The sequence below is a fragment of the Nonomuraea sp. NPDC050202 genome (assembly GCF_040656115.1).
Classification (GTDB): Bacteria; Actinomycetota; Actinomycetes; order Streptosporangiales; family Streptosporangiaceae; genus Nonomuraea.
The window spans coordinates 165,365-277,748 of record NZ_JBFALF010000001.1 but is presented as its reverse complement, the minus strand read 5'-3'; the positions used below and the strand labels follow the sequence as shown (position 1 = coordinate 277,748).

Below are 112,384 nucleotides of genomic sequence, written 5' to 3'. Positions count from 1 at the left end.
GCAGCCGCCCGAGGGCTCGCGGGCCACCGACAAGAGCGGCAGCGCCATGATCGCGCGTTTCATGAACGACGACGTGCTCACCCGCGTGCAGGAGCTCAAGCCGATCGCCGCCGACCTGGGGCTGTCCATGGCCCAGCTGGCGATCGCGTGGGTCCTGCAGAACCCGAACGTCTCCAGCGCCATCATCGGCGCCAGCCGGCCCGAGCAGGTGCGTGACAACGTGAAGGCGGCCGGCGTCAAGCTGGACGCCGACGTGCTCAAGCGCATCGACGACGTGCTCGGCTCGGTCGTGGAGCGCGACCCCGCCAAGACGCAGAGCCCGGCTTCGCGTCCGTAACGCCTCCCGCAACAGAAACCCCTTGAGCCACAACCGCGCTCAAGGGGTTTTTCGGTTATCCCGGAATCACTCCGGACGCAATGACAAACCCGTGTACTCGACGCGGTCCTCATCGAGCAACGCGACCTGCTCAACTCCCGAATCCAGCAGCTCACGCCAGTTCTCGCCGAGCCAGGACTCCGCGTCCGCCTGGCTCGGAAAAACCTCTCGCGGCAAAGGGCGATCGGTTACCTCACCACCATTTGCATTTTCATAACGCCATCGCCATGTCATGCCATACGCTCCTTTTCCGCAGGTTCGCCGGCGCACCCTCCGCAGGCACTGGAACCCTACTCCCGAGCTTGGAGGTCAATCGATGCTGCGCGCGTATCGTGTTGTGGCAGGGGTCGCCCTCGGGGTGGCCGCCTTACTGTCCCTCCCCTCCTCCGCCCTCGCCTCACCCTCTCCCGAGGACGCGACGCGGGCGTGGGGCGTCTGGCTGAGCGACGGGACCGCGTGGCTGGCCGCCGCGCCGGGAGACTCGCCACCGGACGGCTCGGTGGTCGGCTGGCGCTTCTCGGTGGCGCCGGACGGGACCACCGGGGAGCCGCCCGGCGGGGACCTGCCCTCGTTCGAGGCGGTGTGCGGCAGGGACACGGCCGGTTCGGGCCACAAGCGGGTGGTGCTGGCGGTGGACTTCGGCGACGCGGAAGCCGACGCCCACCGGGGTGAGCGGCCGCCCGCGCAGGCGGCGCCGGCGTGCGTGGCGGGCGCCGAGGACGCCACCACGGCCCAGCTTCTCGCCGCTGCCTCCCAGGTCCGCGTGGACGTCGCGGGCGGCGTGACGTCCGTGGACGGCTACCCGGCGACCCCGCCGCAGGGCGGCACCGCGCTCACCGCCGCCCCGCCCCCGGCCGGGGCCGGCGGGCCGCCGACCCTGCTGATCGTGGGTGGCGCGGGCGCACTGGCCCTGCTGGCGGCCGGCACCGCCGTCGCCACCCGCCGCCGCACAAAGGCCGGATCCGGCCGCTAGGCGGCCCCCTCGGAGAGCGCCGCCTCACCCCGTACACCTCTGGGTGCCCAGCGGGGCCGGAGCGCCACTTGGCCCCGTAGCTCGGGTCCAGCGGGCCCTGGGTGGCCCGGTGGGGCCGGGGTGGGGGTGGCTTTGTACGCTCGGCGCGGTGAACGTCCTTCTCACCGGTACGGCGGGGAGCGCGGGCTGGCCGGAGCCCGGATGCCGCTGTGCGTCCTGCTCGGCCCTGCCGCCCGGCCACCGCCGCCCCTTCGGGCTCGTCGTGGACGGCGCGGTCCCGTTCCCCTTCGCCGATCCGCCCGCCGGATACCAGGCCCTCGCCGGCGGCCTGGGGCTGGCCGGGCCCGACGGCTCCCGGCTGCTCTGCCTGCCCCGGGGACACGCCGTGCCCTCCGGCGAGCCCGGCCGGTACGACGTCGTGCTCATCGACCTCCTCGACCGCCCGGAACGCCTCGGGGAGCTGCGGCGGGCCGGTCAGGTGGACGAGGGGACCACGGTGGTGGCCGTCGGGCTCGACCACCGGGTCCGGTCGGAGGAGGAGCTGGCCAGGCGGCTGCGGTTGTGGGGTGCGCTGGCCGTCCCCGACGGCACCGAGCTGGACGTCGTGCCGGGGCGGGGGGCCGGGACCGCGCGCCGTACGGCCAGGCGGGCGCTGCTGCTGGGCGGGTCGAGGTCGGGGAAGTCGGCCGAGGCGGAGCTGCGGCTGGCGGCCGAGCCGCACGTGACGTACGTGGCCACCGGGCCCGGCGGCGCGGGCGACGGCGAGTGGGCGGCACGGGTGCGGGCGCACCGGGAGCGGCGGCCCGCGCACTGGAGCACCGCCGAGACCACCGACCTGGTCACCGCGATCCGCACGGCCACCGGGCCGCTGCTGATCGACGGGCTGGGAACCTGGGTGGCGGCGGTGTTCGACGAGCACGGCGCCTGGGAGGGCGACCGCGCGCCGGTCGCCGGCCGCTGTGACGAGCTCGTGGCGGCGTGGCGCCAGGCGCCCGAGCCGATCGTGGCGGTGTCGGACGAGGTGGGGATGGGCGTGGTGCCGGCGACGTCGAGCGGGCGGGCGTTCAGGGACGCCCTGGGACGGCTCAACGAGCGCCTGGCGGCCGAGTCGGAGTACGTGGCACTGGTGGTCGCCGGCCGCCTCATCGAGCTCTGAACCGCCGCCGGCATCGGCCGCCGCGTCGCGCTCCGGTCCGCCGCCGGCATCGCTCGGGACCGCCGGCGGGAAGGTCAGGGGCGGGACGCGCGGGCGTACCAGCGGCCGTCCACGCGGTCCACGTGGAGGGGACGGCCGAAGCAGTCGCTGAGGTTGGCGGGGGTGAGCACGTCGGCCACCGGCCCCGCGGCCAGCACCCTGGCGTCGCGCATGAGCATGGCGTGCGTGGTCGTCGCGGGCACCTCCTCCAGGTGGTGCGTCACGGTGACGGTGGTCAGCACGGGCCTGGTGGTGGCCAGGTCCTCCACGGCGGAGATGAGGTCCTCGCGCGCGGGCAGGTCGAGCCCCGCGAACGGCTCGTCGAGCAGCAGCACCGCGGGGTCGGCCATGAGCGCCCTGGCCACCCTGATCCTGGCCCGCTCCCCCTGCGAGCAGACGCGGAACTTCCGGTCGGCCAGGTCCTTGCAGCCGAGGTCGGCCAGCAGCCGGTGGGCGCGCTCGCGCTCGGAGTCGCCGTACTTGTCCCACAGCGGAACGCTCGTCCCCGTGTGCCCGGTGAGCACCACAGTGTGCGCGGTGGCCCCCTCCTCCTCCATCAGCTCCTCGTCGATCAGCCGCTGGCTGGACGCGACGAGGCCGAGGTGGCGGCGCAGCTCGCGCACGTCGATCCGGCCGAGCCGGTGCCCGAGCACCCTGACCGTGCCCTCGCTGGGATGCCGCACGGCCGCCGCCAGCGACAGCAGCGTCGTCTTCCCCGCGCCGTTGGGGCCGAGGATCACCCAGTGATCGCCGTAGTCCACCTGCCAATCGACGCCGTCCAGTAGCGATTTGCCGACGACCCGGACACCTACGCCTTCCAGTTCAACCACGTGCATCCCGCCACACTAGTGGGCCCTAGGATCCTGCGTTATGCGGCTGATGGACGGGCTGAGGTTCGCCCTGGGCACGTTGAGCGTCTTACCGGTACGGGTCGATCGGGTGGACCGTCAGGTTGCGGGGCGGGCGATGGCCCTGGCCCCGGCGGTCGGGCTGCTGCTCGGGCTGCTCGCCGGGCCGGCGTCGCTGCTGCCGGGGCCGCCGCTGCTCGGCGCCGCGCTGGCGCTCGGGCTGCTGGCGCTGCTCACCCGTGGCCTGCATCTCGACGGGCTGGCCGATCTGGCCGACGGGCTGGGCAGCGGCAAACCGTCCGAGCAGGCGCTCGACATCATGAAAAAGTCGGATATCGGGCCGTTCGGCGTGATGACGCTGGTGCTGACGCTGCTCGTGCAGGTCGCGGCGCTCGCCGACGCCGGGATGTGGGCGCTGGTGACGGCGTGCGTGGCGGGCCGGCTGGCGCTGACCTGGGCCTGCCGCTCCGGCGTGCCGGCCGCCCGCCCCGACGGGCTGGGCGCGATGGTCGCCGGCACCGTACGAGGCCCGGCCGTCTGGCTCGCCACCGTCGCCGCGCTGCTGGCCGCCGCCGTGATCGGCCTGCTCAGCGCACCCGGCTCCGGCATCTGGGCCTGGACCGGACCCGACCGGGTCGCGGAGTTCACGAAGACCTACGCCTTCGGCGAGCCCTGCGCTCCCGACGCCGCCGCCTCGCCCGCGTGCCTCGACGCGCTTCCGCCCGACCTGCGGTCCAACGGTGCCATCACCTTCATGCGGCCGGACGAACCGCAGGACGCCCGCATCGTGGCGGTGTCCGGCGGGAGCGGGGCCAGGGAAGGGTTCTCCGGGGTCGTGGTGGCGCCGGTGGCGCTGCTCGCCGGCCTCGGCGCCGCTCTGCTGCTGCTCGCGCACGCCAGGCGCCGCCTCGGCGGGATCACCGGGGACGTGCTCGGCGCCCTCGTGGAGACGGCCACGGCCGCGACCCTGGTGGTGTACGCGATCCTCGGCTGAGCCGCCGGGCGAGACTCGGGCCTGGCCCGGGACCAGCCCGGACCAGCCCGGACCAGCCCGGACCAGCCCGGGCCAGGCGCTCAGGTGACCGGCTCGGCGGGCTCGTCCCGTCCGGCAGGCTCGGCGCTCCCGGCCCGCGCCGCGGGATCGGCGGGTCCGGCGGGTCCGGCGGCTGCGGCCGGATGCGGCGGACGTACCGGATAGAAGCGGAGCAGAGCCGCGCCGAGCAGCGCGAGCAGCGCCCAGCCCACCACGCCGGTGATGCCGGCCAGCAGCTCGTTCGGCGGCTGCGCCGCGTCGCCGAGCAGCAGCGCGACCGAGGCGATGGCGTTCAGCGAGGCGTGTGCCACGACCGCGGGCCACACACTCCCCGTACGCAGCCGCAGCCACCCCATCACCACCCCGGCCGGCACGCAGAACCCGATGAACACCAGCGCCGCCCACGAGCCCAAACGCGGGTAGTTGTAGCCGAGCAGCGTGAGCGGGGCATGCCACAGGCCCCAGACGAAGCCGGAGAGCAGCAGCCCGGCGAGCATGCCGTTGGTGGACACGAGCCTGGGCACCAGCCAGCCGCGCCAGCCCCACTCCTCGCCCAGCGCCGGGATCGCGTTCAGCACGGGCCCGGCGGCGACGGCGATCACGATCTGCACGATGGCGATGGTCGTCAGGTCGGCGGGCGCCTCGGCGCCGCGCGCCTGCCAGGACGCCCTGAGCAGGCTGAGCTGGTCGAGGTCCAGCGAGACCAGCCCCACGGCGGCGCTGAGCCCCATGGCCAGGAACGCCAGCAGCGGCACTCCGAGCCACGCCGTCAGCACCAGCACGGCGGTGCGGCCCCTGCGCTCCCCGAGCGTGAGGCCGCTCCGCCTGGCGAACTCGCGGAACGGCATGCGCGAGACGGCCCACACGCCGAGCACGCCCACGCTGGGGGTGAACATCATCAGCGTGCCCAGCACCGGCATCAGCGGCGAGCCCAGCCCGCCGCCGAGCCACAGGGGCAGCGCCACGGCCCAGGACAGCCCGAAGGCCAGGACGGTGAAGATGAGCAGAGGTCTTTTCATGGCTGGACACGCTCCGCGATGAGGGCGTTGATGAGGGATGCGCCGCGCTCGGCGTCGTCGATGCTGATCGTGAGCTGACCGCCGGAACGGTAGCGGAGGACCAGGCATTCGCCGCCGCGCAGCATGATGGTGGCGCTTCCCGGCAGCCCGCGGAAGCCCCAGCCGCCGACCTCGCCCGGCTGCCGCCGCTCCGACCAGGCGGACTCGACCTTGGACAGGGGGATCCGGCGCGCCGGCCAGCCGAGCGGGCCGAAGCCGATCGTGATCAGGTCGTCGCCGACCCTGACGGAGACGGCCACGGTCGCGAGCCCGACGACGAGGATGATGACGAAGGCGGGCAGCAGCCCGGCCACGAAACCGCCGGGCGCCGCGCCGGAGAGGGCCAGCACGCCCATGACGGCGGCGCAGGCCAGCGTCAGGACGGTGGCGGCGGCGAGCCAGGGGTTGACGACGCGGCTGACCCAGACGGCCCGCTGGCCGGGCCTGAGCCCGAGCACGGGCCGCGTCCCGCTCCCCGCGGGCCCCTCGTCGGGGGCGCCCCTGCTCAGGTACGCGGCCAGCGCCCCTGCCGCGACCATGGCCGCGATCACCGCCGGGATGTGCCAGCCGGGCAGCAGGGCCTCGCGCCAGGTGGCGGCGTCGAGGTTGACGGCCAGCGTCGAGGCGTCCACACCGAGCAGGAGCACACCCATCGCCACCAGGCACGCGCTGGAGGTCACCCGGGCCGCGCGCCGGTCCCGGGCCCGGCCGAGCAGGAAGAACAGCAGCCACAGCCCGGCCCAGAGGACCTGGGTCATGATCAGATGCCCCGTGAACGAGCTCGACCCGTCGGGCACGCTGCCCGACGACCCCCAGTGGGTGGCCAGGGGGTCGGGCAGCCGGTCACGCAGCGCCAGGGGCGCCAGGAGCAGGGCGGCGGCCACGGCGAGCCACCACGCGACGGCGGCGACACGGGCTCTCACGTCAGTTCCTCCACGATGGTGATGAGGTCTTCACGGCTGTAGCCGTACTTCTTGGCCTCGTCGAGCAGTTCGCGGGCGCGCTGCACGAGCAGGGCGCGCCCGTCCGTGCGGCCGGCGACGCTGACGCCGCGGCCTCTCCTGAACTCCAGCAGCCCCTCGTCGCGCAGGTCGCGCAGCGCGCGCAGCACGGTGTTGGGGTTGATGCCCAGCGCGGCGGCCAGGTCGCGGGCCGGCGGCAGGCGGTCGCCCGGCCGGTAGGAGCCCTCGCCGATGGCGCGGCGGATGGCGCCCGCCACCTGCTCGTGGAGGGGGCGCGCGTCGTTGAGATTAAGCGTCAGCAACATGGTGCTAATGACACTAGCACCATTGTTCAGAAGACGCTGACCGACGATTGGTAGGATGAACCCCTGTTTGTGAGTACGCAGAAACCGTGGATAGCATCGGTTTACGTGACCACTGTGCGGCTGAACTCAGCAGATCCAGTCTCCGTCGACACCGACGCGTTGATCGTCGGTTTCCGGCCGGGCCAGGACGGCCCCGTCCCCGCGGTGGGCGCCGAGTCCTTGGAGGCCGCCTTCGGCGGCAGGCTCGCCGCGTCGCTCGACGCGGTGGCCTTCTCCGGCAAGGCGGGTGAGCTGGCCAAACTGCCGACGTTCGGCTCCGTCACCGCCCCGCTGCTGGTCGCCGTCGGCCTGGGCGACGCCCCCGGCCCCGAGGATCTGCGCCGCGCCGCCGGCGCCGCCGCCCGCTCCCTGGCGGGCACCTCCCGCGCCGCGCTCGCGCTGCCCGCCGGCACCGCGGAAGAGGCCGAGGCGGTCGCGCTCGGCGCGCTGCTCGGCGCCTACGCCTTCACCCGCTACCGCACCAACGGCGAGCAGAAGGCCCCCGTGGCCGAGCTCACGGTGCTCTCGGATCAGCCCGGCGGCGTGGCCGAGCGCGCGAGCGTGCTGGCCGAGTCCGTCTCCCTCGTCCGCGACCTGGTCAACACCCCGCCGTCCGACCTGTGGCCGGCCAAATTCGCCGAGCTCGCCGAGGAGCTCGGCGGCAAGGCCGGGCTGAGCGTCGAGGTGCTGGACGACCAGCAGCTCAAGGACGGCGGCTACGGCGGCCTCATCGGCGTCGGCCAGGGCTCGGCCAACCCGCCGCGCCTGGTCCGCCTCGCCTACCGCCACCCCGAGGCCGGCAAGACCCTCGCCTTCGTGGGCAAGGGCATCACGTTCGACTCGGGCGGCCTGTCGCTCAAGCCGTCGGCGGCCATGGACTGGATGAAGTCCGACATGGGCGGCGCCGCGGCCGTGCTCGGCGCGGTGATCGGCATCGCGCGGCTCGGCCTGCCGGTCAACGCCGTCGGCTACCTCTGCCTGGCGGAGAACCTGCCGAGCGGCACCGCGCAGCGCCCCTCCGACGTCATCCACAGCTACAGCGGCAAGACCGTCGAGGTGCTCGACACCGACGCCGAGGGCCGCCTGGTGCTCATGGACGGCATCGCGCGCGCCGCCGAGGACTCCCCCGACCTGATCGTCGACGTGGCCACCCTCACCGGCGCCCAGATCGTCTCGCTCGGCTGGCGCACCGCGGGCGTGATGTCCAACGACGACGCCATCAGGGAGCTGGTGGTCGAGGCCGCCGGCGCCGCCGGCGAGGGCGCGTGGGGCATGCCGCTGCCCGAGGAGCTGCGCAAGGGCCTCGACTCGCCGATCGCCGACCTCGCCAACCTCCACCCCGAGCGGTGGGGCGGCATGCTCACGGCCGGCATCTTCCTGCGGGAGTTCGTGCCCGACGGGGTGCGCTGGGCGCACATCGACATGGCCGGTCCCGCCTTCAACAAGGGCGAGCCGTACGGTTACACCCCGAAGGGCGGCACGGGCGCCATCACCCGCACCCTCATCGGACTCGCAGAGCGGCACGCGAGCATCTGAAACAAATGAAAAGATGACGGCATCACGAACACCCCGACAAGGAGCCTTCCCGTGGCCTATGACATCGTCGTCCTAGGGGGCGGCAGCGGCGGTTACGCCTGTGCCCTGAGGGCGGCTGAGCTGGGCAAGTCGGTCGCCCTGATCGAAAAGGACAAGATCGGCGGCACCTGCCTCCACCGGGGATGCATCCCCACGAAGGCCCTGCTGCACTCCGCCGAGGTCGCCGACGAGACCCGTGAGAGCGAGTCGTACGGCGTCAAGGCGCGTTTCGAGGGCATCGACGTCCAGGGCGTCCACGCCTTCAAGGACAAGATCGTCACTCGGGCCTGGAAGGGCGTGCAGGGCCTGCTGAAGGCCGCGGGCGTGACGATCGTCGAGGGCGAGGGCCGCCTCGTCGGCGCCAACCGCGTCCAGGTCGGCTCCGAGGTCTACGAGGGCCGCAACCTCGTCCTGGCGACGGGCTCCGCCCCCAGGACGCTGCCGGGCCTCGAGATCGACGGCGAGCGCGTCATCACCAGCGAGCACACGCTGAAGATGGACCGGGTGCCCGCGTCGGTGATCGTGCTGGGCGGCGGCGTCATCGGCGTCGAGCTGGCCAGCGTCTACCGCTCCTTCGGCGCCGAGGTGACGATCGTCGAGGCGCTGCCGCACCTGCTGCCGACCGAGGAGGAGTCCAGCTCCAAGCTGCTGGAGCGGGCCTTCCGCCGCCGCGGCATCAAATACGAGCTGGGCGTCTTCTTCGACAGCGCCAAGACCACCGAGACGGGCGTGGTCGTCACCCTGGCCAACGGCAAGACCCTCGACGCCGAGCTGCTGCTCGTCGCGGTCGGCCGCGGCGCGGTGTCGGCGGGCATGGGCTTCGAGGAGCAGGGCATCGCCATCGAGCGCGGCACGGTCGTGGTCGACGAGCACTGCCGCACCTCCGTGCCCGGCGTCTACGCCATCGGCGACCTGATCCCGACCCTGCAGCTCGCGCACGCGGGGTTCGCCGAGGGCATCATGGTGGCCGAGCACATCGCCGGCCTCAACCCGCCGCCCATCGACTACGCGGGCGTGCCGCGCATCACCTACTCCGACCCCGAGGTGGCCTCGGTGGGCCTGACCTCGGCGCAGGCGGCCGAGCGCGGCCTCGAGACCGTCGAGCAGGTCTACGACCTGGCGGGCAACCCCAAGAGCCAGATCCTCGGCACCTCGGGCGCCGTGAAGGTCATCGCCGAGAAGGGCGGCCGCGTCGTCGGCGTCCACATGGTGGGGCGGCGCATCGGCGAGCTCGTCACGGAAGGCCAGCTCATCTACAACTGGGAGGCCCTGCCCGCAGAGGTCGCCCAGCTCATCCACGCACACCCGACCCAGTCCGAGGCCATGGGTGAGGCGATGCTGGCCCTGGCCGGCAAGCCGCTGCACGTACACAACTAATCCAGCCCTCGAGATCAGAACGCGAGAGAAGAATAACGATGCCGGTCTCCGTACAGATGCCCCAGCTCGGCGAGAGCGTTACCGAGGGCACGGTAACCCGTTGGCTGAAGAAGGAGGGCGAGCGCGTCGAGGCCGACGAGCCGCTCCTCGAAGTCTCGACCGACAAAGTCGACACCGAGATCCCGTCGCCGTCCGCCGGCGTGCTCACCAAGATCGTCGTGGCTGAGGACGAGACGGTCGAGGTCGGCGCCGAGCTGGCCGTCATCGACGAGAACGGCCAGCCGGGCGCCGCCGCCCCGGCGCCGGAGGCGGCCCCCGCGCCGGCTCCGGAGCCCGAGCCCGCTCCCGCCCCGCAGCCCGAGCCCGCGCCCGCCCCGCAGGCCTCCTCGATCCCGCAGCCGGCTCCGGCCCAGCCCGCCCCGGCTCCGGCGCCCGCCCCGGCCCCCGCTCCGGCCCCGGCGCCCGCGCCGCAGGCCGCTCCCCCGGCCCAGCCCGCCGCCCCTGCTCCGGCCGCGCCCTCGGGTGACAGCCCGTACGTGACGCCGCTGGTGCGCAAGCTCGCCAACGAGCACGGCGTCGACCTCGACGCCATCAGCGGCACCGGCGTCGGCGGCCGGATCCGCAAGCAGGACGTCCTGGAGGCCGCCAAGGCGCAGCGCGACAAGGCCGCCGCCGCCCAGCCGGCCGCCCCGGCTCCCGCGGCCGCCCCCGCCGCCGCTCCGGCTCCCGCCGCCCAGGCCGCCCCGGCGGCCGCGGCGCCCGAGCCGGTGGAGGTCGACACCACGCTGCGTGGCCGTACGGAGAAGATGACGCGCCTGCGGCAGACCATCGCCAAGCGCATGGTCGAGTCGCTGCAGACGGCGGCGCAGCTCACGTCGGTCGTCGAGGTCGACGTGACGAAGATCGCGCGGCTCCGGGCGAAGGCGAAGGACGACTTCTTCCGCCGCGAGGGTGTGAAGCTGACGTTCACCCCGTTCTTCGCGATGGCCACGGTCGAGGCGCTCAAGCAGCACCCCAAGCTGAACGCCACGATCAACAACGAGACCAACGAGGTCACGTACTTCGACGTGGAGAACCTCGGCATGGCGGTCGACACCGAGCGCGGTCTGCTCGCGGCCGTCGTCAAGAACGCCGGTGACCTCAACCTCGCCGGTCTCGCCCGCAAGATCACCGACCTCGCCGAGCGCACCCGCAACAACCAGGTGACGCCCGACGAGATCACCGGCGGCACGTTCACGCTGACCAACACGGGCAGCCGCGGCGCGCTGTTCGACACGCCGATCCTCAACCAGCCGCAGGTCGGCATGCTCGGCACGGGCGCCGTCGTGAAGCGGCCCGTGGTGATCGACACGCCTGAGGGCGAGGTCATCGCGGTGCGGTCGATGGTCTACCTGGCGCTGACCTACGACCACCGCCTGGTGGACGGCGCCGACGCCGCCCGCTTCCTGACGACGATCAAGCGTCGTCTGGAGGAGGGGCGCTTCGAGGCTCAGCTCGGGCTCGCGTAACGCGGCACCTCCGGGTCTCTGATCGGCCGGGCGGCTCCCACGGGACCGCCCGGCCTTTCGCTGCCACCGGCGACGCTCGCACCTGCGCCCTCGCCCCCTGCGCTCCGGAAGGGCACGCGCCCTCTCCCCCTCCCCGAGGACACCCCGCCGACGTGCGGCGGGCAGGGAGCGGGCGGCGACGCGCGGAAGGGGGCACAGCACGGTGAGAGGTGTCCGGAAGCGGGCCCGGCGTACTGTGGGGTCATGGCGATCATCGTGACGGGTGCGTCGGGGTTGCTCGGAACGGCGCTGGCCGAGGCGCTGCGGGCCGAAGGGCGTGAGGTGGTCCGCCTGGTGCGCAGACCGCCGCAGAGGGACGACGAGGCGTTCTGGGACCCTGCGGAGCACGTCGTGGACCTGGCCGCCCTCGAAGGGGCCGAGGCCGTCGTGCATCTCGCGGGGGCGCCGATCGGCGGCAGGCGGTGGACGCCCGCGTACAAGCGCGAGCTGGTCACCAGCCGCACCCAGGGCACGAGGGTGCTGGTGGACGCGCTGCGCGAGCTGTCAGAGCCGCCCGAGGTGCTCCTGTCGGCCTCCGGCATGGACTTCTACGGCGACACCGGCGACCGGGTGATCGACGAGGAGCAGGGCAAGGGCCGCGGGTTCCTGTCGGACCTGTGCGAGCGGTGGGAGGCCGAGGCGCGGCGGGCCGGGGAGTCGGGGATCAGGACGGTGCTGGCCCGCACGTCGCTGGTGCTCAGCGGGCACGGCGGGGCGCTCGGCCGGATCCTGCCGATCTTCAGGATGGGGCTGGGCGCGCCGCTCGGCACGGGCAGGCAGTACTGGTCGTGGATCAGCCTGGACGACTGGGTGGGAGCGGCGCTGCACGTGCTCAGGACCAAGGACGTCCAGGGCCCGGTGAACTTCACGGCGCCGTCCCCCGTCACGAACGCCGAGTTCACCAGGACCCTCGGCAAGGCCCTGCGCCGGGGCACGATGCCGATCCCGGTGCCGGCGTTCGCGCTGGCCGCGGGGCTGGGCGAGTTCGCCCGCGAGGGACTGCTGGTCAGCCATAGGCTGGAGCCGGCCAAGCTGACGGCCGGCGGCTACCGCTTCGCGCATACGCGTCTCGACGAGGCGCTGCGCGCCGTACTGTAGGTTGCCGTCCCATCCTTTTAGCACCTGGGAGAAATCTGACATGACACGGTCAGGACAGTCGCACATCCTCGCCATCGGGGGCGGGTCGTTCCGCCCCAGCAGGCGCCACGGCCAGATCGAGGCCAGTGCCCTGCTGCGTTACGGCCTTGACCTGACCGGCCAGGACCGCCCGAAGCTGGGTCTGGTGGCCACGGCGATGGGCGACTCGGCCGACTGGGTGCTGAAGATGTACGGCGCCTTCGCGGGCTGGGATGTCGAGGTGAGCCACCTGACGGTGTTCCCGATGCCGAACGTGCCTGATCCGCGGGCGTGGATCCTGGAGCAGGACATGATCTATGTCAGCGGTGGCAGCGTGGCGAACCTGATGGCGTTGTGGCGGTTGCACGGGCTCGACGAGGCGTTCGAGGAGGCGTGGCGGGCCGGGGTGGTGCTGTCGGGGCAGAGCGCGGGCGCGCTGTGCTGGCACGTCGGCGGCAACACCGACTCCTTCGGGCCCGAGCTGCGGGCGTGGGCCGAGGGCATGGCGCTGCTGCCGTACTCGTGCGGGGTGCACTACAACTCCGAGCCGCAGCGCCGCCCGCTGCTGCACCGGTCGGTGGCGCAGGGCGAGCTGCCCGGCGGGTACGCCGCCGACGAGAACGTCGGCCTGCACTACGTGGGCACGGAGTTCATCCAGGCCGTGAGCACGGAGCCGGGCTCCTACGCCTACAAGGTGGAGACCGACGGTGCGGAGAAGGTAAAGGAGTTCAGGATCGAGCCACGCTTGCTGACCCCCTGATTACCCTTCAAGGGTGAGGGAACGGCACAATAGGCTCATGCGCCCCATCCCCGGGGACGATCCCCACGCACTCGCCATCGTCCGACTCGGTGTCGACGTCCCCTACGAGCAGGCCTGGTCGTTGCAGCGCTGGGTGCACGGCAAGCGGGTCGCCGGAGAGCTCACCGACACCGTCCTGATCCTTGAGCACGCGCCCGTCTACACGGCGGGCAAGCGCACCGCTCCGCACGAGCGTCCCTCCGACGGCACCCCGGTCGTCGACGTCGATCGCGGCGGGCGCCTGACCTGGCACGGTCCTGGGCAGCTCGTGGCCTATCCGATCGTGGCGGTCCCCGACGTGGTGGCGTTCGCCTGCCGCCTGGAGGACGCGATGATCCAGGTGTGCGCCGACTTCGGGGTCACGGCCAGGCGGGTGGCCGGCAGGGCGGGGGTCTGGGCTCTCGGCGACGCGGCCCTCGGCCTGCCCGACCGCCAGCTCGGCGCGGTCGGCCTGCGGATGGCGCGCGGCGTGACCATGCACGGCTTCGCGCTCAACTGCGCCAACGACCCTCGCTGGTTCAACCGCATCACGCCGTGCGGCATCCCCGACGTGGGGGTCACCTCCCTGTCGGCGGAGACGGGCCGCCGCATCGTGGTCGAGGAGGTCATGCCGATCGCGGAGAAGCGGCTGGCGGAGGCGCTCGGCAAGGAGCCGTTCGACCTGCACGAGGAGGACCTCCTCCGCCGCTGACGAACCCGCTGACGAACCCCGCGGCTGACGAAGCCCTGAGGAAGCCGCCCGGCCGGAGCCGTTGACCGAATCGGCATCTGGTAAGTGCGCGTTCCCGGCTTACCATCGCCTGTGTGACGCGTCTTTGCGCTCTCGTGCTCGCGCTCGTGGTGCACCTGCTGACGGTGGCCTTCGTCGTGCTGGGCGGGTGGATCATCCTGCGTCAGCCGGGATCCGTCCTGTCGTGGATCTTCGGTGGAGTGAGCCTGGCGGTGGGCTGGGCGCTGCGGCCACGCCTGGGCCGCCTGCCCGCCGACGCCGAGGTGCTCGACCGCGCCTCGGCCACGGAGCTGTACGGGGTGGCGGACCGGGTGGCCGACCGGGTAGGGGTCGAGCGGCCCAGGAAGGTGGCGGTGCGCGATCTGGCCACGCGCACCGGTTACGACCGCGTCGGGCTGGCGCGCACCCCCGTCCTGATGATCGGCCTGCCCCTGTGGCTGGCGCTGCCGCCCAAGCAGCGGGTGGCCCTGCTGGCCGGGGCGTACGCGCGGCTGCCGGCCGGGGACGAGCGGGTGGTGAGCGAGGCACTGGCCACGCTGGACGCCTGGCGCGACGCCCTGGTGGGCGGGGGCTCAGGGCCCTTGAAGGCCAGGTCGGAGGCGGAGGACAAGATCGCGGCTTCGACCCCGATGGCGCTGGAGGCCATGCACCCCGCCTACGACGTGACAGGCTTCCTCGGCCGCCTCGTCGGACGGGTGCTCGGCGGCCCGGTGCTGCTCGTGCGGTACGCCCTGGCCCGCCTGTCCCGCGCCGGCGAGAGCCGCGTCCAGGCCAGGCAGCGGGCCCTGGCGCTGCGCGTGGCCGGTGAGGCGGAGCTGGCCGAGCTGGAGGCGCTGGAGACGCGCGGCGGCTACCTGGCGCCGATGCAGGCGGCGGCGCTGCGCGGCGAGAGCATCTCGGCGATCCGGCGCACGGTGCTGACCAAGTTCCAGCTCACCGCCGACGGCGTGTGGCCCTCGGCGCCGCACTCCGAGCTGCTCGGCACCCGCCAGTCCGACCGGATCGACGAGGAGCTGGCCACCCACTACGCCCGCGCGATCCGGGGCTTCGGGCTCATCTCCTGACCCTGGACCGGGTCGCTGCCGCGGCGGACGTAAGCTGGGAAGGTGACCGTTGCTCCTGAAGGCCGAAAGCTCCTCCGCCTGGAGGTGCGTAACGCCGAAACCCCTATCGAGCGCAAGCCCCCGTGGATCAAGACCAAGCTGAGGACGGGCCCCGAATACACCGAGCTGAAATCGCTCGTGCGCCGGGAGGGCCTGCACACGGTCTGTGAAGAGGCGGGCTGTCCGAATATCTACGAGTGCTGGGAGGATCGCGAGGCGACCTTCCTCATCGGCGGCGACCAGTGCACCCGCCGCTGCGACTTCTGCCAAATCGACACGGGCAAGCCGAAGGAATACGACCGCGACGAGCCGCGCAGGGTGGCCGAGTCCGTCCAGCAGATGGGCCTGAAGTACGCGACCGTGACCGGCGTGGCCCGCGACGACCTGCCCGACGGCGGCGCCTGGCTGTACGCGGAGACCGCGCGCCAGATCCACGCGCTGCTGCCCGGCTGCGGTGTCGAGCTGCTGGTGCCCGACTTCAACGGCAACCGCGAGCAGCTGCAGGAGGTCTTCTCCAGCAAGCCCGAGGTGTTCGCGCACAACGTCGAGACGGTGCCGCGGATCTTCAAGCGCATCCGTCCGGCCTTCCGCTACGAGCGCTCGCTCGGCGTGATCACGATGGCTCGCGAGGCCGGGCTGGTCACCAAGTCCAACCTGATCCTGGGCATGGGCGAGACGCGCGAGGAGATCGTCGAGGCCATGCGCGACCTGCACGCGGCGGGCACCGACCTGCTCACGATCACGCAGTACCTGCGGCCGACGCCGCGCCACCACCCGGTGGAGCGGTGGGTCAAGCCGGAGGAGTTCGTGGAGCTGCAGGCCGAGGCCGAGGCGATCGGGTTCGCCGGGGTCCTGTCCGGGCCGCTGGTGCGCTCGTCGTACCGGGCGGGCCGGCTCTACCAGCAGGCCATCGAGGCCCGCCAGACCGCCTGATCACGGCATTCGAGCCCCGGGAGCCCATCCCGGGGCTCCTTTCATGTCCGGTAATGCGGCGTTCCGTTCGGGCGATCACAAAAGGGCTAGCATGGCGTCGCAGCCGACGGAGGGCGACGCGCATGGCCGTGCTGATCCGCACCAGTGACCTGCCCGCAGCGCGCCGTCACGAGGCGTGGCGCGGCGTCGTCTGCGACACCCTGGGCCCGCTCGACCTGCGCATCGATCCCGACGCGCCGTTACGTGGCGAGATCGAGTTCGGCAAGCTCGGTGCTGTGGGCGTCGGCCGGATCCAGACCTCCACGCCGCACAGCGTCCACCGCACCTCGGGCATGATCCGCCGCGACAACCCCGAGCTGTACCGCGTGGTGCTCGCGCTGGCGGGCAGCCCGCGCCTGTCCCAGGACGGCCGTAACACGCAGCTCAGCCGGGGCGAGTTCGCGATCTACGACTTCTCCCGGCCGTACGAGCTGGCCTACGACTCGGCGGTGCGGCTGGCGGTGTTCAGCGTTCCGCGCGAGCAGCTCGCCGTGCCCGCCGGCGCGGTGGCGGAGCTGGCCGCGCTGCCCATCGGGGCGGAGTCGGGGGCCGCCGCCCTGGCCGTGCCGCTGCTGCGGCGGGTGGCGCTGGACCACGAGACCTACCGGCCGGGCAGCGCCGCGCGGCTGTCGACCGTGGTGACGGACCTGATCGGCGCCGCCGTGGCCGAGCGCCTGGACCAGGCACGGTCGCTGCCCGCCGACGCCCGGCAGCGTACGTTGCTGATGGAGGTGCACGCGTTCATCGAGCAGCGGCTGGGCGAGATCGACCTCGATCCCGCGACCGTCGCGGCGGCGCACCACATCTCCGTGCGGTACCTGCACCGGCTGTTCGAGTCGGAGAACACGACGGTGGCCGCCTGGATCCGGCAGCGCCGCCTCGAACGCTGCCGCACGGACCTGATCTCGGGCGTCAGCCAGCCCGTCAGCGCGGTCGGCGCCCGGTGGGGGCTGCCTGACGCGGCGCATTTCTCCAGGTTGTTCCGGCAGGCGTACGGGATGCCGCCCGCCGAGTACCGCCGGGCCCACACCGTGCGCTGATCATCAAGCCTCCTGGCGTCCAGATCCAAGACCGGCGGGTGCCTGCCCGAGCAGACTGAGGGCACACGCGAACGAGAAGGGATCTGGAGATGCAGCTCTTCGTCAACATGCCGGTCAAGGATCTGGACCGGTCATCGAAGTTCTTCACCGAGCTCGGCTTCGACCTGTTCGGCATGGCCCAGGGCATGGCGTCGGTCATCATCAGCGAGCAGACGCAGGTGATGCTGCTGGAGGAGCCGGTGTTCGGCTCGTTCATCACCAAGGAGATCGCCGACTCCGCCAAGAGCACCGAGGCGATCCTCTGCCTCGGCGTGGAGAACCCGGCCAAGGTCGACGAACTGGTGGACAAGGCTCTGGCCGCCGGCGCCACCCCGGCGGGTGTCCCGCAGCAGGGCGGCCCCCGCTACCAGCGCGGCTTCGCCGACCTCGACGGACACCACTGGGAGGTGCTGTGCCTGGTGCCGCCGGCCGAGTGAAGCCGGAAGCGGTCATGCCCGATGCGGTGAAGTCGGCCGACGGGACCCTCATCGCCTACGACCGGCAGGGTGAGGGCCCCGCGGTCGTCCTGGTCCAGGGCGCGTTCTCGGATCGGCGGCACCCGCTGATGACCGCCGTCGCCGGCGGCCTGGCGCGGTGGTTCACGGTCTACAACTACGACCGCCGCGGGCGCGGTGGCAGCGGTGACACCCAGCCGTACGCGGCGGAGCGGGAGATCGAGGATCTGGCCGCCGTCGTCGAGGCGGCGGGCGGGTCGGCCATGGTGTTCGGCGGCTCGTCGGGCGCGGCGCTGGCGCTGGAGGCGGCGGTCGTGAACCCGTCGATCACGAAGCTGGCCGTGTGGGAGCCGCCGTACCACGTGGACGACAGCGCGCCCGCCCTTCCCCTCGACTTCGCCGAGCAGCTCGCCGGCCTGGTCGCGACGGGCCGGCGGGGTGAGGCGGTGGAGCGGTTCATGGTCGAGGCGGCCGAGCTGCCGCGGGAGGCCGTCGCCGGGATGCGGGCGCACCCCGCCTGGGCGGAGATGGAGGCCGTGGCGCACACGCTGGCCTACGAGGCGGCCGTGCTGGGCCCGGGTAACGCGCTGCCCGCCGAGCGGCTGGCCCGCATCGCGCAGCCGGCGCTGGTGCTCAACGGGGCCGACAGCGCGGCGTGGATGGCGAACGCGGGCCTGGCGGTGGCGGCGGCGGTGCCCGGCGCGGTGCGGCGGGTGCTGGAGGACCAGGCGCACAACGTGGCGCCGGAGGCGCTGGTGCCCGAGCTGCTGGAGTTCTTCGTGACGGCCTGACGGCCGCCGGTCCCCGGGCCGGCGGCCCGACGGGCTTTACATGACGCAAAGGTCACAAACCTATCGGGTGCTCGGTTTTCTGGTGAACACTGTTGCTCGTGGACCTGGATGAACTGATCTCCCGCCTCGACCTGCCCACCAAGATCCGCCTGCTGACGGGGGCCGACATGTGGTCGCTGCCCCCGCTGCCCGAGATCGGGCTCGACCGGCTCGTGATGAGCGACGGGCCCATCGGCGTACGCGGCGAGCAGTGGAGCGCCGCCGACCCCTCGATCGCCCTGCCGAGCCCGACGGCGCTGGCCGCGACCTGGGACGTGGAGCTGGTCAGGCGGGCCGGCGGGCTGCTGGCCCAGGAGGCGCGGCGCAAGGGCGTGCACGTGCTGCTCGCGCCCACGCTCAACCTGCACCGCTCCCCGCTCGCCGGGCGGCACTTCGAGTGCTTCTCCGAGGACGCGTACCTGACGGGTGAGATCGGCGCGGCGTACGTCGAGGGCGTGCAGGAGGGCGGGGTCGCGACCACGCCCAAGCACTTCGTCGCCAACGACTTCGAGACCGACCGGTTCACCGTGGACGTGGTGGTCGGGGAGCAGGCGCTGCGCGAGCTGTACCTGCGGCCGTTCGAGCGCGTGGTGCGGGCCGGGGCGTGGGGGCTGATGACGGCCTACAACTCGGTGAACGGGTCCACCATGACCGAGCACGCCGAGCTGGTGCTCGGGGTGCTCAAGGACGAGTGGGGGTTCGACGGGTTCGTGGTGTCGGACTGGACGGCGGTGCGCTCGACCGAGGCCGCCGCGCTCGGCGGCACCGACGTGGCCATGCCGGGGCCGCACGGGCCGTGGGGCGCGCGGCTGGAGGCGGCCGTCCGGGAGGGGCGGGTGCCGGAGTCGGCCGTGGACGACCGCGTCCGCCGCATCCTGCGCCTGGCCGGACGCGTCGGCGCCCTCCATCCCGCCGGCACGGACAGCCCCGCCAGCCCCGCCAGCCCCGCCAGCCCCGCGAGCAGCGCCGGCCCCGCCAGCTCTGACGGCGCCGCCGGCCCTGCGGCGATCGACGGCGTGGCGCTCGCCCGGGAGATCGCCGCCCGCGCCTTCACCCTGCTCACCAACGACGGCGTCCTGCCCCTGCAGGGCACCCCGACGCTGGCTCTCATCGGCGCGGCGGCCCGCGAGGCGCGCGTGATGGGCGGCGGCAGCGCCCAGGTGTTCCCGGACCGGATCGTCTCGCCGCTGCAGGGCCTGTCCGAGCGCGCCGAGGTCCGGTACGCCCTCGGCACCGACCCCCGCGTCCGCCTGGCCCCGCTCCCCGGCCCCGTCACGGCGCAGTTCCTGGACGGGTCGGGCGCGGTGCTGAGCGAGCAGCCGCTGGCCACCGGCGAGGCGCGCTGGCTCGGCCAGCTGCCGCCCGGCGTGGACGCCGCCAGGCTCGGGATGGTCCGGCTGCTGGCGGCGTACACGGCGCGGGAGAGCGGCGAGCACGAGCTGTCGGTGGCCGGGGTGGGCGCGTTCACGCTCACTGTGAACGGCGAGGCCGTCCTCGACGAGAGCATCGGCCTGGACGGCGGCGACCCGGCGGTGGCCTTCCTGTCGCCGCCCGAGAGGCGGATCGGCGTGCCGATGGCGGCGGGCGAGACGTACGAGCTGGCCTTGGCCCACCCGCCGGGCACGTTCGGCGGCATGGCGATCGTGTCGTTCACGCTCGGCCACGCGGAGCCGACGCCCGGCGACGACGAGCTCATGGCCGAGGCCGTGCGCGTGGCGCGCGAGTGCGACGTGGCGGTGGTGGTGGCCGGGACGACGCCGGAGGTGGAGAGCGAGGGCTTCGATCGTGCGGACCTGCGGCTGCCGGGCCGCCAGGACGAGCTGATCAGCGCGGTGGCCGGGGCGAACCCGCGTACGGTGGTCGTGGTCAACGCGGGCTCGCCGGTGGAGATGCCGTGGCTGGCGGAGGTGGCGGCGGTGCTGCTGACCTGGTTCCCGGGTCAGGAGGCGGGGGCGGCGCTGGCCGACGTGCTGTTCGGGGACTCCGAGCCGGGCGGGCGGCTGCCGACGACGTGGCCGGAGCGGCTGGCGGACGCGCCGGTGCGGGCGGTGACGCCGGTGGACGGGAAGGTGTTCTACGACGAGGGCGTGTTCTCCGGCTATCCGGCGTGGCGGCGCGCCGAGCGGGCGCCGGCGTTCTGGTTCGGGCACGGCCTGGGCTACACGACCTGGTCGTACGACTCCATCGCGGCCGAGGGCACCAGCGTGACCGTGGCCGTCACGAACACCGGAACGCGCCACGGTCGGGAGGTCGTGCAGGTCTACGCCGGGCCGCGCAGGAGGCTGGCCGCCTTCGACGTGGTGGAGGCGGAGCCGGGGCAGACGGTGGTCACGACCCTGTTCCTGCCGGAGCGGGCCTTCCAGGTGTGGGAGGACGGCTGGCGCACGGTCGAGGGCGAGCAGGCGGTGGAGGCAGGCCGCAGCTCGGCCGACCTCCGGCTGTCGGCTACGGTGAAGATCTAGTCACAGCCGGAGAACGGCCGGGGCGCGTTTTCCATACTGCACCAGTTGGTTTGTATCCTTCTGAGCATGGCAAAGTCCGAGGACTCAGAGAAGCCGGGGCGCATCAAGCAGCTCCGCATGATCGCGCAGATCATCAAGCAGGCCAATCCCAAGGGGATGCCGATCGTCTTCCTTTCGGCGGTGGGCACGCTGGCTGTGGTCGTCGTGATCGGTCTGGTCACGGGCTACCTGTGGTACGCGGTGTTCATCGGCATCCTGGCCGCGCTCACCGTCGGCCTGGTGGTGTTCGGCCAGCTCGCCCAGCGGGCGCAGTACTCGATCCTGCACGGCCAGACCGGCGCCGCCGCGGCGGTGCTGCAGGGCATGCGCGGCAACTGGCAGGTCACCCCGGCCATCGCGGTCAACCGCGACCAGGACATCGTGCACCTGGTGGTCGGCTACCCGGGCGTCGTGCTGGTGTCCGAGGGGCCGGGCAACCGGGTGGCGAAGATGCTCAAGGCCGAGAAGCAGCGCATCTCGCGGGTGGTGCTGGGCGTCGAGATCTACGACGTCCAGTGCGGTGACGGCGAGGGGCAGGTGCCGCTCGGCAAGCTGCAGCGGCACCTGATGAAGCTGCCGCGCAACCTGAAGAAGCCGTCGGTCAACGAGGTGAAGGACCGGCTGCGCTCGCTGCCGCGCAACATGCCGATGCCGAAGGGCCCGATGCCCAAGGGCGCCCGCATGCCGCGCGGCCCCAAGATGCGCTAGTGCTTTCTCCTTCGTCGCGGGCCAACCGCGGCTGGTGGGACGGCAACGCCGACGACTACCAGGTCGAGCACGGCTCGTTCCTGCGTGACGACGGGTTCGTGTGGGGCCCCGAGGGGCTCGACGAGGCCGAGGCGCGCCTGCTCGGCGAGGTGCGCGGGCGGCGGGTGCTGGAGATCGGCTGCGGCGCCGCCCAGTGCGCCCGGTGGCTGGCAGGGCAGGGCGCGCGGGTGGCGGCGTTCGACATCTCGCACCGCCAGCTGCGCCACTCCCAGCGCATCGACCTCGACACGGGGGTCGGCGTCCCGGTGGTGCAGGCCGACGCGGAGGCGCTGCCGTTCGCCGGCGGCTCCTTCGACGTGGCCTGCTCCGCGTACGGGGCGCTGCCGTTCGTGGCCGATCCCGCGGCCGTCTTCCGCGAGGTGCGCAGGGTGCTGCGGCCGGGCGGGCGGTTCGTGTTCTCGGTGAGCCATCCGGTGCGGTGGGCCTTCCCCGACGATCCGGGGCCCCGGGGGCTGACGTCCGACCGGTCGTACTTCGACCGCACCCCGTACGAGGAGCGCGACGATCACGGCGTGCTCACCTACGTCGAGCACCATCGCACGATGGCCGACTGGGTGAACCTGCTGGCGGCCTCCGGCCTGACGATCACCGGGCTGCTGGAGCCGGAGTGGCCCGAGGGGCACGAGCAGGTGTGGGGCGGCTGGAGCCCCCTGCGCGGCCGGCACCTGCCCGGCACGGCCGTCTTCAGCTGCGCGAATACGTAGCGGCCATGGCGTGGAAGAGCTCCTTGGGCTCCCAGCGCGTCTCGTCCAGCATCCTGACCACGCCGTAGGAGCCGAGGTCGTCCTCACCGAGGCGTGTGTAACCGGCGAAGGTGAACCAGAGCGCGGTCTCGACGCCCTCCCGCTCGAACAGGTCGAGCAGTTCGGTGAAGTAGCGGACCTGCTCCCCCTCGTCGCGCACCGCGCCCTCGGGCACCGACCAGGCCATGCCGCCCAGCTCCCCCGCGCCCTGGTAGGCGCAGGTGCCGAACTCGGTGACCGCGACCGGCTTGCCGTGCTTGAAATGGGCGCGCAGCTCGTCGGCGAAGGTGTCCCTGTTGTAGGCCGCCCGGTACGCGTCCGCGCCGACCAGGTCGAACGGGCTCCAGTCGATGAACTCCCACGGCGCGGCGGCGTAGGTGATCCGGCCGCCGAAGCGGGACCTGACGGTCCGCGCGGCCTCGGCGAGGAAGGCGTTGAAACGCTCCATGCCGGCGCCGAGCGCGGTCCACTCCTCGATGCCGGCCGTCGCCATCCACGTCAGGCGGTCCAGATAGGCGTCGCCGGGGATGTAGCCGGGGCAGAAGGCGCTGGTCTCGCAGCCGGCGACGAAGACGACCTCGGCGCCGCCCCGGCGGAGGGACTCGGCCCGCGCGGCGCAGTCGGCGTACAGCTCCAGGATCCGCTCGTCCGGGACGTCGACCGGGAACGGCGCGAACCAGACCTCCAGGCCCGCCGCGGCGGCCTGCTCGGCGGCCACGCCCAGCCGCACGGGGTCGCGCCCGGAGACGCGGACGACCTGGCAGTGCAGTTCCTCGGCGATGACCCGCATCTCGCGGGCGACGGTGCCGGCGTCGAACGCCCTGCGCGAGATCCCGTCACCCGGCAGGAAGCCGGTGTCGTAGTTAATGCCCTTTTTCATGATTCATCCCCTTTGATGGATGAGAAGCCGTGTTCCAGGAGGTCGAACGCCAGCTCGACCTCCTCCTCCAGGAGCCGCCCCGCCTCCTCCAGCGGCACCCCCGTGGAGAGCCGGTGGAAGAACGCCTCCTGCAACGTGGTGACGGCGGCCGTGACCTGCCCGGCCATGAGCGTCGCCGCCCGGCCGGCCCCCGCCTCGGCGAGCGCGGTGGCCAGCTCGTAGCGCTGCGCCATGTTCGTCTGGTAGACCCCGGCCAGCAGGGCCGGGCTGGACGAGATCACCCGGATCCTGGTCAGCAGCCCCTCGACGTCCATCTCGCCGGTGCCCAGCCCGGCCATGCCGCGGTAGTGCGCGCGCAGGGCGTCGAGCGGCGACTGCCCCTCGGCGCGCGCCGTCACGACCGCGGCCGTGTCGTCCTTGACCGCGTCGAGGACCAGGCAGTCCTTGCTCGGGAAGTAGTTGAACAGGGTGACCTTGGCGACCCCGGCCGCCTCGGCGACCTCGTTGACCGTCACCGCGTCGTACCCGCGCTCGTCGAACAGCCGCAGTGCCACCTCGGAGATCCGCCGCCGGGTCTCCTCCTTCTTGCGCTCCCTGAGCCCCGCCATCATGCGGACAGCATAAACCGTACCGGGTAAGAATTTGAACCCGGTACGGTTTTTTACCGAACTCGGCTACATGCGCACGACCATCGTGTTGGACGCGCGGTCGTGGACGCCGCGGTGGTCGCGGTCCCAGATCACCGCCGGCACGACCAGCGCGAGCAGCACCGTACGCACCACGACGGGCAGCAGCCGCGGGCTGCCTCCGTCCATCGCGGCGACCCTGACGCCCATCAGCCGGTGCCCGAACGTCTGGCCCATCCACCCGACCAGCACCAGGTACTGCAGCGCGAAGACCAGCACGGGCGCCCACGGCGACTCGGCGGGGTTCATCCGGAGCAGCAGCTGCACGACCACCCAGGTGCAGATCATCCAGTCGATGACGAGCGCGCCGATCCGGCGCCCCCAGCCCGCGATCGACCCGCTGCCCTCCTCGGGCAGGCCCAGGCGCTGCCCGGGGTATCCGAGATCGACGCCGGCGGCCCTGACCCCGCCCAGCCAGGTCTGCGTCCACCGAGGCTCGTTGCTGCTCATACCCTCCACGGTAGCCGCCCGGTGGGCCGGTCCGGATTGTGACCCAACCGCGTCACGGACCGGCCATCATGTACGCCATGCCACACGGGGATGACCTTGACCAGCGTTTCAACGAGCTGGTCGCGCAGATAGACGCCGAGCAGCAGCGCAAGATGCGCGAGGCGGCGAAGAAGGGGGCCAGGGCGTCACGGCGGGCCGGGGGCGAGGAGCCCGGAGGCTTACGCCGGGGCGGCGCCTGGGAGGCTCCGGCGCCGCGGCGCAGGCCCGGGCGGGCCTGGCTGGCGGTGGCCGGGGTCGCGGCGGTGGTCTCGGCGGCGGGCGCGGTCATCGCACTCCGGCCCGACCTGCTCGCGCCCTCGGGCGCGGTGCCCGAGGAGACGATGCCGGTGGCGGCCCCCCTGCCGGCGGCGAGCGGCGCCGAGGCGGAAGCTCGGGCAGAGGGGACGGGCCCGGTGCCGGAGGAGACGATGCCGGTCGGGGCCCGCCCGGAGGAGAGCGGGCCCGCCGGGCCGTTCGCCGGCTCGGAGGCGGAGGATTGGGCCGAGGGCGCCGCCGGCTTCGTCATGCCCAAGGCCAGGGCGGTCGGCGGGCTGTCGAAGAAGGACGTGGCCGAGGGGCTGGAGCGGACACGGGACCTGCTGGCCGCGGCCCACCTCGACCGCAAGACGCTCATGGGCGGCGAGCCGAAGGCGTTCATGAAGCTGCTCCCCCCGGAGGAGCGGTCCTGGTTCAAGAAGAACCTCGGCCGCGGCGGCGAGAAGAGCACGCGCGGGTGGGTGACGAGCTTCGCGCCCAAGACCGCTGAGCAGGCCAGTGACGTGATCAAGGTGCACGGAGCGACGAAGCTGTCGTCGTTCAAGAAGAACGGGCGCGCCGGCGCGGAACTGAAGACGAACTACATCGTCGTGCACGCCGTCCAGCGGCCCGGCCAGCCACATACGGCGATCAGGCTGGTCACGCACCACCACGGCACGGTGCTGGTGTACCGCGAGGCGGGGAAGGTGGTGACCTGGATCGAGGAGTGGGGCGCGAGCGCGACGCCCGCGCGATGCGACGTGCGCGACGCCTACATCCATCCCCACTACGCCGACTCCGCTCCCGACCAGGAGACGCCGCAGGGCCCGCCTTCAGACCCCTACGACCTGGACACGCCCAGGCCGAAGAAGGGCGAATGCCGAGCCTCCAAGAGAACGTGAACGCCCGCCGGCACACCTTTGCATCACCCTGACTCTGCGTAACACGTGCGAAACAATCGAGACACCATACGGAAACGGCCGCGCCCTAGCGTCGCAATGATGGCCAGTCCCCAGGGAGGTTCGAGAGTGTTCAACTCCGCCGACGACGTCCTGAAGTTCATCAGCGACGAAGGGGTGCAGTTCGTCGATGTCAGGTTCACCGACCTGCCGGGGACGACGCACCATTTCACCTTCCCGGCAGAGAACTTCGGCGCGAGCGTCTTCACCGACGGACTCATGTTCGACGGCTCGTCGATCCGCGGCTTCCAGCAGATCCACGAGTCCGACATGCTCCTGCTGCCCGACCCGTCCAGCGCCGTGGTCGACCCGTTCCGCCAGCACAAGACGCTCAACCTGAACTTCTTCGTGCACGACCCGCTGACCGGCGAGGCCTACAGCCGCGACCCGCGCAACGTCGCCCGCAAGGCGGAGGAATACCTCAAGGGCACGGGCATCGCCGACACGGTGTACTTCGGCCCTGAGGCCGAGTTCTACATCTTCGACGACGTGCGCTTCGAGACGAAGCAGAACGCCGGCTACTACTACATCGACTCCATCGAGGGCGCCTGGAACACCGGCAAGGCGACCGAGGGCGGCAACCTGGGTTACAAGCCGCGCTACAAGGGCGGCTACTTCCCCGTCCCGCCGATGGACCACTTCACCGACCTGCGCTCGGAGATGGTGCGCAACCTCATCGAGGCCGGCATCGAGGTCGAGATGCAGCACCACGAGGTCGGCACGGCCGGTCAGGCGGAGATCGACTTCAAGTTCGGCACGCTGCTCAAGACCGCCGACAACCTCATGCTCTACAAGTACGTGATCAAGAGCACGGCCCTCGAGTACGGCCACACGGTCACGTTCATGCCCAAGCCGATCTTCGGCGACAACGGCTCCGGCATGCACTGCCACCAGTCGCTGTGGAAGGACGGCTCGCCGCTCTTCTACGACGAGGTCGGCTACGCGGGCCTGTCCGACACCGCCCGCTACTACATCGGCGGCCTGCTCAAGCACGCGCCGTCGCTGCTGGCCTTCACCAACCCGACGGTGAACTCCTACCACCGCCTGGTTCCCGGCTACGAGGCCCCGGTCAACCTGGTCTACTCCCAGCGCAACCGCTCGGCCTGCGTGCGCATCCCGATCACGGGCTCCAACCCGAAGGCCAAGCGCATCGAGTTCCGCGTGCCGGACCCGTCGTGCAACCCGTACTTCGCGTTCTCGGCGATGCTGATGGCGGGCATCGACGGCATCCGTAACAAGATCGAGCCGCCGGAGCCGGTCGACAAGGACCTCTACGAGCTCCCGCCGGAGGAGGCCCGCAACATCCCGCAGGTGCCCGGCTCGCTCACCGACGTGCTCAGCGCGCTGGAGGCCGACCACGACTACCTGCTCGAGGGCGGCGTGTTCACGCCCGACCTGATCGAGACGTGGATCTCCTACAAGCGGGAGAACGAGGTCGACCCGATCCGGCTGCGCCCGCACCCGCACGAGTTCGAGCTCTACTACGACGTGTGACGGAAGGTCCTCCGTCCTCGGGCGGAACAGGACCGGAACGGAAACGGCCCGGCATCGGATCACGATGCCGGGCCGTTTCCGCATGTGAAGGCATGCCACCTCGTCTGACGTCCAGGGCGTGCGTCGTCTCCCCCAGCAGGCGGCAGCGGCTCCGGGCGGCGACCAGCTCAGTGTTCACGATCGCCCTATGCCGAACGGCGGCGCGAGGCCGGCAACAGCACCTCCGTCCCTGTCGCCGGCACGGCTCATCAGGCGACTTTCCGGAAAACGACGACCGCGCGGTAGCGGCTGTGATGCTCCCCCTCCGGCTCGGCTTCGGCACTGATGACGTCCAGCTCGGTGCTCGACCCGAAGAACGCGAGGGCCTGCGCCACGGCCGCCTCCCTGATCTCGTCCGGGGTTGCCCCACTCACGGTGACCCGCAGCGTCAGCGGAAACCTTCGCACGCTCACGATGATCTTCTTTCGTAGAAGGGGTGATCACTTCGAGCGTAACAACGTGCCGGGCAGTTGATCCAAGAAGCGCTCCACGAACGCGAGGAGTCCAGGGCGCCGGGCCGCGACGCCGGTGTGGTCATCCACGCGGGTACGCCTCGCCCGCCGTCGGCGACGGCCCGGCATCGGCCGCGATGCCGGGCCGTTCCGCCTCAGCCCTTGGAGCCGGTGAAGGCGATGCCGGCGATGAGCTGCTTCTGCATGATCACGAAGAGCACGACCACGGGAAGCGTGGCCACGACCGAGCCGGCGAACAACATCGGGAAGTTGGTCTGGAACTGCCCTCGGAGCGAGGCGAGCCCCGCGGAGAGGGTCATCATCTCGGGGTCGGTGTTGACCACCAGCGGCCACAGCAGGCTGCTCCACGACCACATGACGGTCAGCATCCCCAGGGCGAGCAGCCCCGGCCGGACCAGCGGCAGCATGATGTGCCAGTAGATCTGCAGCGGGTTGGCTCCTTCGAGTTGCGCGGCCTCGTCCAGCTCCCTGGGCAGGGTCAGGAAGAACTGCCGGAGCAGGAACGTGCCGAACGCCCCGAAGACGCCCGGCGCGATGAGCGCCTGCAGCGTGTTGAGCCAGCCGAGGCCCACCATGATCTCGTAGCGCGGGATGAGGAAGAGCTCGCCGGGCACCATGAGCACGGCCAGGAAGAGCATGAAGATGGCGCCCCTGCCGGGGAAGCGCAGCCGGGCGAAGGCGAAGGCGGCCAGCGAGCACAGCAGGAGCTGCCCGGCGGTGACGGCCGCGGTGACCACGACCGTGTTGAGGAACTGCCTGCCCAGCGGAACCGTCAGGAAGATCTCGGGGAAGTTCGACCACTGCCACGAGGGCGTGAACTTCGGCGGGACCCGCAGCGACTCGGGCAGCGTCTGCAGCGACACCACGACCTGCCAGGCGAAGGGCGCGACCATCACCAGCGCGCCCGCGGCCAGCGCCACGTGGGCCGGCCACGTCCTGGGCCTACTCATAGTGCACCCACCTCTTCTGCAGCCTGAACTGGATCGCGGTCAGCACGAGGATCAGCCCCAGCAGCAGCACGGCGATCGCCGCGGCCAGTCCTCGCTGGTTGTGCACGAAGGCCTTCTCGAAGAAGAGGTAGACGATCGTGCGGCTGCCCGTCAGCGCGGGGCTCGTCGTGTCGATCATGAGGTAGACCAGGTCGAAGACCTGCAACGCGTTGATCATCGTGATCACGACGACGAAGAACGTCGTCGGCGTGAGCAGGGGGAGCGTGATCCGGAAGAACTGCCGCAGCCGTCCCGCACCGTCGATCGAGGCCGCCTCGTAGTAGTGCCGCGGGATGCCCTGCAGCCCCGCCAGGAACAGCACGGCGTTGTAGCCGATCGAGCTCCAGATGCCGACGATCGCGATCGCGTAGATGGCGACGTCGGGGTCGCCCATCCAGTACGGCCCGTCGATCCCCACCAGGCCCAGCAGGTAGTTGATCACCCCGAAGTCCCCGTTGAACAGGTACCTCCACGTCAGGCCCACGGCGGCGGGCATGGTGACGACCGGCAGGAAGTACAGCGTGCGGTAGACGCTCAGCCCGCGCAGCCCCGGCACGTTCAGCAGGGCCGCGACGACGATGGACAGCGGCACGCCGGCCAGCACGAGGACGGCGTAGAGCAGGGTGTTGCCGAGCGCGCCGGCCATGTCCTCGTCGCCGAGCAGGTCGGTGTAGTTGGCCGTCCCCACCCAGGTGTACCCGCCGAAGACGCCCGACTCGGTGAAGCTGAGGTACAGGGTCTGGAGGATGGGCCACAGGTAGAAGACGGCCAGGCCCAGCGCCATCGGGGCGATGAGGAGGTAGCCCCACGCCCACTCGCGCTTGGAGAGCATCCCTTACTCCTTGGCGAGGATCTCGTTCATCTGCACCGCGATCTCCTTGGCGGCGTCGGCCACCGGCCGCTTGCCCGCCCAGGCGTCGGCGAGCAGCCTGGTCTCCGCTTCCTGCCACTGCGAGGTGTTCAGCGACACCGGGTACGGCACGCCGTGCGGCATGGAGGCGTCGTAGGTCTCCTTCAGGTGGAAGGAGGGGAACGCCTTGAACCAGCCGTCCTGGGTGCCGGGGCGCAGCGAGAGGGCGCCGCCGGCGCTGTCGCTGATGATCTTCTGGGCCTGCTCGGACGCGATGAACTCGGCGAACGCCGCCGCCTCCTTCGGGTGCTCGGTCTTGGCCGAGACGGCGTTGGCCAGGCCGAGCAGGATGACGGCCTCCCGCGCGGGCCCCTTGGGCAGCGGGGCGACGTCGATCCGCTCGCGGAACTGGGGGTCGGCCCAGTAGGTGGAGGCGAACCAGATGCCGCCGTAGAACATGCCGTACTTGCCGGACTGGAAGAGCTGGATGGGGTCGGTGTCGCCGTAGACCTCCGCGGCGGGCGCGACCTTCTCCTCGATCAGGCCGGTCCAGAACTCCAGGCCCTGGACGGAGGCGGGGTCGTCGAAGCCGCTCTTCTTGCCGTCGGGCGAGATTACCTGGCCGCCGGCCTGGAGCATCGTGTTGTAGTAGCCGACCTGGTTGAGCATCGGCGCCAGGATGCCGAACTGCTGCTTGCCCGGGTCGGTCAGCTTCTTGGCGGCGGCCTTGACGTCGTCCCAGGTCCAGTCGGCGGTCGGCGGCTCCACGCCGGCCTCCTCGAAGAGCTGCTTGTTGTACCAGAGCGCCGGGATGCTCACGTGGTGCGGCAGGGCGTAGAGCTTGCCGTCATGGCGGTAGCCGTCGACGACCGCGCCGGGCAGCCCGGCGGCCTTGGACTCCTCGACCGGGGCGATGATGCCGCCCTTGGCGTACATGCGGGCGTTGAGGCTGTTCATCCAGAAGACGTCGGGGGTGACGCCGCCGGAGGCGGCGGTCTGGAGCTTGGTCCAGTACTGCTCCCACGGGGTGATCTCCAGCTTCACCGTGACTTTCGGGTTCGCCTGCTGGAAGGCGGCGATGATCTTCTCGGAGCTGGGCTGGTCGTTCTTGTCCCAGATGGCGTAGCTGATGGTGACCTTGCCATCGGCGGCGGGCCCTCCGGACGAGCCGCATCCGGCGGCGAGAACGGTGAGGCCGAGCAGCCCGGCCAGGGGAAGGCGGAAACGCAAGGGGTCCTCCAGGGGGGTGTGTCTCAGGGCCGCAGGTTGGCGGTCCAGGCGGCGAGCTTGTCGTCGATCGCGGCTCTGCTGACAGGGTTGCCGGGGGCATCGGGGCGTTGCTGCCACGGACGCGGGCCGCCGGCCGGGCGGTACTCCACCCCGAGGGCATCGAGCCGCTTCTCGTGGGTGGCGAGCCGGGTGAGGAAGTCCTCGAAGTCGCGCCTGCCGCTCCAGACCGCCTCGGCGAAGGCGGCCAGGCGCGGGAAGGCCATGTAGTCGAGGAGCCGGGGCGAGTCGATGTGCTCGGTCCACAGCGCCGCCTGGGCGCCCAGGATCCTGCCCTTCTCCTCCTCCGTGAGGCCGCCCGGGACCGGGTCGAAGGCGTGCACCGCGCTGAGCGAGGTGACGCTGCCGATCGGCACGGGCTCCTGCTCGCCGTCGGCTTGCCGGAAGTCCAGGTAGGTCTCGGCGAACGGCGAGACGACCACGTCGTGGCCGGCCCGCGCGGCCAGCGCCGTGCACCTGTCGCCGCGCCACGCGGCGACGGTGATCCCCGCGGGCAGGCCGCCCTCCAGCAGCTCGTCCCAGCCGAGCGGCTTGCGGCCCCGGGCGAGCAGGTAGTCGGTGAAGTGCCGCATGAGCCAGCTCTGCAGTTCCTCGGCGTCGCGCAGGCCGAGCTCCCGCATGCGTTCCTTGGCGGGCAGGCTCTCGTTCCACTGGGTCTTGGGCACCTCGTCGCCGCCGACGCAGACGTACTCGCCGGGGAAGAGCTCCAGCACCTCGTCCAGAACGTCGAGGAAGAAGGCGATGGTCTCGTCGGAGACGTTGATCACGTTCTCGCCGACGCCCCATTCCGTGCGTACGTCCAGCGGCGTGTCGAAGTTGCCCAGCTCCGGGTAGGCGGCGATGGCGGCCTGGGTGTGGCCGGGCAGGTCGATCTCCGGGACCACCGTGACGAACCGGTCCGCCGCGTAGGAGACGATCTCCCTGATGTCGTCCTGGCTGTAGAAGCCGCCGTGCGGGCGGCCGTCGAACAGGCCGTGCCGGACGTGGCCCCGGGGCGACTCGCGCCGCCACGCCCCGACCTCGGTCAGCTTCGGGTACTTCCTGATCTCCACCCGCCAGCCCTGGTCGTCGGTCAGGTGCAGGTGCAGGACGTTCAGCTTGTGGGCGGCCAGCAGGTCCACGTAGCGCAGCAGGTCGTTCTTGGTCAGGAAGTGGCGGGCCACGTCGATGAGGCAGCCGCGCCAGGCGTACCGGGGCGCGTCGGCGATCCTGACGGCGGGGACGCTCCAGATCCTCTCTCCCGTGCGGCCGGCGCGGAACGCGGCCGGATCGAGGAGCTGGCGCAATGTCTGGGTCCCGTAGAAGGCGCCGGCCGGGGCGGCGGCCTCGATCAGCACCGACTCCGCCGTGACCGTGAGCCGGTACTCCTCGGGCCCGAGCCCTTCGCCGAGCCGGATCTCGATCCCGCCTGGCCCTTCGGGCAGCGGCAGGCCGGTGGCCGGGCCGAGGGCCCCGCGCAGCCACGCCGCGGCCCTGTCCAGCCGCGGGTGGGCGGTCAGCCGGGTCTCGGCGGTGAGGATGAAGTGCCCGTCGGCCGGGACGAGGTGGGCGGGCGCCGGGATCGTCGTCACAGAGCCTCCACCGTCCGGCGCTCGCGGGCGCGCTCGGCGGCCCAGACGACGAGGTGCCCGGCCAGCGCGTCGGCGGCGCCGGCCCCGAGCGGCGCCTGGTCGCCGGACTCGACGGCGTCCACGAAGGCCCTGATGAGGCCCGTGTCGCCGCCGCCGTGGCCGTCCGCCAGCGACGCGCCCGCCGTCGTCCCGGTGTCGACGCTCTCCTCGGAGCCGGTCGTGAAGTCGACGACCCTGATGGTCCGGCCGTCGCCCTCGGCGAAGCCGTGCGTGCCGAAGACCCTGGTCTTGCGGTGTTCCAGCGGGGTGAACGCGGTCATCGTGAACGACACGGTGGCGCCCTGCGCGAACTCCAGCATCACGACCTGCTGGTCCACCACGTCGTTGTCGCAGTCGTAGACGCAGCGGCCGTACGGGCCGGTCTCCAGGGCGTGGGTGACGCCGGCCACCGTGGCGTCGGAGGTGACAGGGCCGAGCGGCCAGAACTCCCGGTCCGGGTCGCCGAGGCAGCCCAGGTAGAGACGTTTGGCGGAGTAGGGGCAGGTGGGCTCGACGGCGCAGCTGACGCAGCGCCTGCCCGCGCCCTGCGGCCGGTTCTCCCGCCGGAAGTGGGTCAGCGAGCCGAAGGAGGCGACGCTGACGGGCTCGTCCTGGACGAGGTGCAGCAGCCAGTCGAGGTCGTGGCAGGACTTGGTCAGCAGCATCGGCCCCGACTCGGCCGCGTTGTGCCAGGAGCCCCGTACGAAGGAGTGGGCCATGTGCCACCAGCCGACCGGTTCCAGGTGCTGGACGCTGGAGATCGTGCCCAACCGGCCGCTGCCGACGAGGTCCTTGAACGCCCTGGTGTAGGCGGTGTAGCGCAGCACGTGGCAGACGGCGAAGACGACGCCGCTGCGCTCGACGGCCTCGACGATCCTGCGTGCCTCCTGCTCGGTGGGCGCCATGGGCTTTTCCAGGAGGATGGCGTAGCCCAGCTCGGCGAAGGCCACGGCGGGCTCGGCGTGCATGCGGTCCTGCGTGGCGATGACCACGGCGTCGGCCAGCTTCGGCACGGCGGCCAGCTCGGCCCATCCCGCGAAGCGGGCCTCTTCCGGCAGGCCGTGCTCGTCGGCCAGGGCGGCCCGCCTGGCCGGGTCGGGATCGGCTACGGCGACGATCCGGGCGCGGCCGTCGGCGGCGGCCGCCCTGGCATAGATCTGGCCGCGGGCTCCTGCCCCGACGATGGCTAAGGTCACGCTCATGTGCCGAACCCCCGATTTATCGCGGAGTCCATAGATAGTCACGGATTAGGTCTTGCAGTCAAGATCCTCCCTGTCGGATGATCCAGCTAGCAGGAATCAGAGCCTGCGTACATAACCCGGAGACCGCCGAAAGCAGAGGAGAGCCCGTGCAGGTCAGCGGTGGGGACCTTCAGCGGCTACGCCAGCTGAATTCGCTGAACAGCATCCGGGCCCTGCGCGAGGCACCGGGCCCGCTGACCCTCACCGAGCTCGCCACGCTGACCGGGCTGTCGCGCAACTCCGTCATCGACGTCATCACCGACCTGCGCGAACGCGGCTGGATCGCCGAGGTCGAGCCCGTCTCCGGCGGCATGGGCCGGCCCGCCAGGCGGTACCGCTTCCGCGCCGACGCCGGTCGCGTGCTCGGCATCGACATAGGGGTCCACAAGGTCCTCGCCGTGGTCACCGACCTCGCCGGCCGGACCCTGTCCAGCGGCCGGGTCGCCGTGGACGCGCACACCACCCAGCAGGAGCGGCTGCAGGCCATGTGGCGAGCCGTGGACGCCGCGCTCGTCGCCTGCGGCCTGGACGCCCGCGACCTGTGGGGCGTGGCCGTCGGCAGCATCGGCGTCGTCAACAGGGAGGGCATGGTCACCCGGGTCAAGGCGCTGCCCGACTGGGAGGGGGTCGACCTCGCCGGTCACCTCGGGCAGCGGCTGTCCTGCCCGACCACCGTGGAGAACGACAGCAAGCTCGCCGCGCTCGCCGAGCAGCGGCTGGGCGTCGCGGCGGGCGTCCAGGACCTCGTCTACCTGCACGCCGGCCGCCGGCCAGGCGCCGCGCTCATCCTCAACGGCCGCCTGCACCACGGCTTCAGCGGCGCCACCGGCGAGGTCGGGCTCATGGACATGACGGGCTGGCGCACCATGGCCTCTCACCTGGAGGGCTCGCCCGCCGCCCAGGGCAGCGCGCCCGAGGACGCCGCCGGGCGCGTCTTCACGGCCGCCCGCGCCGGCGACCCCGGCGCCCTCGCGGCCGTCGACACCTACGCCCACCACCTCGCGCTCGGCACCGCGGCCATGGTCCTGACCCTGGACCCCGAACTGGTCGTGCTGGGCGGCGGGTTCTCCCGCTCGGCCGACGTCCTGCTGCCCGCGCTCCGCCGGGCCCTCGAACCCCACTGCCTGCGCGTCCCCGACATCCGGCCCTCGACGCTCGGCGAGGAATGCGTCGCACTCGGCGCTGCCTGCCTGGCGCTGGACCACGTGGACGAGCACTTCTTCTCACCCGACGGCTCGATCTCCCGCCCCGCCGCGCCCCAGCGGCTCACCTGACCGATCCGGCCTCTCCCCCCACACCCGCACCACCTCCCGAAGGACACGCGCATGCGCTTATCCGTCCCTCCCCTCGCCGTCGCCCTCGCCCTGGCCGGGCTGCTCACACCGGCCCCCGCCACCGCCGAGTCCGCTACGGGGCCGGGCCTGGTCCGGCTGGAATGCGACGGCGACCGGCCCGGCAGCACCTGCACCATGGTCGCGACCGGCAGACCGCCGGGCCCGCGCCACGTGGCGGAGTTCGTCATGACCGCCAGGAGCGGCGAGCACGTCTGGGCCCGGGACACCGTCCACAGCCGTGACGGGCGAGCGCGCAGCCGTCCCTTCCCGCTGCCCGCGGAGAAGGTGACGGCCGACGTCTCCGTCACGAAACTGCCGGAAAGGCGCGTGGGAACCCCGCTGCGGCTGATGGCGTGGAACCTCTTCGTCGGCGGCACGATCAACGGCCAGGAGAAGACCGGCGAGAACCTCAAGCAGATGATCGAATACCTCAACGAGGTCGATCCCGACGTCCTGTTCGTGGTCGAAGGGTACGGATCAGGGCAGAAGATCCTTGACGGGCTGAACGCCGGACGCCCCGCCGGCGAGCGGTTCTCCGGCGCGCAGCTCACCCGGCCGGAGGACTACAGCGTCAACGGCGACAACCTGTGGCTCTACACCAAGCTCGACATCGAGCAGGTCTACCCGCGCTACGCCGACGCCGACATCACCTCCTTCAACCTCGGCGGCGCCCGGCTGGGCCTGCCCAACGGGCAGCACGTGCACGCCTTCAGCATGTGGACCTGGCACGATCTGTCCGCCAACTGGGACGGCCACGAGGCCGCCGTGCAGAACCTCTACGGCATGCCCCGGACCAAGACCGACGAGCAGCTCCTCCAGGACGACGACTACCGCCGCGTCGCCATGGGCAGAGCCATCCTGGACAAGGCCCTGCCGTCCTTCATCGGTGACGACGACGCCCCCGTGCTCATGGGCGGAGACCTCAACGCCTGGCCGCACCTGGACTGGACCGAGCAGTTCAAGAACGCCCGCGGGCACGCCGGAATGGTGCTGCCATGGCCGATGACCAGCCTGTTCACCAAGGCCGGCTTCGTCGACACCTTCCGCTACGCCAACCCGGACGCCGGGCGCCACCCGGGCCGTACCTGGAGCCCGCTGAGCGGCTACCGCTCCGCGCCCGCCCGCATCGACTACATCTTCACCCGCGGCGAGAACGTCCGCGTCCTCGGCTCCCGCATCGACGACCGCCGCCTGCCCACCCACCAGGGCAGCGCCCTCGACCGGACCTACCCCTTCTACTCCGACCACAGCGCGGTCATCACCGACGTGGTGATCCGCGGCGCGGGCACGGGACCGGGCCGGCCGGCCGTCGCCGACGAACCCGAGAACGCCCCCGGCGTCTGGCCCGCCACCCCGGCCGGTACCCGGGTGCCCCCGGCCGAGCTCAGCGCGACCGCGACCACCTTCAAGCCCGGCATCGGCGACCCGTCCAGGGCGGTCGACGGCGACCTCACGACCGACTACCACTCCGACTACCCCGAGATCGCGCCGCAGCCGCACCTCGTCACGGTCGACCTCGGGCGCGTCCGGGAGCTGTCCGCGGTCCGGTTCCAGCCCAAGCTCCGCTACGACATGAACGGCACCGTGGTGAAGGGGATGGTGCAGGTCAGCGACGACGGCACCACGTTCACCGACGTCCGGCGGGTCGAGTGGCCGCGCATGACGGCGCCGAACGACGTGGACCTGCGCGGCGTCACGGCCAGGTACGTCAGGCTGCGCGTGGACCACGGCATGGGCGGGGCCTCCGCCCTCGCGGAGATCATCCCGTACGAGGTCAGCCAGTAGCCATCCCGCCGATCGACACCGACACCTCCTCACGAAGGACAGCTCATGCGCAGATCCGTCCCTTCCATGGCCGTCGCCCTGGTCCTCGCGGGGTTACTGGCCCCGGCTCCCGCCGCCGCCGATCCCGTGGCGCGGCGGATCGCCTTCCGGCCCGCCGTGCCGATCCCCGCCACGTACCAGCTCGACTGCGACGGCGACCGGCCCGGCAGCACCTGCACGGTGGTGACGACCGCCAAGCCTCGCCTGCGCCATGTGGCGGAGTTCAGCACCACGGTCAGGAGCGGTGACCAGGTCTGGGCCCGTGACACGGTCTACAGCCGTGAGGGGCAGGTCCGCAGCCGGCCCTTCGTGCTGCCCGAGCAGGACGTGACGGTGGACGTCAAGGTCAGCTCCATCCCGGAGAGGTTCGTGGGCACGCCGCTGCGGCTGATGGCGTGGAACCTGTTCGTCGGCGGCACGATCAACCGTCAGGAGACGACGGGCGAGAACCTGACGCAGATGATCGAGTACCTCAACGAGGTCGATCCCGACGTCTTCTTCGTGGTCGAGGCGTACGGATCCGGCGAGAAGATCCTTGACGGGCTCAACGCCGGGCGGCCGGCGGACGATCGTTTCTCCGCCGTGCGGCTCACCACGCCGGAGGACTACAGCGCCAACGGCGACAACCTGTGGCTCTACACCAAGCTCAAGATCGAGAAGGTCTACCCGCGCTACGCCGACGCCGACATCTCCTCCTTCAACCTGGGCGGCGCCCGGCTGGGCCTGCCGAACGGCGACCACGTGCACGCCTTCAGCATGTGGACCTGGCACGACGGCTGGAGTCCCGGCGACACCCACACCGCGGCCATCGAGAACCTGCACGGCTTTGCCCGGACGAAGACCGACGAGCAGATCCTGCAGAACGACCACCAGCGCCGCATGGCCATGGGCAAGGCCATCCTGCAGAAGGCCATCCCGTCGTTCATCGGTGACGACGACGCCCCGGTGCTCATGGGCGGTGACCTCAACGCCCTGCCGTACCTCGACTGGACCGAGCAGTTCGCGAACGCGCGCGGGCACGGCGGCCTGACGCTGCCGTGGCCGTACACCAAGCTGTACACCGACGCGGGCTTCATCGACACCTTCCGCCACGCCAACCCCGACGCCGGGCGCTATCCCGGCCGCACGTTCAGCCCGCTGAGCGGCTTCACCGCCACGCCCGGCCGCATCGACTACGTCTGGGCGCGCGGCAAGGACGTGCGCGTCCTCGGCTCCCGCACCGACGTGCGCCGCCTGCCCCGGCACCAGGGCAGCCGGCTCGACCGGCCCTTCCCGTTCTACTCCGACCACGGCTCGGTCATCACCGACGTGCTGATCCGCGGCAGGGGGACCGGCCCCGACCGGCCCGCCGTCAGCGAGGAGCCCGCGAGCGCGCAGGACGTCTGGCGTGCGGCCCCGGCCGGCGTCCGCGTGCCCCCGGCCGAGCTCAGCGCGACCGCGACCACCTTCAAGCCGGGCATCGGCGACCCGGGCAACGCCGTGGACGGGAACCCGCTGACCGACTACCACTCCTACTATCCGGAGGTCGCGCCGCAGCCCCACTACATCACGGTCGACATGGGCAAGGTCAGGACGTTGTCGGCGGTGCGGTTCCAGCCCAAGCTGCGCTCCAACATGAACGGCACCGTCCTTGAGGGCATGGTGCAGATCAGCACCGACGGCACGACGTTCACCGACGTCAAGCAGGTCGAGTGGCCGCGCCTGACGGAACCGAACGACGTCGACATGAACGGCGTCCCGGCCCGGTACGTGCGGCTGCGCGTGGACTACGGCATGGGCGGGGCCTCCGCCCTGTCCGAGATCATTCCGTACGAGGCCGGCAGCTAGTCGCCCCACGCCCCGCGGCGGGGTTCCTTCCCTCGGCGCGGGCTTCCGCCGGTTTTCCCGCGATATACCGGAAAGCACACCTTATTCATGGATTAAGACACGGAGCATCGCAAAACCTCCTGCTTCACTTCACGGCGTACGAAATTCCGTGTACAAGATTCAGGAGAACCCAATGTTCCGTGTTCGTCGGCAGTTCGCCGCGCTCGCGCTGACCACCGCCGCCCTGGGGGCCACGGCCGCTCTGGCGGCACCCGCACACGCGGCCGGGGCCACGGCCAGGGTCGTCGGCGGGATCGTGATCATCCAGGGCACGACCGGCAACGACAGCATCGACGTCGTGCAATCGGGCAACAGCGTGCGGATCAGCTCGGTCCTGCACTCGGTCACCTCGGGCGGCGCCCCCTGCGTCCAGTTGGGGGCCGTCGTGTCCTGCCCGGCCACGCAGCTGACGGTCCAGGCCAGGATGGGGTCCGGGGACGACGTCGTCCGCGTCAGCTCCACCACCATCGACACGACCCTGATCGGCAACGCCGGGACCGACAGGCTCTCCGGCGGGTCCGACAGGGACTTCCTCGACGGCGGCCCCGGGAACGACTTCCTGTCCGGCAACGCCGGCGTGGACAGCGCCCAGGGCGGCGACGGCTTCGACTCGTGCACGGCCGAGACCGAGGTCAACTGCGAGAGCTGAGTGATCGGCGGCCCTCCCGTCCCGGGGCGGGAGGGCCGCTTCGCGCGCCTGCCGTTAGGGTGTGCTGATCACGCACTGACCCGAGTCGAACGGATGCCGCATGACGATCTCCCCGCTTCCGGTCACCCGCAGGGGGCTGCTCAAGCTCGGCGCCGGAGTCGCCGCCACCACCGCGCTGGCGCCCGCGCGGGCCGCCTCAGCCGCCGAGGGCCGCTTCGAGCTGACCGCCCCGTCGACGTCGCTGATCTGGCGCAAGGCCCTGTACGACGAGACGGTCATGCAGTCGTTCGCCATCGACAACGCCCACGGCCACATCTACACCGTCCAGGTCAAGAACGGCGCGGGCTCGGACGCGGCCGGCCACCTGTGCGTGACCAAGCTGAACCTGTCGGGCACGATCCTCGGCCACATGTACCTCATGGGCTTCGGCCACGGCGTCCAGATCGGCGTGGAGCCGTCCGGGTCGTCCGCCTACCTGTGGACGGAGACCGACGGGGTGTCCAGCGACGGCAGCTCCCGGGGCACCAGGCTGTGCCGCTTCAGGTTCGTCAACGGGCAGACGCTGACCACCTCGTCCTCGGCGCTCACCAAGTACTCGCCGGTCGCGGGCGCCACCAACACGACGTGCACGATCGACCCGTCCACCGGCCGCCTGGTGATGCGGTACTGGGACGGGGGCTCGTTCCGGTTCGCGGTGTTCTCGCTGGCGTCGGTCAAGGCGGGCTCGCCCCAGAAGCTGCACGACATCGCCCAGCCCGGCGGCCTGGGCACCTTCCAGGGGTACGCGGCCTACGGGAACTTCGTCTACATCCTGACCGGCAACTCCTACGACATCAGCCCGCCTCCCGGCAACACCTACCTCACCTGCCTGGACCTGCGGACCGGGGATCAGGTGCAGCGGGCCAGGAGCGTGGCGGGCAAGTCGCTGAACTTCCGGGAGCCGGAGGGCATGGGCATCCAGATCGTCTCGGGGGCGCCGCGGCTGTGCCTGGGCCTGGCCTCCGAGCCAGGGCCGCGGCTGGCGAGCATCTTCTACAAGACCGAGCTGATCTGAACCGGGGCGGCCGGGCCGTGCGGGTTCACTGCCCGGGGAACTCGAACCGCGGCGCGTCAGGGGTCAGGATCGCCGACTTCGGGGTGACGGGCCACAGGCCGTTGAGCTCGTCGGTGAGCGTGGCCAGGAGCGAGCCGACGTCCCTGGCCGCCGTGTCGTGCAGGGCCTCGGCGACGATCAGCACGTTCGCCGTGGAGTCGCGCACGGCCGAGTGGCCGCTCTGGCGGTTGGTCCAGCGGCGGGCGTGCGCCCTGCCCTCCGCGTCAGCGAAGATCACTTCGCCTGCCGGCGGGTGCTCCGTCTCGCCGCCGAAGGTCAGGTACGTCTCGTCGCCCGTGGCGTGCCGCACCTCCACGTACGAGGTGATCCGGGAGACGTCGAAGACGGCGACGGGGATCGCGTAGCTGACGGAGACCGCGTTGCACAGGTCGATCAGGGGATGGAGGCGCGGGAGCGAGCCCTCCTTCCTGAAGCGGCGCAGCAGGGCCTCCGAGGCGCATCTGTACTGCGTCGGCTTCAGCCCCATCCTGGTGAAGGCGCGCCGCCACGCCTGGATCTCCGGCAGCTCGCCCTCGGAGGCGCCCGCCAGCCTGGCGGCGGCCCGCTCGGCGTGCGCGGCGATGCGGGCCTCGGGGGCGGCGCCCGGGCCGACAGCGGCGGTGATGCCCTCGGCGTAGAGCGCCCCCGGGACCAGCTCGGGGAAATCCCGCCAGATGTCGCTCGAATGCTGGAAGAACACGTGCACCCCATCGTCGTGGCCGCTCTGGCTGGGCATCACGATACTCCGATCACCCCGTCAGGCGGTGGCGGCCGAGCGGGCGCGGCGCGCGGCCAGGGCGTAGCCCGCGCAGGTCAGCGCCGCCAGGACGGCCGCCACCAGCAGGGGCCGCCCGATGACGCCCATGACCGCCACCCCGAGGGTGGCGCCGACCTGGCGGAAGGCGTTGAGCACGCCACCCGCCGCGCCGGCCGTGCCGGGCGGGGCACTGTTGACCATCCCGGCCATCAGGGCGGGCAGCACGAACGACAGGCCGAAGCCCAGCACCACGAGCCAGGGCGTCAGCACGCCGGTGAGCGCGGTCCCGGCCAGGCCTGCCGCGACGAGGGCCAGGCCGCCGAGGATCGGCGGGCGCGGGCCGTAGCGGGCCACCAGGCGGCCGGTGAGCAGGGGGTTCACCGTCATGGGCAGCGTGAGCGGGAGGAAGGCCAGCCCGGTGGCCATCGGGCTCAGGTGACGGGTGTCCTGCAGGAGCAACGTCAGCACGAACAGGGCGCCGGAGAAGGCGAAGTTCGCCACCGTGCCCGCCAGCAGCTCCGGCCAGGTGGCAGCGAGCAGGCCGCCGGGCAGCGCGGGCGCGTGGCTGCGCCGCTCCGCGAGCACCAGGGCGGCCAGGACGGCCAGGGCCAGCAGGCCGGCCACGGGTGCGGAGCCGATCAGGGCCTCGGCGACAAGGCCGAGGAAGACGCAGGCCAGGACCTGGACCCACCAGTCGATGGCCCGGCGGCCACGCGGTGAGACGACCCCGCGCATGGACAGCAGGCTGATCAGCGCGATGGGCGGGTTGAGCAGGAAGACGGCACGCCAGCCGTACAGGTCGACGAGGACGCCGCCGAGCAGCGGCCCGGCTGCCAGCGCGCTGCCCGTGATGGCCGCCCACAGGCCGGTGGCGCGGGCCCGGGCGGCGCGCTCCGGGAACATCTCGGCGAGCAGGCCGAGCGAGCCGCCCGTGCAGAGCGCGCCCGCCACCCCGAGCAGGGCACGCAGGCCGATCAGCACGCCGAGGTCGGGGGCGGCGGCGCTCAGCAGCGAGACCACGCCGAAGGCCGCCACGCCGAGCTTGAAGACGCGCGCCGCGCCGTACCTGTCGGCGACCGCTCCCCCGGTCAGCAGGCAGGCGGCGAAGGCCACCGTGTAGGCGTTGACCGCCCACTGCTGGCCGGCCGCCGAACCGCCGAGCGAGGCCCGCAGGTCGGGCAGCGCGATCGTCAGGACGGTGGTGTCGAGGATCACCAGGAAGTAGGCGAGGGAGAAACCGAACATGCCCCTCAGCCTGCTGAAACGCGGCATCGTGCCTCAACAGGCGCAGCCGTGGGGAGCGTTCGGGAAAACCGTATGCTGGCAGGCGTGGAATTGCGGCATTTGAGGAGTTTTGTGGCAGTGGCCGCGTCCGGCTCCGTCACGGCGGCCGCCAACAGCCTGGGCCTGGCCCCCGCGTCGGTGTCGGAGCAGGTGCGCAGGCTGGAGGCCGGCCTCGGGGTCTCGCTCTTCGAGCGGACACCCCGGGGCATGCGGCTGACCGAGCCCGGCACCGCGCTGCTGGCGCGGGCGCAGGGCCTGCTCGACCACGCCGACGAGGTGCGGCGGGCCGTGACGGGCGCGCGCCGCCGCGTGCGGATCGGCGCGCTGGAGATGCTGGCCGCCGCCAAGCTCCCCGCCGTCATCCGCCGCCTCGCCGAGCGCCGCCCCGACCTGGACGTGAGCGTCGAGTCACACACCAGGCAGCCGCTGCTGGAAGCGGTGGCGGGCGGCAGGCTCGACGCGGCGCTGCTGCTGGACCTGGGCGACCGGGTCGGCGGGCTGGGGTTCGACCGGCCCGCCGGGATGGACCATGTGGACCTGGGCGAGGTCCGGCTGTCGCTGGTCGCGGCGCCCGGCGGCGATCGGGAGCCGCTGCTGGTGAGCCCGCCCGGCTGCTCGATCCGGCTGGCGGCCGATCAGGTGTTCGGCACGCAGGTGCCGCGCAGGGAGCTGACCAGCATCACCACCGCGCGCGAGTGGTCCAGGCAGGGGCTGGGGGCCGCGCTGCTGCCGGACTTCGCCCTCGGGACGGAGGTGGACTCGGGAGCGCTGGTGGAGCTGGACCTCGAGGCGCCCGCGCTGGCGCTGCGGCTGGTCTGGATGCGCGAGCGCGAGCCGTCCCTGCGCGACGTCCTGTACGCCATGAGCACGGCGTGAACCGGGATCACGGGCGCCTGAGCCGGTAGAGCACGTGGCGCCGGAGCGGGCTGCCCTCCGGCACGCGCGGATGGTCGAAGTCCTCGGCAGGGTCCCTGGTCATGCCCAGGCGCCGCATCACGGCCTGGGAGCGCACGTTCGGCACGGCGGTCATCGAGATGATGCCGTCGAGCCCCGCCTCCTCGAAGGCGTACCGGGCCGCCCGCCTGGCGGCCTCGATCGCGTACCCGTGCCCCCAGGCCGGGCGCGCCAGCCGCCACCCGATCTCCACCGCGGGCAGGAAGGGCGCCTCGAACGTCTGCAGCGCGAGCCCCGTGAAGCCGATGAACTCCCCGCTCTCCCGCACCTCCAGCGCCCACAACGAGTAGCCCAGCCGGTCGAACTGCGCCTCGATCCTGTCCACCAGCCCGTCGCTCTCCGCGCGCGTGAGCCGGGCGGGGAAGTGCTCCATCACCTCGGGGTCGGCGTTCATGGCCGCGAAGGGCGCCCGGTCCTCCTCGCGCCATCTGCGCATGACGAGCCGTTCTGTCTCCATCCGCTCCAGCGTACGCGGCTCAGCGCCGCGGCCTGATTCCGGTGATGCGCCGGAACACGTCCCACCAGAACGGCGCCCCGAACAGCAGCGCCACGTACGTCAGCAGGAAGCCCGGCCAGTGACTCGGCGTGATGATCCGGTCCCACCACACCGGGAAGTTCCCCTGCACGCTCGGCTCGCCCTGCGCCGGGATCGACACGCTGACCATCGCCTGCCCCATCATCTTGACCAGGGCGGGCTCGCTGAGCAGCTCGGTCACGCACGGCACCGGGTCGCCGCCCGTGCACTGCCGCCTCAGCTCGTCGTACGCATCGGGCCCCGCCTCGGCCACGGCCGTCACCGAGGTCCGGTAGGCGTTGTCCCGCAGCAGCGTCTTGGCGTACTCGAACCCGTCCATCGAGAACAGCAGCGTCACCACGACGCCCAGCACGGCCACCACCCACTTGACGTAGCGCCTGTACAGCATGGACAGCCGCTGCATCTCCCCGTCGAACCAGCTCTCCACCCCCTTCCTGAACCGGTCGAGGTCGCCCTGCGCGCTCTCCCACACGCCTTTGAGAGGGCCGTACAGCGGGCTGTCGACCTTCCGCAGCTTCTCCAGGAACTTCGGGATCTCCCCGTTCTCCACCGTGGCCAGCTCCATCACGGCCACCGCGAACCGTTCGGGCGGGATGTTCGCGATGCTCGTCCTGCCCCGCTTGCCGTGGTCGATCTCCCGCACCCGCGCGTAGAGCAGATCCATCATCATGGAGTCGCTGGTCTTCGTCTCGGGCATCCTGCCGGCCTCGACGGGTGCCGGCCTGTCGCTGTGCCTCGGACGGGGGTCGCGCCCGAACGGCAGCACGAGCAGCACGTCCCGGACACTGCCGGGCAGCCACGACGGCGCCTTCGCCTCGACCCCGTCCATGGTGTCCCTGAGGTAGGCCCACAGGAACTTGCTGCGGATGGACAGCACCCGCACGAACGCCTCGTTGAGCCCGCTCACCAGCAGCGACAGCAGCAGGAACGCCACCACCAGGCCGAGGGCCAGATCCACGTAAACGGATAACACGGCGCTTTGATACACCCACGCCGCGTGTCACCGCAATGACGCACGGCATTGTCGTCGAAGGTCAGGCGCCGTAGAAGACCCGGTCCACCACCTTGCGGGCCCGCCGGGTGACGCGCCGGTAGTCGTCGAGGAAGTCCTCCGAGCCGTCCGGCGGGTACCCGAGCGTCTGGGCGAGCATCCTGCGCTCGCTCGCGTCGCGCGGCACGCTGTCGCCCGGCCGCCCCTTCACCAGCATGATCGCGTCCCGCACCCGCGACGCGAACCGCCACGCCTCCGCCAGCACCGCCTCGTCGGCCGGAGCCAGCAGCCCCTCCCCGACGGCCGCCCGCAGCGCCTCCAGCGTGCGGGTGGTGCGCAGCGACGGCCGCGCGCCGGCGTACCGGAGCTGCAGGAGCTGCGCCACCCACTCCACGTCCGACAGCCCGCCGGGCCCGAGCTTGGTGTGCAGGGCGGGGTCGGCGCCGCGCGGCAGCCGTTCGGCCTCCATGCGGGCCTTGAGCCGCCGGATCTCCCTGACCGCGTCGTCGGGCAGGCCGCCCCGCGGGTAGCGCAGCTCGTCGATCATCGCGGTGAACGCCGCGCCCAGCTCGGCGTCCCCGGCCGAGAAGCGGGCGCGCAGCAGCGCCTGCGACTCCCACGGCGACGACCAGCGGGAGTAGTAGGCCCGGTACGAGGCCAGCGTGCGCACCAGCGGCCCTTGGCGCCCCTCCGGGCGCAGGTCGGGGTCGATGAGCAGGGGCGGGTCGGGGGCGGGCAGCGACAGGAGCCTGCGCAGCTCGTTGGCGACGGCGAAGGCGGCGTCGGTGGCCTCGCGCTCGGCCACGCCGGGCAGCGGCGAGTGCACGAACATGACGTCGGCGTCGCTGGCGTACGAGCACTCCAGGCCGCCCAGCCGGCCCATGGCGATGATCGCGAAGGAGGTGACGTTCGCTGCCTTGCTGAGTGCGGCGTCGAGCGCGGCCTGCAGGGTCACGTCGTTGAGCCGCGACAGCGCGGTTCCGACGGTCTCGATGTCGACCAGGCCGGAGATGTCGGCCACGGCCGTGCGGAACAGCTCCTTGCGCCGCAGCGCCCGCACCGCCGTGACGGCGGTCTCGGGATCGCCCGTGTACCGGGTGACCGCGGCGGACGCCTCGCCGAGCAGCGACTCCGGCGGGCGCACGGCCAGCTCCTCGTCGGAGCCGAGCATGGCCACCGCGTCGGGGGCGTGCATGAGCAGGGTGGTGGCGTAGCGGCTGGTGCCCAGCACCCGGGCCATCCTGGCGGCCACGGCGGTCTCGTCGCGCAGCAGCCGCAGGTACCACGGCGTGCTGCCCAGCTTGTCGCTGACCTGCCGGAACCCGAGCAGCGCCGCATCGGGGTCGGGCGTGTCGGCGAACCAGCCGAGCATGACCGGCAGCAGCGTGCGCTGGATGGCGGCCCGCCTGGACACGCCGGTGGACAGGTTGGCGATGTGGCGCAGCGCGCCCCTGGGATCGACGTAGCCGAGCGCCTCCAGCCGGGCCGCCGCGGCGGCGGTGGACAGCCGCGCCTCCGACTCCGGCAGCCGCGCCACGGCCTGCAGCAGCGGCCGGTAGAACAGCTTCTCGTGCAGCCGCCGCGCCTCCATCGCGTGCCGCCGCCACCGCGCCGTGAACTCCCCCACCGGGTCGGCCTGCATGCCCAGCGCCCTGCCCAGCCTGCGCAGGTCGGCGTCTTCCGTGGGCACGATGTGGGTGCGCCGCAGCCGGTGGAGCTGCAGCAGGTGCTCGACCTGCCGCAGGAACGAGTACGCCTCCGCCAGCCCGCGCGAGTCGTCACGGGCGACGTAGCCGCCCCGCGAGAGCGCCGCCAGCGCCGGGAGCGTGCCCCTGCGGCGCAGCAGCGGATCGAGCCTGCCGTGCACGAGCTGCAGGAGCTGCACCGCGAACTCGATGTCGCGCAGCCCGCCTGGCCCGAGCTTGAGCTGCCGCTCGCCCTCGGCCCGCACGTGGGCCTCGACGCGGCGGCGCATGGCCTGCACGTCCTCGACGAAGTGCTCGCGGGTGGCGGCCGTCCAGACCATCTCGTTGACGGCCTCGACGTAGGCGGCGCCCAGCTCCAGGTCGCCCGCCACGGGCCTGGCCTTGAGCAGCGCCTGGAACTCCCACGTCTTGGCCCAGCGGCGGTAGTAGGCGAGGTGGCTGGTGAGCGTGCGGACCAGCGGCCCCGAGCGGCCCTCGGGGCGCAGCCCGGCGTCCACCTCCCACAGCGAGCCCTCGGGCGTGGTCGTGGAGCAGGCCCGCATCATGGCCTGGGCCAGCCGGGTGGCGGCGCGCAGCGCCTTGGCCTCGTCGGCGCCCTCCCTCGGCTCCGCCACGAAGATCACGTCGACGTCGCTGATGTAGTTGAGCTCCCTGGCGCCGCACTTGCCCATGCCGATGACCGCGAAGCGGACCTCGTCGGCCTCGACCTCGGTGCGGGCGATGGCGAGGGCGGCCTCCAGCGCGGCGCCCGCCAGGTCGGACAGCTCGGCGGTGACCTCGCCGAGCGTCGCCTGGCCGGTCAGGTCGCGGGCGGCCAGGTGCGCCAGGCGGCCCCGGTAGGCCACGCGCAGCGCCGTCAGCGCGCCGGTGCCGCCCTCGGCCGCGCGGGGCTCGCTCTCCCCGGGCTCGGCGCCGACCGCCCGCAGCAGCTCGGCCCTGGCCTCGCCCGGAGCGGGCTCGGCCAGCCGGGCCACCTGGCCGGGATGGCGGACGAGGTGCTCGCCGAGCGCGGCGCTGACGCCGAGCACGGCCAGGAGCCTGCCCTTGAGCCCTTCGTCGGAGCGCAGGGCGTCGAGCACGGCCGGCTCGCGCTCGATGAGGCGGGTCAGCGAGACCAGGGCCTGATCGGGGTCGGCCACGTCGACCAGGGACTCCAGGATGTCGTCCAGGCCGGCCTCCGACTGGCGGACGAGCTGCGCCGCCCTGGCTCCGTCGGCGAAGCCGAGCTTCGCGAGCCGCGCGGCGGTGGATTCGATCCTGGGCACGCCTCCATCTTGACAGCTCTTGCGCGTTTCGCCGTAACATGCGAACGCAACGTTGCGTTGCGTTTTGCGCGAGGCGAGGAGGATGCGATGGGACGGGTTCCCGCGGGGGTGGCGTGGGGGTTGCTGGCCGCCTGGGCGGTGCACGACGCCGAGGAACTGGCCACCATGGCGCGGTGGACGCGGACGGCGCGGCCCCGGCTGGAGGAGCGCCTTCCGCAGGTGCCGTGGGAGCGGATGGAGATGTCGCAGGCGCACGCGGGCGTGGCCGTCGGGCTGATGGGCGGGCTGATGGCCGTGGCCTCGGGGCTGGGGGCGCGTACGGGCGGGCGGAGCGCGGTGTTCCAGGCGGCGCTGGCCGGGTTCGGCGTGCACGGGGTGGTGCATCTCGCGCAGGCGGCGCTGTTCAGGGGGTACACGCCGGGAGTGGTGACCGCGCCGATCGTGGTGATCCCCTACTCGGTGTGGGCGTGGCGGCGGCTGCGGCGGGCCGGGGTGCCGGCGCGCGGCCCCGGGGCGGCCGTGGCGGCGTTCCCGCTGCTGCTGGCGGGCGTGCACGCGCTCGCGCACGCCCTGACCGCACGCCGGGCGAGGCTCAGCCGTTCCTGACCACGTCCGCGAACGCCCGCGCCACCGGGCGCCAGGTCGCCACGAGGTCGCTCTCGGCGGCCTTGACCTCGGCGTTGAGGTCCTCGGCCGCGTCCAGGTCCGACCCCGCCGTCCACGAGGCGAAGATCTCCGGCGTGGCCTCGGGGTGGAACTGCACCGCCCAGGCCGCCTCGCCGAGCCGGTAGGCCTGGTTCGGGTACTGGGAGCCGGTCATCAGCGGCACCGCCCCGTCGGGCAGCCGCGTCATGGCGTCCTGGTGGTACTGCACGGCAACGGCGGCGCCGATGCCCGACAGCAGCCGGTCGGAGGCGGCGGCGGGCAGCGCCACCACCTCGCGGGCGCCCACCTCCAGCCCGTTCGCGCCGCGCTCGACGGTGCCGCCGCAGGCCATGGTGAGCAGTTGCGCGCCCAGGCAGACGGCCAGGGTGGGGGTGGCGTCATCGACGGCCCGGCGGAGCAGGTCACGGGTGGCGGGCTGCCAGGGGCTGCGCTCGTCCTCCCAGGCGGCCGCCGCGCCGCCGAGCACGATCAGCCCGTCCTGCGCCCGGGCGGGGACCTCCTGCCCCAGGTACGGCCGCACGACCTCGCAGTCCAGCCCCAGCCACTGCGCGAGGTAGCCGAGCCCGGCCTCGGCCTCGTGTTCGATGACGGTGATTCGCATATGCGTAATTATGTGGTGTTTATGAGGATTGATGAGGTCGACGGGCTGCGGATCGCCACGTTCGGCACGGGACCGCGCACGATCATCGCCGTCCACGGCATCACGGCGTCCCTGATGGCGTGGGCCGCGGTGGGCCGGCGGCTGCCGGACGGCTGGTCACTGGTGGCCATGGACCTGCGCGGGCGCGGGCACAGCGCGTCCCTGCCCGGACCGTACGGGCTGCCCAGGCACGCCGAGGACGTGCTGCGCGTGGCCGACCACGTCGGAGCGGGACCGGACGCGGTCCTGACGGGGCACTCCATGGGCGCGTACGTGGCCGCGCTGGCCGGCGCGCGGCGCGCGTTCGCCAGGGTGGTGCTGGTGGACGGCGGCATCCCGCTGCCGCCGATCCCCGAGGGCACGGACCCCGACGCGGCGCTGGAGGCCTCGCTGGGCCCGGCACTGGCGCGGCTGCGGCAGACGTTCCCCTCGGCGGAGGCGTACGTCGGCTTCTTCAAGGCGCATCCCGCCTTCGCCGGCCGCTGGAACGCCGACGTGGAGGCGTACGTGCGCTACGACCTGACGGGACCCGAAGGCGCGCTGCGGTCGCGGGCGGCGGGCGAGGCGGTGCTGGAGGACGGGCGGTGGCTGCGTCTGGAGCGGGAGGCCATCGCGGCGGCGCTGACGGCGATCACCTCGCCGCTGTACCTGCTCAGAGCGCCGCGCGGGCTGCTCGACCAGCCGACAGGGATGCTGCCCGACGAGCTGGCGCGGCCGTGGGCGGACCGGCTGCCCGGGCTGCGGGACGAGGTGGTGCCGGACTGCAACCACTACACGATCCTGTTCGACGAGCGATGCGTGGCCACGGTGGTGGACCGCCTCACCTCGCCGGCCTGACGTCCCCACGGCGAAGGCCCCCGAGCGGCGGCTCGGGGGCCTTCGTGCGAGCGGTCTAGCGTGGCGCGATCCACGTGGCGCGGGCGGCGGCGACCAGCGTGCCGTCCACCTCGTAGATGGCGCTCTGGCCGTACATCTTGCGGCCGTCGCGCCCGGTCGGGCGGGCCACCACCGAGTAGCGGCCGCCGGGCAGCACCGGGCGGTGGATCTGCACGGCCAGGCGGCCGAGCAGGGCGCTCTCACCAGGGCCGAAGTGCGCCCAGCCGGTGATGCAGTCGAGCACCGCGCCCACGATCGAGGCGGGCACGCCGTCCTCGCCGCTCACGGTGAACGGCACCCGCCAGCCGGCCGCCACGAGGTCGGTGCCCTCCACCGGGCCGGGGAAGATGCGCAGGCCGTCGCCCGGCTCGCGCAGGCCGCAGGCGAAGCACTCCGCGAACGGGTGCGCCTTCAGCCCCGCGAACCCGGCCTCGGCGCGGGCGGCGTCGTTGAACGGCACGAACCCGGGGCCCTGCAGCTCCTCGGCCACGGGGATCGCCTCGACCAGCAGCTTGTCGCCGTGCGAGAGGGAGACCGTGTTGGCGACGTGCTCCAGCCGCAGCTCCGTCTCCAGCGGCGTGGGGGCGTGCAGCGTGACCTCGACGGCTGATCGTCCACCGTTCAGCGCTTCGGCCATGGTGCCGGCGATCCAGCCGCCGTTGGCGACGCCCACGGGACCACGGAAGCGCTCGGGAACGGTCAACACGGTCTGCAGGGCAGCCGTCGTCATGCCACACCCTCCTATATCGCCACGCCAGGCGAAAAGTCCGGAAATATCATAAAGAGCAGGCCGATTTTACTGGACGCCCGGTTTACCTAGGATGCGGGGGTCCGGTGGCCGCTCGGTACGTCTCCATAACGCCTTGAAGGGGCCCGAAACTTCCCTCCACCGGGTAACGAGACGCTAGGCGCCGCACATCGCTCGGATGTGACTCGGGGGTCAGAAGCAACGAAAATCGGCCTCACTCGGAACCGCTCCGGGAGTGAGGCCGATCAAGGCGTTGGCAGTACCTTAACGAGGTTTCCCGCCTGCCGCGACCAAACGGCCGATTCTCCCCGATCAAGGAGCGTCGTGCGCGTCTCGGTTCATCCTCGGAGAGGCTGGGACCACACGCCCTATGCTGGCGCGGCAGAGGTAGCGTAGGGCGCACCGGGCGGGGGAGGGTGTTGCGTGTGGACGGGGCGAGGCTGCGGTATCCGCCGGGAGCCCTGGTCATCCTGACGGGGCTGCCGGGAGCGGGCAAGACCACGCTGCTGCGCCGCCTGTACGGCATGCACGGCGCCGAGAGCCTGCCCGTCACCTCCGGCGCGGTCGTGGTGATCGACTCCTCGCAGTCCAGGCGGCACTGGGACGGCCGGATCACCTGGGCGCCCTACCCGGTGCGCCGCGCCGTGGTGTTCGTCACCCACCTGACCCGCATCCGGCAGGCCCTGACCCAGGGCCACTCGGTGGTCGCGCACAACCGGGGCTGCGGCCCGTACGTGCTGCGCGGCTTCGCCTGGCTGGCCCGCCGGTACGGCGCGGGCTTCCACCTGCTCCTGCTGGACGCGCCGCCCGGCGAGGCGCTGGCGGGACAGCGGGCCAGGGGCCGGGTGGTGGCGCCCAGGACGTTCGCCCGGCACCAGCGCAGGTGGGACAGCCTGCTAGCGCGGGTCAAGGGCGGTGACCCGGCTCCGGCGGCCGGGGCGTACATCGTGAACCGGGCGGAGGCGGGGCTGCTGGAGGCGATCGTGTTCGATCCGGCGCCGGGTGTCGATCCGCGCCCGCGCCGTTCGTACAAGGGCTGAGCGGAAGGAGCGAATCCATGCAGCGATACGTGCTCACCATCTACCAGCCCGACGGCGAGCCGCCCGGCCCCGAGATCCTCGAACCGATCATGCGTGACCTCGGCGCGCTGGAGGAGGAGATGAAGGCCGCCGGCGCCTGGCTCTTCTCCGGCGGGCTGCGGCCACCCGGGGAGGCGGCCGTGCTGCGCCCGCGCGGCGGCGAGGTGCTCACCATGGACGGCCCGTACACCGAGGGCAAGGAGCACATCGGCGGTTTCACCGTGATCCAGGCGCCCGGCCGGGACGCGGCGCTCGACTGGGGCCGCAGGCTGGCCGCGGCGAGCACGCTCCCGATCGAGGTGCGGGAGTTCTGGGGCTGAGCGCGAACCGAAGGCCCCGCCACCACCGGCGGGGCCTTCGGCCGAGCGGAGCTTCCGGCCAGGCGGGCCTTCGGTCAGCAGGACCCTCGGCGCCAGGCGGGGCTTCGGCCGGCCGGGCTTCCGGTCAGAGCACGGGCAGGTAGCGGCCGAGCTCGAACTCGGTCACGTGGCGCCGGTACTCGCGCCACTCGCTGCGCTTGTTGCGCAGGAAGAAGTCGAAGACGTGCTCGCCCAGCGTCTCGGCCACCAGCTCGCTGCGCTCCATGACCTCGATCGCGTCGTTGAGCGAGCCGGGCAGCGGCTGGATGCCGAGGGCGCGCCGCTCGGCGCTGGTCAGCGTCCAGACGTTGTCCTCGGCGGCGGCCGGCAGCTCGTAGCTCTCCTCGATGCCCTTCAGCCCGGCGGCCAGGATCAGCGCGAAGGCCAGGTAGGGGTTGCAGGCCGAGTCGAGCGAGCGGAACTCGATGCGGGTCGAGCCGCCCTTGTGCGGCTTGTACATCGGCACCCGGACCAGGGCCGAGCGGTTGTTGTGGCCCCAGCACACGTAGGAGGGCGCCTCGCCGCCCTGCCCGGCGATGGCCTCGGCGCCGCCCCAGAGCCGCTTGTAGGAGTTGACCCACTGGTTGGTGATGGCCGTGATCTCGGCGGCGTGCCGCAGCAGCCCCGCGATGAACGAGCGCCCGATCTTGGACAGCCGGTAGTCGGAGCCGGCCTCGTAGAAGGCGTTGCGGTCGCCCTCGAACAGCGACATGTGCGTGTGCATGCCGGAGCCGGGGTGCTCGGTGAACGGCTTGGGCATGAACGAGGCCCAGATGCCCTGCTCCAGCGCGACCTCCTTCATGACCAGGCGGAAGGTCATGATGTTGTCGGCCGTGGTGAGCGCGTCGGCGTAGCGCAGGTCGATCTCCTGCTGGCCGGGCGCGCCCTCGTGGTGGCTGAACTCGACGGAGATGCCCATCGACTCCAGCATCATGATCGCCTGGCGGCGGAAGTCGTGGCCGGAGCTGTGGGGCGTGTGGTCGAAGTAGCCGCCGGAGTCGATCGGCTCGGGCCGCTCGCCCGGCTCGGGACGGTTCTTCAGCAGGAAGAACTCGATCTCCGGGTGGGTGTAGAAGGTGAAGCCCATGTCGGCGCACTTGGCGAGCGTGCGCTTGAGCACCCAGCGCGGGTCGGCGTGCGACGGCGTGCCGTCGGGCATGAGGATGTCGCAGAAGATGCGGGCCGCGCCCGGCGTCTCGCTGCGCCACGGCAGGATCTGGAACGTGGCCGGATCGGGCTTGGCGAGCATGTCGGACTCGTAGACGCGGGCGAAGCCCTCGATGGCCGAGCCGTCGAAGCCGATGCCCTCGGCGAAGGCCCCCTCGAGCTCGGCGGGCGCGATCGCGACGGACTTGAGGAAGCCGAGCACGTCAGTGAACCACAGCCGGATGAACCGGATGTCGCGTTCCTCGAGCGTGCGGAGCACGAACTCCTGCTGGCGGTCCACGGCATCCCCTCGTTCGTACGGACAGTACAGGTGTACACACCAGCATGCCGTGTCCGTGTTTCGCACACGTTACGGGGGGTGCCGGTGCGAGCCTCGCTGACAAAGGGCCCGCCCCGACTTACTGTGATCACGCAGTCAGTCTCGGGGGAGGCATTGGTGGCTATCGACCTGCTCAATCACAAGCTCGATCGGGCGTTCGACCACATCGACGCGAGCGGCAACGGCGTCGTCGAGCGCGAGGACCTGCTGGGGCTGGGCGCCCGTATCCTGGTGGGCTTCGGGGAGTCCCCCACCTCGGTCGCCGGGGCGAGTCTCGTGGACGGCTTCGACCGCATCTGGTCCACCCTGTCGGAGACGCTGGAGCGCGACGGCGACTGCGGCATCGCGCGCCCGGACTTCCTGCGCGGGATGACGGCGGCGTTCGTCACGGGCGACCAGTACGACCCGGTGTTCAGGCCGGCCACGGTCGCGGTGGCGGAACTGTGCGACGGCGACGACGACGGGGAGATCGGGCCGGGCGAGTTCCGCACGATGTTGTGCGCGTTCGGGGTGGCCTACGACGACGTGGACCAGGCGTTCGACCGGCTGGACCGGGCGGGCAGGGGCGTGCTCACCGTGGACGAGCTGGTCACGGCCGCCGCCGACTACTACCGCGGCGACGACCCCAACGCCGCCGGCAACTGGCTTTTCGGACCCCTGTGAACAGCACGGTGAAGAACACTCCAGTGAAGAGCGCCGCGAAGGACACCGCGAAGGACACCGCGAAGGACACCGTGAGCACCGCCACGACCACCACCGTGTTCGCCACGGTGTTCACCACCGCGCGCACCGCCCTGCGCTCGGCCCTGACGTCCCTGCTGCCGCTGCCGCGCAGGGGCGGCTCGGCGGCGCTGGCGCTGCTGCCGCTCACCGAGCGGGTGCCCGCGATGGCGGCGCCGTGCAGGATGCATCCGGCCGTGTACGCGATCGAGGCCGCGGTCATCGACTGGGCCAGGCGTACCGGCCTGCGCGCCGATCCGGGGGTCGGCTACCACCGGATGGCTGGCCGGGCGTTCGCCGAGTTCGACGCGGCCGCGGCGGCGCTGTTCGCGCAGTGGCTGACCTGGCTGTTCCATCTGGACGACGAGCTGGACGAGCGCTCGGGCCCGCTGGAGATCTTCCACGGCATGCTCAAGGGCACCTCCTGCCATCCGCTGGAGGCGGCCTTCGCCGACCTGTGGCGGGTGACGAGCGTGCGGATGAGCGACCAGTGGCGGGCCAGGTTCGCGGTGGGGCTGCAGCGCCAGTACGACGCCTGCCGCGCCGAGGCGGAGAACCGCGCGGCGGGGCGGATGCCGACGCTGGAGGAGTATCCGGCGCTGCGCAGGGGCACGGTCGGCCCGTACCTGTACGACCTGGTGGAGCCGTGCCTGCGGGTGGAGGTGCCGGTCTGGGTGCACGAGTCGGACCCGTGGCAGCAGCTCGTGAACGCCTGCAGCGACGTCACGGCCTGGTGCAACGACGTGGCCTCGCGGCCGAAGGAGCGCGGCGACGTGCACAACTTCGTGGTGCTGGCGATGCGGCAGCTCGGCCTGGGCGAGCGGGAGGCGACGGCCTGGGTGCTGGACCGGATCGCCGCGCGCTGCCAGGACATGCGCAAGGCGGCCAGGCGGCTGCCGCTGGACGACCTGGCGCCGAAGGCGGCCAGGGACGTCAGCAAGGTGGCCTGCGCCTACCTGGCCGCCCCGCGCGCGCACCTGGACTGGCTCCTGGAGTCCCAGCGCTACGCGTGAGGCCCGCGCACGCTACGCGTGTGCCCTGGGGCCGGCGGCGAGCATGTCGCCGGCCAGGGTGCGGCGGTAGACGACCTGCTTGCCGATCCGCATGCCCACCGCCAGCCCGCCGCCGCTGAGCACGCCGAGGTGCTGGCTGACCGCGCCGGGCGTGAGCGACATGCGGACGGCCAGCGCCGAGGTGGTGGCGGGCTCGGCGAGCGCGAGCAGGATCGCGGCCCTGCTCCGGCCGATCAGCGCGGCGAGCGCGCCCGGCGCGGGCGGCGGGCCCTGCTCCCACAACGTGCCGACGCCCTGCACGGGGTAGACGAGCATCGACTGGTACGGCGCCGTCATCACGGCCACGGCCGGCCAGTAGAACGCGCTGGGCACCAGCACCAGCCCGTCGCCGTGCAGCCCGCCGGACGCGCACCAGGGCCGGTCGACGAGCAGCAGCTCCCCCGTCCACTTCACGGCCGGGTCGAGCGCGGCGAACAGCTCGCGCGCCCCGCCCTGGGCGAGCTGCCGCGACCGGCGCAGCACGTCCCGCTCCAGCAGGGCGTACACGCGGGGCCAGAACTCGGCGAAGCACCCCTCCCAGTACGCCTCCAGCGCGTCTGCCACCCTCGACACCCCGGCCTCGGGGTCGGCGACGAACCGTTGGATCACGGCCGGGTCCGTGCCGCGCACCTTCAGCGCCTCCTCGCGGGCCAGCGCGGGGTCGGTGCGCCTGACCCGGTCCAGCTCGGCGGCGAAGTCGGGCATCGGCGTGTCGGGCGGCGGGGTGATGAAGTCGGCCAGATAGCCGCTCGGCGGCACGAGTGCGAACAGCTCGGACAGGTCGAGCCCGGCCAGGCGGGGCCGCACGGCCTTGAGCCAGGGCAGGTGGATCGACTGCCGGGCGGGCTGCTGGAGGGTGCGCAGGCTGGCCACGAGCTCCCACATCGGGGAGAAGGCGAACCGGATGCGCGCCACGTCCTCCGGCCTCAGCGCCCAGGTGATGGACATGCTTTTAGTGTGCGCTAAATCGTTCGCACCGCGAAACCGGAAATCTCACCCTATGAGGCGTGTCAAGCACTACTGCCGAGAGGCCCTCCTTCCTCAAGTCCCAGATCGGCGGACTGCCCCGCCCGTTCTGGGCACTGTGGGGCGGCACGCTGGTGAACCGCCTGGGCACCATGGTCATGCCCTTCACCGGCGTCTACCTGACCCAGAGCCGCGGCCTGTCCGTGGCCGCGGCGGGCCTGGTCATGGGCGTGTTCGGCGCGGGCTCGCTGCTGTCGCAGCTCGTCGCGGGCGTGCTCGCGGACCGGATCGGGCGCCGGGCCACGCTGTCGGGCGGCATGCTGGCCACGGCCGCCTGCATGCTGGCACTGGGGTACAGCACCTCGCTGCCCGCGATCCTGGCCTCGATGTTCGCGCTCGGGCTGGTGATCGACGTCTACCGGCCGGCCTCGAACGCGCTGGTCGCCGACCTCGTCTCGGCCGAGGAGCGGCCCCGGGCGTACGGGCTGCTGTTCTGGGCGATCAACCTCGGTTACTCGGTGGGCATGACGGCCGGCGGATGGCTGGCCGGGCTCGGGTTCGTCTGGCTGTTCTGGATCGACGCGGTGTCGAGCGTGGTCTTCGCCGTGCTGGTGTGGCGGGCGGTGCCCGAGACCAGGCCGGAGACCAGGCAGGTGACGGGCGGGTTCGGGGTGGTGCTGCGCGACCGGGTGATGGTCGGGTTCACGCTGGTCGCGCTGGGCAACGCGCTGGTCTACTCGCAGACGATGACCATGCTGCCGGTGGCGATGACCGGCGTGGTGAAGCTGTCGCCCCAGGAGTTCGGGGTGGCCATGGCGCTGAACGGGATCCTGATCGTCGTCGTGCAGCCGCTGGTGTCGGGGTGGCTGGGGCGCAGGGACCCGGCGCGCACGTTCGCGCTGGGGCTGGCGGTGATGGGCGTCGGGTTCGCGATGACGGCGTACGTGACCAACGTGCTCGGGCTGGCGGTGACGATCGTGATCTGGACGGCCGGGGAGATCGTCACGGCCGGGATCCCCGGCGCCATCGTGGCCGCGCTGGCGCCCGCCGAACTGCGCGGGCGGTACTCGGGGCTGTTCGGGTTCTCGTGGTCGTTGTCGGCGGTGCTGGCGCCGCTGCTCGGCGGGCCGCTGCTGGAGCTGGGCTCGGGGGCGCTGTGGTTCACGATCGGCGGGGTCGGCCTGGCGTCGGCGGCGGGCATGCTGCTGCTCGGCCCCGCGGTCCGGCGCCGCTGACCGTGCTGACCGTGCCGGCCGCGGCCCGCTATTGTTGCTCCGACCAGGTGCGGAGCACGTTGAGAAAATTTTGATCGGACGTTGGCAGCCCACCGGTAATTTTCACCCCGATCATGGGGTGGGAAGGGCGGTGGGATGCGCCACGCAGGTCTGGCGCGCAGTGTGGCGATCGGCATGGCCACGCTCGCCGTCGTGTTCGAGCTCGCCGACATCTGGGTGACGGCGCAACTGCCGCAACCGTCCTGGACGCCGCTGCCGCTCGCCCCCGAGGACGTGGCGGGCACGGCGTTCTCCGTCTTCGGCGCGATCCTCGTGAACAGCAGGCCGCGGCTGGTGATCGGCTGGCTGCTGTGCGTCGGCGGGCTGAGCGCCGCCGCCAACATCCTGTCGGCGAACACGTTCCACCTGCTGTTCGGGCACGCGGCCGTGGGCTGGCCGCTGATCAACCTCACCTGGCACGTGCTGCAGCTCGCGCTGGGCGTGCTGCTCCCCCTGCTCTACCCGGCCGGCAGGCTGCTGTCGAGGCGCTGGCGCTGGGTGGTCGTCCTGGCCGTCATGGGCGTCGCGCTCGACTGGGCCGGCGCGCTGAGCGGGCAGAGAACGTTGCGGGAGCCCGCGCACTGGATGGTGTCGGCGGCCATGGCGCTGGCGTTCGTCTCGCTGGTGGTGCGGTTCAGGCGCGGCGACGCGGCCGAACGGCGCCAGCTCCTGTGGCTGGTGGTGGCGCTGCCCGGGCTGCTGGTGCCGTGGATGCTGGGCGATCCGTTCTGGTGGCTGGCGACGCTGTTCATCCCGCTGATCCCGGCGGCCATCGCGGTGGCGGTGCTGCGTTACCGGCTGTTCGGCATCGACACGCTGATCACCCGCGCGCTCATCGGCACCGCGCTGATCATCGTGACCACCGGCGTGTACGTGGCGGTCAGCGCCGCGAGCAGCCTGTTCCTCGCCGAGGTCGACGAGGTGGCCGGGATCGCGGCGGCGGTGTTCGCCGGGGCGGCCTTCCAGCCGATGCGGCGCGGCATGCAGCGCGGCGTGGACCGGCTGCTGTACGGCAGCACCGGCGTGCCGGGCACGCTGGCCAGGCGGCTGCGGCACCGGCTGCAGCACGCCGACCCGGTGCACGGGCTGCTGGCCACCCTGGACACGCTGCGCGAGGGCCTGTCGGTGACGGGCGTGGCGGTCGAGCTGGACGGCACGACCACCACCTCCGGCTCGCTCGGCCCGCCCGCGCGGGTGATCTCCCTGGTGTGGCACGGCGAGCCGGTCGGGCTGCTGCTGGTCGGGCCGACCGACAGGCGCAGGTTCCCCGCGGCGCACGACGAGCGGGTGCTGGCCACGCTCACCCCGTACATCGCCGACGCGGCGCACGCGGTGCGGCTGACGGCCGCGTTGCAGCGCTCGCGCGAGCGCATCCTGACCGCGCGCGAGGAGGAGCGGCGGCGGCTGCGCCGCGACCTGCACGACGGGCTCGGCCAGTCGCTCACCGGCATGGCCATGTCGATCAACGCCGCCCGCCTGTCCGTGCGCAGCGCGCCCGAGCGCGCTGACCTGCTGCTGGCCGAGCTGCGCGCCGGCATGGACGCGGTCAGCGGCGACATCAGGCAGCTCGTGTACGGCCTGCGCCCGCCGGCGCTCGACGAGCTGGGCCTGGCGGGGGCGGTGACGGAGCTGGCCGGCACGCCGGTCGAGGTCTCCGGCGGCCTCGACGGGCTGCCCGCGGCCGTCGAGGTGGCCGCGTACCGGATCGTGCAGGAGGCGCTCACCAACGCCCGCAAGCACTCCGGCGCCGCCACGATCGCGGTCGCGCTGCGGCGGGCGGAGACCTTGCGGATCACCGTCACCGACGACGGGAGCGGGATCCCGCCGGACGCGCGGGCGGGGGTCGGGCTGGGCTCGATGCGCGAGCGGGCCGCCGAGCTGGGAGGCACCTGTGTCGTGCGGGAGGCGGAGGGAGGGGGCACCGTGGTCGACGCCGAGCTGCCTCTCTGATATTTCCCCATATACCCAGACCCGTTCTGCCTCTACAGTTACGCCTGACATGCTGACCTTCACCGCTCTCGGACCGTTCCAGGCCTGGGCCGACGGCGCCCCCCTCGACCTCGGCGGCCAGCGGCAGCGGGCGGTGCTCGCACGCCTGCTCGTCGCCGGTGGCCGCGCCGTGCCCGTGCACACCCTCATCGACGAGCTCTGGCCGGGCGACCCGCCGGCGCAGGCCCTGTCCACGATCCAGGGCTACGTCTCGCGGCTGCGCCGCGCCCTGGAGCCCGGCCGCGCGCCCCGCGAGGAGGCCGGGGTGCTGGTGTCCGCGCCGCCCGGGTACGCGTTGCGCGCCCGTACCGAGCAGGTGGACGCCTGGCACTTCGAGAGCCTGGTGAAGTCCGACGGCACGTCCGCACAGGTGTGGGCGGCCATGGACACGGCGCTGGAGCTGTGGCGGGGGCCGGCGCTGGCCGAGTTCGCGGAGCTGAGCTGGGCCGCGACCGAGGCCGGGCGGCTGGAGGAGCTGCGGCTGATCGCCGTGGAGCGGCGGGCCGACGCCGGGCTGGCGCTGGGCCGGGCGACGTCGCTGGTGGCGGACCTGGAGGCGCACGCGTCGGCGCACCCGCTGCGGGAGGAGGCGTGGCGGCTGCTGGCCGTGGCGCTCTACCGGATGGGGCGCCAGGGCGACGCGCTGGCGGCGCTGCGCAGGGCGCGCGCCGTGTGGCGGGACGAGCTGGGGCTGGACCTGTCGGCCGGGCTGAAGCGGCTGGAGGCCGACATGCTGGCCCAGCGCCTGGATGAGCCCGCCGCCGAGCCCCCCGCCGAGCCCCCCGCCGAGCCCGCGGACGGCGGGGTGCTGCGCGTGCTGGTGGCCGATGACCAGGCGCTGGTGCGTACCGGGCTGAAGGCCATGCTGGACAGCGAGGCCGGGTTCGCGCCGGCGGGCGAGGCGGCCAACGGCGAGGAGGCGATCACGGCCGTCCGCGAGACGCGTCCCGACGTGGTGCTGCTCGACATCCAGATGCCGCGCCTGGACGGCCTGGCCGCCGCGCGCAGGATCCTGGCCGGGGAGCGGCCGCCGAAGGTCGTCATGATGACGACGTTCGGCAGCGACGAGAACCTGTACGCGGCGCTGCGGGCCGGGGTGAGCGGGTTCGTGCTGAAGACCTCGCCGCCCGAGCAGATCCTGGCCGCGATCAGGGCCGCGGCGGCCGGCGACGCGCTCATCGACCCGGCCGTGACCACGCGGCTGATCTCGGCGTTCACCGGGCGCACCGACCCGGCCTCGCCGCCGGCGCTGGCCGGGCTCCCCGACGACCGGCTGGACGTGCTCAAGCTCGTCGCCCGCGGGCTGACCAACCGGCAGATCGGGCAGACGCTCGCGCTGCCCGAGGAGGAGGTGGGCCTGGTGGTGAAGTCGCTGCTGGAGCACCTCGGGCTGTTCGACAGGGCGCAGCTCGTGATGGCCGCGTACGAGTCGGGCCTGGTCACCCCAGGGGCGAAATGACCGGCTTTTCGTCGCTTTGACGATAAAAATCGGGGCGTACTAGGCTGTTCACGTGGCACAACTCCGCATTGCCCTGGCACAGACGAACCCGACCGTCGGCGACCTGAGCGCCAACGCCGACAAACTGATCGCGTGGACCCGCGACGCGGCGGAGCGCGAGGCCCATCTCGTGGTCTTCACCGAGATGTTCCTCACCGGCTATCCGGTGGAGGACCTCGTGCTGCGCACCTCCTTCGTGGACGCCAGCATCCGGACGCTGGAGGAGGTGGCGCGCAGGCTGGAGCAGGAGGGCCTGGGCGACCTGCCGGTGGTCGTCGGCTACGTGGACCGCGCCGGCCTGGCCCCCCGCGTGGGCCAGCCGAAGGGCGCCCCGCTCGACGCCGCCGCGCTGCTGCACAAGGGCGAGGTGGTCACCCGGACCGCCAAGCACCACCTGCCGAACTACGGGGTGTTCGACGAGTACCGCTACTTCGTGCGCGGCGACCGGCTGCCGATCTTCCGGCTGCACGGGGTCGACGTGGCGATCGCGGTGTGCGAGGACCTCTGGCAGGAGGGCGGCCCCGTGTCCGTCGTCGGGCAGGCGGGGGCCGGGCTGCTGGTGGCGCCGAACGCCTCGCCGTACGAGAAGGAGAAGGACGACGTACGGCTGGAGCTGTGCGTGCGCCGGGCCCGCGAGGCCGGGTGCGGGCTCGTCTACGTCAACCAGGTCGGCGGGCAGGACGAGCTGGTCTTCGACGGCGACTCGATCGTGGTGGACGCGTCGGGCGAGCTGGTGGCGCGGGCCGCGCAGTTCGAGGAGGAGCTGCTGGTCGTGGACCTCGACGGCCTGCCCGTCTCCGACGCCGAGCCGGGCACGTACCCGTACGACGCGGGCGACGGCTCCACGATCACGGTCGAGAGGCTGGTGCTGTCCGCCGAGCCCGTCGCGCCGTACACCGCCGTGCCCTCCGCCGTCCCCGAGCGGCTGGACCTGCACGCCGAGGTCTACTCGGCGCTGGTCCTGGCGGTGCGCGACTACGTGGCCAAGAACGGCTTCCAGTCGGTCATCCTGGGCCTTTCCGGCGGCATCGACTCCGCGCTGACCGCCACGATCGCCTCCGACGCCATCGGCCCCTCGCGCGTCAACGTGGTGCTCATGCCCTCCCGCTACTCCTCCGACCACTCGCTGGCCGACGCCGAGGAGCTGGTACGCAGGCAGGGCGTCAACGCGCAGGTGGTGCCGATCGCCGACATCGTCAACGCGTTCGAGAAGGAGATCGAGCTATCGGGCCTGGCCGCCGAGAACCTCCAGGCCCGGGTGCGCGGCATGATCCTCATGGGCCTGTCGAACGAGCACGGCCACCTGGTGCTGACCACGGGCAACAAGAGCGAGCTGGCCACCGGCTACTCCACCCTCTACGGCGACTCCGCCGGCGGCTTCGCGCCGATCAAGGACGTGCCGAAGACGATGGTGTGGGAGCTGTCCAGGTGGCGCAACGCCAACTCCGGCCCGGGCTTCCTGCTCCAGGCCGAGCGGCCGATCCCGGAGAACTCGATCACCAAGGAGCCGAGCGCGGAGCTGCGCCCCGACCAGCGCGACACCGACTCGCTGCCGCCGTACGAGGTGCTGGACCGGCTGCTGGACGACTACGTCGAGAAGGACATGGGCTCGCAGGAGCTCATCGCGGCCGGGCACGATCCCGCGCTGGTGACGCGGGTGATCCGGCTGGTGGACCTGGCCGAGTACAAGCGCCGCCAGTACCCGCCCGGCCCCAAGATCACGCCCAAGAACTTCGGGCGTGACCGCCGCCTGCCCATCACCAACCGCTGGCGGGAGAGCACCAGCTAGGCCGTCGCCGCTCCGAGCGCGAGCGACCCCACGGCCAGGGCCAGGAAGCCCGCCGGATAGGCGAAGTTGTGGAACACGCGGGCGCGGACGTGCACGACGACCGCGCCCGCGAAGTACGCGACCAGCCCGGCCGCCGCCGCGAGCCCGAGGAAGCGCACGCCCAGCAGCCCGAGGACCAGGCCCGCCGCCCCCGCGGCCTTCAACGCGGCCAGCAGCGGCAGCCAGGAGCTCGCGATACCCAGCTCGCTGGAGTTGGCCAGGACGAACCTGGCGCGCGCCACGTCCGCCGCGGCGGCCCAGACGTTGGCCGCGATCGTCATGAAGGTCACCGCCAGATAGGCGCCGTACATCTTTCGCACCTCCTTTCCCTCCAGCCTTGCCGGGCCCGCCACGGGCGTCCAATACCCGCATCCATAACCTGATGGCATGGATGTGGACACCCGTTTGCTGCGTTACTTCGCCGCCGTGGCGGAGGAGGGCGGCCTCACCCTCGCCGCCGGGAGGCTGTACGTGTCGCAGCCCGCGCTGACCAAGCAGATCAAGCAGCTGGAGGCGCAGCTCGGGGTGCGGCTGTTCACGCGCTCCAAGGCCGGGATGGCGCTCACCGAGCCGGGCCGGGCCCTGGCCGAGCGGGTGCCCGACCTGCTGGCCGCCTGGGACCTGGCGCTGCGCGCGACCCGGCGCGCGGCCGGCGAGGCGGCGCGCGTGCTGCGGGTCGGCTTCCTGGCCAGTGCCGCGAACGAGGCCACCCAGGAGATCGTGGCGGCGTTCGCGCGCCGGCGGCCCGGCTGGCGGGCCGACATGCGGCAGGCCTCGTGGGCGAACCCGAGCGCCGGGCTCGCCGGCGGGGAGGTCGACGTCGCCCTGCTGCGGCTGCCGTTCCCCGGGCAGGCCGAGTTCCGCGTGGAGGTGCTGTTCAGCGAGCCGCGCTGGATCGCGCTGCCCTCCTCGCACCCGCTCGCCGAGCGGGAGGTGATCGCCTTCAGCGAGCTGTGGGACGAGCCGTTCGTCGCGGCGCCGGAGGAGACCGGGGCGTGGCGGGACTACTGGGTGGGCGCCGATGAGCGCGACGGGCGTCCGGTGCGCATCGGCGCCGTCACCGGCCAGCCGGACGAGTGGCTGAGCGCGATCGCCAACGGGTACGGCGTCGCCCTGGCGCCCGAGTCGGCGGCCCGCTACTACGCGCGGCCCGGGGTCACGTACCGGCCGGTCACCGGGGTCAGCGCGAGCCAGGTCGCCGTCGCCTGGGCACCTGCGGACGACGCCGATCCCGTCGTGCAGGACTTCGTGCGGTGCTGCCTTGAACACACGTAACCAGCAGGTTACGCTTTCGGGTGTGAGCGAGGCGGCGAGGGCGCGCGTGGACGAGGCGTCGCGCCTGGGCGAGGCGGAGGAAGCCTGTCCGGGCGAGGCGGTGGAAGCCTGTGCGGACGAGGCGGTGGAGGCGCGCCTGGACGAGGTGGCAGGGGCCGTCGCCGACCCGGTGCGGCGGCAGATCCTCGTGCTGCTGCGGCAGGGGCCACTGCCGGCCGGTGAGGTCGCCGAGCGCTTCGCGATCAGCCGGCCCGCCGTCAGCCGCCACCTGCGGGTGCTCAGGCGCAGCGGGCTGGTCCGCGCCGAGCTCGTCGGCAGGCAGCGCCTGTACACGCTCGATCCCGGGCCGTTCGGGGAACTGGTCGCGTGGCTCGGGCCGTTCGTGCGGCCTCCCGGCTGGGAGCACCGCCTCGACGCGCTGGAGACCGAGGTGTACCGCACGCGCCGGGAACGCCGTACCACGGGTGACGCCTCGCCAGGCGTCTCCGGAGAGGAGAGCACCGCATGAGCCCCATCCCCACAGGCCGGCTGTTCGGCACCGACGACGGCACGGACCTCGTCCTCACCCGCACCTTCCGCGCGCCCGCGGGCGACGTGTGGGCCAGCATCACCGAGCCCGAACGCACGGCCCGCTGGTTCGGGCCGTGGGAGGGTGACGCGGCGCCCGGCCGTACGGTCAAGGTGCAGCTCGTCTTCGAGGAGCAGCAGCCCTGGTCCGACCTGCGCATCGACGCCTGCGAGCCGCCCCGCCGCCTGGCCGTCTCGTCCGTGGACGAGCACGGGGCCTGGCACGTCGAGCTGCTGCTGGAGGAGTCGGACGGGGTGACGGAGCTGCGGTTCGTCCAGCACCTCGACACGGTGGACGGCATCGGGGAGATCGGTCCCGGCTGGGAGTACTACCTGGACCTGCTCGTCGCCGCGCGCGACGGCTCGCCCGCGCCGGGCTTCGACGCGTACTACCCGTCGATGCAGGCGTACTACACCGGGCTCACCACCTCCGGCGACTGACGACCAGAGGCTCACCACGTCCGGCCAGTGACGACCGGCGTTCACCACGTCCGGTCACGGACGACCTGGGCTCACCGCGTCCGGCCACCGACCACCGGCCCTCCCGGCCGGGGACGACCGGCGGCCTGGAATTGTCGGTGGCTCCTGGCACAGTGGCCGCGTGGCTCAACCCCTGAAAGACATGATCAACAACCGGTCGGTGTCGGTGCTGGCCGACGGCCTGGCCGCCGCCTGGCCGGCGTTCCCGCGGGCGCGCTTCACCGCGCAGGCCCTGACCGGGCTCGACGGCCTGGAGCTCAAGGCCCGCGTCGCGCACGTCGCCGCGGCCCTGCACGACGCGCTGCCCCTGCCCTATCCGCAGGCCGCCGCGCTCGTGCGCGAGTGCGCCGCCACGCTCGACATGTGGAGCGGCTGGCCCGCCACCGAGCACACCGCCGTCCAGGGGCTCGACCACCTGGAGGCCGCGATGGAGACGCTGGCCGCACTCACGCCGTACGCCACGGGCGAGTTCGCCGTCCGCCCCTACCTGGAGCGCTACCGCGACGACGCCATCAAGATCATGTACGGGTGGGCGGAGTCGCCCGACGAGCACCTGCGCCGGCTGGCCTCGGAGGGCTCGCGCCCGCGCCTGCCGTGGGCGACCCGGGTCGGCTGGCTGATGACGCCGGGCCCGACGCTGCCCCTGCTCGACCGGCTGCGCGACGACCCGAGCGAGTACGTGCGCCGCTCGGTCGCCAACCACGTCAACGACCTGGCCAAGGATCATCCGCAGGTCGCGCTGGAGCTGCTGGCGGAGTGGCGCGCAGGCGGCGGCTCCCACGTGGAACGGGTGCTGCGCCACGCGGTCCGCGGGCTGCTGCGGGCCGGCCATCCCGAGGCCCTGGCCCTGGTGGGCGCCACGCCGGGCAGCGGCGCCGTGAACGAGCTGTCCCTCGACTCGCCCACCGTGGCCGTGGGCGGCAAGCTGGCCTTCACGGTCACGGTCACGGCGGAGGCGGCGGGGCCGGTGCTGCTGAAGTACGCCGTGCGGCGGGCGGGCTCGCGCCGCGTGTTCCATCTCGGGCAGCGGGAGGCGGGCGGGGCCGGCGAGACGTTCACCGTACGCAAGAGCCACTCCTTCCGCCCGGTCACCACGCGCGACGAGCCGCCGGGCCCGCGGGAGCTCGATGTGATCGTCAACGGTAGGGTGGCCGCGACCGTCCCGTTCACGTTGACCGGGGCCGAGGTGGCATCGATCTCGTGAGGCACCGGCCGAGAGGGGTCTTGTGACGGACGAGGCGCGGGACATCGACCTGCTCCAGATCGAGCTGGGCGTCATCTGGCGCCTGGACGAGCGCGGGCGCCTGCCGGGGCCGGAGGACATGGTGATCGGCGTGGCGGCCGGCGGCATGACCGCGGCCGTCGCGAGCGGCGTACCGGATGAGCTGGCCGAGCGCCTGCTCTCCCTCGTCACCGCGAGCACCCCCACTCCGCCGGACCTCGGCACGCCACCAGACCTCAGCACCCCGCCAGCCCCCGGCACCCGACCAGGCCTCGGCACTCCGCCAGAGCCCAACGCCCCGCCAGCCCCCGGCACCCGACCAGGCCTTGGCACCCCGCAAGGCCCCAACGCCCCGCCAGACTTCGGCACGCCACCGGACGTGCTGGCGGCCTGCCGGGCCTTGCTGGGGGGCGAGAAGGTCAAGGTGTCGGGAGGCCCCAGCTACCTCGTGACCCCGCCCGTCCGGGCCGGCCTCGCGGTGGAGGTCCTCAGATCGGACTCCGCCGAGCACCTCCACCTCGTACGCTCCTTACCGCGGCCCGGCTCCTGGGAGCCCGCCGAGTGGGCCGAGCTCACCAGCGGCAGAGCGGGAGCGCCCTGGGCGATGGTCGCCGAGGACGGGCAGGTGGTCTCGATCTGCCACAGCGCCCGCCTCACCCCGCTGGGCGCCGAAGCCGGCACCTGGACCTCACCGGCGTACCGCGGTCGCGGCTACGCCGCCGCCACCACGTCCGCCTGGGCCGACCAGTTGCCCGGGATCCACCTGTTCTACAGCACGAGCGCGGACAACCACTCCTCGCAACGGGTGGCCCAGCGCCTGCGACTCCGCCCTCTCGGCTGGTTCTGGCACCTCACCACCTGACACCACCCACCTCCCACCCGAGCCACTGCATGGAGCGGCCACCCGCACAAGGCCACCCTCACGCCACAGCCTCTGACGGCCCAGCCTCCCTCACGGAGCGGGCCGCTCGGCCTCAACCCGGCACCACCCAGCGCCGGTGCGGCGAGGCGCCACGCGGCGATGACCGGCGCAGCACGCACGGCGCCCAACCGGCAGGCGCACAACCCTCAGGCGCACAACCCTCAGGGGCACGGTCAAGAGGCACCCCACCCGACAGATGCGCGACCGGCAGACCCACGCCCGAGCAGGTCCCCGGCCGGGTTCACCCGTGGGTTCCCGCGTGCAGGACCTCCCGTTCCCAGTCCTCCCGCGGCTGGGTGTGCAGCCGCCAGTAGTGCTCGGCGATGTCGTCCGGATCGAAGGCCGTACCCGGCGCGACGGGCCCGGCGACCGTGACGCTGGCCGCGTGCACACCCGACGGCCCGTACTCCTCGTCCAGCATCGCCACCAGCGTCCGCACCCCGGCCTTGCCCAGGGAGAGGCTGACGTACGCGGGCTTGGGTTCGGGCATTCCGCCGGTGACGATGAACGTTCCGCCGCCGCGCCGCGCCATCGCGGGCACCACGTGCGCGGCCGTGATGAGCGCGCCCACCACGTTCACCGACCACGCCTCGAGCTGCGCCCGAGCGTTCGCCTCAGCGAGCGAGTCAGGGCGGATGACGGCAGCGTTGTACACCACGACGTCCGGCGTGCCGAGCGCGCCCGTCGCCGCGTCGAGCGCCGCGCGCAGCTCGTCCTCGTCCCCGCAGTCCGCTCGGTACGTGAGCACTCCGTCCAGGCCGAGGGAGCTACCGGTACGCGAGACGAGCCCCACCGCCAGCCCCTCCTTGGCGAACCGGCGGGCCACCGCCCGCCCGATCCCCGGTCCCGACCCGACGATCACCGCTCCAGGCATCGATCCGCTCCTTCACGTTGTTGTCGCATTCATGACGCTCGCGACGGTAAGGCGTCACATCGATGTGAAGGTCAAGGAAGTTCATGAGGATCGGTGACCTGGCCCGCGAGACCGGGGTCAGCAGGCGGCTGCTGCGCTACTACGAGGAGCAGGGCCTGCTGCGGCCCCGGCGGCTGGCGAACGGCTACCGCGAGTACGGCGACGCGGACGTGGCCGCCGTGCGCCACATTCGTACGATGCTCGCCGCCGGCCTGCCCACGTCCGTCATCGCGCGGCTGCTGGACTGCGTCCACGACGACGGCGACCGGATGGTGCCGACCGCCTGCCCCGGCATGGTGGACAACCTCCAGCGCGAACGCCGCCGCATCGCCGAGAGCATCGAACGGCTCCAGACGTCCCAGCAGGCGCTCGACACCATGCTCGCGACCGTCCGGCAGCAGCCCCGCTGACGTCCTCACCCCTGGGACGGCGAGGCGTCCGAAGGGTCGCGGAGTGCCAGGGCCTCGGCCTCGGTCAGCCCCGTGCGGGCCGCCACCCGCCGCCGGGCCCGCACCTGCGCGCTCGTCCGCGGCCGGTACTTCGGCTCCTGCCCGCACCCGCAGGGCTCGAACCCCTCGTACCGCAGCCCGGCCTCCAGCACGGCGGCGACCGCCCGCCACCCCCGCTCGTCCGCCCGCCGCGGCGCGGCGAAGTCGTGACCGGCGTACAGCATCGGCCGGCGGCAGCGGGCGCAGCGGTGCTCCCCGCCGTGCCACGGCTGCTTGTGGCTGCGGCGGCACGGCAGGCAGACGTAGTGGACCTTGTAGTGGACCATCGCGTAGGTGCACATGGCCGCCAGGCTAGCGGCGCCGGATCATGGCCGCAGGCCGGTTTCCGCCTCCCCCGTCGCAGGGTCGTACGGAACGGACAGGTGCTGGTGCACCATCACCCACTCGCTCGCGGTCGCGTGCCAAGCTACCGCCGCCGGGATCTGGGAGGATCGTGAGGCCATGACGGAGATGACCCGCTGTGTCGCGTGCGGCGGCGGCACCGTGGCCCCCGACGGCCACTGCTGGGACTGCGGGGCCGCGCAACCGGCCTTCCGCTCCCACGTCGAGCTCACGACGGACGCCGGCGCCGCCGGGGTCAGCGACCGGGGCCTGCGACGGGCCGTGAACGCCGACGCGATGGCCCTGGCCAGGGCGGGCGCGTGGGCGGTGGGTGTGGTGTGCGACGGCGTGTCCATGTCGCCCCGCCCGGAGCGCGCCGCCCAGGTCGCCGCCGACGCGGGCGCGGCCACGACGATCGCGCTGCTGCGCGCGGGCGCGCTGCCGGAGACGGCGCTGGCGGAGGGAGCGATCCGGGCGGGCCGGGCGGTCACGGCCCTCGCCGGCTCACGCGAAGCTCCCCTCGGCGCGCCGTCCGCCCGCCCCCGGGATCCGCTGACGCAGGGGGCGCCCGCGTGCACGTACGTCGCCGGCATCGCGGGCCCGGACGGCGTGTGGGCCTGCTGGGTCGGCGACAGCCGCGCGTACTGGCTCCCCGGCGAGGGCGTCGCGACGGCCATGACGGAGGACGACACGGGCGAGCACGAGGCCCTGTCCGCCTGGCTGGGCGCCGACGCGGGCCGCCCCGAGCCGCGCGTCCGCAGCTACCGCCCCAGCACCCCGGGTCTCCTGCTGCTGTGCACGGACGGCCTGTGGCGCCACTTCCCCGACGCCGGCGCCCTGCGCGACCAGGCCCGTGCCGATGGCCTGCACAGCCGAACCCATTCCAACGACCAGCGCGGCCAAGCCCGTGCCGGCGGTCTGGACGCCGCCCGGGCCCTCGTCGACCACGCCCTGGCGGCAGGCGGCCAGGACAACGTCACCGCCCTGCTCCTGCCAGCCGGGCCTCGATCCCGTCGAGGATGAGGCCCAGGCCGAGCAGGAACTGCCCGTCGAAGTCCGCGTCCTCGACCTGGCTGAGCCGGGCGAGCTCGCCGTCCAGGTGCCCTGCCACCTTGGCGCGGATCTCGGCGTCCGCGGCAGGCGTGCGGACCTTCTGCCACCAGGTGTTCTCCGCGGCGACGAACCCGTTGACGTAGGACGTCAGCGTCCCCACGGCGGCGGTGAGCACGGGCCCCTCCAGCCCCGCCCCGGCCAGGGCGGAGTAGAACAGCCGGGACCGGGCCACGGCCTGGGGCCCCAGCAGCGGGCGGGTGGCGGTGAGCGCGGGCACCCAGGGGTGGCGGCGCATGACGGCGCGGCTCTGCGTGAGCTGCGCGGTGAGGAAGTCGCGCCACGGCCCCGCCTCCCCGGGCGCCTCGATCTCGCCGATCACCTCGTCCAGGGCCAGGTCGAGGACGTCCTCCTTGCTCTGGACGTACTCGTAGAGCGACATCGTCCCGGCGCCCAGCCGGGCGGCGAGCGCCCGCATGGAGAACCCGGCCACGCCCTCCGCGTCGAGGAGCGCGACGGCGGCCTCGACGATGCGCTCGCGTGACAGCCGGGGCCTGCGCGGGCGGGCGTCCTCGCGGAACCAGATCGTCTCCGGCATCCTCCAGCCTTTCCGTGCACTGTACGGAAATCCGTACGGCTAGCTTAGGCGCCCCAACGACACCGTGGAGGACGAGATGGAGCAGTGGCACCGGGATCACGCGATGCTGGCGTTGCGGATCAGCCGGCTGGCGACGGGCGGCGCGAGCGGCACCGCGCTGATCTACCGGGGACCGGCCGAGTGGGCCGCGGCGGTGGAGGCGGAGCCGCCGGCCGCGGCGGGGGCGCTGGCGGAGGAGGCGGAGCGGCTGATGGAGTGCGCGCCGACCGCCTACCTCGCCGCCCACGTGCGCGCCGTCCGCGCCATGGCCCGTCACCTGGACGGCGAGCGGCTGCCGCTGGCCGAGTACGGGCGGCAGTGCCTGGGGCTGGAGCCGCGGTGGGTGCCGGAGGAGGTGTTCGAGCAGGCACACGCCGACCTGGACGCGGCCCTGCCGAGGACCTCCGGCACGCCGGCCGACCGGCTCAGGGCGTGGCAGGAGGCGCACACGCTGCGGGACATCGAGCGGCTGCCCGGGCTGGTGGACCGGGCGGTGGCGGAGACGCGGGCCCGGACGGGCGCGATCGTCCCGCTGCCGCCCGGGGAGGTGGTGGAGTGCCGGCTGGTCGAGGGCGTGGGGTTCCACGGGGCGGGTGACTACGAGGGCGGGCTGAAGTCCACCATCCACATCAACAGGGCGATCCCGTTCAACGTCGCCGACCTGCTGTATCTGGTGGCGCACGAGGGGCATCCCGGGCACATCGCCGAGTCGATGCTCAAGGAGCTGCGTCTCGGGGACGAGCAGCGGGTGCGGTTCATGCTGTCGCCGTCGTTCGTGCTCAGCGAGGGGCTGGGGCTGCTGGCCGAGGAGCTGGTGTTCCCCGGGGACGAGGCGCAGGCGTGGCTGAACGCGAACGTCTTTCCCGAGCTGGGCATCCGGCCGGACGGCAGCGACTTCGCGGCCGTGCACCGGGCCAGGAACGTGTTGTGGGGCGTCTGGGGCAACGCGGCGTTCCTGGCGGATGAGGGGCGGGACGAGGCGGAGCTGGCCGCGTACCTGGCGCGGTGGTCGCTCTACGGTGACGGCGAGGTGGCGGCGGCGCTCGGGCTGCTCAAGCCCTCGCCGATGAGCCCGTACATCTTCGGATATTTCCACGGATGGGAGCTGGTGCGGCGGTGGGCGACCGGCCCCGAGCGGGTACGCCGGCTGCTGACCGAGCAGCTACTGCCCGCCGACCTGACCTCCTGACGCGCGCCGCGCGATGAGCTGCTCCACGCCGTCGAGCAGCAGGTCGAGGCCGAAGCGGAAGTCGTCGTCGTGGACCCAGCCCTCGGCGCCGCGGAAGGCGCCGCCCCGCACGGCGGCCGACGCGGCGGGGTAGCGCTCGGGGTCGAGCAGCTCCACCAGCATCTCGCCGTAGTCGGCGGCGCCCCCGATCCCGGCCTCCTCGAACTCCTGGAAGCCGGCCCCGGCCGACTGGACGATCGCCGCGTCGGTCAGCGCGTACCCGGTCAGGGCGCTGGCCACGTTGATCTTCTCCCCGTCGTCGAGACCCGTGCCGTCGAGCGCGGCCAGCGCCCGGTCCAGCCAGAGCAGCCGCCGCGGGCCGAGCGGCGGGGCGAACTTCGTGATCTGCAGCACCCAGCCGTGCTTCAGCACGAGGTCGCGCTGGAGCCGGGTCCACAGGGCGAGGTAGTCGCGCCAGGGCAGGCCCGACGGATCCGGCGGGTCGGGGGCGATGGCGTCGGACATCAAGGTGAGCAGGTCGTCCTTGCTGCCGATGTACCGGTACAGCGCCGTCGCCGCCACCCCGACCTTCGTGGCCACGCTGTTCATCGACACCCCGGCCAGCCCTTCGGCGTCGGCGAGCTCGATGGCGGCGGCGGTGATCGTGGGCAGGTCGAGCCGCGGCCGCGGCCCCCTGCGCGGCACCGGCTCGCGCCCCCACAACCGCTGCAGCATGGGGGGCAACCGGTCTTGCGCCATCGAACTCCTCCTTGACTCCCTCCTAGGATTCTGCATTATCTTAAAACTATGAACGGCATACACAGTAAGACATTCACAGATGCCATCGTGGCCCGGGGGCTCACCAAGTCGTACGGCGGGACACGAGTATTGGCCGGGATCGACCTGACCGTGCCCACCGGCTCGCTGCTGGCGCTGCTCGGGCCCAACGGCTCGGGGAAGACGACGACCGTACGGATCCTGACCACGCTCCTGGCCCCGGACGGCGGCACCGCCACGGTGGCCGGGCACGACGTGACGCGCGAGGGCCCGCAGGTGCGCCGCGCCATCGGGCTGACCTCCCAGCAGGCCACGGTGGACGCGTTGCTGACCGGGCGGGAGAACCTGGAGCTGTTCGCCGGCCTCTACCACCTGGGCCGCCGCCGGGCCAGGCGGCGGGCGGAGGAACTGCTGGAGCGCTTCGACCTCACCGGTGCCGCCGACCGCCGCGCCGGCACGTACTCGGGCGGCATGCGCCGGCGCCTGGACCTGGCGGCCAGCATGGTGTCGGCGCCGCCGATCCTGTTCCTGGACGAGCCCACGACCGGCCTCGACCCGCGCAGCAGGGCCGAGCTGTGGTCGGTGATCCGCGAGCTGCTGGCCTCCGGCACCACCATCCTGCTGACCACGCAGTACCTGGAGGAGGCCGACCAGCTCGCCGACCGCGTCGTGGTGATCAACGGGGGCCGCGTCGTCGCCGACGACTCCCCCGCCGCGCTGAAACGCCAGGTCGGCAGGGAACGCCTGGCCCTGCGCCCGGCGCGGCCCGCGGACCTGCCCCTCGCGGGCGCCACCCTGCAGGGCGCCCACGTCGACCCCGAGGCAGGGGAGCTCACGCTGGCCCTCCAGAGCCCCGACCACCTGCGGCACGCGCTGGACGTGCTGCACGGGGCGGGCATCCCGGTCGAGCACGTGGAGCTGCGCACCCCCACCATGGACGACGTCTTCTTCGAGCTCACGGCGACCGCGACAGGAGCACTGGCGTGAACGCCTCCCTCACCTCGGCCGGCGACCTGCGCCGCCTGGTCGTCCGCGACCTGCGCCGCGACCTGCGCGTCCTGGACGGCCTCATCGTGAACACGGCCCTGCCCGTGATGATCATGGTCCTGTTCGTGTACGTGTTCGGCGGCGCGATCACGACCGGCTCCAGCGGGCTGGACTACATCGACTTCGTCGTGCCCGCCGTCCTGCTCATGTCCGGCGGGTACGGCGCCGCGCTGACCGCGGTGACCATCGCCGACGACATGACCGGCGGCATGATCGACCGCTTCCGCACCCTGCCGATCAGCGGCTGGGTGGTGCCCGCCGGGCACGTCGTGGCCTCGGTGATCCGCAACGTCGCGTCCTCGGCCATCGCCCTGGCCGCCGCGCTCCTGCTCGGCTTCCGCCCCGACGCCTCGCTCGCCGACTGGGCGCTGGTACTGGCCCTGGTGACGGGGTACGTGCTGGCGATGTCCGCGCTGGCGGCGGTCTGGGGGCTGCTGGTCAGCTCGTCCCAGGCGGCCGGGGCGTTCAGCTTCGTCGTGCTCTTCCTGCCGTACGTGTCGGACGGCATCGTCCCGGCAAAGACCATGCCGGGCGTGCTGCGGGACTTCGCCTACAACCAGCCGCTGACACCCATCATCGAGGCCATGCGGTCGCTGCTGCTGGGCCTGCCCATGGGGTCGTCGGGGGCGGTGGCCACCGCGTGGCTCGCGGGCACGGTGGTGATCTGCGTACCGGTGACGGCGGTGCTGTTCCGCCGCAGGACCGCCTCACGCTAGCAGGAGGGTCAGGCCGCCGGTCGTGTAGCAGACCATCAGCACGAACAGCGGGATCTGGCCCGCCACCGCCCTGGCGGGCGGCAGCAGCCTGACCGAGCGGTCGTGGGCGGCCACCACGCCCGCGACGTGGCCGATCACGATGGCCAGCACCTGCACGGTGGCGATCGTGCCGGGCGCGACGGCGTTCTGGTCCACCTCGGCGTCCAGGCCCAGCGCCAGGACGATCGCGTGCCGGCCCTCGATGACCAGCAGCGAGAAATAGTGCGCGATCAGGTAACCGGCGGCGATCGGAAGCAGCGAGTGGGCGAAGCGGCCGGTCAGCCCCCTCGTGCCGCCGATCAGGCCGGCCGCGCCGAGGCACGCGGCGTACAGCGCGGCCACCCCGGCGACGGCCGCCAGCAGGCCGAGCGTCCCCAGGCCCGCGCGACCGCCGAACGGGGCGGACTGCAGGGCGTTCACCCAGGCCGGGCTGGTGGACAAGCCGTCGTAGGCGGTGCTGCCGAGCAGCACGCAGACCGTGGCGACCAGGCCGGGGGCCGGGGCGATGGCGTCCAGGCCGTCGAACGGGTTGCGCAGCACGCGCCTGCCGTCCGCGCGCCGGCCGAGCGGGGACAGGTGGCCGATCAGGGTCGAGTACACCTCGAACGGGTCGCCGCGTTCCAGCCAGGCGTGGCCGTACACGAGGGTGCCGGCGAGCTGGGCGGCGGCGTACAGGGTGAGGAAGATCAGCAGGGTGGGGGGTGCGGCGGGCTCGGGGGCGACCAGCTCCGTCCAGGTGAACGCGAGCAGCCCCGCCGCCGCGGGCCAGAGACCGAGCCCGGACGGGTACGGGCGGCGCGGCCGGTCGGGCAGCAGCCGGAACGGGTTCAGCGCCCGCCACACCGGGCCGAACAGCAGCGACGCGGGCACCAGGCCGACCCAGAAGAGCACGTACACCAGGTACGGGCCCGCGTTCTCCGCCGCCGGGCCGAGGACCAGCCAGCCGAGGGTGTAGACGGCGGCCAGAAGGGTCAGGACGCGCACGACCAGGCGCACCCGGCCCGGACCGGTGGGACGGCGCCGCACCCCCGAACCGCCAGGGCCGCGCCGCACCACCGAGCCGTCAGGATCGCGCGGCAGCGCCGGGCGTTCGGGAAGGCGGAGCGTGATCGGGCGGCCGGCCAGGTCGCCGCGGAAGCGGGAGTCGGCCCAGAGCAGGCCGAGCGCCAGGAACGAGACGACGAGCGCGGCGAACGCGCCCGCGTAGGCGTAGAAGATCGGGATCGGCAGGTCGGCCCGCTCCCCGACACCGTGCGCGAGGAGATCCACCACCGGCACCTCACCGCCACGCGCCAGCAGGTCCACCGGCCCGCCGCCGTGCAGGAGCGCCCCCGCCGGGTCCATGCCCGTCACCGGACCGCGAGCTGGGCCAGGACCAGCTTGCCGCCATGCGTCTCCACCTGGAACACGCCGGTCAGGTCCGCCGTGAACCGGACGGTCGCGGGCACCCCGGGGCGCAGCTCGGCCACGAGGTCGTAGCCGTGCACGTGCAGCTCGTCGGCCACGTCGCTGGTGACGGTGATGCTGACCTGCCGCCCCTTGGCCACCTCCAGCCAGCCGGGAGGCGGACGGACCCGGCCGCCCGCGATCGTGATCTCGGCGTCCGCCCGCCCGATCGGCGCGCCGGTCGCCACCTCGTGGCTGTTGCCGGGATCGCGGTGGGTCGGCGACAGCGGCCCGCATCCCGCGGCGAGTGCCCCCGCCAGGACGGCACAGCACACGCGGACGCCCCGGGAGTCCCGCACCGCAGGCGCGCCCCGCCCCCGGAAGGCCGGCCTCACGTGGGCACCTCCGCCTCGGCGGGCCGCTCGGCCGCCGCGCGCCGCCGCCGGGGCGCCAGCACGACGACCGCGCACAACACCCAGAGCCCGGTGAGGAGCCCCCGGATCCACCCCGGGCCCAGCGGGATGACCGGGATCAGGTACACCAGCCGGTCGAACGCGTCCGCGCAGGCCAGCACCCCGACCACGATCGTGAACCAGCCGAACACCGGCCGCCCCGCCCGCAGCGCCGAGCCCAGGCACAACCACCACGCCCCCATGAGCAGCAACGCCGCCCCGGCCTGCGCCGGGCTGCCGAGGGCCGCGGCCACGACGTCGAGCACCAGCCCGAGCCCGCCCGCCAGGGTCCCGGCCACGACCAGCCGGTGCCCGCGCCGGGTCGTCGCCGCCGGAGCGGCCGTGACCCCGTGCCCCGCCGCCCCGTCACCGTCATGCGCCTGAGCAGCGCGCCCGCGCCGCCTGACCAGGTGCCGCGACCGCCACCAGAACAGCCCCGCCAGCAGCCCCAGCACCAGCGAGCCGCCCAGCGCGAGCTGCGCCTCCACCTTGCCCAGCCCCGACGCCCCGAACCAGTCGCACCCGGCGGGCAGCCGCGCCTCGGCGGCGCTGAAGTCGGCGCACAGGTACAGCTTGACGAGCTTGACCGGCTCGGCCAGCAGCCGCCGCGTCCCGCCCGTCAGCTCGGGCGCCGCCGCGGCGCAGACGGGCAGCACCATGGGCGAGGACGCGCCTGTGTTCCCCTGCCAGCAGTTGCCGGTGCCCTGGCCGTCCCACCAGACGTCCAGCCCGTTCGGCCGCCGCTCCCCCGTCGGGCTGACGCCGAACACGTTGCCCTCGTACCGGTTGAAGTCGGACGTGTCGGCCTGCTTGGCGAGGTCGTTCTCGCCCCTGATGAACGCGGGCACGCCGAAGAGGTGGAACCCGGCCCGCCGGTGCCCCCAGACCTGGTTGTTCTTGAAGACGTTGTAGTTGCCGCCCGCCACGATCACGCCGGTGCCCGGCGGCACCCCCACCTGCGAGCACACCACGCCCCGCTCGTAGCCGCGCTCGGCGGGCGGCTTGGCGCAGGTGCCGTCGCGGGTGTGGCGGTAGTAGTCGCGGTTGTTGTCGTAGATCTTGTTGTTCTCGAATTTCGCGTGGTTCTGCGGCAGGCCGGGGTGGGAGGGCCAGAGGCTGTCCATCGTGGCGCCGACCATGTTGTCGTAGAACTCGTTGTCGTGCACCCAGAGCGAGTCGCCCGCGGTGCCCGAGTAGCCGAGCGCGTTGTCGTGGCTCTTGCAGCGGCGGATCTCGATGGCGTAGCGGGGGACGTCGTGGCCGCGGCCCTCGTTCAGGTTGGAGGCGCTGCCCGGGTAGAGGCCGCCGTCGCCGTTGCCGTACGACTCGCAGTCGGTGTAGAGGCCGTGGTCGCTGGCGAAGGTGAGGAAGCCGTACTCGTCGTTCCAGCGGGTCAGGACGCGGTCGATGACGAAGCCGTCGGTCTCGAGCACGTACAGGGAGTTGAACGTGGTGCGCTGCGCGGTGAGGTTCCTGAAGTAGACACCGTCGGCGCGGTCGGCGCGGACGGCGTTCAGCTTGCGGTACTCGGCGTCGATGACGACGTCCAGAGGGCCCGCGCCGGTGCCCTCGATCTGGAGGTCCTGCTTGCCGAGGATGGCGACGAGGTTCTGGTTGTGCGGGCACTGGACCTGCTGCTCGTAGCTGAGGATCTGGTAGCCCCAGTCCGACCAGCGGGCGGGCAGGCGGGCGCAGGCGCCGGTGGGGGCGGGCCGGCTGGGCTCCTCGCGGTAGAGGCCGGGCAGGATGGCGATGGTCATTCCGGGGCGGTTCACCCGGTCGACGGCCTCCTGTACGTGCCGCACCCCTTTTTCCTGACATTTCGCGAATAAGTCGAGGTTGCGGGTTTTGAGGTCAGCAGGGAAATGCGCGATCCGGCGTTCGAAATCGGCTTTGTCGGTCTTGCAGACGAGCAGGTCGGGCTCGCCCTGCCGCAGGACCGGCACCGAGCCCGTGCCGTCGGGGAACGAGACCGGGCGCTCCTCGTGGGCCAGGGCCGCGCCGCCACCGGCCACCAGCAGGCCCGACACCAGTGCGACGATGGACGCGAGCTTCCGCATGTGGCCCATGGCCGGAGATTAGAACAAGGCTCACGTTCTGCCTAGGCCGGAAGATCCGGAAATGATGGTGCCCCGCGAAGTCGGCCATCCGTGCAACTTCGTGGGGCAGACCAGGAGGCTAGCGAGCCCGCCTACATTTCTTCTTCATGTCTCGCGGCATGTCTCGCGGCATGTCTCAAGGCACGTCTCACGGCGCCATGCCGGCCAGGGCCGCGTCGACGACCCGCTCGGCCAGGTCGAGCGAGAGGTCGCCGGCGGGGCCCCACTTGGTGTGCCACAACATGGTGCCGGAGATCATCGCCTGCGCCATGTCCACGTCGAGGTCGGCGCGGAGCTCGCCGGAGGCGATGCCGCGCTCGATCACCTGGCGCATCGCGTCCCTGCGGGGCTCGACGGCCCGCTTGAGGAAGCGCTCGAACAGCTGCGGGTAGCGGTCGGCCTCGCTCATCGCGATGTTCATCACGCAGCGGCTGCGGGCCTGGCCGTGCTCCCTGCGCATGGCATCGACCAGGGCGATCAGGTCGTCGCGCACCGACGTGCCGGACAGCGGCGGCAGCGGCGCCTTGAGCGTGGAGAGCGCGTCGACGACCAGGTCCTCCTTGTTGGACCAGCGCCGGTAGATCGTGGTCTTGCCGACGCCCGCCCGCGAGGCGATCGCCTCGATGGTCAGCTCGGACACGCCCATGCCCTCGCCGATCAGGTCGAGGGTCGCCTCGACGATCGCCTTCTCGGCCTTCTCGCTGCGCGGACGGCCCGCGGGGCGGGCAGTCCCGGATTCCTGGATCGTCATCGCGGCCTCACCATACCTCGCCGGCGCGGGCGCGCCGGTCGCCAGGGCGGCCGGTCACGTACGCGCCGCCGTCCGCTGCTCGCTCCATCGGCCGGCCCCCGCCCCTCACCCGCGGGACGACGTCAGCACCGGCTCCTCCTGGGCCGCGTGCTTGGCGGCGCGGACCTTGCCGGGCATCCACCGGGCCACCACCGCGATGCCGAGCAGCCCGATCACCGCCGACACCAGCGCCGTGACGTGCATGCCGTCCACGAACGCGGTGAACGCCGGCTGCACCAGCGCCCGCCCCTGGGCGCCGAGCTCCTGCACCACGGTCATCGTCGCCATGAGCGACTCACCGGCCGCGTGCCGTACGTCCTCGGGCAGGCCGGCCAGCGCGGGCTCCATCTGGCCGCGGTAGCTGGACGACAGCACCGAGCCGAGCACGGCCACGCCGAGCGCGCCGGACACCTGCCGGACGGTGTTGCTCATGGCCGAGCCGACACCGGCCTTCTCCCTGGGCAGCGACTCCATGATGGCCGTGGTCGCGGGCGGCATGATGTTCGCCATCGCGGCGCCCTGGACGAAGAAGATGACCTCGATCAGCACGATCGGCGTGTTCTGGTCCATGAGCGCGTAGCTGCCCAGGGCCAGCGTGACCACGATCATGCTGACGGTGGCCGACAGCTTGGCGCCGAACCGTTCGTTGATGCGCTGGCTGAGCGGCGCGAAGATGAGCTGCGCGGCGGCGAACGGGATCATCAGCGCGCCCGCCTGGATCGGCGTGAACCCCAGCACGATCTGCAGGTAGAACGTGAGGAAGAACATCCCGCCCATCATCGCGAAGAAGACGATGCCCATCATGCCGATGGCCGAGCTGAAGCGCACGTTGCCGAAGCTGCGCACGTCGAACACCGGGTGGTCGATGCGCCGCTCCCACCACACGAACACGCCCAGCACCGCCACCCCGGCCAGCGTCGGGACCAGCACCTCCGCGCTCGCCACGGTGCCCAGCTCGCCACCGCGGATGATGCCGTACACCAGGGCCACCAGGCCGATGATGGACAGCACCACGCCGACCGGGTCCAGCCTGGACGGCTTGGGGTCACGCGACTCGGGCACGACGGCCGCGATGAGGATCATGCTGATGATCACGATCGGCACGTTGATCAGGAAGACCGAGCCCCACCAGAAGTGCTCGATCAGCAGGCCGCCCGTGATGGGGCCGATCGCCACCGCGAGGCCCACGCCACCGGCCCACACGCCGATCGCCTTGCCCCGCTCGGCCGGCGGGAACACGTTGGAGATGATCGCCAGCGTGGCCGGCATGATGGCCGCGCCGCCGATGCCCATCGCCGCCCTGGCCAGGATCAGCTGCATCGGGTCCTGCGAATAGGCGCTGGCCAGCGAGGCCAGGCCGAACAGCAACATGCCGATGAACAACATGCGCTTGCGCCCTGTTCGGTCGCCGATCACGCCGAAGGTGAACAACAATCCGGCGAACACGAGCGTGTAGGAGTTGATCGCCCACTCCAGCTCGCTCTGGGTGGCGCCCAGGCCGACCGTCTCGTCGGCGATGGTCTTCATCGCCACGTTCAGGATCGTGTTGTCGAGCACCACGGCCAGCAGGCTGAACACCAGCACGCCGAGGATCCCCCAGCGGCGTGGATGTCCTGTGTTCGGGTCCATGAAAGACATCCTTAATTTCGATACGTCTAAGTTTCGCAACGCCACCGTATCGCAAGGCATTCCGATACGCAACGGTCCCGTTTCGTAAACTGGAGGTGAACTCCCGCCCTCGCACGGGCCCATGAGACGCGACGGGGCCCGGGAGCAGCCCCCGCTCGCTCCCGGGCCCCGCTCACACCACTGTCAGGACGGCGAGACGGCGGCAGGCTCGGGCAGCTCGGCGGCCTCCGGCTTCAGCTGCGTCCCCGAACCATCGCCGGGCGGGCGGCGCCGCCAGAACGGCAGGGCGACCACCACCATGGCCACCCCGACCACCCCGGCCAGCACGAACGCCCACTCCGGCCCGGCCCCGTCGATGACGGCGCCCGCGATGGGCGCCGAGGCGGCCCCGCCGATCAGCAGGGCGGTGCCGTGGAAGCCCATCGCCTCGCCCCGCGCCGCGCTGGGCACCCACCGGCTGAGCGCGTCGACGGTGGACGACAGGGCGGGCGCGCACAGCAGCCCGGCGGGCAGCAGCGCCAGCACCAGCCAGTGCCAGCCGCCCCCCACCAGCCCCACCGGGATGGTCAGCACGCCCATGGCGGCGATCAGGGCCAGGGGCGAGAAGCCCCGCGACAGCCCGCCGTACACGAAACCGCCGACGAGCGAGAACACGCACCAGATGGCCACCGCCAGCCCGACCCACACGGTCTGGCCCGCCTGGTTCATGGTGGCGACCAGGGAGAGCTCGGTAGCGGTGAGCACGAACGTGGCGGCCGCGGCCGTGCCGAGCAGCGCCACGAACGCCGGCGTGAGCCACTGCCGCCTCGGCACCTTCACGGCCTCCACCTCGAGCTCCGCGACCGACCGGACCGGCGGGTTGAGCAGGATCAGCCCCAGCCCCGCCGCCGTCAGGCCGGCCCCGATGGCCGTCAGCGTCACGCCGCTGCCCAGCGTCGTGATGCCCGCGACCGCGAGCGCGGGCCCCACCATGTACGACATCTCGACCAGCATCGAGTCGAGCGCGAACCCGCTGCGCCGCTGCTCGACCGGCACCATGGCCGCCAGGCACTGCCTGGTCACGCTGAACACCGGCAACGCCAGCAGGCCCGCCACCGCCGCCGCCACGAGCAGGACGGGGAACGGCAGCGCCCACGCGCTCGCCCAGAACGCCGCCTGCGCCACGGTGGTGACGGCGAGCACCGGACGCAGCCCGTGCCTGTCGACGAACCTTCCCGCCAGCGGCGAGCCGACGGCCATGCCGATCGTGCTGGCCATGGAGATCAGCCCCGCCGGGCCGTAGTCGAGCCCCATCACCTCCGCCACGTGCAGGGTCAGCGCCATGCCCACGGCCGTGGCGGGCACGCGGGCCAGCAGCCCCACCAGGAGCAGCGTGGGGACGCCTGGGATCTTGAGCAGGCGACGGTAAGGGTCGAGAGCCATGGTGTTCATTACCTCCGACGTCGATTGTGTCAAGAGGCACCGACAGTTTTGCCACAGGTTTTCCGCGTATGACCGCGCGTGCCATCATCGGAGTGAGTCCGGGGACGCCACTGGGGCGCCTCGAGACGTCTCCTGGAGGGTTCACACATGTCCTCTTCAACCACGCTGTACGGCGGCGTGTCCGGGCGCCGCGTCACCGTCCGCGACCTCACCGCCGCCAAGGAGCGCGGAGAGCGGTGGCCGATGGTCACCGCCTACGACGCGATGACGGCGCGGGTGTTCGACGCGGCGGGCATCCCGGTCCTGCTCGTGGGCGACTCGGCGGCCATGGTCGTCTACGGCTACGACTCCACGCTCCCGGTCACGGTCGACGACCTCCTGCCGCTCACGGCCGCCGTCGTGCGCGGCTCCGCGCGCGCCCTGGTGGTCGCCGACCTGCCGTTCGGCTCGTACCAGGCCTCGCCCCAGCAGGCCCTGGAGTCGGCGGCGAGGTTCATGAAGGAGGCCGGGGCGCACGCGGTCAAGCTGGAGGGCGGGCGGCGGGTCCTGCCGCAGGTCGAGGCGCTGGTCTCGGCCGGCGTGCCGGTCATGGCGCACCTCGGGCTGACCCCGCAGTCGGTCAACGTCATGGGCGGTTACCGCGTACAGGGGCGGGGCCAGTCGGGCGACGAGCTCATGTCGGACGCCAAGGACCTGGAGCGGGCCGGGGCGTTCTCGGTGGTACTGGAGTGCGTGCCGGCCGACCTGGCGCAGCGGGTGACGACGTCGCTGGCGATCCCGACTATCGGGATCGGGGCGGGAGCGGCGACGGACGCCCAGGTCCTGGTGTGGCAGGACCTCATGGGGCTCACGCCGCGGCCGGCCAGGTTCGTCAAGCGGTACTCCGATCTCGCCGGCGAGATGGACCGCGCCGTACGCGCCTTCGCCGACGACGTGGCGTCCGGGGCGTTCCCGGCGGCGGAGCACACCTACAGCTGAGCGGGCACCTGCCTGGTGGCCGCCCGCACGGGCCGGGCACGCGCCCGGTGGCCGCCCGGGTGGGGTGGCCACCGGGTCTCAGCGTGATGGCGTGCGTGCCGGGTCAGCCGGTGGTCAGCGTGGCGGGGTCGGTGTTCGAGCCGCACACCACCACGGCCACCCGCTCCCCCGGCACCGGCCGGTAGACGCCCGACAGCAGCGCCGCGTAGGCGGCCGCGCCCGCGTGCTCGGCCGCCAGCCGGTGCCGCTCCCAGAGCGTACGCCGCGCCGACACGATCGCCTCGTCCGTCACCAGCACGCTCTCCACCCGGGGCCCGGACAGCACCTCGAACGCCAGCCGGCCGATCTTGCTGGCCCCGAGCGCGTCGGCCGCCACGCCGCCGACCTCGACCTGCACCGGCTCGCCCGCCTGGAGCGCCGCGTGCAGGGTCGGGATCCGCTCGGGCTCGACGCACACGATCTTCGGCCCGCCCGCCCCGGCAGCGCCCGCCGGACCGGAACCGGCCGAAGCCACCGCGCCCGCCGAACCGGAACCGGCCGAGACCGCAGCGCCCGCCGGACCGGAACCGGCCGAAGCCGCGGCGGCCGTGCCGAGGGTGATGCCCGCTGCGAAGCCGCCGCCGCCGACCGCCACCAGCACCGTGTCCACCCCGCCGGTCTGCTCGACGAGCTCCAGCCCCGTCGTGCCCTGCCCGGCCACCACCTCGGCCTGATCGTAGGCGTGCACCACCAGCGCCCCGGTCTCGGCGGCCCGCTTGGCGGCGGCGTCGGCGGCGTCGGAGTAGATGGCGCCGGTCTGCGTGATGTGCGCGCCCAGCGCCCGAAGCCCCGCCACCTTGACCGGGCTGGTCACCTCGGGCACGAAGATCTCCGCCCGCACGCCCAGGGCCCGCGCGGCGAACGCCACCGCCAGCCCGTGGTTGCCCCCGCTGGCGGCGATCACGCCGCTCCCGGGCAGCTCACCGGCGGACAGCATGCGGTTGAACGCCCCCCGCACCTTGAAGGACCCCGTGTGCTGCAGCAGCTCCAGCTTCAGCCACAGCCCCGGCGAAACCTCGATCACGGGCGTGCGGAGCACGTGCCCGGCGATCCGCCGTGCGGCCGCCGGCACGTGCTCACGGTCAACAGTCGTCACGGTCCTCAGGCTATGCCAGGGCCTGTGACACGTCGGCCCACAGGTCCTCGGGGTGCTCGATGCCGACCGCGATGCGGACGGTGCCCTCGCCGATGCCGCTGCGCCGCAGCTCCTCCGGGCTGAGCGCGCGGTGGGAGGTGGTGGCGGGGTGCAGGACGAGCGTCTCGACGCCGCCGAGCGAGGGGGCGAGCAGCGCCAGGCGTACGGAGCTCATGAACCGCTCCCCCGCCGCCCGCCCGCCGGCCAGGTCGAACGAGAACACCCCGCCGAACCCGGGCAGCAGCTTGGCCGCCAGCTCGTACGAGGGATGCGTGGCCAGCCCCGGCCAGTGCACGGCCGTGACGGCGGGGTGCTCGGCCAGCCGGGTGGCCAGGTACTCGGCGTTGGCGCAGTGGCGCTCCATGCGCAGCGCGAGCGTCTGCAGCCCGCGCACCGTCAGCCAGCTCGCGAACGGGTCGGGCGAGGCCCCCAGCTCGATCGCGAAGTGCCACAGCTTGTCGTAGAGCCCGCGATCGGCGAAGACGGCGATCCCGCCCACCACGTCGGTGTGCCCGGACAGGTACTTGGTGGTGGAGTGCACGACGATGTCCGCCCCGTGCTCGAACGGGCGGCACAGCAGGGGCGTGGCGAACGTGTTGTCCACCACGGACAGGATCCCCAGGTCGCGGGCCGCCTCGCACATCCCGGGCAGGTCGGCCACCAGCGTCATCGGGTTGCTGATCGTCTCCAGGTAGACCAGCCGCGTCTCGGGGCGGACGGCGGCGCGCAGGGCGGCGGGATCGTTCTCCGGCACGTACGTGACGGTGATGCCGAACCGGGCGACCAGCTCGTTGATCATGGCGGCGGTGCCCCCGTACAGGGAGCGCTGGGCCACGAAGTGGTCGCCGGGCTTGAGCAGGCCGAGCAGGACCACGTTGATCGCGCCCATGCCCGAGCCCGTCGCGATGGCGTGCTCGCCGCCCTCCAGCCCGGCCACGGCGAGCTCCAGCGAGCGCACGGTCGGGTTGCTGTAGCGCCCGTACACGAACGCCCCGTCGGGGCGCCCCATCGACTCGGCCATGACGGCGGGGTCGTCGAAGGTGAAGCCTGAGGTCTGGTAGATCGGCACGCTGATGGGGCGGCTGCCCTCGATGGGCGGCTGCGGGACGTGCACGGCTCTCGTCTCGGGGCGGAAATCGTTCATGACTCCAGGATCCATCCGCCGCGGATCCGATGTCAGAGCCAATACGGCAGAATTGGTCCATGAATGGGGCCAATCTCGATGACCTCGTCGATCTGCTCGGCCGGTGGGCGTCCGGGCGCGGGCCGCTGTACCTGCTGCTCGCCGCCCGCCTGCGGGCGCTGATCGACGACGGCGTGCTCGCGCCCGACGAGCCGCTGCCTCCCGACCGGGTGCTGGCCAGGCGGCTGGCGGTGGGCCGGGGCACGGTGGTGGCCGCGTACGACCTGCTCCAGCAGGAGGGCCGGCTGGTGCGCCGCCAGGGCAGCGGCACCAGGGTGGCCGCGCTCGACCTGCCCGCCACGCGCACGGCCGACGGCGTGGCCGCCAACCCGCTGCTGCTGCACATCCTGCACCCGCCGGACAACGTGCAGCTCCTGACCTGCGCCGCCCCGCACGACCCGCCGCCCGCGCTGTGCGAGGCGTACGCCGAGGCCGCCCACCGCCTGGCCGGGCTGCACGAGATGGGTTACCAGCCAGCGGGCAACCCGGAGCTGCGGGCCGCGCTGGCCGCGTACTACACGGGCCGCGGCGTGCCCACGACGCCCGAGGAGATCATCGTGACGACGGGCGCCCAGCAGGCGCTCACCCTGCTCACCAGCCTGCTGGTGGCGCCGGGCGACACGGTGCTGGCCGAGACGCCGGCCTACCCGGGCGCGCTGGAGGCGTTCCGGCACGCGGCGGCGGTCGTGCGGCCCGCCGCCAGCATCGAGGACCTGCGCGAGCGCCCGGCGCTGGCCTACTTCGTCCCCTCGGTCCGCAACCCGGACGGCGCGATCATGGACAACCCGTCACGCAGGCGGCTGGCCACGCTGGCCGCCGAGCACGACGTGCCGCTGATCGACGACGAGGTCCGCGCCGAGCTGTGCTTCTCGGGCGAGACCCCGATGCCGCTGGCCGGCTTCCACCGGGGCGAGCAGATCATCACGGTCGGCTCGCTGAGCAAGCTCGTCTGGGGCGGGCTGCGGGTGGGCTGGATCCGCGCGGCGGCGCCGCTGGTCTCGCGGCTGGCCAGGCTGCGGGCCGTGCAGGACCTCGGCGGCGAGGTGGTCAGCCAGCTCGCCGCCGCCGCGCTGCTGCGCCGCCTGGACGAGGTCCGCGCCGCCCAGCTCGCGACGCTGCGCCGCCGCCACGACCATCTGTGCGCCGAGCTGCGGGCACGGCTGCCGTCCTGGACGTTCGAGCCCGCCCTCGGCGGCCAGACCATCTGGGTACGCGTCCCGCACGGCGACGCCGACTCCTTCGCCCAGGTGGCGCTCAGGCACGGCGTCGCGGTGCCTCCCGGCCGCTCCTTCGACCCGCTGGGCGCCTACGCCGACCACCTGCGGCTGCACTTCCTCTTCCCCGAGGACGAGCTTTCGCGGGCGGTGGACAACCTGGCCGCGGCCTGGGCCTCGTACGACGGGGCCGGTCGCGCGGTCTCCCGCCACCCCCTCGTCGTCTGAAAGGGTGGATGGATGCAGACGACGTTCGTACTCGTGCACAGCCCCTCCGTCGGGCCCTCGACGTGGGCTCCGGTGGCCGAGTCGCTGGAGCGCCGCGGGCATGCCGCCGTGGTGCCCGACCTGACCGGCGTGTCGGCGGGCGGGGCACCCTACTGGCCGAGGGTGGTGGCGGCGGTGCGGGCCGCCGTGCCCGCCGACGGGCCCCTCGTGCTGGTCGTGCACAGCAACGCCGGGTTCTTCCTGCCGGTGGTCAAGGAGGGGCTGGGCGAGCGGGTGGTGGCGTGCGTGTTCGCCGACGCGCACATCCCGCCCGGTGAAGGGCTGGTCAAGACCGCCGAGGAGGCGTTCCTGCCGTTCCTGCACGACCTGGCCGGCCCCGAGGGCGTGCTGCCGCGCTGGACCGACTGGTGGGACGAGGAGGACGTGGTGGCCATGCTGCCCGACCCCGCCGTCCGGATCCGGGTGGCCGCCGAGCAGCCGCGGCTGCCGCTCGACTACTACACGCAGCCGATCCCCGTGCCCGCCGGATGGGACACCGTCAGGTGCTCGTTCCTGTGGTACGGCCCGCCGTACGACGCGGTCGCCGAGGAGGCGGCCCACCGGGGCTGGCCGGTGACCCGGGTGCCCGGCATGCACCTGCACCAGATCGTCGATCCGGAAGGTGTCACCGACGCGCTGCTCAAGCTCTCCAGGAAGTCGTGAATTCTTCACTGTCGCCCGGCTCCGCCCCCGGCGACAGTGGGACGCATGACAGCGATCGACGTGAGCGGGCTCCGCAAGAGCCATCAGGGTTTCGAGGCGGTGCGGGGCATCTCGTTCGAGGTGGCCGAGGGAGAGATCTTCGCGTTGCTCGGCAGGAACGGCGCGGGCAAGACCACCACGATCGAGGTGCTGGCCGGCTTCCAGCGGGCCGACGGCGGCACGGTACGGGTGCTGGGCCTCGACCCGCACGCCGACCGCGCGGCCGTACGCCGGCGCACCGGCGTCATGCTGCAGGAGGCCGGGTTCTTCCCTGACCTGACGGTCGCCCGGACCGTCGACATCTGGCGCGACTTCACCTCCGCGCCCCGGCCCCGCGACGAGGCGCTGGAGCTGGCCGGGCTGCGGGCCAGGTCGGGCACCAAGGTGCGCCAGCTCTCCGGTGGCGAGAAGCGCAGGCTGGACCTGGCGCTGGCCCTGCTTGGCCGCCCCGACCTGCTCTTCCTCGACGAGCCGACCGCCGGCATGGACCCGGAGGCGCGCGCCGCCACCTGGCAGGTCATCCGCGACCTGGCCGGTCAGGGCACCACGATCCTGCTGACCACGCACTACCTGGAGGAGGCGCAGCGCCTGGCCGCCTCGATGGCGATCATGGACGAGGGCCGCATCGTGGCCTCCGGCGGCATGGCCGAGACGCTCGCGGCCCGCGGCGGGCGGGTGGCGTTCCGGCTGCCCGAGCACGTGGACCCCGGCGCCCTGCCGCTGCCGGTCACGGTCGAGCAAGGGCTGGCCGTGTGCCGCGCCGAGGATCCCGACCTGGCCGCCCAGACGCTGCTGACCTGGGCGGCCGAACGCGGGCTGCGCCTGGCGGGCCTGGAGGTCCGCGCCGCCACGCTGGAAGACCTCTTCATGGAGATGAGCGCCCGATGAGCCTGACCGCCACCTACCGTCTCGGCACCCGCCTGTTCTGGCGGGACAAGGCCATGCTGTTCGCCTCGGTCGTCACGCCGGTCGGCCTGGCCGTGGGCCTGCCCACGCTGATGCGGCACGTCACCGCCGGCGGCGTCACCGGCGCCGCCGCGCTCGCCCAGAGCTCGATCTCGATCCTGCTGGCGATCACCGCGTTCATGAACATCGCCGTGGCCCTGACCGCCCGCCGCGACCAGCTCGTGCTCAAGCGGCTGCGCTCCACCCGGCTGACGGACGGCCAGCTCCTGCTGGGCCAGATCGCCAGCACGGCCACGCAGACCGTGGCCCTGATCGTGGTGTGCGCGGTGGCCGTGCGGTTCGCCGCGGGCGTGCCGCTCCCCGCGAACCCCGTGGCCTTCGCCGCCGTCACGATCGCGGGCTCCGTGGTGATGTCCCTGCTCGGGGCCGCGTACACGGCGGCGATCCCGCGGGCCGAGCTGGCCGCCGCCTACACCATGCCGGTCTTCCTCGTCGCCGCGGTGTCGGCGGGCGCGATGGGGCCCGTCCCGGTGCCCTCCTGGCTGCGGCCCGCCCTGGACCTGCTGCCCACCACGGTCGTGGTGGACGCGGTCAGGACCGGCGAGGTCGTGGCGCCGCTCCTCGTGCTGGCGGGCTGGGCCGTCGTGGGCTTCGTCGCGCTGCGGCTGTGGTTCCGCTGGGAACCGCGCAGGTCATAATCGTGGTCGTGGTCTCCTCCTCCGCTGCCCGCCGGCTGGCGAGCGTGCTCATCACAGCCGTCTCGTGCGCGTACACGGCGATCACGCTCGTCTACTTCCGGCAGGGCGCCTACTACGGCCTGCTGGCCGTCGCGTCCATGGCGGCCGTCGTCGCCACCCATCACGTGAACATGCGGGCCGGCCTGCGCGGTGCGCGGCCGCCCCTGTTCCCCGCGACGCTGGTGCTGCAGGCGGTGGCCACCTACCTGCCCGACCTCCTGCTGCCCGGCGGCATGTCGGCGCTCACCGCACCGATGCTCGCCGGGTCGGTGCTGGTGCTCCTGCCGCTGGGCCGGGGCGGCGCGCTGGTCGGGCTGATGATGCTGAGCGAGGGCACCCGGATGTGGTGGGGCCTGGGGGCGGCCCACGTCACGTTCTTCTACGTGGCCACGATCGCGACGACGGGCGCCATGATCTACGCGCTGGTGCGGTTCGTCCGGGTGACGGTGGAGCTGGAGCAGGCCAGGGCCGAGCTGGCGGAGGCCGCGGTGCTCAAGGAACGGCTGCGCATCTCCCGCGACCTGCACGACGGCCTGGGCCGCAGCCTCACCGCGATCGCGCTCAAGGGCGATCTGGCCGGCCGGCTCATCGAGCGCGACCCCGGCGCGGCGCGTACGGAGGTGGGCGAGCTGGTGCAGGTGGCCAGGGAAGCCGCCCAGGACGTGCGGCACGTCGCCAGGGGGTACCGGGAGCTGTCGCTGGCGGGCGAGGTGGACCGGGCGGTGGCGCTGCTGGAGTCGTCGGGGGTGGGCGTGCAGGCGAACCTGGTGGACGTGCGGCTGCCGAGGCGCTCGGAGGAGGCGCTGGCCTGGGCCGTACGCGAGGGCGTCACCAACGTCCTGCGCCACAGCAGGGCCACGACCTGCACCATCACCACGTCATTGCACGGCGGCGCGGTGCGGCTGGAGGTGGCCAACGACGGCGCGCCACCCTCCCCCGCCCCTGTCCCCGGCGCCGCGGGTGACGGTCCCACGGGGCCGGCCGAGCGGATGGCGCAGGCGGGCGGCGGCCTGACGGCGCAGGCGGAGCGGACGGCGCAGGTGGAGCGGACGGCGCAGGTGGAGCGGGCGGCGCAGGTGGAGCGGGCGGCGCAGGCGGGCGGCGGCCTGACGGGGCTGGCCGAGCGGGCGGCACAGGCGGGCGGGTCCTGTACCAGCACCCTGACGGGCGAGGGCGGCTTCCTCCTGGCCGTCGAGGTCGCGACGTGACCCTGACCCGCGTCGTCCCGCGAACCTACGCCGTTCCACCGACCCGCGCCGTTACGCCGACCCGCGCCGTTACCCCGGGCCGCGGTTTGCCGCCGACCCACGCTGCGGAGGGCCGTGACAGGCACACGGCGGGAGCCACCCCATGATCAAGGTGCTGCTCGCCGAGGACATGCACATGATCCGCGCTGCCCTCACCGCCCTGCTCCGCCTGGAGCCCGACATCGAGGTCGTCGCGGAGGTCACCCGCGGCGACGAGATCGTCCCCGAGGCACTGCGCGTCCGGCCCGACGTCGCGGTCCTGGACATCGACCTCCCGGTCGTGGACGGCATCACCGCCGCCGCCACGCTCCTCGAGCGCCTGCCGTCCTGCCGCGTCCTGGTGCTCACGGCGATGGGCCAGCCCGGTCACGTGCGCAGGGCGCTGGCCGCCGGCATCGAGGCGTTCCTGGTCAAGGACGCCCCGGGCGACCGGCTGGCGGACTCGATCAGGCGCACCGCGGCCGGGCTGCGCGTGCTGGACGCGGAGCTGGTGTCGTCGGCCATGGAGTACGGCGAGAGCCCTCTGACGCCCCGGGAGTCCACCGTGCTCAAGGAGGCCGCCAGGGGCGCCTCGGCCGAGGAGATCGCCGCCCGCCTCCACCTCTCCCCCGGCACCGTACGCAACTACCTGACCGGGGCGATCACGAAGACGGGCGCGCGTAACAAGATCGACGCCATCCGGATCGCCGAGGACGCCGGCTGGCTGTGACACCCGGCTGCCCACCGACCACACCTCCGGCACCCGGACACCTGGCATTCACGTGCCGGACGCCCACGTGCCGGCCCGGACGCGTACCGGACGCCCACATGCCGGCCCGGACGCGTGCCAGGCGCCCACATGCCGACCGCCCGCGTGCCGGGCGGCGGGAGGTGCGGCCGTCAGATGTCGGTGATGCGCAGCCCGGCGTGAGCCTTGTAGCGGCGGTTGACCGAGATGATGTTGGCGGTGAGCGCCTCGATCTGGTGAGCGTTGCGCAGCCGCCCCCCGTACACGCCGCGCACACCCGGGATCACCTCGGCCAGCGCCTGCACGGTGTCGGTGGCCTCGCGGTCGTCACCCAGCACCAGCACGTCGAGGTCCACCTTGTCCACGGCCGGATCCATCAGCACCACGGCCGACACGTGGTGGAAGGCGGCCACCACCCGGCTGTCGGGCAGCACGGCCGCCGCCTGCTGCGCGGCGCTGCCCTCCTCGACCTGCAACGCGTACGCGCCCTGCTTGTCGAACCCGAGCGGGTTCACGCAGTCGACCACGATCTTGCCCGCCAGCTCGCCCCTCAGGGACTCCAGCAAGGCCTTGTGCCCCTCGTACGGCACCGCCACGATCACGATGTCGGCCCGCGCGGCCACGACCGCGTTCTCGTCACCGGTCGCGCCCGCCCCGATGGACTCGGCAGCCTCCTGGGCCCGCTGGGCGCTGCGCGAGCCGATCAGCACCGGATGCCCCGCCAGCGCGAACCGTCGCGCCAGCCCCTTCCCCTGGTCACCGGTGCCGCCGAGGATGGCGATGGAAAGTCCGTTCACGTCTGTCATAACCAGATCATGCCAGGCCCACCCGGCACGAGGACCGGGTGGGTCTGTCGCGTGTCTCAGCAGTTGCTGGAGGCGGGCAGTCCCAGGATCCGCAGGGCCAGCCATTCGATGGCCAGCGGACCGCCCTCGATGGCGCCCGTGACGTGGTCGGGCGCGGGCAGCGACATCCACCGCACCCGCACTCCGGCCCTGCAGTACTCGGTGCGCAGCGTGGACCCGATCGCCAGCGGGATGATCTGGTCGCCGCGCCCGTGGTACAGGAACATCGGCACCCGCGGCGGGATCGCGCCGAGCCGGTTCTCCGCCAGGCGGGTCAGCCACTTGGGCTGGTTGAGCAGGTCGATCGGGCTCAGGTCGGCGAAGCGGAGCCCGGCCAGCTTGCTCAGGTCGCCCACGCAGTCGTCGGCGGCGTCGGCGAGCAGCGCGCGGCCGCGGTCGTTGAGGTCGGCCTCGAGGTCGAGCTCCGGGTAGGCGGCGTCGAGCCCGACCCCGGCGGCCGCCGCCAGGCCGAAGTCGGAGCTGCCGTCCAGGTGCTGGGCGACGGCGTGCAGGTCGGCGGGCACCCCACCGGCCGCCACGCCGCGCAGCCGCAGCTCGGGCGCGTACGAGGGCTGGAGCTGGGCGGCCCACGCGGCGGAGGCACCGCCCTGGGAGTAGCCCATGATGCCGACGGGCGCGCCGGCCGACAGCCCGGCGCCGGACACGCGGGTGGCGGCCCTGATCGCGTCGAGCACGGCGTGCCCCTGCGAGATCCCCGCCATGTACGTGTGCGGCCCCGGCGTGCCGAGCCCCTCGTAGTCGGTCATCGCGACCGCGTACCCCTTGAGCAGGAACAGGCTGACCAGCGCGAGCTCGGCCTCCCTGCCCTGGCTCATGCTGACGGAGGGCGCGCACTGGTCGCCGAGCCCGTGGGTGCCGAAGGCGTAGCCGATGATCGGGCGCGTGCCGAGCGGGTACCCGGCCCTGGGCACGAGCAGGGTGCCGGAGACGGTGTTGACGGCGCCGGTGGCGGACGTGGAGTTGTAGCGCAGGTGCCAGGCGTTGACCGGGACCTCCAGGAGCTGGCCCGGCAGGAGGTAGACCGTGGTGGGCTGGGCGGAGACGACGTCTCCTGGTGCCGCGGCGCGGGCGGGCGCCGCGGTGAGAAGCGACATGATCGATAACAGGATCATGGACATGCTGACGCGCACACGTAAGGTCATGTGCCGCCCCTCTCCGTGAGGATCACCACTTTGGGACGGCGGCGCCGCGAGCCGATCGTTACCCGAGGGTAACTCCATGTCAAGGCCCGAAATGACGGGCGAACACACCTCGTGTCAACACATCACTCCCGAACCAGCCTCCCCCCTCACCCCGGTGGGGCACCATGGGGACATGGACTCAGGATCGGTGGCCTTCCTGCGCGAGATCCTCGCCGAGACCGGCTGGCTCGAACGCGCCCGCGAGCTGGGTCTGGCCCTGCGGGCCACACGCTCCCCGGGCGGCCTGCTGCTGGTGGGCACGCCCGACGAGGAGCCCTGGCACCTGACCGCGCACCTCGCCGACGAGGCCCGCCTGTCCGGCCTGTCCCAGCTCACGCCCACCCTGGTGCGCTGGGAGCCGCCGCCCGGCGCGCCCGCCCACCTGAGCGTCGGCCTCGACCGGCTGGAGCGGGCGGCCCGCGGGGAGACGCTGTTCGTGCTGTCGGAGCAGCAGGCGCCGGTCCCGCTGCTGGAACGGGTGGACGACGCCCGGCGTACGGGGGCGACCATCCTGGCCATCGAGGGCGGCGACCGGGAGCTGGCCGGGCTCGCGCACGACGCGATCGCGGTGCCGCGTGACGGGCTGGTGACGTTCGACGGGGCGCAGCACCTGGTGAGCGCGGCGGCGGGCGAGCTGGAGCAACGTCCGAGCCTGCGCGAGCGCCTGGCCCGCCTCCTGGAGAAGGTCAGCGGCCCCCAGGTCACCGACTGACGGGAGCCCGCGGCTCAGGCGCCGGCGACCGGGTCGGCTTCCCCGAGCCGCCCGCGCAGGGACGCCTCCAGCGCCGCGGTGGCCTCCTCGATCACCCCGATCACCACGGCGTGCACCGGATCGGGCTCCCCCGAGCGCGTGCGGCCTGCCCGCGTGACGACGTCCACCCTGCGCGCCCCCACGTCGTGGATGTCGCTCACCAGCACCTCGCCCTCCGGCACGTCCAGCAGCGCCAGCGTCGGCACGATCGCCACCCCGTGCCCGGCCGCCACCAGCGCCAGCGCCGGCTCGAACTCGTCGACCAGGTGCACCTTGCGCGGCTCGAACCCGTGCAGCCCCGCCAGCCGCTCCAGCGCCTGCCCGCACGCGTGGGGCGGCACGCTGGCCACCCACGGGCACCGCATGAGGTCGGCCACCGTGGTCGGCGGCTCGGGCCAGTCCGGCGGCACCACGATGCGGTACTCGTCCACGTGCAGCAGCCGCGTGCTCAGCGACGGCTGCGACAGGGCGGGCAGGCCCATGTCCTGCTCGGTGATGAGCACGTCCACCGACCCCAGCCGTAACTCCTGCAGCGCCGGCTGCCCGAAGATCTCGTGGATGACCGGCGTGATCCTGGGATGGCGTACGGCCAGCTCCCGGATGGCGGGCACCAGGATGTGCTTGATCACGGTGGCGAAGGCCGCGATGCGCACCGGCCCCGCCAGCCGCTCGGTGAACCGGGTCAGCTCCCGCTTCGCCTCGGCCAGCTCCTCCTCGACCCGCTCGGCGTACCCGGCCAGCACCCGCCCCGCCGGGGTGAGCGAGACGCTGCGCTGGGAGCGGTCGATGAGGGGGAGCCCCACCTCGCGTTCGAGCTGGGCGAGCTGCTGCGAGACGGCGGAGGAGGTCAGGTGCAGCGCCTCGGCGGCACGCAGGACGCCGCCGCGGCGGGCGACCTCGTACAGGATGCGCAGCCGCCGAGGATCGATCTCCACGCGGATCAGCCTACTGGGGCACGCTGATCAGTCGTCGTCCTGGTCCGCCTCGTCCCACGACTTGTTGCGGTCGGCGGCGCGCTGCAGCGCCCCGGCCGCCTCCTGCTCGGACGCGTACGGACCCATCCGGTCCTTGTTGGGGCAGCCCTGGTCGGGCTCGACCCGCATGTGCTTGAGACAGAACCACCACTGGCCTTCGCTCACGAGGTCAATTCTGCCCCGTAGACTCGTGTTTCATGACGACACTGCTCCAGCCAGGGCGAGTTTCGCCCATGCGAAAGGTTCCCGCCCACATCGAGCGGCCGGAGTACGTCGGCAAGAAGCGCCCCAGGACCGGCGAGTCCGACGTGAAGACCCCCGAGATCATCGAGCGGATGCGGGTGGCCGGCAGGATCGCCGGCCAGGCCCTGGAGGAGGTCGGCAAGCACGTCCGGCCGGGCGTCACCACCGACGAGCTCGACAGGATCGGCCACGAGTTCCTCCTCGACCACAACGCCTACCCCAGCACGCTCGGCTACAAGGGTTACCCCAAGTCGTTGTGCACCTCGATCAACGAGGTCATCTGCCACGGCATCCCCGACGACACCGTGCTGCGCGACGGCGACATCGTCAACGTCGACATCACCGCCTACATCGGCGGCGTGCACGGCGACACGGACGCCACGTTCCTGGTGGGAGACGTCGACGAGGAGTCGCGGCTGCTGGTGGAGCGCACCCGCGAGGCGACGATGCGCGCCATCAAGGCGGTCGCGCCCGGCCGGCAGCTCAACGTGGTGGGCCGCGTCATCGAGGCGTACGCCAAGCGCTTCGGCTACGGCGTGGTGCGCGACTTCACCGGCCACGGGATCGGCACGAGCTTCCACTCCGGGCTGATGGTGCCGCACTACGACGATCCGTCGCTGCGGGTGGAGCTGGTGCCGGGGATGACGTTCACGATCGAGCCGATGCTGACGCTGGGCACGATCGAGTACGAGATCTGGCCCGACAAGTGGACGGCCGTGACGAAGGACCGCAAGCGCACGGCCCAGTTCGAGCACACGATCGTCGTCACCGACACGGGCAGCGAGATCCTCACGCTGCCCTGACCCCTGGGGGCGCCCGTCACCCCTGGGGGGGGCGCCCCGTCACCGGCCCCCGCGCGCCCCGTCACGGCAAGGCCGCCCGTCAGTGCCGCCTGGGCACCACCCCCGTCACCGTGGTGCCCTCACCGTGCACGCTGTTCACCGACAGGGTCCCGCCCAGCTCGGCGAAGGCCGCCCGCATCCTGGCGATTCCCCGCCCGGCCCCCGTCGCGGGAAAGCCCTGGCCGTTGTCGCTGACGGTCATCCGCAGCCCGCTCTTGCCGACCGTCACGGCGATGGACACGGTCCGGGCCCTGCTGTGCTGCTCGACGTTGGACAGGGCTTCACGCATGGTGGTCATGACGCCGCTCGACACGCGGGAGGGCACGTCGGTGGCGGGCAGCGCCCACGTCTCGACCGCGATTCCGGTGCGCTCCGACCATTCGGCCAGGTAGCTCTCGAGCGCCTCGGCCAGGCTCTGCCCCCCGCGCATCCGTGTCTCTTCCGACAATTGGTTCTCGCCTTCCTCGGCACCCCGGGCGCAGCGCCGGTCCCCACTCCGGCGCTCCCAAGCTGCGGTGCGTATCCCCCCTCAAGGCGTGCGCACGCTAGCTGATGAGGTTATGCCCGTCTCCCCTGTAAGAAAGGCTACCTGCCGGTCCTGAGACGTGTAGTCGGAAGGTAGAAGGCCATGTCCGAACGGCTACTCGCCCTTGTCGGCACGGTTGAGACGGGCGAGGTAAGCGTTGTAGGAGTCGAGCTCGGGATCGCCGCCGCCGGTGCGTCCCGCCCTGCGGTCGGCGCGCCGCGCCTGCCTGTTGTCGTCCTTGTACCACTGCACGGCGATGGCCAGCAGGACGATGAGCGTGGGGATCTCGCCGAAGCCCCACGCGATGGCGCCGCCGTCGCGCTGCGTCTGCAGCAGCGTGTCGCCCCACGTGCGCCCGAGCTGCTCGTACCAGCCCGAGGCGATCACGGAGCCCATCATCATCAGCGCGATCCCGAAGAAGGCGTGGAACGGCATGGTGACGAAGAGCATCAGCAGCCGCCCGACGTACGGGAGCCGGTTGGGCCCGGGGTCGACGCCGATGATCACCCAGAAGAACAGGCACCCGCTGATCAGGAAGTGCAGGGTCATCCAGATGTGGCCGAGGTGCTCGTTCATCGCCGACTCGAACAGCGGCGTGAAGTACAGCGCGTACGTCGAGGCCACGAAGATGGCGGTGGCGACCACGGGATGCGTGACGACCTTGGTGAAGCGGCTGTGCAGGATCGTGGTGATCCACTCCCGCGGCCCCCTGTCGCCCCTCCTGGCGGCGGGCTTGAGCGCGCGCAGGGCCAGCGTGACGGGCCCGCCGAGGACGAGGAAGATCGGCACGACCATGGACAGCGTCATGTGCTCGATCATGTGGATGTCGAACATGACCTGGGCGTACCGGGCCAGGCCGCTCTGCGTGCAGAAGACGAGCAGCGCGACGCCGATGTACCAGGAGGCGGTGCGGCCCCACGACCACCGGTCACCGCGCCGGCGCAGGCGCAGCAGGCCGGCCCCGTAGAGCCCGGCCAGCACGGCCGCCACCACGGCGAAGAACAGGTCGAGCCACCACAGCGAGAAGATGTTGCCGAGGGTGAGCGGGGGCGGGAGGGGGAAGCCGAGCAGCTCGAACGCCCGGTCGGCGGGGATGCTGTACTCGGGCGGCGGCGTGCGCGACAGCGCCACGGCGATGCCGATGGTGGCGAACATGAGCACCATCTCGCCGCCGGCCAGCCGGGTGAACGCGCGGGGCTTGCGGGCCTCCAGGTCGGCCAGCGTGCGCTGGCGGTGCCAGTAACCGACGTAGCCGAGCAGCACGAACGCCACGACCTTGGCCACGGCGAGGAGGCCGTACTCGGAGGTCCACAGGTCGGAGACGGCGCCCAGGCGGGCGACCAGCGCGAAGATCCCGGACAGGCCCACCCCGGCGTAGCACCACAGCGCCATCCGGGAGAACCGCGCCGCGGCCACGTCGAGCTGCGGCTGCTTGCGCAGCGCGTGCAGGGCCAGCACGCCGAGCCCGCCCGTCCACAGCGCGAGCGAGAGCAGGTGCAGCGACACCGACGACGTGGCCAGGTCGTGGTTGGGCGAGGAGGAGGTGTGCCCGGTCAGCGGCGCGGGCAGCAGCGTCACCATCGCGAACACCAACAGCCCCGCCGCCGCCCCGGCGGTGATGGCGCCGCGCGAGAACAGCGCGATGGCCACTCCGAACAGCACCACGAGCGTCAGCGCGACGCCCTGCGTGGTCTGGGTGGCGTAGCTGGTCAGGAAGGCCCGGTCGAGGATCTGCGGCACGCTTCTGCCCATGGAGTCGGCGACGCCGAACACGATGGACAGGAACGCGGCCCCGGCCCACACGAGGGCGGCCCACGAGCTGGCCTTGACGTATTCGACGGCGCTCTTGCCGAGCACGCCCTTGTCGTTGGGCAGCAGCGCGGCGGCCATCAGCAGCAGGCCCACGGTGATCACGCCGGCGGCGTCCATGAGCAGCTTGGACAGCGGCAGCCCCCACCGCACGACGGCGCCGGCGTCGGGCAGCCCCGGGATGATCCTGGGGAACGCCCTGCCTCCGGCGATCATGCCGATGACCAGGGCGGCGATCGCGGCCGCCGCGGTCACGAGCGCGAGGCGCGCCGCCCGGGTCATGGCTTCTTCTTCCGCGCGCTCAGCAGGAACCCGATGCCGATGCCGACGAGCGCGCCGATGACGATGATCAGCCAGACGGGGAAGGTCGCGCCCTGCTCGGCAGCCGCCTGCTCGGTGGCGGCGACCTCGGTGGGCGCGGGAGCCGGGGCGCTCGTGGCGGGGGCGCTCGTGGCGGGGGCTCCGGCGGCCGGATCCTCCGACGACGACGCGGACGACGACGCGGACGGGGACGCGGACGGGCTGGGCGACGGCGTCTCGGCGCCCTTCACCCGGAACGGGATCTCTCCCTCGATGGGGTGCCCGTCGGAGGACACGACGCGGTAGGCGATCGTGTACTTCCCGTCGGGCAGCGGCCCCTTGACCGCCTGCGTCACCACGGCGCCGTCCACCTCGGGCTTGCCGCTCTGGTGCTGGGCGTCTCCGTCGCCCCGCACGATGACGAACGGCATGCGCACCTTGGCGCTGAACTCGAGCTTGACCTCGTCGAGGGACTCGACCTCGGCGTTCTTGGCCGGAGAGCTGCTCTTGAGCGTGTCGTGCGCCAGCGCGGGCGCGGCGGCGCCGAACACGAGCCCGGACGCGAGCAGGGCGGAGGCGAGAATCGCGGTGAGGGCCGCGAGCGGGGATCTCTTCATGGCACCCCCAAGGCTACCGACGCCACCGCCCGGTCCGGACGTCGCTCCGCGATCCGGGCTCTACAATCCCGCGCAGGCCAGCGCGCGCTGGTAGGCCTCGACCGCTCCGTCGGCGTCGCCGAGCTGCTCCATGGTCTCGGCCGTGGCGTACCAGGTGGAGGCCGAGCGGCGGGAGTTGGGCAGCGGGTCGAGCCACTGCTTGACGCCGGCGGTGTGCGCGCGCCCCTCCTCGATCCGGCCGGCCGCGCCGTAGATCCTGCCGAGCAGCAGGTTCGCGTCGGCGCCGAGCACGTGGCCGTACCTGGGGAGCAGGTCTCTGGCGGTCGCGGCGTGCTCGGCGGCCTGGTCGAGGTCCTGCATCATGTATTCGGCGCAGGCCAGCTCGTTGTAGACCATGGCCTGGTCGATCGTGCTTGTGGAGGTCTGCTCGTACTCCTTGATCGAGGCGAGCAGCATCTCGCGCGCGGTGGCGGCGTCCACCGAGCCGGTCCGCAGCCGCGTCCTGGTGTACGCGTACCGCATCCTGGCGGTGTTGCGCGGCTGGCCGTGCTCCATCTGGACGGCCAGGGCCCGCTCGGCGAAGGCCACCGCCTCGTCGTTGTGGCCGGTGACGCGGGCGGTGATGGAGGCGTTCCAGTTGGCCGCCACGATGGAGCGCGGCGTGCCCAGCGCGTCGGCCGCGTTGAGCAGCTCGGCCGCGAACTGCCTGGCGCGCAGCATGTCGCCGCGTTCGTAGTAGGCCGCCAGCAGCGTGGCGCCCAGCTCGACCAGCAGGTCGGTCCAGGGCTGGCGGGCGATGCCGCTCAGGAGCTGCTCGCCCACCTCGACGGCCTCGCCGAGCTGCTCGCTCTCGCGGTAGGCGCGGCAGAGCGCGACGGCCACCTCGATGTTGCGCTCGGCGGGAAGCTCCTCCTCGCGGAGCCTGAGCATGATGGCGATCGCCTGGTCGAGATCGCCTCCGGCCTCCAGGGCGAGCGCGAGGCCGAATTCCGCTTCTTGACGAAGGGCTGTCAACCCTGCAAGGTTACTGTTCCCAAGCAGCTCGGCGAAGCGCGTGCGGGCCTCGGCGACCTCGCCGTTCTCGAGTGCCAGCCGCGCGTAGCCGAGGGCGAGCTCGATGTCCTCCATCTGCTCGGCCGTGACACCGTTGATCAGATAGGACAGCGAACAGTCCAGCTTGTTGGCCAGCAGCTCCAAGACCGCGGGGGTGGGGGTACGCTTACCGCTCTCGATCAACGAGACATAGCTGTCCGACAGCTCGGGATGCGCCAGCTGCGCCTGTGACAGACCGCGTTGCCGCCGAACCGTCTTGATGCGGAGTCCGACTAGGTCAGATGTGGTCACAGCAGCCGCTCCCTGAGAAGATGAAGTCCGAGCAACCCACATAGGCGAGGGAGAACCCCATGCGCATGCGCATTGCCCTGTCCGTCCTGGTGGCCGCGATCACCGCGGTAACCACCATTGGAGCCAATGTTACGGCCGCAAGTGCCGACTCGTCTTCCCTTACTTCCTCGCTGGCAGAGCCGAGCTGCTGCTGAGCCGCGAGTGGTAGGTGAGCGAACGAGCGAGGTGAAGTAGCACGCTGGGCACGAGCCGCACTCCGTGCCCCAGTACAGTGGTCCGGCAGGCCGGGGTCTCTCGGGCCCCGTCACCTGCCTTCCATGCGACTTCCCCTGAGCCGCTGATCAGCCGGAGCCCTCGTGACCGACCGCACATCGGCCACGGGTGCTCACAACGTAGCGGTCAGACCTATATTTCCTCTACATACGATTCAGTCCCCTTTACGCCACGGCCATCGCGACTAAGCTCCCTACGTGTATCCCACTCGCGATCACGGGCGTCCGGCGGCCGGAACGACCATCGGTCTGCTCGGCCCGGTTGCCGGTGTGCTCGGCGGCGGTGACGTCGACCTGGGGCCGCCGCTGCAGCAGGCGATCGCGGCGATGCTGGCGATGCGTGCGGGCCGCGTGGTCACGCTGGGCCAGCTGATCGAGGGCTTGTGGGGCGACGCCCCTCCCCCCAGTGCCACGCAGAGCGTCTACACCTACATCGCGGGCCTGAGGCGGGCCTTCGAGCCGAACCGCGGCCGGCGCCAGCCTCCGGGCATGGTGGCCCGCGCCGCGGGCGGTTACCTGTTACGGCTGGATCCGCTCCAGGTCGACGCGCACGCCTTCGCCGCGCATCTGGACTCGGCGGCGCAGGCGAACAAGGCCGGTGACGTCGCCGGCGCGTTGCACGTCATCGAACAGGCGCTCGCGTTGTGGCGTGGCCCGGCGCTGAGCGGCGTGCCGGGCCCGTTCGCGGAAGGTGAGCGGGCCCGGCTCGAGGAGCTCCACCTGACGGCCGTGGAGGCCAGGGCCGACGCCCTGATACGGCTCGGCCGCCCGGAGGATGGGCTCACCGCGCTCCACGACCTGACCCACCGCCATCCCCTTCGCGAGCGCCCTCGCGAGCTGCTCATGCTGGCCCTGCACGGGTGCGGGCGGCAGGCCGAGGCGCTGACGGTCTTCGAGGAGGCCCGCCGCGCCCTGTCCGAGGAGCTCGGCGTCGATCCCGGCGAGGGCCTGCGCCGCGCGCACCACCTCGTCCTGGCCGGCTCCGGCGAGCGGGTGGCCCCTGATCCCGTCGTCCCTCGCCAGCTTCCCCGCGACCTGATGGTGTTCGTCGGCCGCGCGCGGGAGGCGGTGCGGCTGCAGTCCCTGCTGGATCCGGGGGGTGACGATCCGCCGCACCCGTTCGTGGTGATCTGCGGGGCGCCGGGTGTCGGCAAGTCGACGCTGGCCGTCCGCGTCGCCCACGCGGCGCGGGACCGGTTCACCGACGGGCAGCTCTACGTCAATCTGCGCGGGGGCACGCCGAACGTCTCCCGGCTGTCCTCGCACGAGATCTTCAGCCGGCTGCTGCGCGGCATCGGCACGCAGGACGACGCCGTCCCCGCCGACGAGGACGAGGCCGCGGCCCTGTGGCGGAGCAGGCTCCAGGGCCGGCGGCTGCTCGTGCTCCTGGACAACGCCGCCGATCTCGCCCAGGTCAGACCGTTCGTCTCGGCGCCGCTCGGCACCTCGGTCCTGGTGACGAGCCGGGAGTCCCTGGCGGTCGGCGACGACTGCGTCCAGCTCCGCCTGGGCCCGCTGTCCGAGGCGGAGGCCACCGCCATGCTGTCCAGGCTCCTCGGAGCCGACCGCGTCCGCGCCGACCTCGACCAGACCACCCGGCTGGTCCGTCTCTGCGACGGGTTCCCCCTCGCGCTCCGCATCGCCGGCGCGCGGTTGCTCGATCGGCCCGACTGGAGCGTCGGGGCGCTGACGGCGCGGCTCGGCGACGAGCGGCGGCGGCTGGCGGAGCTGGAGGCCGGGGAGCTGGCCGTACGGTCGAGCCTGGCGGCGAGCTGGAGCGCGCTCAACGGCAGCGGCCGCGAGGTCGACGCCGCGGCGGCGCGCCTGCTGGCCCTGCTCGGCCTGCTGCACGTGCCCGACATCACCGTGGAGGCGGCCACCGCGCTGTCCGGCTCGCCGCAGGCCGACGTCGAGCGGGCGCTGGAGCGGCTGTGTGACGCCCATCTGCTCGATGCGGGCGAGCCGGGACGCTACTACCCCCACGATCTCGTCCGGCTCTTCGCGGCTGACCTGCTGCCCGCCGGCGAGCGGCTCGCGCCGCTCAGGCGCGCGATCGGCTACTACGCCGAGTCCGCGCGCGCCGCGGCCAGGACCAGCGACCCGCACCGCGTCCACTGCCTGCACCCGAGGATCGACGCCCGGGGCCGCGCCTTCGGCGGCGCCGACGAGGCGCGCGCCTGGCTCAGGACGGAGGAGGCCACCCTGCTCGCCGCCGCCTTCCAGGCGATGGCCGATCCGGACGACGACGTCGCGCGGGCGGGCGCGGCGATCGGTTTCGCCCTGTGGTGGTACCAGCAGCGGGCATACCGGGTGCGCGGGCTCATCTCGCTGGGCGAACGCCTGCTCGCTACGGGCGAACGCCTCGATGACCCGGTCATCAGGATGGAGGCGCACGCCCATCTCGCGACGGGGCTGTACTTCAAGGGCGACCCGGTCTGCCTCGAGCACAACGATCGGCACCTGCGCCTGGCCCGGCAGCTGGGCGATCTCTTCAACGAGCAGCGGGCGCACGGCAACCTGGCCAACACGTTGCTGAAGTGGGAACGGTACACCGACGCCCTGGAGCACGCGCTGGCCCAGCGGGCGATCGCCCGCGAGGCGGGGTCGGCGGTGGGGGAACGCTACGCCCTGCTGGTGGCGGCGCGGGCCCACATCCATCTCGGGCGGTTCGAGGACGCGGCGGTCCTGCTGGAGGAGGGGGCCGCGATGGCCGCTCTCGCGGGCGACCAGCACGGCCAGGTGGAGTTCGCGGTGTCGCGCGGAAGAGTGCTGATCGAGCTCGGCGAGCTGGAGGCGGCTCGCACCGTGCTCACCGAGGCCCTGGAGCCGTCGCGTACCACCGCCAGGACGACGGAGATGGGCTGCCTCGTCTACCTGGCGCGGGCCCACCGCCTCCTCGGCGGGACCGCCGCGGCCATCCGGCACAGCGCGGAAGCGGTCGTGCTCGCCGAGCAGACGGGCAGCGACTACTGGCTCGAACGGGCGATCAAGGAGCGTGACGAGGCCGCGCGGGCGCAGTCGTCGGTGCACGCGTGAGCGGCGGCCTCCCGGTCAGCGCGGCGGCGCCGTGTCCCTGAGCGCCAGGAAGAAGTCGACCCGGTCGGCCATCGTGGACAGGTCCCTGCCGGTCAGCTCCTCGATCCTGCGCACGCGGTAGCGCACGGTGTTGACGTGCAGGTGGAGCCGCTCGGCGCAGGCGTGCCACGAGCCGGCGCAGTCGAGGAAGATCCCGAGCGTGCGCACCAGCTCCGACTGGTGCCTGCGGTCGTAGTCGAGCAGCGGCGACAGCAGCCGGTCGGCGAACGAGCGGCGCACGTCGCCCGGCACCGTGGCCAGCAGCAGCGCGTGCGTGTAGATCTCGTCGCTGGTCACCACCCCGCCGCCCCGGGCCTCGGCCAGCCGCCGGGCGTGCCCGGCCTCCTCCACGCCGCCCTTGACGGCGGCGGCGCCCGTCAGCGCGCCGCTGAGCCCCACGCACAGGCGGGTGCCGGGCAGCGCGGCCAGCACGCCGGCTCCTGCGCGCAGCCGGTCGGCCAGCTCCGCGGTGGTGCGCTCGCGCAGCGGCACCACGGCGACCGCGCCGTCCGCGCCGGCCGCCGCCACGACCTCGCGGCCGAGCAGCTCCTCCACGGCCTGGCCGCCGAGCGTGGCGGGGTCGGGCCCGCGGGTGGCGCCAGGTCCGGGCGCGGTGACGTTCACGATCGCGTACGGCTCCGCCCCGCCCACCCCGCACGTCCGCAGCCTGGCGTCGAGCTCCGCCACCCCGGCCTCGCCCAGCGCGGCCACGATGAGCTGCTCGGTCAGCCGGCGCTCGACCCGGCGGCCCTCCTCCATCCGGCTGCGTTCGAGGCCCACGCACGAGGCCAGCTCGTAGCCGAGATCGGCCCGGTCCATCAGGTCGCCGTCGCAGGCCAGCGCCCACCCGGCGGCGCGGTGGCCGCGCCCGACCGCGAAGATCGTGTGCCCGCCGACCCTGACCGGCAGGCGCGGCGCCGTCAGGTACGCCTTGGCCAGGCGTACCGGGTCGTCCGCCGTGCCGACGATCACCTCGCCCGACGCGGACACCACCGCTCCGGTGACGCCCAGCTCCGCGGCGGTCAGCTCGAACAGCTCGCGCAGGTCGGCGCCCTCGGCGATGGCCGCGACGAGCCGGCGGTGGCTGCCGAGCGCGTCGCGCACGTCACCGGCCAGCCGGGGCACGACCGTCTCGGCCAGCGTGCGGAACGAGACCTCGACCGGCACCTCCACCAGCGGCAGCCCGGCGGCGGCGCAGGCGGCCACCAGGTCGTCCGGCACGTGGCCCAGCCACGCCTGCCCGGCGCCGAGCGCGGCGACCCCGGCCTCGGCCAGCGCGGCCACGAACCGGGCCGAGTCCTCCGGCTCGTGCCACCACATCAGCCCGGTCAGCACCAGCTCGCCGCCGCTCAGGTAACGGCCGGGCTCGGGCAGGTCCGTGATGTGCACGGTGCCGAACTCGCGGGCCGGGTCGCCGGTGAGCAGCCGCAGGCTCAGGTCGTCGATGGCCAGCAGGTCGGAGATGCGCACCTGTAGGAATGTACAAGCCGTATGTTGCAATCGATGACCGCATTTTGACGTCGGGCATATTTGTCCGGCGCGGGCGCGGTGCTCTACTCGGAGGATGACGCAGACGTCTGACGCGACCCTGCCCGGCGTCGGCACCGGGCTCGGTGTCGGGGAGAGCGCGCGGCGGCCCGACGCGGCGCTGAAGGTGTCCGGCGAGTTCGCCTACGCCTCCGACCTGTGGCTGGAGGGCATGGTGTGGGGCGCGACGCTGCGCAGCCCGCATCCGTCGGCGTGGCTGCGCTCGATCGACGTGGGCCCGGCGCTGCGCATCCCCGGCGTGCGGGCGGTGCTGACGCACGAGGACGTGCCCGGCGAGAAGTACTACGGCCTGGAGCACAGGGACCAGCCGGTGCTGGCCATCGACCAGGTGCGCCACCAGGGCGAGCCGGTCGCGCTGGTGGCGGCCGACCATCCGGAGACGGCCCGCAGGGCGGTGGCGGCCATCGCCGTCGAGTACGAACCCCGCCCCGCCATCACCGACCCCCGCCGGTCCCGGCACTTCGTGCGCCACCAGCCGGTGCGCCGCGGCGACACGTTCGAGGCCGAGGTCGTCGTGACGGGCGAGTACGAGGTCGGCATGCAGGACCAGGCCTTCCTCGGCCCGGAGTCCGGGCTGGCGGTGCCCGCCGAGGACGGCGGCGTGGACCTGTACATCGCCACCCAGTGGCTGCACGTGGACCGCGACCAGCTCGCCCCCTGCCTGGGCCTGCCCGCGGACAAGGTGCGCCTGACGCTGTCGGGCGTCGGCGGCGCGTTCGGCGCCCGCGAGGACCTGTCGATGCAGATCCACGCCTGCATGCTGGCCCTGCGGCTGAACCGCCCCGTCAAGATCGTGTACGGCCGGGAGGAGTCGTTCTTCGGCCACGTGCACCGCCACCCGGCCCGCATGCGGTACGAGCACGGCGCCACCCGCGACGGCAGGCTCGTCTACGTCAAGGCCGACATCCTGCTCGACGGCGGCGCGTACTGCTCCTCCTCCCCCGCCGTGGTCGGCAACGCGGCGTCGCTGGGCGTGGGCCCGTACGAGGTGCCGAACGTGCGCGTGGACGCCACCGGCGTCTACACCAACAACCCGCCGTGCGGCGCGATGCGCGGCTTCGGCGCGGTGCAGGCGTGCTACGCCTACGAGTCGCAGATGGACCGGCTGGCCGAGGCGTGCGGCCTGTCCCCGGTCGAGATCCGGGTGCGCAACGCCGTCTCCCAGGGCTCCCGCCTGATCACCGGGCAGGTGATCGACTCGCCCGCCCCGCTCGCGGACATGCTGCGCGACCTGGAGGCGATCCCGCTTCCCGGGCCCCCGCCTCCGGAGAGGACGGAGCGGGACCTGCGGGAGCTGCCCGGCGGCGTCTCCCAGACCACCCACGGCGAGTCCGTGCGCCGCGGCGTCGGCTACGGCGTCGGGATCAAGAACATCTGCTTCTCCGAGGGTTTCGACGACTACTCCACGGCCCGGGTGCGGGCCGAGCTGATCGGCGGCGAGCCGCACGTCACCGTGCACACGGCCGCCGCCGAGGTGGGGCAGGGCCTGGTCACCGTGCAGGCCCAGATCGCCCGCACCGAGCTGGACATCCCGAACGTCACCGTGGCCACCGCCGACACCTCCGTCGGCTCCGCGGGCTCGTCGTCGGCCTCGCGGCAGTCGTACGTCACGGGCGGCGCGGTCAAGGCCGCCTGTGAGGCGGTGCGCAAGCGGTTCGAGGGGCTGCCGCCGAAGCAGGCGCTGGAGCGGTTCGGGCCGATCGAGGAGACGCGGGAGTACCGGCACCGGCCGACGTACCCGATGGACCCGCTCACCGGGCAGGGCGACTCGCACACGCAGCTCGCGCTGTGCGTGCACCGGGCGGTCGTGGACGTGGACGTGGAGCTGGGCCTGGTGAAGGTGGTCGAGCTGGCGGCGGTGCAGGACGTCGGGCGGATGCTGAACCCGCAGGCGCTGGAGGGCCAGATCCACGGCGGCTCCGCGCAGGGGCTCGGGCTGGCGCTGATGGAGGAGATCCAGGTGCGCGACGGCCGGGTGCTGAACCCGTCGTTCACCGACTACCTCATCCCCACCATCCTCGACATGCCGCCCATGACGCTGAAGATCCTGGAGAACCCGGACCCGGCGGCGCCGTACGGGCTGCGCGGCGCCGGCGAGCCCCCGACGCTCTCCTCCACCCCCGCCATCGCCGCGGCCGTCAGAGCGGCCACGGGGCTTCGGTTGACTCGCGTTCCGATTAGGCCGGAAGATATCGCCTTGTTCGACAAGGGCTAGACAAGGGGGCACCCGATGGCAACCGCGCGTGAGGCGGCAGAGGCGGAGTTCAGGCGCTTCGACACCGACGGCGACGGCCTGCTGACCGCCGGCGAGATCAGGCAGGCCAACGAGGCGCTCGGCGGGCAGGGCGCGTCGGAGAGCGAGATCGAGGCGTTCATCAGCTCGGCCGACAGCGACGGCGACGGCATGATCAAGCTGGACGAGTTCGTCACCCTGGTGGGCCACGGCCGCCACGAGAAGGCGTGATCTCGGCCCCGGCGGGGTAGGCAACCCGGCATTCCCCCTGATCACAAGGGGGGAATGGCGGTGCTCGACAGATTCTTCGAGCTGACGGGGCGGGGCACCACCGTTGGTCGTGAGGTGCGTGGCGGGCTCACCACGTTCATGGCCATGGCCTACATCATCCTGCTCAACCCGATCATCCTGGCCGGGGCCAGGGACGTCACCGGCGCCCGCCTCTCGATCGGCGAGCTGACCACCTCCACCGCGCTGGCCGCGGCGATCACCACGCTGCTCATGGCGTTCGTCGGCAACGCGCCGTTCGGGCTGGCCGCCGGGCTCGGCCTGAACGCGGTCGTCGCCTACCAGGCCGCCCCGTACATGACCTGGGCGCAGGCCATGGGCCTGGTCGTGCTGGAGGGCTTGGCCATCATCGTGCTGGCCGTGACCGGCCTGCGCACCCTGATCATGAACGCGATCCCGCTGGCGCTCAAGCACGCGATCAGCGTGGGGATCGGGCTGTTCATCGCGCTGATCGGCCTGGTGGACGCGGGCTTCGTCGCGGCGGGCTCGGGCACGCCCGTGCAGCTCGGCGCGACCGGGCACCTGACGGGCTGGCCGGTCACGGTCTTCTGCTTCGGCCTGCTCCTGATGATCCTCCTGTACGTGCGCCGCGTCCCGGCCGCCATCCTCATCAGCATCGCCGTGACGGCGGCGCTGGCCATCCTGGTCAACTCGGTCAACACCATCGACCCGGCGTCCTGGGGCGTGGTCGCGCCGCGCATGCCGGAGTCGCTGGTCTCGGCGCCGGACTTCGGGCTGGTGGGACAGTTCGACCTGTTCGGCGGGTTCGTCACGGCGGGGGCGCTGACGGCCACCGTGGTGCTGTTCACGCTGGTGCTGTCGGGCTTCTTCGACGCCATGGGGACGATCATCGGCGTCAGCGACGAGGCCGGGCTGGTGGACGAGCGGGGCCGGGTGCCGCGGCTGGGCCGCATCCTGACCGTGGACGGTGTCGGCGGCATGGTGGGCGGCGCGGCGAGCGCCTCGGCCAACACCGTCTTCGTGGAGTCGGCCGCCGGTGTCGGCGAGGGCGCGCGTACCGGCCTGGCCAGCGTGGTCACGGGCGCGCTGCTGGGGCTGACGCTGCTGTTCACGCCGCTGGCCGCGGTGGTGCCGGCCGCCGCCGCGGCGCCCGCGCTGGTGCTGGTGGGGGCGCTGATGATGATGCAGAGCAGGAACGTGCCGTGGGACGACCTGGACCTGGCCGTGCCGGCGTTCCTGACGATCGCGCTGATGCCGTTCACGTACTCGATCACGAACGGCGTGGGCGCCGGCGTGATCGTCTACACGCTGATCAAGGCGGTCAGGGGGCGCTTCTCCGAGATCCCCTGGCTGCTCTGGGTGGTCTCGCTGATCTTCCTGGCTTACTTCGGCATCGACTGGCTGGAGGAGCTGTTCACCTAGCGGATGTCGCCGCTGTTGCAGGCCACGCCGTTGTTGTCGACGTCGGTGTACCAGGCGTACTCCTCGTGCGTGCCCTTGTAGTAGGGCCCGTCGCCGGCCGCCACGGCCTCCTTGCAGCTCGCGTAACGCTTGTCGGCGCCGCCCCGGCCGCCCGTGGCGGGCGCCGTGCCGCCAGGCCGGGACGTGCCGGTGGAGCCCGTGGTTCCCGTGGTTCCCGTGCCGCCGGTCGGCTGGCTCGACGTGGCGGGGCCGGTCGGCTGCCCGCCGGGGGTGCCTGCCGGGCCGCCGGTGGGAGGCGTGGCCGGCTGGCCGGTCGGAGGGGTGGACGGGCCGGTGGGAGCGGGCGTGGTGCCCGTGCCCGGGGCCGGCGTGCTGCCCAGCAGGCGGGCCACCAGCGCCTCGGCGTCCTCCTTGGTGAAGCCGGCGATGCTCACGCTGTCGCCGTCCATCGGCTGCGTCACGATGGGCGCGGCCAGCACGGTCTTGGGCTGGTCGGCCTGCGCCGGCGCCAGCACGACCGCGACCGCCTCCTGCGCGGGCGCCAGCTCGTCGATGAGCTGCACCAGCTTGTCCTTGAACGCCGGCGCGACCGCGATGCGCACGGAGTACAGGCCGTCGTCCTCGCGCAGTGGCTCGATCCGCTGCACGGCGCCGACCGTGACGCCGGCCTCCAGCAGGTAGCAGGTGCTCTGCGCCTCGTCGAGCACGGCGGGGTCACCGGGGCAGGGCGCGGGCTTGGTCTCCCTGACGGGCGCGAAGTGGATGGGCACCGATAGGTACCGCGGGGGCGCGCCCCCTAACAGCGGCATGTCGGGGCTCTTGGTCATCAGGACGGCGACCGTGCCGAGCACGCCTGCGATGAGCACGACGAGCACCAGCGAGACGATCAGCACGATGGTGGTGAGTCTGCTGGCGGTCGGCTCCCCCGGGTCCGCGGGTGGCGGCTCTTCCGGCTTGTCCATCGATGACGATCCCATCCTGACGTTCGGGCTGCCGGTGAGCCTATCGAGGAGAAGGCACAGCGGGGTAATCCGCCGGATAATCCTCATGCAACTGTGAGACGGGAGGAAGAATGGAGGAGGAAAGACGGGATCCCCGGGAAGAGTGACGGCATGAAGGTCGGTGTGCCGCGAGAGGTCAAGAACAGCGAATACCGGGTGGCGCTGACCCCCGCGGGGGTGCATGAGCTGGCCCGCCACGGTCACCAGGTCCTGGTCGAGCGCGACGCGGGCGCCGGCTCCGCGATCCCCGACGCCGACTTCGCCGCCGCGGGCGCCGTCCTGGTGCCCGCCGCCGACGAGCTGTGGGGCGCGGCCGACCTGGTCATGAAGGTCAAGGAGCCGGAGGCGGAGGAGTACCACCGGCTGCGCAAGGGGCTGGTGCTGTTCACGTACCTGCATCTGGCGGCGTCGCGGGCCTGCACGCGGGCGCTGCTGGAGTCGGGCTGCACCGCGGTCGCGTACGAGACGGTCCAGACGGCCGGCGGCGCGCTGCCGCTGCTGGCGCCCATGTCGGAGGTGGCGGGGCGGCTGGCGCCGCAGGTGGGGGCCTACCACCTGATGCGCTCGGCGGGCGGCAGGGGCGTGCTCATGGGCGGGGTGTCCGGGGTGCGCGCGGCGCACGTGGTGGTGATCGGGGCCGGGGTCTCCGGCATGAACGCCGCCGCGATCGCCCTCGGCATGCAGGCCGAGGTGGTGCTGCTCGACATGAACATCGACAAGCTGCGCCAGGCCGACCTGATCTACCAGGGGCACTGCCAGACCGTCGCCTCCAACACGCTGGAGATCGAGCGCGCGGTGCTGGAGGCCGACCTGGTCATCGGCGCGGTCCTCGTGCCGGGCGCCAAGGCTCCGACGCTGGTCGGCAACGACCTGGTCAGCCGGATGAAGCCGGGCTCGGTGCTGGTGGACATCTCGATCGACCAGGGCGGCTGCTTCGAGGACTCGCGGCCGACCACGCACGAGGAGCCGACGTACCGGGTGCACGACTCGGTCTTCTACTGCGTGGCCAACATGCCGGGCGCGGTGCCGCACACCTCGACGTTCGCGCTGACGAACGTGACGCTCCCGTACGCGCTGGCCATCGCCGACCTGGGCTGGCAGCGCGCGATGCGCGCGGACCCCGCGCTGGCGCTCGGCCTGAACACGCACGAGGGCCGCGTGATCAGCCGCCCCGTGGCCGAGGCGCACGGGCTGGAGTGGACGGCGCCGCAGGACGTGCTCGGCTGAGCGGATTCCCCGTTGCCTCTGGGCATCCCGCACCCCAGGAGTTACGCTAAGTTGCGATCAGCTACTCACCGTAATGATCGGAGTGGTGATGTCCCAGCCGAGCTACCGCGAGAGCGCGGAGCGCAACTTCAACGACCTGGACGCCGACGGCGACGGCTTCCTGACCCGGTACGACTACATGGCGCTCGCCCAGCAGCGCCTGCAGCAGACCGGCGTACGGCCCGACTCGCCCGACGGCGAAGCGGTGGTGGAGGCGTTCCTCAACGCCTGGGA

The 112,384-nt window shown here is 72.6% G+C and carries 107 protein-coding genes (2 of these 107 cut by a window edge); 61 read left to right on the top strand and 46 right to left on the bottom strand.

What is annotated here, in order from left to right; all coding sequences use genetic code 11:
• A protein-coding gene (locus AB0I79_RS01460; RefSeq protein WP_357865741.1) for an aldo/keto reductase family protein crosses the window boundary here: on the top strand, positions 1–337 show its 3' portion. It extends 662 nt beyond the left edge of the window; 337 of the gene's 999 nt are visible here — the last part of the coding sequence; its start codon lies off the left edge, out of view; its stop codon occupies positions 335–337.
• Between the two features lie 66 nt (positions 338–403).
• Here the strand turns inward: AB0I79_RS01460 and AB0I79_RS01455 are convergent, their stop codons facing one another.
• Positions 404–610 carry a hypothetical protein gene (locus tag AB0I79_RS01455; RefSeq protein WP_357865739.1) on the bottom strand — a complete coding sequence of 69 codons (207 nt, stop codon included), beginning with the start codon at positions 608–610 and terminating at the stop codon, positions 404–406.
• Positions 611–692: 82 nt separating this feature from the next.
• On the opposite strand from AB0I79_RS01455, the gene AB0I79_RS01450 reads away from it, so the two are divergent.
• Complete coding sequence (locus tag AB0I79_RS01450) at positions 693–1,349, top strand: SCO2322 family protein (RefSeq protein WP_357865738.1); 657 nt, start codon at positions 693–695, stop codon at positions 1,347–1,349.
• 148 nt (positions 1,350–1,497) lie between these two features.
• The gene (locus AB0I79_RS01445) at positions 1,498–2,505 is read left to right on the top strand and encodes a bifunctional adenosylcobinamide kinase/adenosylcobinamide-phosphate guanylyltransferase (protein ID WP_357865736.1); all 1,008 of its coding nucleotides are present in this window, start codon (positions 1,498–1,500) and stop codon (positions 2,503–2,505) included.
• Positions 2,506–2,579: 74 nt separating this feature from the next.
• On the opposite strand, the gene AB0I79_RS01440 is transcribed toward AB0I79_RS01445, so the two are convergent.
• The gene (locus tag AB0I79_RS01440; RefSeq protein ID WP_357865735.1) at positions 2,580–3,380 is read right to left on the bottom strand and encodes an ATP-binding cassette domain-containing protein; all 801 of its coding nucleotides are present in this window, start codon (positions 3,378–3,380) and stop codon (positions 2,580–2,582) included.
• Positions 3,381–3,414: 34 nt separating this feature from the next.
• Between AB0I79_RS01440 and AB0I79_RS01435 the strand changes: the two genes are divergently transcribed.
• Complete coding sequence (locus AB0I79_RS01435; RefSeq protein ID WP_357865733.1) at positions 3,415–4,386, top strand: adenosylcobinamide-GDP ribazoletransferase; 972 nt, start codon at positions 3,415–3,417, stop codon at positions 4,384–4,386.
• Between the two features lie 80 nt (positions 4,387–4,466).
• Here AB0I79_RS01435 and AB0I79_RS01430 read toward each other — a convergent pair whose 3' ends face one another.
• The 3 genes from AB0I79_RS01430 to AB0I79_RS01420 are packed head-to-tail and all read right to left on the bottom strand — an operon-like array spanning position 4,467 to position 6,750.
• Positions 4,467–5,444 (bottom strand): CPBP family intramembrane glutamic endopeptidase, encoded by a 978-nt coding sequence (locus AB0I79_RS01430; protein WP_357865731.1) that lies wholly within the window; start codon positions 5,442–5,444, stop codon positions 4,467–4,469.
• Positions 5,441–6,406 (bottom strand): hypothetical protein, encoded by a 966-nt coding sequence (locus AB0I79_RS01425; protein ID WP_357865729.1) that lies wholly within the window; start codon positions 6,404–6,406, stop codon positions 5,441–5,443. The genes AB0I79_RS01430 and AB0I79_RS01425 overlap by 4 nt, the downstream gene beginning before the upstream one ends.
• Positions 6,403–6,750, bottom strand: a complete 348-nt coding sequence (locus tag AB0I79_RS01420) for a GntR family transcriptional regulator (protein WP_357865727.1) — start codon at positions 6,748–6,750, stop codon at positions 6,403–6,405. Before AB0I79_RS01420 ends, AB0I79_RS01425 begins: the two co-directional genes overlap by 4 nt.
• 105 nt (positions 6,751–6,855) lie before the next feature.
• Here AB0I79_RS01420 and AB0I79_RS01415 point away from each other — a divergent pair, with 105 nt between their 5' ends.
• From AB0I79_RS01415 to AB0I79_RS01350, 14 genes are all read left to right on the top strand, one after another.
• On the top strand, positions 6,856–8,325 hold the full coding sequence (locus tag AB0I79_RS01415) for a leucyl aminopeptidase (protein ID WP_357865725.1): 1,470 nt from the start codon (positions 6,856–6,858) through the stop codon (positions 8,323–8,325).
• 51 nt (positions 8,326–8,376) lie between these two features.
• Positions 8,377–9,741 (top strand): dihydrolipoyl dehydrogenase, encoded by a 1,365-nt coding sequence (gene lpdA / locus AB0I79_RS01410; RefSeq protein ID WP_357865723.1) that lies wholly within the window; start codon positions 8,377–8,379, stop codon positions 9,739–9,741.
• A 38-nt stretch (positions 9,742–9,779) separates the two neighbouring features.
• Complete coding sequence (gene sucB, locus AB0I79_RS01405; RefSeq protein WP_357865721.1) at positions 9,780–11,249, top strand: 2-oxoglutarate dehydrogenase, E2 component, dihydrolipoamide succinyltransferase; 1,470 nt, start codon at positions 9,780–9,782, stop codon at positions 11,247–11,249.
• A 243-nt stretch (positions 11,250–11,492) separates the two neighbouring features.
• Positions 11,493–12,386, top strand: a complete 894-nt coding sequence (locus AB0I79_RS01400) for a TIGR01777 family oxidoreductase (protein WP_357865720.1) — start codon at positions 11,493–11,495, stop codon at positions 12,384–12,386.
• A gap of 40 nt (positions 12,387–12,426) precedes the next feature.
• Positions 12,427–13,164, top strand: coding sequence for a peptidase E (locus AB0I79_RS01395; protein WP_357865718.1), 738 nt, complete (start codon positions 12,427–12,429; stop codon positions 13,162–13,164).
• Positions 13,165–13,201: 37 nt separating this feature from the next.
• The gene (gene lipB, locus AB0I79_RS01390) at positions 13,202–13,894 is read left to right on the top strand and encodes a lipoyl(octanoyl) transferase LipB (protein WP_357865716.1); all 693 of its coding nucleotides are present in this window, start codon (positions 13,202–13,204) and stop codon (positions 13,892–13,894) included.
• Between the two features lie 113 nt (positions 13,895–14,007).
• Positions 14,008–14,997: a M48 family metallopeptidase gene (locus AB0I79_RS01385; RefSeq protein WP_357865714.1), complete on the top strand. Its 990-nt coding sequence runs from the start codon at positions 14,008–14,010 to the stop codon at positions 14,995–14,997.
• Positions 14,998–15,039: 42 nt separating this feature from the next.
• Positions 15,040–15,969: a lipoyl synthase gene (gene lipA, locus AB0I79_RS01380; protein ID WP_357865713.1), complete on the top strand. Its 930-nt coding sequence runs from the start codon at positions 15,040–15,042 to the stop codon at positions 15,967–15,969.
• 122 nt (positions 15,970–16,091) lie between these two features.
• Positions 16,092–17,048 carry a helix-turn-helix domain-containing protein gene (locus tag AB0I79_RS01375; RefSeq protein ID WP_357865712.1) on the top strand — a complete coding sequence of 319 codons (957 nt, stop codon included), beginning with the start codon at positions 16,092–16,094 and terminating at the stop codon, positions 17,046–17,048.
• Positions 17,049–17,137: 89 nt separating this feature from the next.
• Positions 17,138–17,524 carry a VOC family protein gene (locus AB0I79_RS01370; RefSeq protein ID WP_357865710.1) on the top strand — a complete coding sequence of 129 codons (387 nt, stop codon included), beginning with the start codon at positions 17,138–17,140 and terminating at the stop codon, positions 17,522–17,524.
• A gap of 14 nt (positions 17,525–17,538) precedes the next feature.
• Entirely contained in the window at positions 17,539–18,333 is a 795-nt protein-coding gene (locus tag AB0I79_RS01365) for an alpha/beta fold hydrolase (protein WP_357865709.1), read from the top strand.
• A 98-nt stretch (positions 18,334–18,431) separates the two neighbouring features.
• Complete coding sequence (locus AB0I79_RS01360; RefSeq protein WP_357865707.1) at positions 18,432–20,834, top strand: glycoside hydrolase family 3 C-terminal domain-containing protein; 2,403 nt, start codon at positions 18,432–18,434, stop codon at positions 20,832–20,834.
• 66 nt (positions 20,835–20,900) lie between these two features.
• Positions 20,901–21,581 (top strand): DUF4191 domain-containing protein, encoded by a 681-nt coding sequence (locus tag AB0I79_RS01355; protein ID WP_357865705.1) that lies wholly within the window; start codon positions 20,901–20,903, stop codon positions 21,579–21,581.
• Positions 21,581–22,345 (top strand): class I SAM-dependent methyltransferase, encoded by a 765-nt coding sequence (locus AB0I79_RS01350; RefSeq protein ID WP_357865703.1) that lies wholly within the window; start codon positions 21,581–21,583, stop codon positions 22,343–22,345. The genes AB0I79_RS01355 and AB0I79_RS01350 overlap by 1 nt, the downstream gene beginning before the upstream one ends.
• Here the strand turns inward: AB0I79_RS01350 and AB0I79_RS01345 are convergent.
• From AB0I79_RS01345 to AB0I79_RS01335, 3 genes are all read right to left on the bottom strand, one after another.
• Complete coding sequence (locus tag AB0I79_RS01345) at positions 22,326–23,264, bottom strand: hypothetical protein (protein WP_357865701.1); 939 nt, start codon at positions 23,262–23,264, stop codon at positions 22,326–22,328. The genes AB0I79_RS01350 and AB0I79_RS01345 overlap by 20 nt on opposite strands.
• Entirely contained in the window at positions 23,261–23,875 is a 615-nt protein-coding gene (locus tag AB0I79_RS01340; protein WP_357865699.1) for a TetR/AcrR family transcriptional regulator, read from the bottom strand. The genes AB0I79_RS01345 and AB0I79_RS01340 overlap by 4 nt, the downstream gene beginning before the upstream one ends.
• A gap of 63 nt (positions 23,876–23,938) precedes the next feature.
• The gene (locus AB0I79_RS01335) at positions 23,939–24,400 is read right to left on the bottom strand and encodes an RDD family protein (protein ID WP_357865697.1); all 462 of its coding nucleotides are present in this window, start codon (positions 24,398–24,400) and stop codon (positions 23,939–23,941) included.
• Between the two features lie 77 nt (positions 24,401–24,477).
• On the opposite strand from AB0I79_RS01335, the gene AB0I79_RS01330 reads away from it, so the two are divergent.
• Complete coding sequence (locus tag AB0I79_RS01330; protein WP_357865695.1) at positions 24,478–25,596, top strand: hypothetical protein; 1,119 nt, start codon at positions 24,478–24,480, stop codon at positions 25,594–25,596.
• A 126-nt stretch (positions 25,597–25,722) separates the two neighbouring features.
• Entirely contained in the window at positions 25,723–27,147 is a 1,425-nt protein-coding gene (glnA, locus tag AB0I79_RS01325; protein WP_357865694.1) for a type I glutamate--ammonia ligase, read from the top strand.
• A 248-nt stretch (positions 27,148–27,395) separates the two neighbouring features.
• Here glnA and AB0I79_RS01320 read toward each other — a convergent pair whose 3' ends face one another.
• From AB0I79_RS01320 to AB0I79_RS01295, 6 genes are all read right to left on the bottom strand, one after another.
• The gene (locus tag AB0I79_RS01320) at positions 27,396–27,593 is read right to left on the bottom strand and encodes a hypothetical protein (RefSeq protein ID WP_357865693.1); all 198 of its coding nucleotides are present in this window, start codon (positions 27,591–27,593) and stop codon (positions 27,396–27,398) included.
• A gap of 200 nt (positions 27,594–27,793) precedes the next feature.
• Complete coding sequence (locus tag AB0I79_RS01315) at positions 27,794–28,609, bottom strand: carbohydrate ABC transporter permease (protein ID WP_357865691.1); 816 nt, start codon at positions 28,607–28,609, stop codon at positions 27,794–27,796.
• Complete coding sequence (locus AB0I79_RS01310; RefSeq protein ID WP_357865689.1) at positions 28,602–29,480, bottom strand: sugar ABC transporter permease; 879 nt, start codon at positions 29,478–29,480, stop codon at positions 28,602–28,604. Before AB0I79_RS01310 ends, AB0I79_RS01315 begins: the two co-directional genes overlap by 8 nt.
• A gap of 3 nt (positions 29,481–29,483) precedes the next feature.
• The gene (locus tag AB0I79_RS01305) at positions 29,484–30,728 is read right to left on the bottom strand and encodes a sugar ABC transporter substrate-binding protein (protein ID WP_357865688.1); all 1,245 of its coding nucleotides are present in this window, start codon (positions 30,726–30,728) and stop codon (positions 29,484–29,486) included.
• Between the two features lie 23 nt (positions 30,729–30,751).
• A complete protein-coding gene (locus tag AB0I79_RS01300) occupies positions 30,752–32,356 on the bottom strand; it encodes a beta-N-acetylhexosaminidase (RefSeq protein ID WP_357865686.1) in 1,605 nt (534 codons plus the stop codon).
• Positions 32,353–33,597 (bottom strand): Gfo/Idh/MocA family oxidoreductase, encoded by a 1,245-nt coding sequence (locus tag AB0I79_RS01295; RefSeq protein ID WP_357865684.1) that lies wholly within the window; start codon positions 33,595–33,597, stop codon positions 32,353–32,355. Before AB0I79_RS01295 ends, AB0I79_RS01300 begins: the two co-directional genes overlap by 4 nt.
• A gap of 146 nt (positions 33,598–33,743) precedes the next feature.
• On the opposite strand from AB0I79_RS01295, the gene AB0I79_RS01290 reads away from it, so the two are divergent.
• From AB0I79_RS01290 to AB0I79_RS01270, 5 genes are all read left to right on the top strand, one after another.
• On the top strand, positions 33,744–34,910 hold the full coding sequence (locus AB0I79_RS01290) for an ROK family protein (protein WP_357865682.1): 1,167 nt from the start codon (positions 33,744–33,746) through the stop codon (positions 34,908–34,910).
• 51 nt (positions 34,911–34,961) lie between these two features.
• Positions 34,962–36,755 (top strand): endonuclease/exonuclease/phosphatase family protein, encoded by a 1,794-nt coding sequence (locus AB0I79_RS01285; protein WP_357865680.1) that lies wholly within the window; start codon positions 34,962–34,964, stop codon positions 36,753–36,755.
• Positions 36,756–36,800: 45 nt separating this feature from the next.
• Positions 36,801–38,621 (top strand): discoidin domain-containing protein, encoded by a 1,821-nt coding sequence (locus tag AB0I79_RS01280; RefSeq protein ID WP_357865678.1) that lies wholly within the window; start codon positions 36,801–36,803, stop codon positions 38,619–38,621.
• A 172-nt stretch (positions 38,622–38,793) separates the two neighbouring features.
• A complete protein-coding gene (locus tag AB0I79_RS01275) occupies positions 38,794–39,309 on the top strand; it encodes a hypothetical protein (RefSeq protein WP_357865676.1) in 516 nt (171 codons plus the stop codon).
• Between the two features lie 100 nt (positions 39,310–39,409).
• Positions 39,410–40,363, top strand: a complete 954-nt coding sequence (locus tag AB0I79_RS01270; protein ID WP_357865675.1) for a teichoic acid biosynthesis protein C — start codon at positions 39,410–39,412, stop codon at positions 40,361–40,363.
• 25 nt (positions 40,364–40,388) lie between these two features.
• On the opposite strand, the gene AB0I79_RS01265 is transcribed toward AB0I79_RS01270, so the two are convergent.
• A complete protein-coding gene (locus AB0I79_RS01265) occupies positions 40,389–41,138 on the bottom strand; it encodes a phenylalanine--tRNA ligase beta subunit-related protein (protein ID WP_357865673.1) in 750 nt (249 codons plus the stop codon).
• 21 nt (positions 41,139–41,159) lie between these two features.
• Complete coding sequence (locus AB0I79_RS01260) at positions 41,160–42,404, bottom strand: MFS transporter (RefSeq protein ID WP_357865671.1); 1,245 nt, start codon at positions 42,402–42,404, stop codon at positions 41,160–41,162.
• Between the two features lie 72 nt (positions 42,405–42,476).
• Here AB0I79_RS01260 and AB0I79_RS01255 point away from each other — a divergent pair, with 72 nt between their 5' ends.
• Positions 42,477–43,319, top strand: coding sequence for a LysR family transcriptional regulator (locus AB0I79_RS01255; protein ID WP_357865669.1), 843 nt, complete (start codon positions 42,477–42,479; stop codon positions 43,317–43,319).
• A 7-nt stretch (positions 43,320–43,326) separates the two neighbouring features.
• Here AB0I79_RS01255 and AB0I79_RS01250 read toward each other — a convergent pair whose 3' ends face one another.
• The 3 genes from AB0I79_RS01250 to AB0I79_RS01240 all read right to left on the bottom strand — a co-directional run bounded on the left by AB0I79_RS01250 (position 43,327) and on the right by AB0I79_RS01240 (position 47,894).
• Positions 43,327–43,854: a GNAT family N-acetyltransferase gene (locus AB0I79_RS01250; RefSeq protein WP_357865667.1), complete on the bottom strand. Its 528-nt coding sequence runs from the start codon at positions 43,852–43,854 to the stop codon at positions 43,327–43,329.
• A gap of 19 nt (positions 43,855–43,873) precedes the next feature.
• Positions 43,874–44,905: a hypothetical protein gene (locus AB0I79_RS01245; protein ID WP_357865665.1), complete on the bottom strand. Its 1,032-nt coding sequence runs from the start codon at positions 44,903–44,905 to the stop codon at positions 43,874–43,876.
• A gap of 61 nt (positions 44,906–44,966) precedes the next feature.
• Positions 44,967–47,894 carry a bifunctional [glutamine synthetase] adenylyltransferase/[glutamine synthetase]-adenylyl-L-tyrosine phosphorylase gene (locus AB0I79_RS01240; protein ID WP_357865663.1) on the bottom strand — a complete coding sequence of 976 codons (2,928 nt, stop codon included), beginning with the start codon at positions 47,892–47,894 and terminating at the stop codon, positions 44,967–44,969.
• 87 nt (positions 47,895–47,981) lie between these two features.
• On the opposite strand from AB0I79_RS01240, the gene AB0I79_RS01235 reads away from it, so the two are divergent.
• Complete coding sequence (locus AB0I79_RS01235) at positions 47,982–48,500, top strand: HXXEE domain-containing protein (RefSeq protein ID WP_357865661.1); 519 nt, start codon at positions 47,982–47,984, stop codon at positions 48,498–48,500.
• Here the strand turns inward: AB0I79_RS01235 and AB0I79_RS01230 are convergent.
• Entirely contained in the window at positions 48,487–49,161 is a 675-nt protein-coding gene (locus AB0I79_RS01230) for a type 1 glutamine amidotransferase (protein WP_357865659.1), read from the bottom strand. The two genes, AB0I79_RS01235 and AB0I79_RS01230, sit on opposite strands and share 14 nt — an antisense overlap.
• A 21-nt stretch (positions 49,162–49,182) precedes the next feature.
• Between AB0I79_RS01230 and AB0I79_RS01225 the strand changes: the two genes are divergently transcribed.
• Positions 49,183–50,037: an alpha/beta hydrolase gene (locus AB0I79_RS01225; protein ID WP_357865657.1), complete on the top strand. Its 855-nt coding sequence runs from the start codon at positions 49,183–49,185 to the stop codon at positions 50,035–50,037.
• 55 nt (positions 50,038–50,092) lie between these two features.
• Here the strand turns inward: AB0I79_RS01225 and AB0I79_RS01220 are convergent, their stop codons facing one another.
• A complete protein-coding gene (locus AB0I79_RS01220; RefSeq protein WP_357865655.1) occupies positions 50,093–50,806 on the bottom strand; it encodes a hypothetical protein in 714 nt (237 codons plus the stop codon).
• Positions 50,807–51,249: 443 nt separating this feature from the next.
• Between AB0I79_RS01220 and AB0I79_RS01215 the strand changes: the two genes are divergently transcribed.
• Positions 51,250–51,864, top strand: a complete 615-nt coding sequence (locus AB0I79_RS01215; protein ID WP_357865653.1) for an ATP-binding protein — start codon at positions 51,250–51,252, stop codon at positions 51,862–51,864.
• Positions 51,865–51,881: 17 nt separating this feature from the next.
• Positions 51,882–52,223, top strand: coding sequence for a YciI family protein (locus AB0I79_RS01210; RefSeq protein WP_357865652.1), 342 nt, complete (start codon positions 51,882–51,884; stop codon positions 52,221–52,223).
• Between the two features lie 124 nt (positions 52,224–52,347).
• On the opposite strand, the gene AB0I79_RS01205 is transcribed toward AB0I79_RS01210, so the two are convergent.
• On the bottom strand, positions 52,348–53,709 hold the full coding sequence (locus AB0I79_RS01205) for a glutamine synthetase family protein (RefSeq protein ID WP_357865650.1): 1,362 nt from the start codon (positions 53,707–53,709) through the stop codon (positions 52,348–52,350).
• A gap of 156 nt (positions 53,710–53,865) precedes the next feature.
• Here AB0I79_RS01205 and AB0I79_RS01200 point away from each other — a divergent pair, with 156 nt between their 5' ends.
• Both AB0I79_RS01200 and AB0I79_RS01195 read left to right on the top strand, forming a co-directional pair.
• Entirely contained in the window at positions 53,866–54,411 is a 546-nt protein-coding gene (locus AB0I79_RS01200) for a hypothetical protein (RefSeq protein WP_357865648.1), read from the top strand.
• Between the two features lie 23 nt (positions 54,412–54,434).
• On the top strand, positions 54,435–55,481 hold the full coding sequence (locus AB0I79_RS01195; protein ID WP_357865646.1) for a terpene synthase family protein: 1,047 nt from the start codon (positions 54,435–54,437) through the stop codon (positions 55,479–55,481).
• 12 nt (positions 55,482–55,493) lie between these two features.
• On the opposite strand, the gene AB0I79_RS01190 is transcribed toward AB0I79_RS01195, so the two are convergent.
• Positions 55,494–56,468 (bottom strand): DUF5937 family protein, encoded by a 975-nt coding sequence (locus AB0I79_RS01190; protein ID WP_357865644.1) that lies wholly within the window; start codon positions 56,466–56,468, stop codon positions 55,494–55,496.
• A gap of 59 nt (positions 56,469–56,527) precedes the next feature.
• On the opposite strand from AB0I79_RS01190, the gene AB0I79_RS01185 reads away from it, so the two are divergent.
• From AB0I79_RS01185 to AB0I79_RS01170, 4 genes are all read left to right on the top strand, one after another.
• Positions 56,528–57,721: an MFS transporter gene (locus tag AB0I79_RS01185; protein ID WP_357865643.1), complete on the top strand. Its 1,194-nt coding sequence runs from the start codon at positions 56,528–56,530 to the stop codon at positions 57,719–57,721.
• 135 nt (positions 57,722–57,856) lie between these two features.
• Positions 57,857–59,710 carry a sensor histidine kinase gene (locus tag AB0I79_RS01180; protein ID WP_357865641.1) on the top strand — a complete coding sequence of 618 codons (1,854 nt, stop codon included), beginning with the start codon at positions 57,857–57,859 and terminating at the stop codon, positions 59,708–59,710.
• Between the two features lie 49 nt (positions 59,711–59,759).
• A complete protein-coding gene (locus AB0I79_RS01175; protein WP_357865640.1) occupies positions 59,760–61,208 on the top strand; it encodes a BTAD domain-containing putative transcriptional regulator in 1,449 nt (482 codons plus the stop codon).
• Positions 61,209–61,260: 52 nt separating this feature from the next.
• A complete protein-coding gene (locus tag AB0I79_RS01170) occupies positions 61,261–63,036 on the top strand; it encodes an NAD+ synthase (protein ID WP_357865638.1) in 1,776 nt (591 codons plus the stop codon).
• Here the strand turns inward: AB0I79_RS01170 and AB0I79_RS01165 are convergent.
• On the bottom strand, positions 63,033–63,386 hold the full coding sequence (locus AB0I79_RS01165) for a DoxX family protein (RefSeq protein WP_357865637.1): 354 nt from the start codon (positions 63,384–63,386) through the stop codon (positions 63,033–63,035). The genes AB0I79_RS01170 and AB0I79_RS01165 overlap by 4 nt on opposite strands.
• A 76-nt stretch (positions 63,387–63,462) precedes the next feature.
• Here AB0I79_RS01165 and AB0I79_RS01160 point away from each other — a divergent pair, with 76 nt between their 5' ends.
• The 5 genes from AB0I79_RS01160 (at position 63,463) to AB0I79_RS01140 (ending at position 67,481) form a co-directional block, all read left to right on the top strand.
• Positions 63,463–64,350 (top strand): LysR family transcriptional regulator, encoded by an 888-nt coding sequence (locus AB0I79_RS01160; protein WP_357865635.1) that lies wholly within the window; start codon positions 63,463–63,465, stop codon positions 64,348–64,350.
• Positions 64,351–64,372: 22 nt separating this feature from the next.
• Positions 64,373–64,858: a metalloregulator ArsR/SmtB family transcription factor gene (locus AB0I79_RS01155; RefSeq protein WP_357865634.1), complete on the top strand. Its 486-nt coding sequence runs from the start codon at positions 64,373–64,375 to the stop codon at positions 64,856–64,858.
• Positions 64,855–65,358 (top strand): SRPBCC family protein, encoded by a 504-nt coding sequence (locus tag AB0I79_RS01150; protein ID WP_357865633.1) that lies wholly within the window; start codon positions 64,855–64,857, stop codon positions 65,356–65,358. Before AB0I79_RS01155 ends, AB0I79_RS01150 begins: the two co-directional genes overlap by 4 nt.
• A gap of 160 nt (positions 65,359–65,518) precedes the next feature.
• On the top strand, positions 65,519–66,601 hold the full coding sequence (locus AB0I79_RS01145; RefSeq protein WP_357865631.1) for a hypothetical protein: 1,083 nt from the start codon (positions 65,519–65,521) through the stop codon (positions 66,599–66,601).
• Between the two features lie 22 nt (positions 66,602–66,623).
• Positions 66,624–67,481, top strand: a complete 858-nt coding sequence (locus tag AB0I79_RS01140) for a GNAT family N-acetyltransferase (protein ID WP_357865629.1) — start codon at positions 66,624–66,626, stop codon at positions 67,479–67,481.
• A 301-nt stretch (positions 67,482–67,782) separates the two neighbouring features.
• Here AB0I79_RS01140 and AB0I79_RS01135 read toward each other — a convergent pair whose 3' ends face one another.
• Positions 67,783–68,415 (bottom strand): SDR family NAD(P)-dependent oxidoreductase, encoded by a 633-nt coding sequence (locus AB0I79_RS01135; protein ID WP_357865628.1) that lies wholly within the window; start codon positions 68,413–68,415, stop codon positions 67,783–67,785.
• Positions 68,416–68,498: 83 nt separating this feature from the next.
• On the opposite strand from AB0I79_RS01135, the gene AB0I79_RS01130 reads away from it, so the two are divergent.
• A complete protein-coding gene (locus AB0I79_RS01130; RefSeq protein ID WP_357865627.1) occupies positions 68,499–68,864 on the top strand; it encodes a MerR family transcriptional regulator in 366 nt (121 codons plus the stop codon).
• A 5-nt stretch (positions 68,865–68,869) separates the two neighbouring features.
• Here the strand turns inward: AB0I79_RS01130 and AB0I79_RS01125 are convergent, their stop codons facing one another.
• Complete coding sequence (locus AB0I79_RS01125; RefSeq protein WP_357865625.1) at positions 68,870–69,244, bottom strand: hypothetical protein; 375 nt, start codon at positions 69,242–69,244, stop codon at positions 68,870–68,872.
• Positions 69,245–69,404: 160 nt separating this feature from the next.
• On the opposite strand from AB0I79_RS01125, the gene AB0I79_RS01120 reads away from it, so the two are divergent.
• Positions 69,405–70,307, top strand: coding sequence for a protein phosphatase 2C domain-containing protein (locus tag AB0I79_RS01120; protein ID WP_357865624.1), 903 nt, complete (start codon positions 69,405–69,407; stop codon positions 70,305–70,307).
• On the opposite strand, the gene AB0I79_RS01115 is transcribed toward AB0I79_RS01120, so the two are convergent.
• Positions 70,261–70,932, bottom strand: coding sequence for a TetR/AcrR family transcriptional regulator C-terminal domain-containing protein (locus tag AB0I79_RS01115; protein WP_357865623.1), 672 nt, complete (start codon positions 70,930–70,932; stop codon positions 70,261–70,263). The genes AB0I79_RS01120 and AB0I79_RS01115 overlap by 47 nt on opposite strands.
• Positions 70,933–71,008: 76 nt before the next feature.
• Between AB0I79_RS01115 and AB0I79_RS01110 the strand changes: the two genes are divergently transcribed.
• A complete protein-coding gene (locus AB0I79_RS01110) occupies positions 71,009–72,160 on the top strand; it encodes a hypothetical protein (RefSeq protein WP_357865621.1) in 1,152 nt (383 codons plus the stop codon).
• On the opposite strand, the gene AB0I79_RS01105 is transcribed toward AB0I79_RS01110, so the two are convergent.
• Positions 72,134–72,898: a TetR/AcrR family transcriptional regulator gene (locus tag AB0I79_RS01105; protein WP_357865620.1), complete on the bottom strand. Its 765-nt coding sequence runs from the start codon at positions 72,896–72,898 to the stop codon at positions 72,134–72,136. The two genes, AB0I79_RS01110 and AB0I79_RS01105, sit on opposite strands and share 27 nt — an antisense overlap.
• 87 nt (positions 72,899–72,985) lie before the next feature.
• On the opposite strand from AB0I79_RS01105, the gene AB0I79_RS01100 reads away from it, so the two are divergent.
• Both AB0I79_RS01100 and AB0I79_RS01095 read left to right on the top strand, forming a co-directional pair.
• The gene (locus AB0I79_RS01100; RefSeq protein ID WP_357865618.1) at positions 72,986–73,903 is read left to right on the top strand and encodes an ATP-binding cassette domain-containing protein; all 918 of its coding nucleotides are present in this window, start codon (positions 72,986–72,988) and stop codon (positions 73,901–73,903) included.
• Complete coding sequence (locus AB0I79_RS01095) at positions 73,900–74,679, top strand: ABC transporter permease (RefSeq protein WP_357865616.1); 780 nt, start codon at positions 73,900–73,902, stop codon at positions 74,677–74,679. Before AB0I79_RS01100 ends, AB0I79_RS01095 begins: the two co-directional genes overlap by 4 nt.
• Here the strand turns inward: AB0I79_RS01095 and AB0I79_RS01090 are convergent.
• The 6 genes from AB0I79_RS01090 to AB0I79_RS01065 form a co-directional block, all read right to left on the bottom strand.
• The gene (locus AB0I79_RS01090) at positions 74,671–76,062 is read right to left on the bottom strand and encodes a hypothetical protein (protein WP_357865614.1); all 1,392 of its coding nucleotides are present in this window, start codon (positions 76,060–76,062) and stop codon (positions 74,671–74,673) included. The genes AB0I79_RS01095 and AB0I79_RS01090 overlap by 9 nt on opposite strands.
• Positions 76,063–76,067: 5 nt before the next feature.
• Positions 76,068–76,499, bottom strand: coding sequence for a hypothetical protein (locus tag AB0I79_RS01085; protein WP_357865612.1), 432 nt, complete (start codon positions 76,497–76,499; stop codon positions 76,068–76,070).
• Complete coding sequence (locus tag AB0I79_RS01080) at positions 76,496–78,625, bottom strand: right-handed parallel beta-helix repeat-containing protein (protein WP_357865611.1); 2,130 nt, start codon at positions 78,623–78,625, stop codon at positions 76,496–76,498. Before AB0I79_RS01080 ends, AB0I79_RS01085 begins: the two co-directional genes overlap by 4 nt.
• A 178-nt stretch (positions 78,626–78,803) precedes the next feature.
• Entirely contained in the window at positions 78,804–79,406 is a 603-nt protein-coding gene (locus tag AB0I79_RS01075; protein ID WP_357865609.1) for a TetR/AcrR family transcriptional regulator, read from the bottom strand.
• 105 nt (positions 79,407–79,511) lie between these two features.
• Positions 79,512–81,074 (bottom strand): MFS transporter, encoded by a 1,563-nt coding sequence (locus AB0I79_RS01070; RefSeq protein ID WP_357865607.1) that lies wholly within the window; start codon positions 81,072–81,074, stop codon positions 79,512–79,514.
• A 183-nt stretch (positions 81,075–81,257) separates the two neighbouring features.
• Entirely contained in the window at positions 81,258–82,496 is a 1,239-nt protein-coding gene (locus AB0I79_RS01065; protein WP_357865606.1) for an MFS transporter, read from the bottom strand.
• 147 nt (positions 82,497–82,643) lie between these two features.
• Here AB0I79_RS01065 and panB point away from each other — a divergent pair, with 147 nt between their 5' ends.
• A complete protein-coding gene (panB, locus tag AB0I79_RS01060; RefSeq protein ID WP_357865605.1) occupies positions 82,644–83,474 on the top strand; it encodes a 3-methyl-2-oxobutanoate hydroxymethyltransferase in 831 nt (276 codons plus the stop codon).
• Positions 83,475–83,577: 103 nt separating this feature from the next.
• On the opposite strand, the gene AB0I79_RS01055 is transcribed toward panB, so the two are convergent.
• A complete protein-coding gene (locus tag AB0I79_RS01055) occupies positions 83,578–84,609 on the bottom strand; it encodes a pyridoxal-phosphate dependent enzyme (protein ID WP_357865604.1) in 1,032 nt (343 codons plus the stop codon).
• A gap of 10 nt (positions 84,610–84,619) precedes the next feature.
• Positions 84,620–85,792: an aminotransferase class I/II-fold pyridoxal phosphate-dependent enzyme gene (locus AB0I79_RS01050; protein ID WP_357865603.1), complete on the bottom strand. Its 1,173-nt coding sequence runs from the start codon at positions 85,790–85,792 to the stop codon at positions 84,620–84,622.
• 59 nt (positions 85,793–85,851) lie between these two features.
• Here AB0I79_RS01050 and AB0I79_RS01045 point away from each other — a divergent pair, with 59 nt between their 5' ends.
• The 6 genes from AB0I79_RS01045 to AB0I79_RS01020 all read left to right on the top strand — a co-directional run bounded on the left by AB0I79_RS01045 (position 85,852) and on the right by AB0I79_RS01020 (position 91,613).
• Positions 85,852–87,273 (top strand): PLP-dependent aminotransferase family protein, encoded by a 1,422-nt coding sequence (locus AB0I79_RS01045; RefSeq protein WP_357865601.1) that lies wholly within the window; start codon positions 85,852–85,854, stop codon positions 87,271–87,273.
• A 12-nt stretch (positions 87,274–87,285) separates the two neighbouring features.
• Positions 87,286–87,975, top strand: a complete 690-nt coding sequence (locus AB0I79_RS01040; protein WP_357865599.1) for an alpha/beta hydrolase — start codon at positions 87,286–87,288, stop codon at positions 87,973–87,975.
• Positions 87,976–88,020: 45 nt separating this feature from the next.
• Positions 88,021–88,902, top strand: coding sequence for an ABC transporter ATP-binding protein (locus tag AB0I79_RS01035; protein ID WP_357865597.1), 882 nt, complete (start codon positions 88,021–88,023; stop codon positions 88,900–88,902).
• The gene (locus AB0I79_RS01030) at positions 88,899–89,618 is read left to right on the top strand and encodes an ABC transporter permease (protein WP_357865595.1); all 720 of its coding nucleotides are present in this window, start codon (positions 88,899–88,901) and stop codon (positions 89,616–89,618) included. Before AB0I79_RS01035 ends, AB0I79_RS01030 begins: the two co-directional genes overlap by 4 nt.
• Before the next feature lie 8 nt (positions 89,619–89,626).
• Positions 89,627–90,865, top strand: coding sequence for a histidine kinase (locus AB0I79_RS01025; protein ID WP_357865593.1), 1,239 nt, complete (start codon positions 89,627–89,629; stop codon positions 90,863–90,865).
• Positions 90,866–91,007: 142 nt separating this feature from the next.
• Positions 91,008–91,613 carry a response regulator transcription factor gene (locus AB0I79_RS01020; protein ID WP_357865592.1) on the top strand — a complete coding sequence of 202 codons (606 nt, stop codon included), beginning with the start codon at positions 91,008–91,010 and terminating at the stop codon, positions 91,611–91,613.
• Between the two features lie 170 nt (positions 91,614–91,783).
• Here AB0I79_RS01020 and npdG read toward each other — a convergent pair whose 3' ends face one another.
• Together npdG and AB0I79_RS01010 are read right to left on the bottom strand one after the other, a co-directional pair.
• Positions 91,784–92,437, bottom strand: a complete 654-nt coding sequence (gene npdG / locus AB0I79_RS01015; RefSeq protein ID WP_357865591.1) for an NADPH-dependent F420 reductase — start codon at positions 92,435–92,437, stop codon at positions 91,784–91,786.
• A 56-nt stretch (positions 92,438–92,493) separates the two neighbouring features.
• Positions 92,494–93,639, bottom strand: coding sequence for a lipase family protein (locus AB0I79_RS01010; RefSeq protein ID WP_357865589.1), 1,146 nt, complete (start codon positions 93,637–93,639; stop codon positions 92,494–92,496).
• Between the two features lie 172 nt (positions 93,640–93,811).
• On the opposite strand from AB0I79_RS01010, the gene AB0I79_RS01005 reads away from it, so the two are divergent.
• Complete coding sequence (locus AB0I79_RS01005; RefSeq protein ID WP_357865587.1) at positions 93,812–94,390, top strand: hypothetical protein; 579 nt, start codon at positions 93,812–93,814, stop codon at positions 94,388–94,390.
• A 14-nt stretch (positions 94,391–94,404) separates the two neighbouring features.
• Here AB0I79_RS01005 and AB0I79_RS01000 read toward each other — a convergent pair whose 3' ends face one another.
• Together AB0I79_RS01000 and AB0I79_RS00995 are read right to left on the bottom strand one after the other, a co-directional pair.
• A complete protein-coding gene (locus AB0I79_RS01000; RefSeq protein WP_357865585.1) occupies positions 94,405–95,364 on the bottom strand; it encodes a LysR family transcriptional regulator in 960 nt (319 codons plus the stop codon).
• A gap of 27 nt (positions 95,365–95,391) precedes the next feature.
• The gene (locus AB0I79_RS00995) at positions 95,392–95,568 is read right to left on the bottom strand and encodes a hypothetical protein (RefSeq protein ID WP_357865584.1); all 177 of its coding nucleotides are present in this window, start codon (positions 95,566–95,568) and stop codon (positions 95,392–95,394) included.
• Positions 95,569–95,600: 32 nt separating this feature from the next.
• Here AB0I79_RS00995 and map point away from each other — a divergent pair, with 32 nt between their 5' ends.
• Positions 95,601–96,449: a type I methionyl aminopeptidase gene (gene map, locus AB0I79_RS00990; RefSeq protein ID WP_357865582.1), complete on the top strand. Its 849-nt coding sequence runs from the start codon at positions 95,601–95,603 to the stop codon at positions 96,447–96,449.
• Positions 96,450–96,528: 79 nt separating this feature from the next.
• Here the strand turns inward: map and AB0I79_RS00985 are convergent, their stop codons facing one another.
• The 4 genes from AB0I79_RS00985 to AB0I79_RS00970 form a co-directional block, all read right to left on the bottom strand.
• Entirely contained in the window at positions 96,529–96,918 is a 390-nt protein-coding gene (locus AB0I79_RS00985; RefSeq protein WP_357865581.1) for an ATP-binding protein, read from the bottom strand.
• A gap of 210 nt (positions 96,919–97,128) precedes the next feature.
• Positions 97,129–99,105, bottom strand: coding sequence for a cytochrome c oxidase assembly protein (locus AB0I79_RS00980; protein WP_357865580.1), 1,977 nt, complete (start codon positions 99,103–99,105; stop codon positions 97,129–97,131).
• On the bottom strand, positions 99,102–99,740 hold the full coding sequence (locus AB0I79_RS00975) for a copper resistance CopC family protein (protein WP_357865578.1): 639 nt from the start codon (positions 99,738–99,740) through the stop codon (positions 99,102–99,104). The genes AB0I79_RS00980 and AB0I79_RS00975 overlap by 4 nt, the downstream gene beginning before the upstream one ends.
• A 60-nt stretch (positions 99,741–99,800) precedes the next feature.
• Complete coding sequence (locus tag AB0I79_RS00970) at positions 99,801–101,084, bottom strand: helix-turn-helix transcriptional regulator (RefSeq protein ID WP_357865576.1); 1,284 nt, start codon at positions 101,082–101,084, stop codon at positions 99,801–99,803.
• A 470-nt stretch (positions 101,085–101,554) separates the two neighbouring features.
• Between AB0I79_RS00970 and AB0I79_RS00965 the strand changes: the two genes are divergently transcribed.
• Positions 101,555–104,392: a BTAD domain-containing putative transcriptional regulator gene (locus tag AB0I79_RS00965; protein ID WP_357865575.1), complete on the top strand. Its 2,838-nt coding sequence runs from the start codon at positions 101,555–101,557 to the stop codon at positions 104,390–104,392.
• A 15-nt stretch (positions 104,393–104,407) separates the two neighbouring features.
• On the opposite strand, the gene AB0I79_RS00960 is transcribed toward AB0I79_RS00965, so the two are convergent.
• On the bottom strand, positions 104,408–105,901 hold the full coding sequence (locus AB0I79_RS00960; protein WP_357865573.1) for a helix-turn-helix domain-containing protein: 1,494 nt from the start codon (positions 105,899–105,901) through the stop codon (positions 104,408–104,410).
• A 94-nt stretch (positions 105,902–105,995) separates the two neighbouring features.
• On the opposite strand from AB0I79_RS00960, the gene AB0I79_RS00955 reads away from it, so the two are divergent.
• Genes AB0I79_RS00955 through AB0I79_RS00945 form a run of 3 tightly spaced genes read left to right on the top strand, consistent with a single transcriptional unit; the run spans position 105,996 to position 109,883 of the window.
• Entirely contained in the window at positions 105,996–108,194 is a 2,199-nt protein-coding gene (locus tag AB0I79_RS00955; RefSeq protein ID WP_357865571.1) for a molybdopterin cofactor-binding domain-containing protein, read from the top strand.
• A gap of 15 nt (positions 108,195–108,209) precedes the next feature.
• A complete protein-coding gene (locus AB0I79_RS00950; RefSeq protein ID WP_357865569.1) occupies positions 108,210–108,443 on the top strand; it encodes an EF-hand domain-containing protein in 234 nt (77 codons plus the stop codon).
• A gap of 54 nt (positions 108,444–108,497) precedes the next feature.
• A complete protein-coding gene (locus AB0I79_RS00945; RefSeq protein ID WP_357865567.1) occupies positions 108,498–109,883 on the top strand; it encodes an NCS2 family permease in 1,386 nt (461 codons plus the stop codon).
• Here the strand turns inward: AB0I79_RS00945 and AB0I79_RS00940 are convergent.
• Positions 109,880–110,845 (bottom strand): excalibur calcium-binding domain-containing protein, encoded by a 966-nt coding sequence (locus AB0I79_RS00940; RefSeq protein ID WP_357865566.1) that lies wholly within the window; start codon positions 110,843–110,845, stop codon positions 109,880–109,882. The genes AB0I79_RS00945 and AB0I79_RS00940 overlap by 4 nt on opposite strands.
• Positions 110,846–110,995: 150 nt before the next feature.
• On the opposite strand from AB0I79_RS00940, the gene ald reads away from it, so the two are divergent.
• Positions 110,996–112,111, top strand: a complete 1,116-nt coding sequence (gene ald / locus AB0I79_RS00935) for an alanine dehydrogenase (protein ID WP_357865564.1) — start codon at positions 110,996–110,998, stop codon at positions 112,109–112,111.
• Positions 112,112–112,184: 73 nt separating this feature from the next.
• Positions 112,185–112,384 carry the 5' end (the start) of an EF-hand domain-containing protein gene (locus tag AB0I79_RS00930; protein ID WP_357865563.1) on the top strand. Its footprint extends 319 nt past the window's final position, so the window shows 200 of its 519 coding nt (coding positions 1–200); the start codon lies at positions 112,185–112,187; the stop codon falls past the right edge of the window.

Bases quoted from the DNA above. Each gene is read 5' to 3' on its own strand.
- AB0I79_RS01130 (WP_357865627.1), top strand. From the start codon at position 68,499: ATGAGGATCGGTGACCTGGCCCGCGAGACCGGGGTCAGCAGGCGGCTG.
- AB0I79_RS01190 (WP_357865644.1), bottom strand. From the start codon at position 56,468: ATGTCCATCACCTGGGCGCTGAGGCCGGAGGACGTGGCGCGCATCCGG.
- AB0I79_RS01375 (WP_357865712.1), top strand. From the start codon at position 16,092: ATGGCCGTGCTGATCCGCACCAGTGACCTGCCCGCAGCGCGCCGTCAC.
- AB0I79_RS01105 (WP_357865620.1), bottom strand. From the start codon at position 72,898: ATGGCGCAAGACCGGTTGCCCCCCATGCTGCAGCGGTTGTGGGGGCGC.
- AB0I79_RS01365 (WP_357865709.1), top strand. From the start codon at position 17,539: ATGCCCGATGCGGTGAAGTCGGCCGACGGGACCCTCATCGCCTACGAC.
- AB0I79_RS01045 (WP_357865601.1), top strand. From the start codon at position 85,852: ATGAATGGGGCCAATCTCGATGACCTCGTCGATCTGCTCGGCCGGTGG.
- AB0I79_RS01230 (WP_357865659.1), bottom strand. From the start codon at position 49,161: ATGCGAATCACCGTCATCGAACACGAGGCCGAGGCCGGGCTCGGCTAC.
- panB (WP_357865605.1), top strand. From the start codon at position 82,644: ATGTCCTCTTCAACCACGCTGTACGGCGGCGTGTCCGGGCGCCGCGTC.
- AB0I79_RS01165 (WP_357865637.1), bottom strand. From the start codon at position 63,386: ATGTACGGCGCCTATCTGGCGGTGACCTTCATGACGATCGCGGCCAAC.
- AB0I79_RS01275 (WP_357865676.1), top strand. From the start codon at position 38,794: ATGTTCCGTGTTCGTCGGCAGTTCGCCGCGCTCGCGCTGACCACCGCC.
- AB0I79_RS01435 (WP_357865733.1), top strand. From the start codon at position 3,415: ATGCGGCTGATGGACGGGCTGAGGTTCGCCCTGGGCACGTTGAGCGTC.
- AB0I79_RS01250 (WP_357865667.1), bottom strand. From the start codon at position 43,854: ATGGAGACAGAACGGCTCGTCATGCGCAGATGGCGCGAGGAGGACCGG.
- AB0I79_RS00945 (WP_357865567.1), top strand. From the start codon at position 108,498: ATGGCGGTGCTCGACAGATTCTTCGAGCTGACGGGGCGGGGCACCACC.
- AB0I79_RS01035 (WP_357865597.1), top strand. From the start codon at position 88,021: ATGACAGCGATCGACGTGAGCGGGCTCCGCAAGAGCCATCAGGGTTTC.
- AB0I79_RS01225 (WP_357865657.1), top strand. From the start codon at position 49,183: ATGAGGATTGATGAGGTCGACGGGCTGCGGATCGCCACGTTCGGCACG.
- AB0I79_RS01285 (WP_357865680.1), top strand. From the start codon at position 34,962: ATGCGCTTATCCGTCCCTCCCCTCGCCGTCGCCCTCGCCCTGGCCGGG.
- AB0I79_RS01075 (WP_357865609.1), bottom strand. From the start codon at position 79,406: ATGACGATCCAGGAATCCGGGACTGCCCGCCCCGCGGGCCGTCCGCGC.
- AB0I79_RS01150 (WP_357865633.1), top strand. From the start codon at position 64,855: ATGAGCCCCATCCCCACAGGCCGGCTGTTCGGCACCGACGACGGCACG.
- AB0I79_RS01295 (WP_357865684.1), bottom strand. From the start codon at position 33,597: ATGAGCGTGACCTTAGCCATCGTCGGGGCAGGAGCCCGCGGCCAGATC.
- AB0I79_RS01210 (WP_357865652.1), top strand. From the start codon at position 51,882: ATGCAGCGATACGTGCTCACCATCTACCAGCCCGACGGCGAGCCGCCC.
- AB0I79_RS01005 (WP_357865587.1), top strand. From the start codon at position 93,812: ATGGACTCAGGATCGGTGGCCTTCCTGCGCGAGATCCTCGCCGAGACC.
- AB0I79_RS01420 (WP_357865727.1), bottom strand. From the start codon at position 6,750: ATGTTGCTGACGCTTAATCTCAACGACGCGCGCCCCCTCCACGAGCAG.
- AB0I79_RS01395 (WP_357865718.1), top strand. From the start codon at position 12,427: ATGACACGGTCAGGACAGTCGCACATCCTCGCCATCGGGGGCGGGTCG.
- AB0I79_RS01020 (WP_357865592.1), top strand. From the start codon at position 91,008: ATGATCAAGGTGCTGCTCGCCGAGGACATGCACATGATCCGCGCTGCC.
- AB0I79_RS01030 (WP_357865595.1), top strand. From the start codon at position 88,899: ATGAGCCTGACCGCCACCTACCGTCTCGGCACCCGCCTGTTCTGGCGG.
- AB0I79_RS01065 (WP_357865606.1), bottom strand. From the start codon at position 82,496: ATGGCTCTCGACCCTTACCGTCGCCTGCTCAAGATCCCAGGCGTCCCC.
- AB0I79_RS01315 (WP_357865691.1), bottom strand. From the start codon at position 28,609: ATGAGTAGGCCCAGGACGTGGCCGGCCCACGTGGCGCTGGCCGCGGGC.
- AB0I79_RS01135 (WP_357865628.1), bottom strand. From the start codon at position 68,415: ATGCCTGGAGCGGTGATCGTCGGGTCGGGACCGGGGATCGGGCGGGCG.
- AB0I79_RS01455 (WP_357865739.1), bottom strand. From the start codon at position 610: ATGACATGGCGATGGCGTTATGAAAATGCAAATGGTGGTGAGGTAACC.
- AB0I79_RS00985 (WP_357865581.1), bottom strand. From the start codon at position 96,918: ATGCGCGGGGGGCAGAGCCTGGCCGAGGCGCTCGAGAGCTACCTGGCC.
- AB0I79_RS01010 (WP_357865589.1), bottom strand. From the start codon at position 93,639: ATGACCTTACGTGTGCGCGTCAGCATGTCCATGATCCTGTTATCGATC.
- AB0I79_RS01115 (WP_357865623.1), bottom strand. From the start codon at position 70,932: ATGCCGGAGACGATCTGGTTCCGCGAGGACGCCCGCCCGCGCAGGCCC.
- AB0I79_RS01110 (WP_357865621.1), top strand. From the start codon at position 71,009: ATGGAGCAGTGGCACCGGGATCACGCGATGCTGGCGTTGCGGATCAGC.
- AB0I79_RS01050 (WP_357865603.1), bottom strand. From the start codon at position 85,792: ATGAACGATTTCCGCCCCGAGACGAGAGCCGTGCACGTCCCGCAGCCG.
- map (WP_357865582.1), top strand. From the start codon at position 95,601: ATGACGACACTGCTCCAGCCAGGGCGAGTTTCGCCCATGCGAAAGGTT.
- AB0I79_RS01090 (WP_357865614.1), bottom strand. From the start codon at position 76,062: ATGGACCCGGCGGGGGCGCTCCTGCACGGCGGCGGGCCGGTGGACCTG.
- AB0I79_RS01280 (WP_357865678.1), top strand. From the start codon at position 36,801: ATGCGCAGATCCGTCCCTTCCATGGCCGTCGCCCTGGTCCTCGCGGGG.
- AB0I79_RS01160 (WP_357865635.1), top strand. From the start codon at position 63,463: ATGGATGTGGACACCCGTTTGCTGCGTTACTTCGCCGCCGTGGCGGAG.
- AB0I79_RS01080 (WP_357865611.1), bottom strand. From the start codon at position 78,625: ATGGGCCACATGCGGAAGCTCGCGTCCATCGTCGCACTGGTGTCGGGC.
- AB0I79_RS01450 (WP_357865738.1), top strand. From the start codon at position 693: ATGCTGCGCGCGTATCGTGTTGTGGCAGGGGTCGCCCTCGGGGTGGCC.
- AB0I79_RS01400 (WP_357865720.1), top strand. From the start codon at position 11,493: ATGGCGATCATCGTGACGGGTGCGTCGGGGTTGCTCGGAACGGCGCTG.
- AB0I79_RS01175 (WP_357865640.1), top strand. From the start codon at position 59,760: ATGCTGACCTTCACCGCTCTCGGACCGTTCCAGGCCTGGGCCGACGGC.
- AB0I79_RS01340 (WP_357865699.1), bottom strand. From the start codon at position 23,875: ATGATGGCGGGGCTCAGGGAGCGCAAGAAGGAGGAGACCCGGCGGCGG.
- AB0I79_RS01355 (WP_357865705.1), top strand. From the start codon at position 20,901: ATGGCAAAGTCCGAGGACTCAGAGAAGCCGGGGCGCATCAAGCAGCTC.
- AB0I79_RS01335 (WP_357865697.1), bottom strand. From the start codon at position 24,400: ATGAGCAGCAACGAGCCTCGGTGGACGCAGACCTGGCTGGGCGGGGTC.
- AB0I79_RS01260 (WP_357865671.1), bottom strand. From the start codon at position 42,404: ATGTTCGGTTTCTCCCTCGCCTACTTCCTGGTGATCCTCGACACCACC.
- AB0I79_RS01235 (WP_357865661.1), top strand. From the start codon at position 47,982: ATGGGACGGGTTCCCGCGGGGGTGGCGTGGGGGTTGCTGGCCGCCTGG.
- AB0I79_RS01330 (WP_357865695.1), top strand. From the start codon at position 24,478: ATGCCACACGGGGATGACCTTGACCAGCGTTTCAACGAGCTGGTCGCG.
- AB0I79_RS01040 (WP_357865599.1), top strand. From the start codon at position 87,286: ATGCAGACGACGTTCGTACTCGTGCACAGCCCCTCCGTCGGGCCCTCG.
- lipB (WP_357865716.1), top strand. From the start codon at position 13,202: ATGCGCCCCATCCCCGGGGACGATCCCCACGCACTCGCCATCGTCCGA.
- AB0I79_RS00975 (WP_357865578.1), bottom strand. From the start codon at position 99,740: ATGAAGAGATCCCCGCTCGCGGCCCTCACCGCGATTCTCGCCTCCGCC.
- AB0I79_RS01270 (WP_357865675.1), top strand. From the start codon at position 39,410: ATGACGATCTCCCCGCTTCCGGTCACCCGCAGGGGGCTGCTCAAGCTC.
- AB0I79_RS01180 (WP_357865641.1), top strand. From the start codon at position 57,857: ATGCGCCACGCAGGTCTGGCGCGCAGTGTGGCGATCGGCATGGCCACG.
- AB0I79_RS00940 (WP_357865566.1), bottom strand. From the start codon at position 110,845: ATGGACAAGCCGGAAGAGCCGCCACCCGCGGACCCGGGGGAGCCGACC.
- ald (WP_357865564.1), top strand. From the start codon at position 110,996: ATGAAGGTCGGTGTGCCGCGAGAGGTCAAGAACAGCGAATACCGGGTG.
- AB0I79_RS01440 (WP_357865735.1), bottom strand. From the start codon at position 3,380: ATGCACGTGGTTGAACTGGAAGGCGTAGGTGTCCGGGTCGTCGGCAAA.
- sucB (WP_357865721.1), top strand. From the start codon at position 9,780: ATGCCGGTCTCCGTACAGATGCCCCAGCTCGGCGAGAGCGTTACCGAG.
- AB0I79_RS00955 (WP_357865571.1), top strand. From the start codon at position 105,996: ATGACGCAGACGTCTGACGCGACCCTGCCCGGCGTCGGCACCGGGCTC.
- AB0I79_RS01125 (WP_357865625.1), bottom strand. From the start codon at position 69,244: ATGTGCACCTACGCGATGGTCCACTACAAGGTCCACTACGTCTGCCTG.
- npdG (WP_357865591.1), bottom strand. From the start codon at position 92,437: ATGACAGACGTGAACGGACTTTCCATCGCCATCCTCGGCGGCACCGGT.
- AB0I79_RS01120 (WP_357865624.1), top strand. From the start codon at position 69,405: ATGACGGAGATGACCCGCTGTGTCGCGTGCGGCGGCGGCACCGTGGCC.
- AB0I79_RS01310 (WP_357865689.1), bottom strand. From the start codon at position 29,480: ATGCTCTCCAAGCGCGAGTGGGCGTGGGGCTACCTCCTCATCGCCCCG.
- AB0I79_RS01430 (WP_357865731.1), bottom strand. From the start codon at position 5,444: ATGAAAAGACCTCTGCTCATCTTCACCGTCCTGGCCTTCGGGCTGTCC.
- AB0I79_RS01220 (WP_357865655.1), bottom strand. From the start codon at position 50,806: ATGACGACGGCTGCCCTGCAGACCGTGTTGACCGTTCCCGAGCGCTTC.
- AB0I79_RS01345 (WP_357865701.1), bottom strand. From the start codon at position 23,264: ATGAAAAAGGGCATTAACTACGACACCGGCTTCCTGCCGGGTGACGGG.
- AB0I79_RS01370 (WP_357865710.1), top strand. From the start codon at position 17,138: ATGCAGCTCTTCGTCAACATGCCGGTCAAGGATCTGGACCGGTCATCG.
- AB0I79_RS01070 (WP_357865607.1), bottom strand. From the start codon at position 81,074: ATGGACCCGAACACAGGACATCCACGCCGCTGGGGGATCCTCGGCGTG.
- AB0I79_RS01265 (WP_357865673.1), bottom strand. From the start codon at position 41,138: ATGCCCAGCCAGAGCGGCCACGACGATGGGGTGCACGTGTTCTTCCAG.
- AB0I79_RS00950 (WP_357865569.1), top strand. From the start codon at position 108,210: ATGGCAACCGCGCGTGAGGCGGCAGAGGCGGAGTTCAGGCGCTTCGAC.
- AB0I79_RS01255 (WP_357865669.1), top strand. From the start codon at position 42,477: ATGCTGGCAGGCGTGGAATTGCGGCATTTGAGGAGTTTTGTGGCAGTG.
- AB0I79_RS00980 (WP_357865580.1), bottom strand. From the start codon at position 99,105: ATGACCCGGGCGGCGCGCCTCGCGCTCGTGACCGCGGCGGCCGCGATC.